This window comes from Citrobacter sp. Marseille-Q3906, from assembly GCF_916618775.1.
GTDB classification, from domain to species: domain Bacteria; phylum Pseudomonadota; class Gammaproteobacteria; order Enterobacterales; family Enterobacteriaceae; genus Citrobacter; species Citrobacter murliniae.
This window is the reverse complement of record NZ_CAKAKA010000001.1, coordinates 518,613-633,955: the sequence shown is the minus strand read 5'-3', so window position 1 is coordinate 633,955 and position 115,343 is coordinate 518,613. Positions and strand designations below refer to the sequence as shown.

General features: G+C 50.5%; 107 protein-coding genes, 1 tRNA gene and 3 pseudogenes (2 of these 111 cut by a window edge). 48 read left to right on the top strand and 63 right to left on the bottom strand.

The window, feature by feature from the left end; translation table 11 throughout:
- The 3 genes from LG384_RS02955 to LG384_RS02945 all read right to left on the bottom strand — a co-directional run.
- Positions 1 to 638, bottom strand: the 5' portion of a protein-coding gene (locus LG384_RS02955) for an HlyD family secretion protein (protein WP_225760431.1). Its footprint begins 430 nt before the window's first position; only the first 638 of its 1,068 coding nucleotides appear in the window; its start codon is at positions 636 to 638; its stop codon lies off the left edge, out of view.
- Positions 639 to 644: 6 nt separating this feature from the next.
- Positions 645 to 1,109, bottom strand: a complete 465-nt coding sequence (locus LG384_RS02950) for a MarR family winged helix-turn-helix transcriptional regulator (protein ID WP_225760430.1) — start codon at positions 1,107 to 1,109, stop codon at positions 645 to 647.
- Between the two features lie 148 nt (positions 1,110 to 1,257).
- Positions 1,258 to 1,422 carry a DUF1127 domain-containing protein gene (locus tag LG384_RS02945; RefSeq protein WP_071828888.1) on the bottom strand — a complete coding sequence of 55 codons (165 nt, stop codon included), beginning with the start codon at positions 1,420 to 1,422 and terminating at the stop codon, positions 1,258 to 1,260.
- Between the two features lie 176 nt (positions 1,423 to 1,598).
- Between LG384_RS02945 and LG384_RS02940 the strand changes: the two genes are divergently transcribed.
- Positions 1,599 to 3,011, top strand: a complete 1,413-nt coding sequence (locus LG384_RS02940) for a PLP-dependent aminotransferase family protein (RefSeq protein ID WP_225760429.1) — start codon at positions 1,599 to 1,601, stop codon at positions 3,009 to 3,011.
- A gap of 58 nt (positions 3,012 to 3,069) precedes the next feature.
- Here LG384_RS02940 and LG384_RS02935 read toward each other — a convergent pair whose 3' ends face one another.
- On the bottom strand, positions 3,070 to 4,008 hold the full coding sequence (locus LG384_RS02935; RefSeq protein ID WP_048222155.1) for an Rpn family recombination-promoting nuclease/putative transposase: 939 nt from the start codon (positions 4,006 to 4,008) through the stop codon (positions 3,070 to 3,072).
- 230 nt (positions 4,009 to 4,238) lie between these two features.
- Between LG384_RS02935 and LG384_RS02930 the strand changes: the two genes are divergently transcribed.
- From LG384_RS02930 to mdtM, 3 genes are all read left to right on the top strand, one after another.
- Positions 4,239 to 5,054, top strand: a complete 816-nt coding sequence (locus LG384_RS02930; protein WP_045439387.1) for an AraC family transcriptional regulator — start codon at positions 4,239 to 4,241, stop codon at positions 5,052 to 5,054.
- A 48-nt stretch (positions 5,055 to 5,102) separates the two neighbouring features.
- Complete coding sequence (locus LG384_RS02925; RefSeq protein WP_045439384.1) at positions 5,103 to 5,756, top strand: LysE family translocator; 654 nt, start codon at positions 5,103 to 5,105, stop codon at positions 5,754 to 5,756.
- A 325-nt stretch (positions 5,757 to 6,081) separates the two neighbouring features.
- A complete protein-coding gene (gene mdtM / locus LG384_RS02920) occupies positions 6,082 to 7,323 on the top strand; it encodes a multidrug efflux MFS transporter MdtM (RefSeq protein ID WP_045439381.1) in 1,242 nt (413 codons plus the stop codon).
- A gap of 97 nt (positions 7,324 to 7,420) precedes the next feature.
- Here mdtM and LG384_RS02915 read toward each other — a convergent pair whose 3' ends face one another.
- The 3 genes from LG384_RS02915 to LG384_RS02905 all read right to left on the bottom strand — a co-directional run bounded on the left by LG384_RS02915 (position 7,421) and on the right by LG384_RS02905 (position 10,678).
- Complete coding sequence (locus LG384_RS02915) at positions 7,421 to 7,981, bottom strand: DUF1440 domain-containing protein (protein WP_045449427.1); 561 nt, start codon at positions 7,979 to 7,981, stop codon at positions 7,421 to 7,423.
- A gap of 242 nt (positions 7,982 to 8,223) precedes the next feature.
- Entirely contained in the window at positions 8,224 to 9,414 is a 1,191-nt protein-coding gene (gene metC, locus LG384_RS02910) for a cystathionine beta-lyase (protein ID WP_045439378.1), read from the bottom strand.
- A 31-nt stretch (positions 9,415 to 9,445) separates the two neighbouring features.
- Positions 9,446 to 10,678: a dicarboxylate/amino acid:cation symporter gene (locus LG384_RS02905; protein ID WP_045439370.1), complete on the bottom strand. Its 1,233-nt coding sequence runs from the start codon at positions 10,676 to 10,678 to the stop codon at positions 9,446 to 9,448.
- 223 nt (positions 10,679 to 10,901) lie between these two features.
- Here LG384_RS02905 and LG384_RS02900 point away from each other — a divergent pair, with 223 nt between their 5' ends.
- The 6 genes from LG384_RS02900 (at position 10,902) to LG384_RS02875 (ending at position 15,727) form a co-directional block, all read left to right on the top strand.
- A complete protein-coding gene (locus LG384_RS02900; RefSeq protein ID WP_045439367.1) occupies positions 10,902 to 11,828 on the top strand; it encodes a LysR family transcriptional regulator in 927 nt (308 codons plus the stop codon).
- 73 nt (positions 11,829 to 11,901) lie between these two features.
- Positions 11,902 to 13,182 (top strand): DUF445 domain-containing protein, encoded by a 1,281-nt coding sequence (locus tag LG384_RS02895; protein ID WP_045439364.1) that lies wholly within the window; start codon positions 11,902 to 11,904, stop codon positions 13,180 to 13,182.
- Between the two features lie 9 nt (positions 13,183 to 13,191).
- A complete protein-coding gene (locus LG384_RS02890) occupies positions 13,192 to 13,431 on the top strand; it encodes a DUF2164 domain-containing protein (protein ID WP_045439361.1) in 240 nt (79 codons plus the stop codon).
- Positions 13,432 to 13,550: 119 nt separating this feature from the next.
- Complete coding sequence (locus LG384_RS02885) at positions 13,551 to 14,702, top strand: double-cubane-cluster-containing anaerobic reductase (protein WP_225760428.1); 1,152 nt, start codon at positions 13,551 to 13,553, stop codon at positions 14,700 to 14,702.
- Between the two features lie 9 nt (positions 14,703 to 14,711).
- On the top strand, positions 14,712 to 15,479 hold the full coding sequence (gene yjiL, locus LG384_RS02880; RefSeq protein ID WP_045439357.1) for a putative 2-hydroxyacyl-CoA dehydratase activator YjiL: 768 nt from the start codon (positions 14,712 to 14,714) through the stop codon (positions 15,477 to 15,479).
- The gene (locus LG384_RS02875; RefSeq protein WP_045439354.1) at positions 15,476 to 15,727 is read left to right on the top strand and encodes a DUF3343 domain-containing protein; all 252 of its coding nucleotides are present in this window, start codon (positions 15,476 to 15,478) and stop codon (positions 15,725 to 15,727) included. The genes yjiL and LG384_RS02875 overlap by 4 nt, the downstream gene beginning before the upstream one ends.
- A 700-nt stretch (positions 15,728 to 16,427) precedes the next feature.
- Here the strand turns inward: LG384_RS02875 and LG384_RS02870 are convergent.
- From LG384_RS02870 to uxuA, 5 genes are all read right to left on the bottom strand, one after another.
- Positions 16,428 to 17,435, bottom strand: a complete 1,008-nt coding sequence (locus LG384_RS02870; RefSeq protein WP_048222161.1) for a porin — start codon at positions 17,433 to 17,435, stop codon at positions 16,428 to 16,430.
- Between the two features lie 188 nt (positions 17,436 to 17,623).
- Positions 17,624 to 17,827: a hypothetical protein gene (locus LG384_RS02865; protein WP_045439348.1), complete on the bottom strand. Its 204-nt coding sequence runs from the start codon at positions 17,825 to 17,827 to the stop codon at positions 17,624 to 17,626.
- A gap of 651 nt (positions 17,828 to 18,478) precedes the next feature.
- The gene (gene uxuR / locus LG384_RS02860; protein ID WP_045439346.1) at positions 18,479 to 19,252 is read right to left on the bottom strand and encodes a Uxu operon transcriptional regulator; all 774 of its coding nucleotides are present in this window, start codon (positions 19,250 to 19,252) and stop codon (positions 18,479 to 18,481) included.
- Between the two features lie 131 nt (positions 19,253 to 19,383).
- Positions 19,384 to 20,859 (bottom strand): fructuronate reductase, encoded by a 1,476-nt coding sequence (locus LG384_RS02855; protein ID WP_045439343.1) that lies wholly within the window; start codon positions 20,857 to 20,859, stop codon positions 19,384 to 19,386.
- Between the two features lie 83 nt (positions 20,860 to 20,942).
- On the bottom strand, positions 20,943 to 22,127 hold the full coding sequence (uxuA, locus tag LG384_RS02850) for a mannonate dehydratase (protein ID WP_045439339.1): 1,185 nt from the start codon (positions 22,125 to 22,127) through the stop codon (positions 20,943 to 20,945).
- Positions 22,128 to 22,388: 261 nt separating this feature from the next.
- On the opposite strand from uxuA, the gene gntP reads away from it, so the two are divergent.
- Positions 22,389 to 23,732, top strand: coding sequence for a gluconate permease GntP (gene gntP / locus LG384_RS02845; RefSeq protein ID WP_225760427.1), 1,344 nt, complete (start codon positions 22,389 to 22,391; stop codon positions 23,730 to 23,732).
- 52 nt (positions 23,733 to 23,784) lie between these two features.
- Here the strand turns inward: gntP and LG384_RS02840 are convergent, their stop codons facing one another.
- The 3 genes from LG384_RS02840 to LG384_RS02830 are packed head-to-tail and all read right to left on the bottom strand — an operon-like array spanning position 23,785 to position 26,630.
- Positions 23,785 to 24,480, bottom strand: coding sequence for a lactate utilization protein C (locus tag LG384_RS02840; protein ID WP_045439336.1), 696 nt, complete (start codon positions 24,478 to 24,480; stop codon positions 23,785 to 23,787).
- The gene (locus LG384_RS02835; protein ID WP_225760426.1) at positions 24,473 to 25,900 is read right to left on the bottom strand and encodes a LutB/LldF family L-lactate oxidation iron-sulfur protein; all 1,428 of its coding nucleotides are present in this window, start codon (positions 25,898 to 25,900) and stop codon (positions 24,473 to 24,475) included. The genes LG384_RS02840 and LG384_RS02835 overlap by 8 nt, the downstream gene beginning before the upstream one ends.
- A gap of 10 nt (positions 25,901 to 25,910) precedes the next feature.
- The gene (locus tag LG384_RS02830) at positions 25,911 to 26,630 is read right to left on the bottom strand and encodes a (Fe-S)-binding protein (protein ID WP_048222174.1); all 720 of its coding nucleotides are present in this window, start codon (positions 26,628 to 26,630) and stop codon (positions 25,911 to 25,913) included.
- A gap of 581 nt (positions 26,631 to 27,211) precedes the next feature.
- Between LG384_RS02830 and LG384_RS02825 the strand changes: the two genes are divergently transcribed.
- The gene (locus tag LG384_RS02825; RefSeq protein WP_045439327.1) at positions 27,212 to 28,765 is read left to right on the top strand and encodes an L-lactate permease; all 1,554 of its coding nucleotides are present in this window, start codon (positions 27,212 to 27,214) and stop codon (positions 28,763 to 28,765) included.
- Between the two features lie 458 nt (positions 28,766 to 29,223).
- Here the strand turns inward: LG384_RS02825 and pdxY are convergent, their stop codons facing one another.
- The 4 genes and pseudogenes from pdxY to LG384_RS02805 form a co-directional block, all read right to left on the bottom strand.
- Positions 29,224 to 30,081, bottom strand: coding sequence for a pyridoxal kinase PdxY (gene pdxY, locus LG384_RS02820; RefSeq protein ID WP_045439325.1), 858 nt, complete (start codon positions 30,079 to 30,081; stop codon positions 29,224 to 29,226).
- Positions 30,082 to 30,092: 11 nt separating this feature from the next.
- Positions 30,093 to 31,358: an aromatic amino acid transporter gene (locus tag LG384_RS02815; RefSeq protein ID WP_045439321.1), complete on the bottom strand. Its 1,266-nt coding sequence runs from the start codon at positions 31,356 to 31,358 to the stop codon at positions 30,093 to 30,095.
- Between the two features lie 188 nt (positions 31,359 to 31,546).
- Positions 31,547 to 32,917: a tyrosine phenol-lyase gene (locus LG384_RS02810; protein WP_045439318.1), complete on the bottom strand. Its 1,371-nt coding sequence runs from the start codon at positions 32,915 to 32,917 to the stop codon at positions 31,547 to 31,549.
- Between the two features lie 921 nt (positions 32,918 to 33,838).
- A pseudogene (locus LG384_RS02805) lies at positions 33,839 to 34,462 on the bottom strand (HNH endonuclease).
- Between the two features lie 140 nt (positions 34,463 to 34,602).
- Here LG384_RS02805 and LG384_RS02800 point away from each other — a divergent pair.
- Positions 34,603 to 35,475 carry a phosphorothioated DNA-binding restriction endonuclease gene (locus LG384_RS02800; protein WP_225760425.1) on the top strand — a complete coding sequence of 291 codons (873 nt, stop codon included), beginning with the start codon at positions 34,603 to 34,605 and terminating at the stop codon, positions 35,473 to 35,475.
- Positions 35,476 to 35,638: 163 nt separating this feature from the next.
- Here the strand turns inward: LG384_RS02800 and LG384_RS02795 are convergent, their stop codons facing one another.
- Positions 35,639 to 36,544: a WYL domain-containing protein gene (locus tag LG384_RS02795; protein ID WP_225760424.1), complete on the bottom strand. Its 906-nt coding sequence runs from the start codon at positions 36,542 to 36,544 to the stop codon at positions 35,639 to 35,641.
- Between the two features lie 97 nt (positions 36,545 to 36,641).
- Between LG384_RS02795 and LG384_RS02790 the strand changes: the two genes are divergently transcribed.
- Together LG384_RS02790 and LG384_RS02785 are read left to right on the top strand one after the other, a co-directional pair.
- Positions 36,642 to 36,815, top strand: a complete 174-nt coding sequence (locus LG384_RS02790) for a hypothetical protein (RefSeq protein WP_225760423.1) — start codon at positions 36,642 to 36,644, stop codon at positions 36,813 to 36,815.
- 163 nt (positions 36,816 to 36,978) lie between these two features.
- Positions 36,979 to 37,122 carry a hypothetical protein gene (locus LG384_RS02785; RefSeq protein ID WP_225760422.1) on the top strand — a complete coding sequence of 48 codons (144 nt, stop codon included), beginning with the start codon at positions 36,979 to 36,981 and terminating at the stop codon, positions 37,120 to 37,122.
- A 204-nt stretch (positions 37,123 to 37,326) separates the two neighbouring features.
- On the opposite strand, the gene LG384_RS02780 is transcribed toward LG384_RS02785, so the two are convergent.
- From LG384_RS02780 to LG384_RS02755, 6 genes are all read right to left on the bottom strand, one after another.
- On the bottom strand, positions 37,327 to 38,157 hold the full coding sequence (locus LG384_RS02780) for a DUF4942 domain-containing protein (protein WP_225760421.1): 831 nt from the start codon (positions 38,155 to 38,157) through the stop codon (positions 37,327 to 37,329).
- A 113-nt stretch (positions 38,158 to 38,270) separates the two neighbouring features.
- Positions 38,271 to 38,591: a TA system toxin CbtA family protein gene (locus LG384_RS02775; protein WP_225760420.1), complete on the bottom strand. Its 321-nt coding sequence runs from the start codon at positions 38,589 to 38,591 to the stop codon at positions 38,271 to 38,273.
- Between the two features lie 38 nt (positions 38,592 to 38,629).
- The gene (locus LG384_RS02770) at positions 38,630 to 38,953 is read right to left on the bottom strand and encodes a type IV toxin-antitoxin system YeeU family antitoxin (RefSeq protein ID WP_225760419.1); all 324 of its coding nucleotides are present in this window, start codon (positions 38,951 to 38,953) and stop codon (positions 38,630 to 38,632) included.
- A 12-nt stretch (positions 38,954 to 38,965) separates the two neighbouring features.
- Positions 38,966 to 39,436 (bottom strand): DNA repair protein RadC, encoded by a 471-nt coding sequence (radC, locus tag LG384_RS02765; RefSeq protein WP_225760418.1) that lies wholly within the window; start codon positions 39,434 to 39,436, stop codon positions 38,966 to 38,968.
- Positions 39,437 to 39,506: 70 nt separating this feature from the next.
- On the bottom strand, positions 39,507 to 40,328 hold the full coding sequence (locus LG384_RS02760) for a DUF932 domain-containing protein (RefSeq protein WP_225760417.1): 822 nt from the start codon (positions 40,326 to 40,328) through the stop codon (positions 39,507 to 39,509).
- Between the two features lie 149 nt (positions 40,329 to 40,477).
- Positions 40,478 to 41,434 (bottom strand): hypothetical protein, encoded by a 957-nt coding sequence (locus LG384_RS02755; RefSeq protein ID WP_225760416.1) that lies wholly within the window; start codon positions 41,432 to 41,434, stop codon positions 40,478 to 40,480.
- A gap of 547 nt (positions 41,435 to 41,981) precedes the next feature.
- Here LG384_RS02755 and LG384_RS02750 point away from each other — a divergent pair.
- Entirely contained in the window at positions 41,982 to 42,629 is a 648-nt protein-coding gene (locus LG384_RS02750) for an inovirus Gp2 family protein (protein ID WP_225760415.1), read from the top strand.
- 94 nt (positions 42,630 to 42,723) lie between these two features.
- Positions 42,724 to 42,942, top strand: coding sequence for an AlpA family transcriptional regulator (locus LG384_RS02745; protein ID WP_160623722.1), 219 nt, complete (start codon positions 42,724 to 42,726; stop codon positions 42,940 to 42,942).
- Positions 42,943 to 43,160: 218 nt separating this feature from the next.
- Here LG384_RS02745 and LG384_RS02740 read toward each other — a convergent pair whose 3' ends face one another.
- Genes LG384_RS02740 through LG384_RS02730 form a run of 3 tightly spaced genes read right to left on the bottom strand, consistent with a single transcriptional unit; the run spans position 43,161 to position 45,684 of the window.
- Positions 43,161 to 43,946: a hypothetical protein gene (locus LG384_RS02740; protein WP_225760414.1), complete on the bottom strand. Its 786-nt coding sequence runs from the start codon at positions 43,944 to 43,946 to the stop codon at positions 43,161 to 43,163.
- 11 nt (positions 43,947 to 43,957) lie between these two features.
- Positions 43,958 to 44,962 carry a GTPase family protein gene (locus LG384_RS02735; protein WP_225760413.1) on the bottom strand — a complete coding sequence of 335 codons (1,005 nt, stop codon included), beginning with the start codon at positions 44,960 to 44,962 and terminating at the stop codon, positions 43,958 to 43,960.
- Between the two features lie 38 nt (positions 44,963 to 45,000).
- Positions 45,001 to 45,684: a WYL domain-containing protein gene (locus LG384_RS02730; protein ID WP_225760412.1), complete on the bottom strand. Its 684-nt coding sequence runs from the start codon at positions 45,682 to 45,684 to the stop codon at positions 45,001 to 45,003.
- Between the two features lie 1,144 nt (positions 45,685 to 46,828).
- On the opposite strand from LG384_RS02730, the gene LG384_RS02725 reads away from it, so the two are divergent.
- Positions 46,829 to 48,010: a phospholipase D family protein gene (locus LG384_RS02725; protein WP_225760411.1), complete on the top strand. Its 1,182-nt coding sequence runs from the start codon at positions 46,829 to 46,831 to the stop codon at positions 48,008 to 48,010.
- A gap of 13 nt (positions 48,011 to 48,023) precedes the next feature.
- Here the strand turns inward: LG384_RS02725 and LG384_RS02720 are convergent, their stop codons facing one another.
- The 3 genes from LG384_RS02720 to LG384_RS02710 form a co-directional block, all read right to left on the bottom strand.
- Positions 48,024 to 50,795, bottom strand: a complete 2,772-nt coding sequence (locus LG384_RS02720) for a DNA methyltransferase (RefSeq protein ID WP_225760410.1) — start codon at positions 50,793 to 50,795, stop codon at positions 48,024 to 48,026.
- 118 nt (positions 50,796 to 50,913) lie between these two features.
- The gene (locus LG384_RS02715) at positions 50,914 to 52,173 is read right to left on the bottom strand and encodes an integrase arm-type DNA-binding domain-containing protein (RefSeq protein ID WP_225760409.1); all 1,260 of its coding nucleotides are present in this window, start codon (positions 52,171 to 52,173) and stop codon (positions 50,914 to 50,916) included.
- Positions 52,174 to 52,371: 198 nt separating this feature from the next.
- Positions 52,372 to 52,456 (bottom strand) — tRNA-Leu (locus LG384_RS02710).
- 229 nt (positions 52,457 to 52,685) lie between these two features.
- On the opposite strand from LG384_RS02710, the gene LG384_RS02705 reads away from it, so the two are divergent.
- The gene (locus tag LG384_RS02705; protein ID WP_225760492.1) at positions 52,686 to 53,705 is read left to right on the top strand and encodes an NAD(P)-dependent alcohol dehydrogenase; all 1,020 of its coding nucleotides are present in this window, start codon (positions 52,686 to 52,688) and stop codon (positions 53,703 to 53,705) included.
- 31 nt (positions 53,706 to 53,736) lie between these two features.
- Here the strand turns inward: LG384_RS02705 and idnK are convergent, their stop codons facing one another.
- Positions 53,737 to 54,258, bottom strand: coding sequence for a gluconokinase (gene idnK, locus LG384_RS02700; protein ID WP_225760408.1), 522 nt, complete (start codon positions 54,256 to 54,258; stop codon positions 53,737 to 53,739).
- A gap of 219 nt (positions 54,259 to 54,477) precedes the next feature.
- Between idnK and idnD the strand changes: the two genes are divergently transcribed.
- The 5 genes from idnD (at position 54,478) to LG384_RS02675 (ending at position 60,437) form a co-directional block, all read left to right on the top strand.
- A complete protein-coding gene (idnD, locus tag LG384_RS02695) occupies positions 54,478 to 55,521 on the top strand; it encodes an L-idonate 5-dehydrogenase (RefSeq protein WP_045439253.1) in 1,044 nt (347 codons plus the stop codon).
- 11 nt (positions 55,522 to 55,532) lie between these two features.
- A complete protein-coding gene (idnO, locus tag LG384_RS02690) occupies positions 55,533 to 56,297 on the top strand; it encodes a gluconate 5-dehydrogenase (protein WP_225760491.1) in 765 nt (254 codons plus the stop codon).
- 187 nt (positions 56,298 to 56,484) lie between these two features.
- Positions 56,485 to 57,804, top strand: coding sequence for a gnt-II system L-idonate transporter (gene idnT / locus LG384_RS02685; RefSeq protein ID WP_225760407.1), 1,320 nt, complete (start codon positions 56,485 to 56,487; stop codon positions 57,802 to 57,804).
- 52 nt (positions 57,805 to 57,856) lie between these two features.
- The gene (locus LG384_RS02680; protein WP_045439240.1) at positions 57,857 to 58,855 is read left to right on the top strand and encodes a LacI family DNA-binding transcriptional regulator; all 999 of its coding nucleotides are present in this window, start codon (positions 57,857 to 57,859) and stop codon (positions 58,853 to 58,855) included.
- Positions 58,856 to 58,934: 79 nt separating this feature from the next.
- Complete coding sequence (locus tag LG384_RS02675) at positions 58,935 to 60,437, top strand: helicase HerA-like C-terminal domain-containing protein (protein WP_045449409.1); 1,503 nt, start codon at positions 58,935 to 58,937, stop codon at positions 60,435 to 60,437.
- 39 nt (positions 60,438 to 60,476) lie between these two features.
- Here LG384_RS02675 and lptG read toward each other — a convergent pair whose 3' ends face one another.
- The 3 genes from lptG to LG384_RS02660 form a co-directional block, all read right to left on the bottom strand.
- The gene (lptG, locus tag LG384_RS02670; RefSeq protein WP_045439235.1) at positions 60,477 to 61,559 is read right to left on the bottom strand and encodes an LPS export ABC transporter permease LptG; all 1,083 of its coding nucleotides are present in this window, start codon (positions 61,557 to 61,559) and stop codon (positions 60,477 to 60,479) included.
- The gene (gene lptF / locus LG384_RS02665; protein ID WP_045439231.1) at positions 61,559 to 62,659 is read right to left on the bottom strand and encodes an LPS export ABC transporter permease LptF; all 1,101 of its coding nucleotides are present in this window, start codon (positions 62,657 to 62,659) and stop codon (positions 61,559 to 61,561) included. The genes lptG and lptF overlap by 1 nt, the downstream gene beginning before the upstream one ends.
- Before the next feature lie 62 nt (positions 62,660 to 62,721).
- Positions 62,722 to 62,772: a hypothetical protein gene (locus LG384_RS02660; protein WP_223307023.1), complete on the bottom strand. Its 51-nt coding sequence runs from the start codon at positions 62,770 to 62,772 to the stop codon at positions 62,722 to 62,724.
- Positions 62,773 to 62,925: 153 nt separating this feature from the next.
- Here LG384_RS02660 and pepA point away from each other — a divergent pair, with 153 nt between their 5' ends.
- From pepA to LG384_RS02640, 4 genes are all read left to right on the top strand, one after another.
- Positions 62,926 to 64,437, top strand: coding sequence for a leucyl aminopeptidase (pepA, locus tag LG384_RS02655; protein WP_045439229.1), 1,512 nt, complete (start codon positions 62,926 to 62,928; stop codon positions 64,435 to 64,437).
- 92 nt (positions 64,438 to 64,529) lie between these two features.
- Positions 64,530 to 64,973 carry a DNA polymerase III subunit chi gene (gene holC, locus LG384_RS02650; RefSeq protein WP_045439226.1) on the top strand — a complete coding sequence of 148 codons (444 nt, stop codon included), beginning with the start codon at positions 64,530 to 64,532 and terminating at the stop codon, positions 64,971 to 64,973.
- On the top strand, positions 64,973 to 67,828 hold the full coding sequence (locus LG384_RS02645) for a valine--tRNA ligase (RefSeq protein WP_225760406.1): 2,856 nt from the start codon (positions 64,973 to 64,975) through the stop codon (positions 67,826 to 67,828). The genes holC and LG384_RS02645 overlap by 1 nt, the downstream gene beginning before the upstream one ends.
- 175 nt (positions 67,829 to 68,003) lie before the next feature.
- Positions 68,004 to 68,507, top strand: coding sequence for a GNAT family N-acetyltransferase (locus LG384_RS02640; RefSeq protein ID WP_045439219.1), 504 nt, complete (start codon positions 68,004 to 68,006; stop codon positions 68,505 to 68,507).
- A 3-nt stretch (positions 68,508 to 68,510) separates the two neighbouring features.
- Here LG384_RS02640 and LG384_RS02635 read toward each other — a convergent pair whose 3' ends face one another.
- The 3 genes from LG384_RS02635 to rraB form a co-directional block, all read right to left on the bottom strand.
- Entirely contained in the window at positions 68,511 to 69,341 is an 831-nt protein-coding gene (locus LG384_RS02635; protein WP_225760405.1) for a topoisomerase II, read from the bottom strand.
- A gap of 71 nt (positions 69,342 to 69,412) precedes the next feature.
- Positions 69,413 to 70,186 (bottom strand): tRNA isopentenyl-2-thiomethyl-A-37 hydroxylase MiaE, encoded by a 774-nt coding sequence (gene miaE / locus LG384_RS02630; RefSeq protein ID WP_045439216.1) that lies wholly within the window; start codon positions 70,184 to 70,186, stop codon positions 69,413 to 69,415.
- A 51-nt stretch (positions 70,187 to 70,237) separates the two neighbouring features.
- Positions 70,238 to 70,663, bottom strand: a complete 426-nt coding sequence (gene rraB, locus LG384_RS02625) for a ribonuclease E inhibitor RraB (protein ID WP_045439213.1) — start codon at positions 70,661 to 70,663, stop codon at positions 70,238 to 70,240.
- A 163-nt stretch (positions 70,664 to 70,826) separates the two neighbouring features.
- Between rraB and argF (LG384_RS02615) the strand changes: the two genes are divergently transcribed.
- Positions 70,827 to 71,831 (top strand): ornithine carbamoyltransferase, encoded by a 1,005-nt coding sequence (argF, locus tag LG384_RS02615; protein ID WP_225760404.1) that lies wholly within the window; start codon positions 70,827 to 70,829, stop codon positions 71,829 to 71,831.
- 55 nt (positions 71,832 to 71,886) lie between these two features.
- Here argF (LG384_RS02615) and LG384_RS02610 read toward each other — a convergent pair whose 3' ends face one another.
- The gene (locus LG384_RS02610) at positions 71,887 to 72,339 is read right to left on the bottom strand and encodes a YhcH/YjgK/YiaL family protein (RefSeq protein WP_045439205.1); all 453 of its coding nucleotides are present in this window, start codon (positions 72,337 to 72,339) and stop codon (positions 71,887 to 71,889) included.
- Between the two features lie 671 nt (positions 72,340 to 73,010).
- Between LG384_RS02610 and arcA the strand changes: the two genes are divergently transcribed.
- From arcA to LG384_RS02585, 5 genes are all read left to right on the top strand, one after another.
- Entirely contained in the window at positions 73,011 to 74,231 is a 1,221-nt protein-coding gene (gene arcA / locus LG384_RS02605; protein ID WP_045439201.1) for an arginine deiminase, read from the top strand.
- A gap of 9 nt (positions 74,232 to 74,240) precedes the next feature.
- Entirely contained in the window at positions 74,241 to 75,167 is a 927-nt protein-coding gene (arcC, locus tag LG384_RS02600) for a carbamate kinase (protein ID WP_048222249.1), read from the top strand.
- 83 nt (positions 75,168 to 75,250) lie between these two features.
- Positions 75,251 to 76,255, top strand: coding sequence for an ornithine carbamoyltransferase (argF, locus tag LG384_RS02595; protein WP_225760403.1), 1,005 nt, complete (start codon positions 75,251 to 75,253; stop codon positions 76,253 to 76,255).
- 55 nt (positions 76,256 to 76,310) lie between these two features.
- Positions 76,311 to 77,714, top strand: coding sequence for a YfcC family protein (locus LG384_RS02590; RefSeq protein WP_225760402.1), 1,404 nt, complete (start codon positions 76,311 to 76,313; stop codon positions 77,712 to 77,714).
- Between the two features lie 143 nt (positions 77,715 to 77,857).
- Positions 77,858 to 78,337, top strand: a complete 480-nt coding sequence (locus tag LG384_RS02585) for an arginine repressor (RefSeq protein ID WP_045439191.1) — start codon at positions 77,858 to 77,860, stop codon at positions 78,335 to 78,337.
- Here the strand turns inward: LG384_RS02585 and LG384_RS02580 are convergent.
- Positions 78,334 to 78,456 (bottom strand): hypothetical protein, encoded by a 123-nt coding sequence (locus LG384_RS02580; RefSeq protein ID WP_136345326.1) that lies wholly within the window; start codon positions 78,454 to 78,456, stop codon positions 78,334 to 78,336. The two genes, LG384_RS02585 and LG384_RS02580, sit on opposite strands and share 4 nt — an antisense overlap.
- Between LG384_RS02580 and pyrL the strand changes: the two are divergent.
- The 4 genes and pseudogenes from pyrL (at position 78,436) to ridA (ending at position 80,446) form a co-directional block, all read left to right on the top strand.
- Positions 78,436 to 78,571, top strand: a pseudogene (gene pyrL, locus LG384_RS02575) (pyr operon leader peptide). The gene LG384_RS02580 and the pseudogene pyrL overlap by 21 nt on opposite strands.
- Before the next feature lie 2 nt (positions 78,572 to 78,573).
- Entirely contained in the window at positions 78,574 to 79,509 is a 936-nt protein-coding gene (gene pyrB, locus LG384_RS02570; protein WP_048222256.1) for an aspartate carbamoyltransferase, read from the top strand.
- 12 nt (positions 79,510 to 79,521) lie between these two features.
- Complete coding sequence (gene pyrI, locus LG384_RS02565; protein WP_003025816.1) at positions 79,522 to 79,983, top strand: aspartate carbamoyltransferase regulatory subunit; 462 nt, start codon at positions 79,522 to 79,524, stop codon at positions 79,981 to 79,983.
- Between the two features lie 76 nt (positions 79,984 to 80,059).
- Positions 80,060 to 80,446, top strand: coding sequence for a 2-iminobutanoate/2-iminopropanoate deaminase (gene ridA, locus LG384_RS02560; RefSeq protein ID WP_042321681.1), 387 nt, complete (start codon positions 80,060 to 80,062; stop codon positions 80,444 to 80,446).
- A 52-nt stretch (positions 80,447 to 80,498) separates the two neighbouring features.
- Here the strand turns inward: ridA and LG384_RS02555 are convergent, their stop codons facing one another.
- The 5 genes from LG384_RS02555 to mgtL all read right to left on the bottom strand — a co-directional run bounded on the left by LG384_RS02555 (position 80,499) and on the right by mgtL (position 86,647).
- The gene (locus tag LG384_RS02555; RefSeq protein ID WP_045439183.1) at positions 80,499 to 81,785 is read right to left on the bottom strand and encodes a TRAP transporter large permease; all 1,287 of its coding nucleotides are present in this window, start codon (positions 81,783 to 81,785) and stop codon (positions 80,499 to 80,501) included.
- A gap of 30 nt (positions 81,786 to 81,815) precedes the next feature.
- Complete coding sequence (locus LG384_RS02550) at positions 81,816 to 82,325, bottom strand: TRAP transporter small permease (RefSeq protein WP_045439181.1); 510 nt, start codon at positions 82,323 to 82,325, stop codon at positions 81,816 to 81,818.
- A gap of 62 nt (positions 82,326 to 82,387) precedes the next feature.
- Positions 82,388 to 83,365 carry a TRAP transporter substrate-binding protein gene (locus LG384_RS02545; RefSeq protein WP_045439178.1) on the bottom strand — a complete coding sequence of 326 codons (978 nt, stop codon included), beginning with the start codon at positions 83,363 to 83,365 and terminating at the stop codon, positions 82,388 to 82,390.
- A gap of 377 nt (positions 83,366 to 83,742) precedes the next feature.
- Positions 83,743 to 86,451, bottom strand: a complete 2,709-nt coding sequence (gene mgtA / locus LG384_RS02540; RefSeq protein WP_225760401.1) for a magnesium-translocating P-type ATPase — start codon at positions 86,449 to 86,451, stop codon at positions 83,743 to 83,745.
- Between the two features lie 142 nt (positions 86,452 to 86,593).
- Complete coding sequence (mgtL, locus tag LG384_RS23330; RefSeq protein WP_223307022.1) at positions 86,594 to 86,647, bottom strand: mgtA regulatory leader peptide MgtL; 54 nt, start codon at positions 86,645 to 86,647, stop codon at positions 86,594 to 86,596.
- Positions 86,648 to 86,839: 192 nt separating this feature from the next.
- Here mgtL and treR point away from each other — a divergent pair, with 192 nt between their 5' ends.
- The 5 genes from treR (at position 86,840) to nrdG (ending at position 94,159) form a co-directional block, all read left to right on the top strand.
- Positions 86,840 to 87,811: a trehalose operon repressor TreR gene (gene treR / locus LG384_RS02530; protein WP_255642480.1), complete on the top strand. Its 972-nt coding sequence runs from the start codon at positions 86,840 to 86,842 to the stop codon at positions 87,809 to 87,811.
- Between the two features lie 110 nt (positions 87,812 to 87,921).
- Positions 87,922 to 89,340: a PTS trehalose transporter subunit IIBC gene (gene treB / locus LG384_RS02525; RefSeq protein ID WP_045439168.1), complete on the top strand. Its 1,419-nt coding sequence runs from the start codon at positions 87,922 to 87,924 to the stop codon at positions 89,338 to 89,340.
- Positions 89,341 to 89,389: 49 nt separating this feature from the next.
- On the top strand, positions 89,390 to 91,042 hold the full coding sequence (treC, locus tag LG384_RS02520; protein WP_225760400.1) for an alpha,alpha-phosphotrehalase: 1,653 nt from the start codon (positions 89,390 to 89,392) through the stop codon (positions 91,040 to 91,042).
- 408 nt (positions 91,043 to 91,450) lie between these two features.
- Positions 91,451 to 93,589: an anaerobic ribonucleoside-triphosphate reductase gene (gene nrdD / locus LG384_RS02515; RefSeq protein ID WP_045439162.1), complete on the top strand. Its 2,139-nt coding sequence runs from the start codon at positions 91,451 to 91,453 to the stop codon at positions 93,587 to 93,589.
- Between the two features lie 105 nt (positions 93,590 to 93,694).
- A complete protein-coding gene (gene nrdG, locus LG384_RS02510; RefSeq protein ID WP_048222265.1) occupies positions 93,695 to 94,159 on the top strand; it encodes an anaerobic ribonucleoside-triphosphate reductase-activating protein in 465 nt (154 codons plus the stop codon).
- 34 nt (positions 94,160 to 94,193) lie between these two features.
- Here nrdG and LG384_RS02505 read toward each other — a convergent pair whose 3' ends face one another.
- From LG384_RS02505 to pmbA, 11 genes are all read right to left on the bottom strand, one after another.
- Entirely contained in the window at positions 94,194 to 96,107 is a 1,914-nt protein-coding gene (locus LG384_RS02505; protein ID WP_048222268.1) for a transcription antiterminator, read from the bottom strand.
- A gap of 21 nt (positions 96,108 to 96,128) precedes the next feature.
- Entirely contained in the window at positions 96,129 to 96,869 is a 741-nt protein-coding gene (locus LG384_RS02500) for a KDGP aldolase family protein (protein ID WP_225760399.1), read from the bottom strand.
- Positions 96,866 to 97,984, bottom strand: a complete 1,119-nt coding sequence (locus tag LG384_RS02495; protein WP_045439151.1) for a DgaE family pyridoxal phosphate-dependent ammonia lyase — start codon at positions 97,982 to 97,984, stop codon at positions 96,866 to 96,868. Before LG384_RS02495 ends, LG384_RS02500 begins: the two co-directional genes overlap by 4 nt.
- On the bottom strand, positions 97,968 to 99,101 hold the full coding sequence (locus tag LG384_RS02490; protein ID WP_045439149.1) for an amidohydrolase/deacetylase family metallohydrolase: 1,134 nt from the start codon (positions 99,099 to 99,101) through the stop codon (positions 97,968 to 97,970). Before LG384_RS02490 ends, LG384_RS02495 begins: the two co-directional genes overlap by 17 nt.
- A gap of 62 nt (positions 99,102 to 99,163) precedes the next feature.
- Entirely contained in the window at positions 99,164 to 99,808 is a 645-nt protein-coding gene (locus LG384_RS02485) for a DUF4310 family protein (protein ID WP_003830379.1), read from the bottom strand.
- Positions 99,809 to 99,819: 11 nt separating this feature from the next.
- Positions 99,820 to 100,596, bottom strand: coding sequence for a DUF4311 domain-containing protein (locus LG384_RS02480; RefSeq protein WP_045439140.1), 777 nt, complete (start codon positions 100,594 to 100,596; stop codon positions 99,820 to 99,822).
- A gap of 22 nt (positions 100,597 to 100,618) precedes the next feature.
- Complete coding sequence (locus tag LG384_RS02475) at positions 100,619 to 100,918, bottom strand: DUF4312 family protein (RefSeq protein ID WP_045439135.1); 300 nt, start codon at positions 100,916 to 100,918, stop codon at positions 100,619 to 100,621.
- A gap of 2 nt (positions 100,919 to 100,920) precedes the next feature.
- A complete protein-coding gene (locus LG384_RS02470) occupies positions 100,921 to 101,283 on the bottom strand; it encodes an SFCGS family glycine-rich protein (protein ID WP_008786042.1) in 363 nt (120 codons plus the stop codon).
- Positions 101,284 to 101,293: 10 nt separating this feature from the next.
- Complete coding sequence (locus LG384_RS02465; protein WP_223306970.1) at positions 101,294 to 101,632, bottom strand: glycine dehydrogenase; 339 nt, start codon at positions 101,630 to 101,632, stop codon at positions 101,294 to 101,296.
- A 314-nt stretch (positions 101,633 to 101,946) separates the two neighbouring features.
- Positions 101,947 to 102,333 carry a cytochrome b562 gene (gene cybC / locus LG384_RS02460; RefSeq protein WP_045439122.1) on the bottom strand — a complete coding sequence of 129 codons (387 nt, stop codon included), beginning with the start codon at positions 102,331 to 102,333 and terminating at the stop codon, positions 101,947 to 101,949.
- A 160-nt stretch (positions 102,334 to 102,493) separates the two neighbouring features.
- Complete coding sequence (gene pmbA, locus LG384_RS02455) at positions 102,494 to 103,846, bottom strand: metalloprotease PmbA (RefSeq protein ID WP_045439120.1); 1,353 nt, start codon at positions 103,844 to 103,846, stop codon at positions 102,494 to 102,496.
- A gap of 93 nt (positions 103,847 to 103,939) precedes the next feature.
- Here pmbA and yjgA point away from each other — a divergent pair, with 93 nt between their 5' ends.
- Entirely contained in the window at positions 103,940 to 104,491 is a 552-nt protein-coding gene (yjgA, locus tag LG384_RS02450; protein WP_045439118.1) for a ribosome biogenesis factor YjgA, read from the top strand.
- Positions 104,492 to 104,588: 97 nt separating this feature from the next.
- Here the strand turns inward: yjgA and mpl are convergent, their stop codons facing one another.
- Complete coding sequence (gene mpl / locus LG384_RS02445; protein ID WP_225760398.1) at positions 104,589 to 105,968, bottom strand: UDP-N-acetylmuramate:L-alanyl-gamma-D-glutamyl-meso-diaminopimelate ligase; 1,380 nt, start codon at positions 105,966 to 105,968, stop codon at positions 104,589 to 104,591.
- 175 nt (positions 105,969 to 106,143) lie between these two features.
- Between mpl and fbp the strand changes: the two genes are divergently transcribed.
- Entirely contained in the window at positions 106,144 to 107,142 is a 999-nt protein-coding gene (fbp, locus tag LG384_RS02440; RefSeq protein WP_045439113.1) for a class 1 fructose-bisphosphatase, read from the top strand.
- Between the two features lie 125 nt (positions 107,143 to 107,267).
- On the opposite strand, the gene LG384_RS02435 is transcribed toward fbp, so the two are convergent.
- The 5 genes and pseudogenes from LG384_RS02435 to ytfQ all read right to left on the bottom strand — a co-directional run bounded on the left by LG384_RS02435 (position 107,268) and on the right by ytfQ (position 113,073).
- A complete protein-coding gene (locus LG384_RS02435; protein ID WP_225760397.1) occupies positions 107,268 to 108,380 on the bottom strand; it encodes a methyl-accepting chemotaxis protein in 1,113 nt (370 codons plus the stop codon).
- A 106-nt stretch (positions 108,381 to 108,486) separates the two neighbouring features.
- The gene (yjfF, locus tag LG384_RS02430) at positions 108,487 to 109,485 is read right to left on the bottom strand and encodes a galactofuranose ABC transporter, permease protein YjfF (RefSeq protein WP_225760396.1); all 999 of its coding nucleotides are present in this window, start codon (positions 109,483 to 109,485) and stop codon (positions 108,487 to 108,489) included.
- Positions 109,472 to 110,494, bottom strand: a complete 1,023-nt coding sequence (ytfT, locus tag LG384_RS02425; protein WP_045439107.1) for a galactofuranose ABC transporter, ATP-binding protein YtfT — start codon at positions 110,492 to 110,494, stop codon at positions 109,472 to 109,474. Before ytfT ends, yjfF begins: the two co-directional genes overlap by 14 nt.
- Positions 110,495 to 110,507: 13 nt before the next feature.
- Entirely contained in the window at positions 110,508 to 112,010 is a 1,503-nt protein-coding gene (gene ytfR / locus LG384_RS02420; RefSeq protein ID WP_045439104.1) for a galactofuranose ABC transporter, ATP-binding protein YtfR, read from the bottom strand.
- 106 nt (positions 112,011 to 112,116) lie between these two features.
- Positions 112,117 to 113,073 (bottom strand): annotated as a pseudogene (gene ytfQ, locus LG384_RS02415) (galactofuranose ABC transporter substrate-binding protein YtfQ).
- A 310-nt stretch (positions 113,074 to 113,383) separates the two neighbouring features.
- Between ytfQ and ppa the strand changes: the two are divergent.
- From ppa to LG384_RS02400, 3 genes are all read left to right on the top strand, one after another.
- Positions 113,384 to 113,914 (top strand): inorganic diphosphatase, encoded by a 531-nt coding sequence (gene ppa / locus LG384_RS02410; RefSeq protein ID WP_045439097.1) that lies wholly within the window; start codon positions 113,384 to 113,386, stop codon positions 113,912 to 113,914.
- 209 nt (positions 113,915 to 114,123) lie between these two features.
- Positions 114,124 to 115,194 (top strand): YncE family protein, encoded by a 1,071-nt coding sequence (locus tag LG384_RS02405; RefSeq protein ID WP_370637013.1) that lies wholly within the window; start codon positions 114,124 to 114,126, stop codon positions 115,192 to 115,194.
- Positions 115,195 to 115,277: 83 nt separating this feature from the next.
- Positions 115,278 to 115,343, top strand: partial view of a TonB-dependent receptor domain-containing protein gene (locus LG384_RS02400; RefSeq protein WP_225760394.1) — the beginning only. The gene runs 1,944 nt beyond the window's last position; the window shows 66 of its 2,010 coding nt (coding positions 1-66); it begins with the start codon at positions 115,278 to 115,280; its stop codon lies off the right edge, out of view.

Below are 115,343 nucleotides of genomic sequence, written 5' to 3'. Positions count from 1 at the left end.
AGATTGCTCACCGTGCCGTTGGTCTGTGCATACACTTTGCTCCAACCGAGGTTCAGTTGCGCCTCTTCCAGTGCGTTACGGTATTTTTGCAACGTCACGTTACGCTTATCATCGCGCTCACCGCGCTGAATCAGCAGGTTCTGAATACTGGCATTAAGTGCCGCCACCGACTGCTCGCTGGTTTGCCAGGCGGTGCGCACCTTGTCGAGATCGGATTGCGACACGTTCTGCATGGCACTCAGGCGCTGATAGCGGTCAAAGGTGGTCTTATCGTTGCGGGCGTTGAATTGCGCGGTGCGCAGGTTGGCACGGGCAGAGGAGATCTGCGCATCCAGCTGTTGGTTGCTCAGCTTCGCCTGCTCAAGGGCGATTTGCGCGGCCTCGACCTTATTGAAAAACGGCGTCGGATCCAGTTCGTACAGCAAATCGCCCTTCTTCACCTGGCTATTATTGTGTACATGCACCTGCGAGACGTATCCGGATACGCGTGAGGAAACGGGCGTTACCACGCGCATCACCGTGGAGTCCGGCGTCAACGGGATCCAGATATCGGCAACGATAAACCAGGCGAATACTACCAGGAAAGCGGCAATACTCACCCTTACCCAACGGGCAAATTTTTGTTCTGGGGTCATCATAGTTTTTTAGTGTTGATTGTCTTCTTCGCGGATTGTCCGCAAATTGCAGGCGAGTTGATTTAAGGTCGCGCTGAAAGAGGCAAGCTCCGCTTCAGGAATGGTGCAGGTGACGCGATGTTGGTATCTCTCAATCACCCGGTTAAGTTCTTCAAGCCTTAAGCGGCCTTGCGCGGTCAGCGTTAGCAGGCGGATGCGTTTGTCATAAGGCGATGTGGAACGCAGCAGATACCCCTGCTTTTCCAGCTGCGAGAGGGTGCGCATCAGCGGCGGCAGTTCAATGCCCTGCATTTGTGCCAGTTCACTGACCGAAACGTTGTCTCCCAGTTGATACAACTGCATCAGTACCGTCCAGCTTGACTGCGTCAGGCCGGTATCAGTGATGGCAGCATCAATAATGGCCCGCCACTGGCGCACCACCATTGCCATGCGCATCCCCATCGGTCGGCGGGCAAACAATTCATCTTCAGTCATCTTATTTTCCCCTCATCGCTGAAAAGAAAATAATACTTATCATGGTAAGTATCAAGAAACGAACTAACCAGAAGCATGAATTGATAAATATCGTGAATATAAAAAAGGCCAGGGCGATAACCACCGGCCTTTGTCATCGGAAGAAAAATCATTCCACCTGATCGCGTCGCAGCCCGACATCCCGCAGCCGCTCGTCGCTCATCTGCTGCAATATACGCCGCGTTTGCGCCCGCAGATGCCAGCGTTTTATCGCCTGCCAGATCTGCACCAAACCAATAAACGGCTGTTTTGCTTTATTCTCGTGAAATTCCATACTTTGCCTCCCCGCCTTGCCAGAGGCTTATCTTCGCGGATTTACTGCCAGACAATACAGATTCAAAAAGTACTTTTATTTAACATACAGATTGATTAAAACAGTATCTGCATACGGTTTTTTCCATCGTTCTGTATTGGTTTATCCATCTGTATGGCAACAATGAGGGATACAGCATGACCCGTTACCAACATCTGGCCACACTACTGGCCGAACGCATTGAGCAGGGGCTGTATCGCCATGGTGAAAAACTGCCGTCGGTGCGCAGCCTGAGCCAGGAACACGGGGTGAGTATCAGTACCGTCCAGCAGGCGTATCAGATGCTGGAACAGCGGCAGTTGATCACCCCGCAGCCGCGTTCCGGTTACTTTGTCGCGCCGCAAAAAGCGCAGCCGCCCGTACCACTGATGTCGCGCCCGGTCCAGCGTCCGGTGGAGATAACCCAGTGGGATCAGGTGCTGGACATGTTGGCAGGTCATGCAGACAAATCGATAATTCCTTTCAGTAGCGGCGTCCCCGATATCAATCAACCCAGCCTGAAACCACTCTGGCGCGAATTAAGCCGCGTAGTGCAGCACAATTTAGGAGCGGTGCTGGGCTACGACGAACTGGCTGGATGCCGCGAACTGCGTAATCAGATTGCCCGTCTGATGCTGGACAGCGGCTCGGTAGTGGCTGCGGATGATATCGTAATCACCAGCGGCAGCCAGAGCGGAATGTCGCTGGCGCTACTGACGGTCTGCCAGCCAGGAGATATCGTCGCCGTAGAATCGCCCGCCTACTACGGTACGATGCAACTACTGCGCGGTTTAGGGATTAAGGTTATTGAGATCCCAACCGATCCGGATACCGGCATCAGTGTTGAGGCGTTGGAACTGGCGCTGGATCAGTGGCCCATTAAAGGGGTGATTCTGGTCCCTAATTGCAATAATCCGCTCGGGTTTATTATGCCGGATGCGCGTAAGCGGGCGGTCCTCGCCCTCGCTCAGCGCCACGATATTGTTATTTTTGAAGACGATGTGTATGGCGAGCTGGCAACAGAATACCCGCGCCCGCGCACCATCCACTCCTGGGATATCGACGGTCGGGTACTGTTGTGCAGTTCGTTTACCAAATCCGTAGCGCCGGGCCTGCGCGTGGGTTGGGTTGTTCCTGGCCGCTACCATGACAAACTTCTGCATAAAAAATACGCCGTTATCGGCACCAACGTTCCTGCCACGCAGTTGGCAGCGGCAACCTTTGTGCGCGACGGCCACTATCATCGCCATGTCCGGCGTATGCGCCAGATCTATCAGCGTAATATGGAGATCTACACCTGCTGGGTACGGGAATATTTCCCCTGTGGGATCTGCGTCACCCGCCCCAAAGGCGGCTTTATGCTGTGGGTCGAGTTACCGCTGCAGGTCGATATGGTCTGTGTCGCCAAACAACTCTGTCGGCTGAAAATACAGGTCGCACCGGGATCGCTATTCTCTGCCTCAGGGAAGTATCGCAACTGTGTACGCATTAACTGCGCGTTACCGCCAAACGAGAGGCATCGGGAAGTGATGCAGAAGCTCGGCGAAGCGGTAAAGGTGGCGATAGAATAAATTGAATGCCCGGTAGCGTAAGTTCACCAGGCTGGAGAGTACGCCATTCCCGTAATACCTAATGGCTCAGGTTATAAAGTTCATCAGTGGGAAGCCGGGTAATTTTTTGTACCGTACTGATCTCAATACCGTCTGCCAGCATGGTGCGAGCAATACGCCGTGCTTCAGCGCGTTGACCTTCGATAAGTCCTTCTTGTAGCCCTTCCTCTCGACCTTCCAGCCTGCCTTTTTGTAATCCTGCTTCATGCAGCCTTTCTGCAATCGTCATCAAATTCTCCTTATGTTGCGGTGAACGTTCGGCAACCTCACGGATAAACTCATTGAAGCGAGGTGCATCGCCGGTGCACAAAATATAATTAAACAGTGTCTTAATCTGGCTGTCATTAGTGGACCCGGTAACGAGCAGAGAAACAATTTGTTCAACCAATCCCATAAGATCGCGCTGACGGATATGTTTCTGGATTAGCTCGAGCAATGCCATACGTCGATGCTGCACAATTTCATCGTCAGGGATAACCGTAATATCTACCAGCGGAAACGCTGCAGCATACAGCTGGCGCGCCAGCCCTGGGTTAGCAAACTCATCCAGCCAGCACAGCGACCAGGGATACGGGCTTTTGGCACCGTGATAAAACAGCATCGGCACCACCAAAGGCAGTTGCTTATGTCCGGCATCTAAATGTTTCTGCATGGCTGCTATCGCATAGCGCATCAACCTGAACGCCATATGCGCATCCGGTGTGCTCTGGTGTTCAATCACCACATAAATATATCCATCCCCTTCCGTCGTTTTCACAGACCACAACACATCGGAATAATACGCACGTAAATCCTCTTCAATAAAACTGTCAGACTCGAGATTCAGCGTCTGAAGATCGCAAATTTCACGAAGCGAAGCAGGAAGATGAATCTGCAGAAAATCCCGCGCGGTCTCAGGGTGACGTAAAAACGTCTTAAAAACTGCATCATGCGGTGTGGAGGCTGGCGCTTTATTCATAGCAATCCGTCACCTGAAAGTAAGATGTCGTGACTGTAGCGCCGGTAAACCACGCCCTCACCTCCTACTTTTTACCTTTGCGAGGCATTTTCAGAGATAAATTCGTCTCTCTGCAACGTTCGCATTTCTCTGGAATGCATTACGTAAAAGCACCATGTCGATACACAACACCACTTTTTCACCATGCGGCCTGTGCTATAACAAACCATCACTTTCATGGAGGACACGATGTGACGCATACCCGCGATATTCCACAGTCATTCTGGCGTGATGAACAGCTTCCGTGGCTGGAGCTGCGCAGCACCTGGTGCAGTCAGCAGGCCTATAAGCGTCACCACCATCCCCAGCTTTCGATTGGGGCGATTCTTGAAGGAGAGACATGCTGCATATGTGATGGCAAGGAATACCGCCTGAGCGTAGGCGATCTCATCGTGATCCCGCCTCTGGTGCCTCACAGCTGCAACCCTGTCAGCGGGCAGTTTCGCAGTTACCATATGCTCTATCTTGATGCGCAGTGGTGTCGCTCTCATCTTTCAGCATTGAACTGTAACCCGCAATTTTACTCGCCCACACCCGTGATCCATGACCCACCGTTATTTCAGTGCTATGTGCATCTTGTGGCGTTAATGCGCCAACAGCGGACGGCGCAAATAACCGATGCAGCAGTTGTGCTGCTGCGTTCACTGCCGTTGCTGTCGAGAAAACCAACTAACCTAAGCGTCACCAGTCAGTATCTGCGTGAGCGGTTGCAGTCCAGCCTGTTGGCGCCACCCTCGCTTGATGAACTGGCCAATGAATGCAGCATGCGTAAAGAAACGCTGATCCGTACTTTCAAACAAGATACCGGGCTGACGCCGGGAAGCTACCTGAATATTGTGCGGATTAACTATGCCCGCGGGCGGTTGCGCGCCGGGGATGATATTGCCGATGTCAGCTACCAGAGCGGGTTTGCCGACCAGAGCCATTTCCATCGCACCTTTGTTCGTTACACCGCAGCCACGCCGCGTCAGTACGCGTTGGGACGATCAATATCAGACAATAATTAACGTTATGTCAGGCGTAGGGTGATCGCAGATTCACATTCTGAGGTCACTATGGAACGGCTTTCTGCACTCTTCCCCTCCGCTTTTCCCGCACTGGCGCTGGCGCATTTTATGGCGTTGCTCAGTCCCGGGCCGGATTTCTTTTTACTGATCGCCTACGCTGTACGTTATCGGCTGCGTGGTAGCGCCGGGCTGTGCGTGGGCATCGCCATCGGCAATGGGTTGTATATCCTGCTGGCAATTATCGGCTGGGGGATCCTGCGACAGATCCCTCTGCTGTTTACAGCCATTGAATTACTGGGTGCGCTCTATTTATTGTGGATTGGTAGCCTGCTAATCCGCAGTCGTCCGCAAATCGTGGCTGGAGCAGATGCCCGCCTCAATCGCCCTGGATTTGGCAAACAACTGCTGCTGGGACTGGGTTCATCACTGCTCAACCCCAAAAATGCGCTGTTCTATCTGGCGCTGATGACCGCCCTGCTCGGCCCGTCGGTGACGTTGCTACAACAAACCGTTAGCGGTATCTGGATGACGAGCGTAGTGCTGGTCTGGGATCTGTTGATCGTGATGTTCATCGGTTTGCCGCAGATCCAGAAACGGTTAACCAGAGGGATCCTGTGGATCGAGCGCATCGCTGGAGGCGTGTTGATCATCTTCGGCAGCGCGATCGCACTGCGGTTTTTACACAGCCTCACGCTCAGTTAAGCATGGTGATTTTCTTCAGATTAACCCTATAAACTCGTTTAATTATCATCCAATTCGCATTACACTGCGGTTTGACTATTTTCCGTTCAACTTAATTCTCTTCCCGAGGTGTGATGTGCTGATTGTTACCTGTAATCGTTACGCTTTCTGACCTCATCAGAGATGCGTATGTCCTGTTTGTGCTTCGCGCAGACAGCGTTTTTGATTACATGAAATTCAGTACATCTGCAGTCTGTTTTTTCTGTCACCAGCCTGACGTCTCAAAAGACGGTATTGAATTTCGCTATTCCCGTTGAGGGTATTCTCCCGACAAGGAGCTGTTTTTATGCAACGGATTTTCGCGTTTTTCGCCCAACGCGCCACAACGCTATTCTTCCCCATCGCGCTGATCTTATATGACTTCGCCGCCTATTTGTCGACGGACCTGATCCAGCCCGGCATCATTAATGTAGTACGGGATTTTAACGCCGATGTCAGCCTGGCACCGGCTGCGGTCAGTCTGTATCTGGCGGGAGGTATGGCGTTGCAGTGGCTGTTAGGTCCGCTTTCCGACCGAATTGGCCGCCGACCGGTACTGATTGCAGGAGCATTAATCTTTACTCTTGCCTGTGCGGCCACGTTGTTCACCACCTCAATGACGCAATTTCTGATCGCGCGTTTTATTCAGGGCACCAGCATCTGCTTTATCGCCACGGTAGGTTATGTCACGGTGCAGGAGGCATTTGGTCAAACTAAGGCCATTAAACTGATGGCGATAATCACCTCCATTGTGCTGGTTGCGCCGGTTATCGGCCCACTCTCCGGGGCGGCGCTGATGCACTTTGTACACTGGAAGATCCTGTTTGCCATTATCGCCGCTATGGGGCTTATCGCCCTGATTGGGTTAGCGTTAGCGATGCCGGAAACTGTCCAGCGCGGCTCGGTGCCGTTCAGTGCGCGCAGCGTACTGCGTGATTTCCGCGACGTTTTTCGCAACCGGGTGTTCCTCTTTGGCGCAGCCACACTTTCGCTGAGTTATATCCCGATGATGAGCTGGGTAGCGGTTTCGCCAGTGATCCTGATTGATGCCGGCGGCATGACCACATCGCAGTTTGCCTGGGCGCAGGCTCCGGTATTTGGTGCCGTGATCGTCGCCAATATGGTGGTCGTGCGTTTTGTGAAGGATCCAACGAAGCCGCGCTTTATCTGGCGTGCTGCGCCCATTCAACTGAGCGGACTGGCGGTACTGATTGGCGGTAATTTGCTGTGGCCGCATGTGTGGCTGTGGTCGGTGCTGGGGACCAGTCTGTATGCATTTGGCATCGGGATGATCTTCCCAACGCTATTCCGTTTTACGTTGTTTTCTAACAACTTGCCGAAGGGTACGGTCTCCGCGTCGCTAAACATGGTGATCCTGACAGTGATGGCAGTTTCGGTCGAAGTCGGACGCTGGCTGTGGTTTAACGGCGGCAGGCTTTCGTTTCACCTGTTGGCGGTCGTGGCGGGTATTGCCGTGGTGTTCACGCTGGCCGGATTATTGAAGCGAGTGCGTCAGCATGAGGCAACAGCGTTAGTCACCGAAAACTAAACTTCTATAAGCTGCCCCCGGTACCTGAACACTAATATTCGTGTTTGCAGGTCGGGGGCAAGCCATAACAAGCCATAAATAGTGCATCTACTTTTGATCATCTGGCTAAATGTAACGGGACTTCAGCATCCGGTTCATGCGTGATCCGATTTCTCAGGTCACGGCGAATCATTTCAATCACCCAAAACCAAAAAATGTGCCCCACTATTTCAGAAACATATTCATCGAATGGTAGTTGGGACAACGGTGGTGAAAGATGAAATGCCGGGATGAAGATACCATGAACAGCCACTGTCACGATCAACCCCGCTAATACACCTTGCCAAAGTTTTACTTTCGGAAAAATTTCAGCAGCGACACAGTAACCCACGGCAAAGACTAAGGAAAAAATGATGTGCGTTACCATCACCGGATTAATCACGTGTTCTGAAAAAGTGTAAACCGTCTGCGTCGGATCAATCCCCAGATAGTCTCTCAGGAAAAGATACGGCGGATTAAATTCATTACGTCCCAAAGAAAACGTTCTGGGAGGAAGTGGGACTTCAGCCCCCCACTTAACAAATGCAGAGAGAATCCCGGAAACGATACCAACCAGTAACGCGACACCATAATGACGACGTTCCGGCGCTGTTCTTATAAAAAAATCATTAAGATTCATAATATAACCATCCCTTACGTAAAATAATAACATTGAGGATCCTGATCAATGCTACCCGTATGAGATGATGAAAATTGTGACAAAGATTAATTTTGACAAAAAATGATCTAATTTGATTTTAAATGATGTATTTTGATTGGTATTGTCGACCACAACTTCTATGCAACCCCGCAAAACAAGCACTTTATCCGGCCTGTGTAGCCACAGCAGGCCGGATAAGCGTCTACATTTATCACTTTACGTTACGCGATTCGTGCAAACCCCGCTTCCAGATCAGCAATCAGATCGCCAACATCTTCCAGGCCGATATGCACCCTGACCAGCGTTCCGCTGAAATCGACATCCCCGGCTGGGCGAATGCTGTTCAGCTCTTCCGGCTGGTTGGCCAGAATGAGTGATTCGAATCCCCCCCACGAATAGGCCATATGGAACAAAGAAAAATTATCGAGAAAATTCGCCATCTGTTCGTCGGTCAGTCTCTTTTTCAGGACAAACGAGAACAGGCCTGAGCTACCGGCAAAATCACGCTGAAAATACTCATGACCGGGGCATTCCGGTAACGCCGGATGATTCACCCGCGCCACTTCAGGTCTCGCCGACAGCCAACGCGCAATATGGATGCTGCTCTCCTGGTGCTGTTTAAGACGTACAGCCAGCGTACGTAATCCGCGGCTACCGTTGTAAGCTGTATCGGCATCCAGCGTTTGCCCCATCAGATAGGAGTTTTCACGCAAACGATCCCAACAGCGGGCGTTCGACACCGCCGTCCCCAGCATGCCGTCCGAATGGCCAATGGTGTACTTCGTGCCAGCCTGAATGGAAATATCCACGCCGAAGTCCAGCGCTTTAAACAGCACTCCCGCCGCCCAGGTGTTGTCGATCATGATGACGATCTCTGGGTTCACCGCGCGGATCGCCTTCACCATTCCCGGCACGTCCTGGACTTCCATAGTGATTGAACTGGGGGATTCCAGGAACACCACTTTCGTCTCAGGGCGCAGAAGATCGACAATGCCTGCACCAATTAGCGGATCGTAATAAGTGGTTTCCACATTGAATTTACTCAGGATCTTATTACAGAAATCCTGAGTGGGTTCATAGGCCGCTCCGGTCATCAGGATATGATCGCCGCTTTGGACAAACGCCAGAATCGCATTGGTGACCGCCGCAGCACCGCACGGGTACAGCGCACAACCCGCACCGCCTTCCAGGTCGCTCATTGCCTTCTGGAATGCGAAGTGTGTGTAAGTTCCGCGACGACCGTAGAACAGTTCGCCATTCGCACGATTGGCGGTGGCAAATTTTTTGTCCTTCACGGTATCGAACACCAGCGAAGAGGCGCGCTGGATCACCGGATTCACCGCTCCCTGGGTGTAACGTTTGTCGCGACCAGCAACGACCAGTTGCGTTTCAAGCTTGATTGCGTCTTTCATAACTTCTCCTGTTCTAAATCCGTGTGAAAACCTATACCACCGCAGCAGTAGAGTTTATTTCAGTATTGGTCTGCTTTTTTCCAGCGAACCGCTCAACAATCTGTGCCGCATTCAAATCATGGATCACGTTAATCAGCGTGGCCGGAGCATCGGTAATCGTGCCCAGCACCACCAGCATCGGGATGGCTTCCATCGGCAAGCCCAGCGTCGTCACGATAAAAATCTCGCCTAAAAACGCCCCACCTGGTACACCGCCGACAATAATGGCGGAGAGAACGGCAATCAGCATCGTCAGGAAGAATGTCTCAGTGGTGAACTCCATGCCCAGCACCGAATAGATAAAGACGATTTTCAGTGCGGCAATCATCGCCACGCCGCCTTTATTCAGGTTGACCAGTAGCGGAATAGAGACATCAACGATTTCCGGGTTAATTCCCATCGCCTTACCCGCACGTAGTGTCACAGGGAGTGTGCCCAGTGAAGAACACGTCCCTAACGCCGTGGCTGACGGTTCAATCGCATTACGCCAGAAGGCTTTAACCGCCGGAATACCGCCGCCAATATACGAATAGAGAATAGAACCCAAAACGAAGTAGACCAGCGTGGCAACCATAAACAGACCAATGGCGCGGGCAAAGGTTAACAGTAGACCAGAGTCCTGGCTGGCCATCGTGGCGGCGAAATAGCAGCCAAGACCAATCGGCGCCACTTTCATAATGATTGAAACGATCTTCATGATGACGGTGTTGGCATCTTCCAGCAGCGACGCAATACGCTTACCCGCCTGTTCAGATTGTCCTATCGCCACTCCGGCGATAATCGCCATCACGATCAGCGCCAGAATATTGGACTTAGAGAACAGTCCGATAAAGTCACTGGTGGTGATCATACTGACAAAATCCATCTTGCCGCTGCCCGCCTGTACAGACTGCGAAAGATCGATAGTGACGCCCTGTGCCGGGTTATACCATAGCGCCAGCGCCACAATTCCGGCAGCCGGAATAAAGGCCATTGCGATCGAGACAATAAAGATAATCGCCATAATACGTCCCAGCCTTTTCAGGTCGGTCATACTGGCGATGGAGGACATGACGCTGATACCCACCAGCGGCACAATAATCATAAATAACAGGTTTAAAAATATCTGACCTATTGGTTGGAGTTTACTTGCAAACGTCGGGGCATAAATACCTAATAAGCCACCAATAACCAGAGCAATTAATAAAATAATCGATGATTTGTAGGGTTCGAGTCGTGACCACATAATGGGTACCTTTAAAATTATAAAATATTAAATGAGATTAAATTCACATTTTGATGAGTTTTCGCTCCGCCTCCTTATATTTGTGATGCAACTCACTTAAGTTGTTATTTTTTCATTTTGCCAGCAAGTTGTTTCCTGTGATTCAATAGTTGCATGTTTAAAACGCGAATGTAACGGCCTATTCGTACCGTTTATGCAAATCACTTGTGAATTTAAGGAAACAATGAGTACGCCGATTTCACTCAAGCATCTGGAGTTTTTCGTCAAAATCGTCGACTGCGGAGGATTATCTGAAGCCGCCGCGCAACTCAACGTATCGCCTTCAGCGGTAAGTAAAAGCCTGACTGCCATGGAGGACACGCTGGGTACGACATTAATTAAACGTACCACCCGCAGTATTACTCTGACCGATGCAGGGCAATATTTATTTAACCGCGCGAATAAGTTATTGAAAGAGTTTGATGAAACGCTGAACACGACCTCCGGCTATTACCACAGTCCGCAGGGTGAATTACGTATAACCTGTTCGATCGCTTTTGGTTATTCACGACTGGTAAACCTGGTGGATAAATATCGCTCCCAGTTCCCGGATGTGAATCTGTATATCGATCTCAACGATAACTTTGTCAATCTGAACGAAACAGATTTCGACATCGCCCTGCGCATCTCCACAGCACCGCCACAAAACTATGCGATGCGCAAGCTGGTGCCTATCCGCTGGGCGTACTGCGCATCACCCGGCTACCTTGCCAAAAAAGGTATGCCCCAGCACCGTAGCGATCTGGTGAATCATGATTGTCTGGTTTACCCCGGCCTCACGCCGGTGCTAAAAGTGGCAGATGAACAGGATCGTCTGCATCAGTTGAAGCTGCACATGCCAATCCAGGCCAACAGCAGCCTGGTATTGCTGAAATCGGTATTAGAAGATCAAGGGGTGGCGTATTTACCCACCTATCTGATTGGCGATCATATTCAAAAAGAAGAGATAACGCCGCTGATGCTCGATGGCACCATCACCTGCGAAACCCACGCCCTTTACGCGCTCTATTTTCCCAGCAAGTACAGTAATCCGAAGGTGCGATCGTTTATCGACTTTCTGGTAACGGAACTCGGCCCATTACCCGCATGGGACAACTGGATCCCTGGGTAAAATCTCCACCTAAAAATGGGAGGTACGCCACATTTTTTGCGCGATCCCAGCGTCTGGCTCTATCCTTAAGCCTATGAATAAAATTACTGAACTCAAACGCGCCAAGCGACTGGCGCTCTCTCTGCTGCTGATCGCTGCTGCGACGTTCGTCATCACCCTGTTTCTGCCGCCAAACTTCTGGGTACTCGGAATCAAGGCGATAGCCGAAGCGGCGATGGTCGGCGCACTGGCGGACTGGTTCGCCGTGGTGGCACTTTTTCGTCGGGTACCGATTCCATTTATCTCGCAACACACGGCGATCATCCCGCGTAACAAAGACAGAATCGGCGAGAACCTCGGTCAGTTCGTGCAGGAAAAATTCCTCGATACCCAGTCGCTGGTGGCGTTGATCCGCCGCCATGAGCCGGCCTTGCTGATTGGTAACTGGTTCAGCCAGCCGGAAAACGCCCAGCGCATTGGTCAGCACCTGCTGCAAATTATGAGTGGTTTTCTCGAACTGACCGACGACTCCCGCATCCAGCGGCTGATCAAGCGCGCGGTGCACAAGGCTATCGACAAGGTTGATCTTTCCGGTACCAGTGCGCTAATGCTGGAAAGCATGACCAAAAACAATCGCCACCAGGAGCTGCTCGACACGCTGATTACGCAGTTGATCACCCTGCTACAGCGCGACAGCTCACGGGCGTTTATTGCGCAGCAGATCGTGCGCTGGCTGGAGACAGAACACCCGCTAAAAGCGAAACTCCTGCCGACCGAATGGCTGGGCGAGCACAGCGCCGAGCTGGTGTCTGATGCGGTCAACTCCCTGCTGGATGACATCAGCCACGATCGGACGCATCAGATCCGCCATGCCTTCGATCGCGCCACGTTTAAACTGATTGATAAGCTCAAACACGATCCGGAGATGGCTGTCCGGGCGGAAAGTCTCAAAAGCTATCTGAAAGAGGATGAAGCCTTTAACCGTTATCTCGGCGAGTTGTGGGCGGATCTGCGCCAGTGGGTGAAAACCGACATTAACGCCGACGATTCCCGCGTGAAACAGCGTATCGCCAGTGCCGGGCAGTGGTTCGGTGAAACGCTGGTTGCCGACAGCGCCTTGCGCGCTTCGCTGAATGGGCATCTTGAGCAGGCCGCGCGTAAGATCGCACCGGAGTTCGCTACCTTCCTGACACGCCATATCAGCGACACGGTAAAAAGCTGGGATGCGCGTGATATGTCACAGCAAATCGAGCTGAACATCGGCAAAGATTTGCAGTTTATTCGCGTCAACGGCACGCTGGTTGGCGGTTCTATAGGACTGGTGTTATATCTGTTGTCGCAAATTCCTTCCCTGCTGACACTGCCGAATTTTTAAGGAGAAAAAATGGCTGAAATCACTCTGGCCCCGGCGGATCGTGATCGTCTGCGTAGCGAGCTTGAAACGTACTGTAGCGACCACTTTGATCTTGAGCTTGAACAATTCGACGCCGAGTTCTTTATTGATTTTATTATCGAAAAACTGGGATCTGCTTTCTACAACGCGGGAATTGAAGAGGCGATCCGCACCCATATTGCCTGGAGCGAACGGATCCAGGAAGAAATGGATCTGAAGAAAATTCTATGACCGCATACTGTAGATGGACAAATGTATACATCGCGAGGGAGATCAATAAATACACAATAACTATAAGGTTATAATGCGGCGTCTTTTCACTGTCTCCCGTGTTACGGGGAAGGAAAACCATGTCGCTTATCACTGATTTACCCGCCATTTTCAACCAATTCTCCGACGCTCGTCAGAAAGGCTTCCTTACCGTAATGGATCTTAAAGAGCAGGGAATTCCGCTCGTTGGGACCTATTGCACCTTTATGCCGCAAGAGATCGCGATGGCTGCTGGCGCTGTTGTCGTTTCGCTGTGTTCCACCTCTGACGAAACCATTGAAGAAGCTGAAAAGGACCTCCCGCGTAACCTCTGTCCGTTGATCAAAAGCAGCTACGGCTTTGGTAAAACCGACAAATGCCCCTACTTCTACTTTTCTGACCTGGTGGTGGGCGAAACCACCTGCGACGGCAAGAAGAAGATGTACGAGTACATGGCCGAATTTAAAGCGGTACATGTGATGCAACTGCCCAACAGCGCCAACGATGCGGCCTCTCGTGCGCTATGGAAAGCTGAGATCCTGCGTCTGCAACAAGGTATCGAAGCCCGTTTTGGTACCCCTATTACCGAAGCTGCGCTACGTGAAGCCATTATGCTCAAAAACAGAGAACGTCGCGCGCTGGCGAATTTCTACCGCGTTGGCCAACTCAACCCGCCTGCGCTCAGCGGCAGTGACATCCTGAAAGTGGTGTACGGCGCGACCTTCCGTTTTGATAAAGAGGCGCTTATCGACGAGCTGAACAGCATGGCCGAGCGCGTACGTCAGGAATGGCAGGACGGCAAACGCCTGGAATCACGGCCCCGCATTCTGATCACCGGTTGTCCTATTGGCGGTGCGGCAGAAAAAGTGGTCCGCGCCATTGAAGATAACGGCGGCTGGGTGGTGGGCTATGAAAACTGCACCGGTGCTAAAGCCACAGAACAGTGCGTGGAAGAAACCGGCGACGTCTATGATGCGCTGACCGATAAATATCTCGCTATTGGCTGCTCCTGTATCTCACCTAACGATCAGCGTCTGAAAATGCTCAGCCAGATGGTCGAAGAGTATCAAGCCGACGGCGTTGTCGATGTTATCCTACAAGCCTGTCATACCTATGCCGTTGAATCACTTGCGATTAAACGCCACATTCGCCAGCAACACAATATTCCTTATATCGCCATTGAAACTGACTACTCCAGCGCAGATATCGGCCAGCTGAGCACCCGCGTTGCCGCGTTTATTGAAATGCTGTGAGGAGCACGGATGACATACTCAATAGGGATCGATTCCGGCTCCACGGCGACCAAAGGCATTCTGCTGGAAGGAGGTATTATCAAACGCCGCTTCCTCTGCCCTACGCCTTTTCGCCCCGCAGAAGCGATCGCGCAGGCATGGGAAACACTGCAAGCCGGGCTGGATGTACGACCGTTTTTAACCCTCACGGGTTACGGACGTCAGCTCGTGGATTATGCCGATAAGCAGGTCACTGAAATTTCCTGTCATGGACTGGGGGCGCGCTTGCTGGCGCCCGACACCCGTATGGTGATTGATATCGGCGGTCAGGACAGTAAAGTCATACAGCTGGACGATGATGGCAACCTCAGCGATTTTTTAATGAACGACAAATGTGCGGCCGGGACCGGACGGTTTCTGGAAGTCATCTCACGCACACTTGGCGCCAGTGTGGAGCAACTCGATACCATTACCGCAGGCGTAGAACCACATGCTATCAGCAGCATGTGTACAGTGTTTGCCGAGTCAGAAGTTATCAGCCTGCGCTCAGCAGGCATTGCGCCGGAAGCGATTCTGGCAGGCGTGATCAATGCGATGGCCAGACGCAGCGCGAACTTTATCGGGCGGCTTTCAGCACAAGGGCCATTGTTGTTTACCGGCGGCGTCAGCCACTGCAACGCCTTCGCGCGTATGCTCGAAGGGCATCTCGGCATCCCCGTTCATACCCATCCCGACGCACAATTTGCCGGTGCCGTGGGTGCAGCACTGATTGGCCATCGTCAGAGGAAACGCCAGTGACGGAAACGCTGTTCTTATTTCATTCCACCGTCGGCGTCATCAAAATGCGCAAGGCGTTACAGGCTGCAGCGATCAACTTTCGGGTGGCGGATATCCCCCGCCAGCTGCGCGGTGGCTGCGGATTGTGTATCTATGTGAACTGTGCTGCGGATGAGGAAGCGCAGTGGGTGATCCCGGGACATACCGAATCTATTTACCGCTTTGAGGACGGAGAGTGGCGCTGCATTGCCACGTTTGCCGCCTCCTGACCGCTCAAGCCCGTGTGTTTATAATACATACCAAAATAATTCGAGTCGCATGAAGGCGGCAAACGAGTGAATACCAAGGAGCGAACACAAGTACGTGACTGGGGTTAGCGAGTGCAGCCAACGCACAGGCAACTTGAAGTATGACGGGTATATTCATAAAGAGTAACAGGATCCCAGTAAGCGTATATTGTTGGTGTCAGTTTGGACACGGGCAGTGCTCAAACTGGCAAGTAAAATAGCCTAATGGGATAAGCTCTAAGCCAGAAAGTCACCAGATATATATAGTGTTCAGATGACTCCGCAATTCAATATCAAAATTTAATAGCACACAAATAACAGCCAGACATTTTCTAGTTCTTTTTACAAAGAACTGGCGGAAAATGTGTAAAAATGGACATATCAATTCAACATCAACAACGCTCGCGGAAATAGCTTATACCATGACTAAAAACCCCATTATTGGTCTAATTGTTCTTTTCAGCTTAGTTGATATAGTAAAGGGTTATAGAAATTGTTGGCAGCGTGGATTCGTTTATTATATTGACATCCACAACGGTATTTCTTTGGCAGGAGATAGCGTTTGTTTTACAAGCCTGCGCCATTGCTTGTGTTTTTTTATCAATATGAAAATAGCGGGAAGAAAGACTCAATATAAAAAGGTATCTTACTGAAGATACCTTTTTCATATCATAACAAAAAGTTAGAACTGATAGGTCAGGCCTGCAACGACTTCGTTGTCACCGTTAGTGCCATTGAGGAGGTTAATCTTGTAACCAACATCAGCAACGATGTTTTTATTGAAGTAGTAGTCTGTACCCAGCGCGACATATTCGGTCAGGTCAGTATTGTTGTCATCACGCGCATGCACATAAGCCACGTTCGGACGCAGACCGAAATCAAACACATAGGCAGCCATCGCTTCAAAGTGCTGCGCTTTGTCCGCGTCCTGAATCAGGTTATGGGATTCGCCATACATGGTCGCAACGTAGATAGCGTTAGCGTCATACTTCAGGCCAGCCCCCCAGAACTCTGCGTTTTCCCCATTCCAGCCGTGTTGTTTCTGATCGGTAGTCACCGCACTGGTTGAATAGGCTGCAACAGCAGACACACCAGAATCCGCGATGTTGTCATAGCCCAGAGAGAAGCCGTAGCCGTTACCATGCTGCTTAGCAGGGTTAGCGTCGGAATCATCCTGACCCTGATATTGCGCAGCCACGTTTACGCCATCAACGGCGCCAAACAGATTTTTGGTACGGAGTGTTGCAACACCAGAAGTGCGTGTAGTAAGGAAACGGTCAGTATCTTCATAGGAGTCACCACCGAACTCTGACAAAGTGTCAGTGTAAACTCCCACATCGTAAGCGATACCGTAGTTACGGCCATAGTCAAAGCTAATGTTGTGACCATAATCCAGGCCAGCAAACGCCAGACGTGTATTAACGCCATTCTGCGACCCTTCTGCTTTAGAGGCATCAAACTGACTTTCAAACTGGCCATAACCGGTCAGTTGATCGTTGATTTGTGTCTCGCCGCGGAAACCCAGACGTGCATAGGTACCGTCAGTATCAGTACCATCAGTCCAGGAATGAACCGCTTTTACTTTGCCGTACAGATCCAGTTTGTTGCCATCTTTGTTATAAATTTCCGCTGCATGAACGGAAGTTACCCCTAATGCCATCACTGTTAATGCCACTGCTGTCTTTTTCATATTTTTACTCACTTTTAATTGTGAATTTTGCTATCAACTTTGTTATGAGGGCAGCGTGCCCACATAAAAAAGTCCCCTATCAAGTAAGGGGAAAAATCAATAACATACCAATAAAGGTAATAATGAAGTGGCAAGACATAATTCATTTTCAGGATTTTAAATAAAATCCAGACAGAGAATGGCTATTTTTATTCCTGGGGTTCACTCTGATTAATAGAACGATGTAACATTAATGCCTCAGCAATAATATCCTGTTTACTTTTTCGTGTTTCAAATGCCAGCGTTCGAACATATTCCCACAGAGAGGTATCGACACGAGCACTTAAAAGAACCATATCTTTAGATCGGGTACCCCTTGCTTTTCGAATATCTGGATAATCTCGAGAGGGCATAGTCAACTCCTGAACGCAATAACACGCTTATGGCAATGAAATATGCAGCCAGTGTAAAAACATGTCAATGGCAAAAATATCCTCACAATAGTAATAAAACTGTTAATAAACAGCCCAAAAATGGAACGTCATTTCAAATGAAAGATAACTTTATTATAGAATAATATGTAATGATTGCTTTACGTATATTGTTTCTTATTCACCTGACTAAAAAATTGGGTACTGGAAATGATAATCACGATACGTAATCAAAACATCATTCCGGCCAATAGGTTACATAGCGTTATTAATGTCTACATTCGCATAAAACGCCTTTTTTTATACGATGTTAGACAAGATTAATCGCCTCAAACTTCTGCGCAAATCACTTTAATTCTCACTTAACATTGGTCAGCTTTGTCTAAAAATAAGCACGGAAAGGTAAATTTAAGGTAACGAAGGCATTCTTTCGCCTTTAAAAATAAGTCATTTTTAATTGATGCAAATCAATTTTTACTCTGCTCTCACGGCGCAAGAAAATCACCATCCGGCAGGATGGAAACAATTTATTACGCCGAATTTAACGTGCGAAAATGGGGGTATGTATCGTAATACAACAGAACAAAGTGAAGCGCGGACTGAAACAGTCCGCGTTGTACTCAGCGGGAGAAATCAGGCGTTAACTTTATCCAGTGGCCAGGATTCAAACAGATAGCCATCAAAGTCGATATCATCGACATTAGAAAACTCCAGCAGACGCTGTTTGACGTTTTCCAGATGCTGCCACATCGCCAGCTTGGCCGCACGGGCGTCCTTTTTGATCAACGCCGCCAGGATCTGCTTATGGTCACCCAGCCATTCTTTGCGGTAATGCGTATCGTCGAGATGGCTGTGTAGCTGGATCCACATTGGGTTGTTCTCACGCCACTGCCAGGACTGGCGAAACAGTTCCACCAACATACTGTTATGCGTCGCCTCAGCAATGGCGAGATGGAACTGCATATCACCGCTTTCTGTACCGTTCGGTTCGCTGGAAGCCAGTTCTCGCTCTTCCAGTTGCAACGCCTGGCGCATTTTGACGATATCTTCGCGGGTAGCCTGCAGAGCAGCAAATTCAGCAATATTGCTTTCAAGTAGCTGACGAGCCTGTAACAGCTCAAAAGGACCGGCATCGTTACAATGGTTCACATCGGTGTTATCCATTGCATGAGCGTCTGCGTTATCAAGCACATAGATCCCGGCTCCACGCCGCACGTCCACCAGCCCTTTAATTTCCAGCATGATTAACGCTTCGCGTACCACCGTTCGGGTGACATTGAGCATCTCGGCAATTTCACGCTCCGGCGGCAGGCGCTCACCAGGGTTGTACGGCGTCTGTACAATAAGATCGCGGATCATTGCGCCCACTTCCTGGTAGGGCCTTTGCTGAGAAGTGTTCGATTTCATAATGTTATGCCCGTCAGATACGTTTATTCAGATCCGGTGATTCGGTATCGAACTATAGCATTTGTGGAGAGCCAAAAACAGGAAACGGGTCAACCAAATAGACTTTTGATTGACCCGTCATCGTGGGGAAGTTATGCGTCAGCGCTTAACGCCGCAACGCACTCACGCGCGCCCTGCTCACACAGCTGTTGATAGCTCGCGATAATCGCATCGACAAAGTCGGCCTTTTCCGCTAAATCGTGACCAAAAATCCCGCTTAATCCCAGCAGAGCCGTAACACGTTCGGCTCCCTGATATTGCTGGTTGATCCGCTGATATTCCGCCAGTAATGGGTCGACAACGTCAATTGCCTGCCCCTGCTCATCCACACCCAGGGTGTAACGCATCCAGCCCGCCACACCGAGCGCCAGGTGTCGCCAGTCGCTGCCGTTCTGCAGATGCAGACGTACTGGATCCAGCAAGCGCTGCGGCAGTTTCTGGCTGCCGTCCATCGCAATCTGCCATGTACGGTGGCGCAGGGAAGGATTACTGAAGCGCTCAATCAGCAGCGTCGCATAGGCTTTAAGATCGGTGCCTTCCGGCATAGAGAGCGTCGGAGCCTGCTCCTGCATCATCAGTGCAAAGGCTGCTTTGCGGTATGCCGGATTAGTCATGGTATCCGCGATGGTTTCATACCCACCGAGGTAGCCCAGATAGGCAAGGAAAGAGTGGCTGCCGTTAAGCATGCGCAGCTTCATCATTTCAAATGGCACCACGTCGGCAACAAACTGCGCACCGACTTTATCCCAGTCAGGACGACCATTAACAAAATTATCTTCAATCACCCACTGGCGGAACGGCTCACAGGCGATAGCACACGGATCATACACGCCCAGTTGATCAGCGACTTCCTGTAACATCTCAGGGGTCGCCGCCGGAACGATACGATCCACCATAGTGCACGGGAAGGTAGCGTGAGTTTCAATCCATTTCGCCAGCTCCGGATCGCGCGCTTGTGCCAGCCCCAGCACCGCGACTTTTGCCACATGACCGTTTTCACGAACGTTGTCGCAGGACATCACGGTAAAGGCCGCCAGTCCCTGCTCACGGCGCAGATGCAGCGCCTGCACAATGTAGCCAATAGCCGATTTCGGTGCCGCCGGGTTTGCCAGATCATGTTGGATCAGTGGATTATTGAGATCTAACTGACCGCTGGCAGCATCCGTGCAGTAGCCTTTTTCGGTTACCGTCAGAGAGACAATCGCCGTCTGCGGTCGCGCCATAGCCTGCAGAATACCGTCACAACCATCAAGATCCGGGTGTAACGCTTCTTTCATCGAGCCGATGACTTTCAGCACGGTGTCGTCAGCCCCTTTCTCCGCCACGGTATACAGAAGCTGCTGCTTTTTCAGATTTTCGATCAGCACACGGTCATTACCCGGCATCAGGTTCACTTCACAGATGCCCCAGTCGCTGTCTGTTTGTTCCAGTAAATGGTGCGTATACAACGCCTGATGCGCACGGTGAAAAGCACCGCATCCCAGGTGAACAATACGGGATTGCAGACGAGAATGATCCCACGCCGGGCGTGCAACCGGCAGGTTGCTGTTAGCAATTGTCGTAGTCATCGCGAACTCCATAACCCATCGGAAATGCCGACGGGAAGAGAAAAGAACAAAGCCGGCACGGCACGTCGCCCTGCCGGTCTGGTTTAGCGGCTAAAAAAAGCGCGCTGAATAGCCATTTCAACGCCACGGACTTCCGCCAGCCCTTTCAGGCGCCCAATCGCGGAATAGCCAGGGTTGGTTTTCTTTTTCAGATCGTCGAGCATCTGGTGACCATGATCCGGGCGCATCGGGATCAAATCCTCCTGGCCCTGGGCCTTACGGCGATGCTCTTCTTCCACGATTGCCTTCACTACTTCGTACATGTCGACATCACCATTGAGATGCGCCGCTTCATGGAAGGTTTTCGGGTTGTCTTCACGCAGTGTCGACCGAAGATGGGTGAAGTAAATACGCGGACCAAACTGCTTGATCATATCGACCAGATCGTTGTCTGCGCGAACACCGTAAGAGCCGGTACACATGGTGAAACCGTTGGCCATGCTGCTGACCGTATCGACCATCCATTGCATATCTTCCACGGTGGAAACAATACGCGGCAGGCCGAGGATTGGGCGCGGCGGATCGTCCGGATGTACCGCCATGCGTACGCCCACTTCTTCCGCGACCGGGATAATCGCCTTCAGGAAGACGGCGAAATTCTCACGTAGCGCGGCTTTATCAATATCTTTATAACGCTCAAGGTGCTGGCGGAACTGATCGAGGGTATACCCTTCTTCCGCGCCCGGCAGGCCGGCGATGATATTGCGGGTCAGACGGGCCTTATCTTCATCACTCATGGTCGTGAAACGTTGATTCGCCTGGGCGATTTCTTCAGCGCTGTAGTCGGCTTCTGCGCCTGGACGTTTGAGGATATGCAGCTCAAATGCGGCAAATTCAATCTGATCAAAACGCAACGCTTTGGAACCGTCCGGCAGAACATATTCCAGATCGGTACGTGTCCAGTCGAGAACAGGCATAAAGTTGTAGCACACAGTACGAATGCCACACTGTGCCAGATTGCGCAGTGACTGCTGGTAATTGGCAATCCACTGAAGATAGTTACCGGAACGGGTTTTGATATCTTCGTGGATTGGCACGCTCTCCACGACTGACCACACCAGACCCGCCTGTTCAACAATGGCTTTACGCTTCTGGATCTCATCAACTGACCATACTTCCCCGTTCGGGATATGGTGCAAAGCAGTAACAACGCCCGTCGCCCCCGCCTGACGTACATCAGCTAAAGTGACCGGATCGTTCGGACCATACCAGCGCCATGTCTGTTCCATGCTCTATTCCTCATTTACCTAATGGGCTCGACAATATGGCACATAAATTCCTCCTTTTGGTATGACATGTCAACCTGAATGGGTATATTGGTTAACCAAATCACAATAATGGCGATGTTTGCCAGTGATGACAAAACCCAAAACCACATCAGCAGTGCAAATCTGTAACGCAATGTGACATTCATCGCATCAATGGTTAACCAATTTATATAACATCTCAACCAAAATCATAATGGTTCAACCAAAGAAGGCAGACGTTTTATGCACGTTCTCAATATTCTGTGGGTAGTATTCGGCATCGGTCTGATGCTGGTTCTCAATTTAAGATTCAAAATAAACTCAATGGTCGCCTTGCTATTGGCGGCGCTCTCCGTCGGTATGCTGGCGGGCATGGATTTAATGGAACTGCTGCACACCATGAAGTCCGGCTTTGGCAGTACGCTGGGGGAACTGGCGATTATCGTGGTGTTTGGTGCGGTTATCGGTAAGTTGATGGTCGACTCCGGGGCGGCACATCAGATTGCCCATACGCTGCTGGCGCGCCTCGGTCTGCGCTATGTACAGCTATCGGTGATCATTATTGGCCTGATCTTCGGCCTGGCAATGTTCTATGAAGTGGCCTTTATTATGCTGGCTCCGCTGGTGATCGTCATTGCCGCCGAAGCGAAGATCCCGTTCCTGAAACTGGCTATCCCTGCCGTCGCCGCCGCGACCACCGCGCACTCGCTGTTTCCACCTCAGCCGGGACCGGTAGCGCTGGTCAACGCCTATGGCGCCGATATGGGCATGGTTTATATCTACGGTATTCTGGTGACGATCCCAAGCGTGATCTGTGCGGGGCTGATCCTGCCGAGGTTCCTCGGTAATCTTGATCGCCCGACGCCTTCATTTATGAAAGCCGATGTGCCGGTTGATCAGAATAATTTGCCGTCATTCGGCGTGTCGATTCTGGTGCCGCTGATCCCGGCGATCATTATGATCTCCACTACCATCGCCAATATCTGGCTGGTTAAAGGGACTCAGGCCTGGGAAGTGGTGAACTTCTTAGGTTCTTCTCCGATTGCGATGTTCATCGCTATGATTGTCGCCTTTGTGCTGTTCGGTACCGCGCGTGGCCATGACATGCAGTGGGTAATGAACGCCTTTGAAAATGCGGTGAAAAGCATCTCGATGGTGATCCTGATTATCGGTGCGGGCGGCGTACTGAAGCAGACCATTATCGATACCGGCATCGGTGATACGATTGGCATGCTGATGTCACACGGCAACATTTCACCGTACATCATGGCGTGGCTCATCACCGTACTTATCCGTCTGGCAACCGGCCAGGGCGTCGTGTCAGCAATGACCGCCGCGGGGATTATCAGCGCAGCGATCCTCGATCCCGCAACGGGTCAGTTAGTGGGCGTCGATCCGGCATTACTGGTACTGGCAACGGCGGCGGGCTCCAACACCCTGACCCATATCAACGATGCCTCATTCTGGCTGTTCAAAGGTTACTTTGACCTGTCAGTGAAGGACACGCTGAAGACCTGGGGTTTACTGGAGCTGGTTAACTCCGTGGTCGGCCTGATTATCGTATTGATCATCAGTATGATTGCATAATATTGTCATTCCGCTCTGGCCTTCAGTGCCAGAGCGTTCATCAACAAAAATCTCAACAATCCTCAATAATCAGATACACCGCCTTCACCGGACCATGCACCCCAACCACCTTAATCAGCTCAATATCCGCCGTTGAACTCGGCCCACTGATGATGTTAATGCACGACGGCATACGCTCACCGGCCAGCGCTTTCTGATGCAGAATTTCTGCCAGCTGCGCCACGCGCGGCAGGATGGTGCTTTTGCGCAGGACAAAAATAGAAGACTCCGGCAGCAGGCTTAATGAGCGTCCGCGCTCGGGTGCAGAAAAGAGGACCACACCGCCCGACTCCGTTAAGCCATACTCGGCATACACCACCCCGACTTTCGCCTGCTCGGCCTGGGTAATATTCTCCTCGCCACGGGCCGGGTCCCAGACCACGGCGTTACATTCCTGTTGCAGGCGCTCGCTGATCCCCAGAACTGCCAGCCGACTGTCGCCGCTAAGCACCACCGATTGCTGACCAAGTTCTTCACACAGACGTAATGCCGCGTCTGCCGCCTGCGCTTCACTGGTCAGTTCGCAGCGTGCCAGCATGACATCAGTAGCGAACTGGATAAAGGCATCACAACGCTGCTGCTGGTTGAGTTCAGTCAGTCGCTCGTTCGCATAGTTGTTAACCGGTGCCGCATCTGGTTCCGGTACAAATCGCACCTGCCGACCCAACGCTCCGGCGATAGTGTTTAAAAACGCGGTACGGTTATCCATTCTTTTTATCCTCCGCCTGATGTTTTCTAAACCAGCTACGGAAACTCTCTCCGTCAGCACCAGGAAGATCGCGTGACTCCATCCAGTCGTTAATGGCTCCCACCTTAAGCGGTGTTTTTCCGCCATTAATAAACCAGCTCGCCGCATGGGCTCCCGCCATCATCCCGACTTTCCACAACCCTGGATGGCTATTAGCATACGCAAACATTTTGATCGCCCGCCGCTCCGCTTTCGGGGTAATGCCCTGCTCCGCCATTACTCTGCGATGACGCAGAATCAGTTTAGAAAGAGGGATATGCACCGGACATACGCTGTCGCAAGCCGTGCATAATGAACAGGCGTAAGGCAGATCTTTAAAATCCTTATAACCGCCGAGCAACGGAGAAATCACCGCACCAATAGGACCTGGATAGATAGAGCCATACCCGTGCCCACCAATATGGCGATATGCCGGACAGGTGTTCATACAGGCCCCGCAGCGTATACAGCGCAGCACGTCACGAAACTCAGAACCAAGCACCTGCGAGCGCCCGTTATCCACAATGACCAGGTGAAACTCTTCCGGCCCGTCAACGTTATCCGCCTCACGCGGACCGGTAAGCCAGGTATTGTAGCCTGTCAGACGTGCGCCAACAGCACTACGCGCCAGCATGGTGATGAGCACATCAATATCAGCAAACGTCGGTGCAATACGCTCCATTCCAATCACCGCAATGTGCGTTTTCGGCAATGTGGTACACATCCGCGCATTACCTTCGTTGGTGACAAGGCAAACAGAGCCGGTCTCCGCCACGGCGAAATTACACCCGGTGATCCCGATTTCGGCACTGAGAAAATCTTCGCGGATCTTCTGACGGATAAATAAAGTCATTGCTTCGGGCGTTTCCGGGCCGTCGTAGCCCAGGCGTTCGTTTAGCACGCGGCGGATCTGATACCGATCTTTATGGATAGCCGGAACCACCACATGCGAAGGAGGATCCTGATCCAACTGGAGAATATATTCACCCAGATCGGTTTCGATCACCTGGATTCCGGCATCCTGCAACACATGGTTGATACCGATTTCTTCAGTCACCATCGACTTTGACTTCACCACTTTGCGCGCATTTTTACTCTGCGCGACCTGCAAAATGTAGCGGGTGGCCTCTTCTTTGGTCTTCGCGAAATAGACGTGGCCGCCATTTTCGGTCACTTTCTCGGAGAGTTGATACAGATAAGCATCGAGATTACTCAGAACATGGTCACGGATCTGGCTGGCCCGGTCGCGCCACGCTTCCCAGTGCCCTAATTCGTCGACCATTTTTTGGCGATTCGCACCGATACGCTCCTGCGCATTGGCCACAGCTTTGCGCATAATCGGATCTTCGATTTGCTGACGAATGCGCATCTTGAACTCTACATCGCTGGTTTTTATCGACATACTTTTCTCCTCAGCGGCTCATCAGCACTTCAGCAATATGCATCACTTTGACCGGCTGGCCTTCTCGCTGCAGACGGCCACCGATGTTCAGCAAACAACTGACATCAGCACCAATCAAATATTCCGGACGGGCATCCATCATGTGGACGACTTTCTCTTTCACCATCTCGCCCGATATTTCGGCCATTTTGACCGAGAAAGTACCGCCAAAGCCGCAGCAGGTATCCTGATCGGCAAACGTCAACAGCTCCAGACCACGCACATTTTTCAGTAGCGTAAGCGGTTCTTCCTTCACGCCCAGCTTGCGAGTCAGGCTGCAGGACGGATGATAAACCGCCTTCCCTTGCAAACTGGCCCCCACATCAACTACCCCCAACTTGTTAACGATAAAGGAGGTGAGATCCTGCATGCGCGCAGCAACCCTTTCCGCACGCAGCGCCCATTCAGGCTCATCGACCAGATACGCCGGATAGCTTTTCACCGCGTAAGTACAAGAGCCTGCCGGAGAGATTATCGGGTCATCATTATCTTCCATCGCGGCGATCAGGTTTTTCATCCCCGGAATCGCTTCTTTGATATAACCACTGTTGATGGCTGGCTGGCCGCAGCACCCTTGTTTCTCAGGGAAATTAACGCGGCAGCCCAGTTTTTCCAGCAGCAATACGGAATCACGTGCCATCCGGGACTTCAGCGCGTCACCAATACAGGTGACAAAGAAATTTACATTCACAATAAATACTCCATCGCTTCATTTCTATTTATTGCGCTTGATATCGCTATATCAAGCAAAGGTTCAGCCGTGTATCACGCCCAGTTTTTCGGTTTTTTTGGTCTTACTAATGACTGAGTTCATAGTGATACCCGGATCGTTTTCCGTTGGTGGCGACTCTCCGCTTCTTATATCAGGACAATCGCAAACGTCTGTATTTTCATTTGTATGACAAAACCAAATAATCCTCTAATCAACAAGCATATGCAATACCCATGTTTATTTCTTTCGGCCTTGCTCACATTTTTATATTGGAAACCATAGCGTTATTAAAACCTTAAAAACAGTTTCAGGTGATGACTAATCTCGTCATTATCATTATTAAAAAGGTTATTAAATAACTACTTATAGGTATTTGCCTTACTCTTAAGTATATTTATCTGGCAGCAGTCTTTAATTAAAAGATTACAATAGTTACAAAACTATTAATCATAATTACTTTATTCACTGAAGCGATTCAGTTTGCATACTTTATTTATACGCCAATGTAGCCTTTCCGCCATAAATATAAATCAGGTTTAATGAACCAAGCAGGAATAATAATGAACGAATATTTTATGTTTGCCCTGGCACTATCTCCTTTACTGCTAATGGTATTTTTAATACTGAAATTGAAAATGCCCATCCATTATTCTGTGTTGATCTCTCTGGTATTCACCGCCGCGCTATCAGCGATATTCTGGGCGATGCCAGTACAGAATCTGAAAGCCGCGATAGGCTATGGCGCACTGAAGGGATTATGGCCGATAGTGATTGTGATCCTCGGGGCCATATTCAGTTATAACGTGATGCAGGCGACAAAAGCGCTGGATATTCTCCGCGATATTCTCGCCAGCATCAGCGAAGATAAGCGAATTCAGGTACTGCTTATTTCGTGGTGCTTTGGGGGATTTCTTGAAGCTGCGGCAGGTTACGGCACGGCGGTCGCAATCCCTATCGGCATTCTCATCGCACTGGGATTCAATCCGCTGAAAGCAGCCATTGCCTCTCTCGTGGCGAATACCGTACCGACGGCTTTCGGTGCGGTCGGTATTCCGGTCTCTATCCTCGCTGAACAGGTTAACCTGTCGGTTTATACTTTAGGCGGGACGATTATTCTGCAGTTAGCCCTGTTTAATATTCTGCTGCCGTTTGTCATTGTCTGCATTATTGGCGGTGGCTTGAAAGCCCTCCGCGGCGTATTCCTTATCACTCTGATATGCGGCATCACTACGCTTATCCCACAATATTTTGTCGCGATACATCTTGGCGCAGAATTACCCGCTTTTGCCGGCAGTCTGGTCAGTCTTTTCGCCGTCGCCATCGCGGGTCGATTGCGTAACGGGAAAACAGATCCCGAGTGGCGTATTGAGGTCAGCCATACCCGTGAAACGACTCCGCGCTCGGCAAAGGTGCTTTTTCGGGTCGGTTCTATCTACATGTTGATTTTTATCTTTATCCTGCTGTGCTCTCCATTATTCCCGGCGGTAAAATCGGCGGCTTCTCAACTGGCTTCAGTACTGCATTTCACGCTGGCTGACGGTAAATCTCTGGCGCTAAAAATCGAATGGATCACAACACCCGGAATGCTGATCATCTTTGCGACCATTATTGGTGGTTTTATTCAGGGGGCATCCGCTCGCGGTATGCTGGAAGTCTTTGGCAAAACAGTGTTCCAGCTCAGGAACTCCATCGTCGCCATTATGGCGATCGTCGCGCTGGCAACGGTGATGGATCTCAGCGGTATTATCTCCACACTTGCCCAGTCCATTGTCGATCTGACCGGCAGCTCTTATGTCTTTATTGCACCGGTGATTGGCGCACTGGGAACATTTGTCACCGGCAGCGACACCAACTCGAATATTCTGTTTGGCAAATTGCAAACCATTGCTGCCAGTAAACTGAATATTGATCCTAACTGGCTGGCTGCGGCCAATACTTCCGGTGCAACCGGCGGGAAAATGATTTCGCCGCAAAGCATCGCCATCGCGGTTTCCGCGACCAAAATGGAAGGACAGGCTAACCAGATAATGTCCGGCACGATGAAATACTGCTGTGCCTACATTGTGATCCTGGGATTAAAGGTCGGCCTCTTTTATTACTGGTTTATGGCCTGAATTCTGTTGAAGGCTGGCGTTGTTCACAATCTATCCTCTTGTCAACCCCATCGAGGGTCTGGCGGTTTGTTGTTCATCAACCTGACCGCCCAGTGAACCAAAAGGTTTACACCACCTTCGCGATAAGAACGAAGCGGCTGGCTTTACGATTTGTTGGCGCTGACTAAAATAGCGCCGATGTTTCAAATTGAGGATAGTTGTTATGTTGTTCTGGAAAAAGATGGTGAAGAAGTTCGACGCCTTCTCTGCGTTGATTCCACCACGCTACTTCCGGGTGTAAAGCCAGGCAGGCCTGTCAACGACAGGCCTGAGTCTTTCTCCCTGTTTTCTTCTTGCGCAGCCCGCATTTTCTTAACACCACTACCCGCATCCGCAGCCACGCAAAACGGTAGACCAGCGGATGCTGAAACCTGAGCAATGTCAGAAACATAGAGCCTCCCTTCGGCGCTCGCGATGCGCTATAGCACCGTCGCCCGATAACGAACCTGTGGATCCATTATCTGATAACGTGCTTCTATCAGCCGCAGTTCATACGAGCCACGCTCTTTGGTCAGATGCATCACCGAATCCACAATACTGGTGGTTCGCTCCAGCGCCTCTTTATCCTCAAAACCGTTGAGCAACGAGGCCAGCATGACGCTGCATATCAGATCCCCAACGCCGACGGGCATTTTGGCAAAGGTATACAGCGGTCTGGCTATATGTAATGTCTGTTCCGGTGTGACCAGCAACATTTCAAACGCCTGTTTGTCGCACGAGCAATCACCGAGATGCTTCACCAGAACCTTCTTCACGCCCCACGCCACCAGTTGCTGCGCCGCTGCAACCACCTCGTCAAAGCTGCGTAGTTGTCTGCCCGTCAGCACACCCAGCTCATAGAGATTCGGTCCCATTATGTCGGCCAGTTGAATGGCGTCATCAACAAAAAAGGACTCGACACCCTGGGCCACAATGCAGCCTTTTTGCGGGTCACCCATTACCGGATCGCAAAAATAGAGCGCCTGCGGATTGCGCTGGCGGATGGTCGTCACCGCGTGCTTCACCTCTTCGCAATGCCTTTTATCGCCGAGATAACCAGACAGCACGGCATCGCACTGCGCGAGCTTTTGCAGGTCATCCAGTCCGCTGATGATCGCACTCAATTCACCGTGCGGCATTGCCATCCCCTGCCACATCCCGTACTGGGTATGGTTAGAAAATTGCACGGTGTAAAACGGCCAGACATCAATGCCGGAGAGCTGCATTGGCAACACCGCGGCTTTATTGCCGGCATAGCCGTAAACGACTGACGACTGAACAGACAACACGTTTTTCATTTTCACTCCGTCTAACGAAACGTTGGCAGCAGACCAAATACGTCCAGAACAACCGTCAGATAAACAATTCCCCCGCAAACAATCACAAGGTTGAGCACCGTGTTATTGCAGGGCGCGGTATAGCTGGCAGTCGGAAAACGTTTACGTGCAGCCTTCACCAGGAAAGGTGGCAGGATCACACTCCAGATGGTGAAGGCCAGACCGGCGTAGCCAATCGCGTGTACAAAACCATTCGGAAAGAAGAAGCAAACAGCCGCTGGCGGGAAATAGGTCACCAGCGCGGTTTTCAGACGACCGACGCCGTTATCCGGGAAGTGAAACAGATCCGCGATATAATCAAACAGGCCGAGCGTCGCCGCCAGCAGGGAGCTGGCTACGGCAAAGTTGCCGAAGAATGTCAGGATCAGATCCATATAGCGGCTGGTAAACAATCCGCTGATAGCCTCGACAAACACATCAATATTTCCACCTTTGGCAATAATCGGCGGGAACTCAGCGCGGCTGATATTGCCCATCGTTACACCCAGCCAGAAAATATACAGTAGCAGAGCAAATAGCGTTCCAATGATGATGGAGCGCGTAATATTGCGAACCCCTCCTGTTCCATACAGCTTAACCAGGCTCGGCACGTTGCCATGGAAACCAAACGAAATAATGCAGAATGGCAGCGTCATCAGAATATAAGGAATGTACTGCGAGCCTGGTATTGCCACCGCTACGCTATCGATGAGCTTCGCCACTTCGATATGGCCGACCAGTCCGGAGAAAGTGGCAAAGAACGCCACAAATTTACCGATAATCAACACGGTAGTGATCCGCCCGACCAGCAATGAGCTGTACCATGCGATTGCGCCAACTAACATACTGACGATCACCACCGATATATTCGCCGGAAATCGCACGCCACTATATTTAAATACGGTTTGCGCCATCACTGCCGATGACCCGGAGATATAGGCATAGGTCAGAATATAGAGTACAAAGCCAAAAGCGATACCCACCACGATATTCCACTTGCGGCCTAATAAATCCTGAGTAAATGTATTGAAACTGGCACCAGCGCCATAATGCAGATTAACTTCTACCAGCATCAACCCGGTTAATAACATCATGATGGCAATAAAAAGAAGAATAACAGAGGCACCGGGGAACCACACGCCTGCCATCGCAATCGGCAGAGAAAACATCCCACCACCCACTACGGTCGCGATAACCAACATGGTTCCGCTAATCAGTCCGGGGGTACTACTTTGTCGCTCAATGGCGTTAATATCCATGATAAATGTTCCTGTAGACTATTAGTTATAATTACAGCTGTCATTTGTACATCATGCGGATAATAAAAATGTTGGAGTCAGGGTTTGCTTTTTTTATGTCTGTCACGGTAACGGGCACCGCAAAGGCTTCCTGTTCATGGAAAATGAATACAAAAAAGCCCCATCAAAAGATGGGGCCAGAAAAAGATTTAGATATAATCAAAACGTGCAGTAAAGAAGCGAAGCTGCTTCGGCTCATAAATAAACTTCAGCCCGCGAATATCTTCTTTATGCTGGTAAAGTTTAATGATGCCGTCAGCTACCACATCCATATGCGCGTAAGTATAAACACGGCGCGGAATAGTCAGGCGTACTGTTTCCAGTTTCGGTCTGTGGTGTTCACCAGTCACATTATTACGGCCCGCAGAGATAATACCGCGTTCCATACTACGCACCCCGGTCTCTACATAGATGCTTGCGGCAAGGCTTTGTGCCGGGAATTCGTCCTGCGTCAGATGCTCACAGAAGCGACGCGCATCAAGGAATACCGCATGGCCGCCCACTGGTTCAACAATCGGTACACCGGCTGCTTTCAGTTTGTCACCCAGGTAGCGAACCTGCTTCACGCGATGCTCAATATACTCATACTGCATGGCTTCACGCAGGCCAATCGCCATCGCTTCCATGTCGCGTCCGGCCAGACCACCGTAGGATGGCATTCCTTCATAAACCACGACTAACTCTTTGGCAGAAGAGAACATTTCGTCATCGTTCATGCACAGGAAGCCGCCGATGTTCACCAGACAGTCTTTTTTACCACTCATGGTACAACCGTCGGCATAGCTGAACATCTCATGCACGATTTCTGCGATGCTCTTGTTCTCAAAGCCCTGCTCTTGCTCTTTGATAAAGTAGGCATTTTCTACGCAGCGGGTTGCGTCGTAGAACACTTTAATGCCATGTGTCTGAGTCAGTTCACGCACCGCACGCATATTGGCCATTGAGACCGGCTGCCCGCCCGCGAGGTTAACCGTTACCGCCAGACAGATATAGGCAATATTCTCTGCGCCTTTTTCGTCAATCAGTTTTTGTAATTTTTTAAGATCGATATCACCTTTAAAAGCAATATTAAGACCGGCATCGTGCGCTTCGTCACGAACGATATCAACAAACACCGCTCCATTTTTTTCCTGGTGATAACGAGTGGTGGTGAAATACATATTACCGGCAACATACTGCCCCGGCTTAATTGCCAGTTGCGATAACAGGTTTTCCGCGCCGCGGCCCTGGTGAGTAGGAACAATATGTTTAAAGCCAAAAAGTTCCTGCACCGTTCTTTCCAGATGATAGAAGTTTTCGCTGCCCGCGTATGCTTCATCACCCATCATCATTCCGGCCCACTGCTTATCGCTCATTGCGTTGGTGCCACTGTCAGTCAGCAGGTCAATATAAATATCTTTTGAATTTAACAGGAATGTATTGTAACCCGCTTCCTGCATTTTTTTAAGGCGCTCATCACGCGGGATCATAGATACAGTTTCAACGCTTTTAATACGGAAGGGTTCTGCCGGATAATTCATTTTGTTTCTCCAGTAACAGTGGTCATGTACGTATTAATGTGAAGTAAAGCATACCTGGCTCATCAACAGAATCTGATGAAATATAACTATTCGCCTCCTGATTCAGGGGGAGAAATAATGTGGAGGCACTATGCAAGATTTGATTGATTATGGAAATAGTCAGGTCAACATTAATCACTGGCAATAATTTAAAAAGCTGTAAATATGAGTGATGAAAATCACATATATTTTTTTTACCCATTCATATTCAACAAGTTTTTTTTTGCCTTTTGATTTGCAGTTTGCCATCAGATGTCGTCGAAGAGGGGAAATACTGAAAACTTAACTTTCCAGGCTGTTCTCATAATGTATTGGCGAATGAGTACACCCCGTTTTGTGAGAGTCGGATCACTTCACGGGATTATAATTGTGATTCACATCACTAAAAGTGTAAAGCAAAGTGTACAAAACACTGTAGTTTCATAGTTTGCTATTTACTTCAGTGATTTAGATCTCATTTTATACCTGATGCAGACAGGTGTTGTTTTCTGGAACGTGATTCTGCTTGGACAGGCAAATGGAGATGGAGTTATCGGATGAACAATACCGTATATCCGCATATTTATTGGGATGGGAAGGGTTTTCTCTTATTCTTAATAACGAGTTAATGACTCTTATTAGATCTTATTTTCACCTGGATTTTATCCTTTTCACTGAAGTAATTTACAGGTGTTTTTATTAGGGCGATGCGAAGATGCGGATAATAGAAGGTTGCATCGTGTTGACCATCTGCGGACTCAAACCCGAAACGTCTGAATGCGCGCAGTGGAAAAGTTGTCGGTGCATAAAAAAAGCAAGTGCGGGGTTTATAGGAGTGATTGCGGGGAAGCGTTAAAAGGGGATGAGCTGGTAAAAGCGCCTGCGGGCGCCTTTATTAAGCCTTTAGCACAGCATATTTTTCAGTTCTTCTGGGGTATACGGCGGCATGCGACGGTGCAGCATGGCATGACAGTTTGGACACACGGGGATCAGGTCATTGATGGGAACAAAGCGGTAGTTTTCTTTTATTGCCGATTAGGGTACCTGGTGATGAACATGGATAAACCCTTCAGCAATCTTGCCGTAGACCTTTGACATATCGATGCTACACACTTTGCACTGACAGCCGTGATGGCGAAGCGCCACCTGTCGGGCATTGCGGTCGCACTCATAGCGATTCACGGTCACCTGAGTCGCTGCCCCTCTATATATTCAGTTTGCGCCTCGAGTTCTTCAGGGAAGATCGTGTCACTCACCGCCGCAGCACGATTTTTATCCTGAACAATATAAAAACCTTGCTCAGTCAATAATCTGACGCATTTCGAACTAATACCGCCGGAGAAATCCTGAGGGGTAAACGCTTTGCCCGTCAAAAGCGTCGCTGCAATTCCGGCAATGGCTTTTGATGGATAGCGACGCCCCTGAAATTCCAGCTCGTAATTTGAAACGGTGCGAAAAGCCCGAGTCATAGGCGTGAATGGCCTTGATAATGTACTCGCGCGGCAGCGTGTCAGGGAGTTCATTCATGGGTCAGGTTCCTTTAACCAAAGGCTTTCTGAAATAACGGCAAGCGATAAAGTGACGTCGATAGTGTATCGGCCTCACTCCTCTTGATCAGGTGATATTTTGCGAGCATCATCGCAATTATTTACCTGATAATGAAATCAATGACTTCCAGTAAAACCCTGCAACAGGCAGTTGCCGACATCACCATCTGGCGTAAAGGCGAGCAGCGTGCGCCGCACAAGCCTCTGCTGCTGCTTCATGTGCTGGCGGGTTATCAGCAGGGCCACGGCCGCCTGTTTGACTACGGTTCGGAAGTTCGCGACCCGTTGCATAGCCTACTGGAGCGATTTGGACCACAGCGCGCGCAGTACCGTCCGGATATGCCCTTCTGGCGCTTACAGGGAGATGGATTCTGGGAGCTACAAAATGCCGAGCAATGCTCAACATCCGGTAGCAACAAACAGCCCCCTGCCGGAGAATTGGTGGCACACAACGTTGCCGGAGGCTTTGATGAACAACATTTTTCCCTGCTGAAAAAGAGCAAAAACCTCATCAACACCCTGGCACAACAAATTCTTGAGGCACACTTCACCGAAAGCATTCAGGAAGAGATCGCGGATGAATTAGGATTTGATATCCTGCAAATCCGCAAACAGCGGGACCCGTTGTTCCGCCAGCAAGTTCTGCGCGCTTATAACTATGAATGCGCCATTTGTGGCTTCAATATGCGCCACGATAGCACTTCAGTTGCGCTTGAAGCCGCCCATATCAAATGGAAACAGCACGGCGGCCCGTGCGAGATTTCAAACGGCCTGGCGCTGTGCGCAATTCATCATAAAGCCTTTGATAAAGGTTCGATTGGGCTGGATGAAAGTATGCGGGTTCAGGTGTCACCCGCAGTGAATGGCAGCGGCATGGTGGGCAGACTGTTCTGGGATTTCGACGCTAAGCCGATAGCACTACCGATGGTGCGCGAAAACTACCCAAAAGAAGGTTTTTTGGAGTGGCACAGGAAGGAGGTGTTTCGGGGGTGAGTGCGAAGGCCGGACTCGCCCTTTCACAATAACACTATAATATAAAAACAATTTCTTTCGGGTAGACGGTGTTTGTACCCACACTTGTACCCACAAACACCAATCCGTATAAAAAATAGACTAATTAACATTCTACTAAGGGGCTGAGTTATACAAACTATAGCTATTTAAACAGCCCCTGCGCACAGTCTATCTGCCGTAAGCTCTCACCATTTTCAAGGATGAAGTTAAAATAACTTTGCTTTCCATTGCCGACATCAATGCGCCAATTTTGTCTTACATAATAAGCAAAAGCAGCTTTACACACGATAGTCTTTTTCCCATCCGTCAGCCCAAATTCTCTTTCTAGCGACGCGCCATTTTTGCAAGTGCTATGAACTGCAATTTGCATTGGTATCAGTGTATGCCAACCAATATCTTTGGCTAGTTCTTCGTCTTGTGCTGGTTTAATCTCTGGGAGATTCTTAGCTGAACGAATTCGCGACATTTTGAAATTTTTGAATCCAGACTTATCTGCTTGTGAATTGCGATCATAGGCACGGAAATACCAGTATTGGCGATCGACAAAGAGTGCAGTAGGGAAAAGTAGCCTTTCGTCATGATTATCACTCGATGAAGACATGTAGTAACAACTCAGCGCTGTTTTAGTATGTATCGCTCTAGTTACCGCAGCAACATCCTGCTCTGAAATTAAATCCTTAACCATCAATAGGTTTATTGATTCTGCTGGAATTGACGGAGTTTTGAACATCAGCTCATTACGACAGAAACCGTGAAGGATAAAATTCAATGCAATATGAACATCAAACTTCACTAAAGGTGTATAGGAATCCATCAGTAAGATAGTCTTCTTTGTCGCATTATCTCGATATGAATTTAAGGGGCGATACTCCCTGTAAATTTTTAGATCATTTGATGCTGTAGCCTGACCAACTTTAAACTCATCAATAATGTCACTTCTCGAAACCTCACCTAAGTAATTGATTTTAAAATCTATAAATGCTAGCCGCTCAGCCTGCTGAAGAGACTCTTTCTCTACCAGCTCTTCGAAATCACATGGATAATCCATAATTCCCCCTTGGTGAATATAATTATTGTATCAACTTGATCTGTTTTTTTCAAGGTGCTACTATGGCTACTCGTTAATCAAAAAAGAGGTAGACCTGATGGCTAAAAATGCACCCTATGGTGATAACCGCCGAGTTGGAATGGTTAAAGAACGTTCGCAAACATACAACCCTCAGACAGAGCAATGGGTTAAGCGCGATGCTAATACAGGGCAATTTATGGATGTAAAGCAAGACGGAACGCCATTCAAAGGCGTAAGAAAAGAGAAGTAATTGGGCGGATTTTTTCGCAGAAATCCGCCCAAACAAACCATGAATAGTGTGGCACTTAAGGTGAGATTTAAGTGCTAATGATAGCCTGCCACAGGATTTGTTGCCCATTACAGTACAACCTTCTACTGAAAAAGCAACTCTCCTGTGGCAAAAAGGAGAAATTATGCCGACAGTTGCTGATGAACAAGAGTACATCTTTCGTCCTTATATCACCGTTAAAGGGAAGAGGATTACTCGCCCAAATGGTGGGATGTTTAAAATTCCGGTAAAAAATTCAAAACCGGAACAACCACAGGAGCGAGCATGACTTTTGCGAATCAATTTACTGTATGCCCCAGGTGCAATAAGTTTGCTAATGGTATACAGAACATAGATCTCATGTTTGGCTTTAGGTTGCTCAGAGGGGTACGAAAGCCGCAATCTCATTGCCGAGCTTGCAGGATTGAAGAATTGCAATTATCTCGCCGCCAAGCAGCCTGAGTTAAAACCAAAGGCCCAAACATTGGGCCTATCATTCGGCTAGCATTCTAGGATAGTGTTTAGCAATGATGTAGTTCATCCTCTTAACCAACTCCAAGCGCTTGAAGGTCAAGTGTGCAGTGCCCTTTTGAAAGTAACGCACACGGAAGAACTCATCCTCGTAAACATCCTCAGCCGTGTTATCTCGAATATGCACCATCAACCGAGTAGTTATATCGCTACGGTTGTCAGGTATTGGTTTACCATCCAGCAGGAATAGCATTCTTTCCAGATCAGCCAGTTGGTCACGCCGCCATCCCCAGTTAAGGCTAAAGCCCCAGCGGTTATGCGTCACCAGATTGTTAATGATGATCTTCTTACCGAAGCTGCAAGGACTATTGGTTTTGTAATCCCATGATAGGCCTTTGAACACGTTGATGATGCCACGTTCGAAGACATCCATTTTGTGCAGATGTAACTGCTCAAAGGTGCTGAGAATATTCGTCTCGCTGATAGCCGGTAGATCCCCCTCCTCCAGATTCTTATGCCACTGGTCGCGAGCCTGTGCGTCCATCAATGCCATCATGCCGGATTTCAGCATCAAATCACGCCAGATGCTGCGATCTATATTGCGGGTGACGGCAGGCATCGCTTTATCAGCCTTCTCAGTCAGCCAGCTATCGTAGCGGTGCCCGGACTTCATCGCCCAGTCTTGCGCTATACCACCACCGATTTCTGAGGTTAGCCGAGAAATGGCTTCAAGCTGCTGAATGAATTGTTCAATCTGTTTGAGTGCGGAATCGCGCCCAGTGACTACACGTTCGATACTGGTCGAAAGGATGAGTTCATTGTGTTCCGTTAACACGTCGGGTTCTGTTTGCATCGTTTATCGTCCATAAAAGCAAACACGCCTGCCGGGAGTGGCAGGCGCATTATGCGATGAATAAAAAAGGTGGGAAGTTCAGAGGTAAAAATCAGGAATGAGGCTCGAAGAATTTAAGTATTTAGTAATCCGGTAGCTCGCTTTGCTCTGAGAATATCGGTGGCGGTCAAGAATGGCGTCTGCTCCTGCCATGTAAATCCTTTGCGGTCGATGCGTACCAGTTCATAACGTTCCACCAGAAAATTAACAGCATCGGCGAGCGTGATTCCTGCGTCGATATGCTCCTCAATGGCCGCGTCGTCATGGAATGGCGTGTCGTTAAGTGCCAGGCCGTAATGATGTTCCAGCAGATACGTTAACAGTTGCTTCCACACCTGTACGGGCGACAGGCGTGACGAAACCGGCACCGTGGCCGGTACAGATGAAATGTGCATGAGTTGGGTCCTGATAAAAAAGAAGAAGATAGAAGGTGTTACGGAGTTGGATAAATAGAAATGTAAACGTAACCGCAGCTTCCACGGGTATCAGCTATACAGGTTAAACTAGCAAGTTGAATGGTCACCTGATGTTGCTGATGTGGATTTAGTTCGCCAGCACGCAGCATATTTTCCAGCTGTTCTACAAACAGCGGAAAAGCCAGATCTAATTTCTGCAGGTGTATCGGGCTAAAACTACCCATCAATCCAGCCCTGTCAGCCAGGTAATACAGCCGGTTACCTTCCTGAACTAATCTTGCGCCAAATCGTGGGGTGATATCGCTTTGTAGCCCCCATTCATGAGGTGGTGTGATTGACATGAAAACTCCCGTTTAAAGCAACCCCTGCTCAGCAAAAGAAACCACTTCATTCCCAACAACCAAATGATCCAGCACTCGCACTTCTACCAGTACTAACGCTTTCACTATCCGCTGAGTGATGTGTTTGTCCTGCTGACTGATTTCTGTCGTACCTGACGGATGGTTATGCGCCAGAATTACCGCAGCGGCATTGTGTTTCAGAGCCAATTTAACCACTTCGCGGGGATGAACTTCAGTATGGCTAAGTGTGCCGGTAAAGAGTGTTTCGCAACCCAGCAGGCAGTGCTGATTGTCGAGATACATCACGATAAAAACTTCACGCTCCTGATGAGCCATCTGTAATTGCAGCCAGGTCTTAGTTAAGCTGGTGGAAGTAAATGGCTCACTCGGTTGACGCTGATACTTCTCCAGCAGTCGTAACGCCCGACGAATGATGCGTTGCTCGTTTGCAGGAAATACCGGGGATAAATTGAATACAGACATATTTGCTCCTTAAAACAAAAAGCCTCGCCGGTTTATTGGCAAGGCTTGGGGAAAGGGATAATAAAAAGGTTCATAAGGCAAGCTGCAGCATATTCTCGGCCATTACCCACAGAGCGCGGTTAAGCTTCACATCACCGTCGATACCTTTTACAGCACGGGTATGGGCACGTTTGCCTTTAGTCGTTCGTCCAGACAGACCGCCTTTAATCAGGTTTTCCTGAATGCGCTGATAAGTGGTCCACAGGTCGTTACTTTCATCCTGCCAGCGGCGTGGGGATAGGATTTGCGATTCCGTCACTGGCTGATGCTCTTCACCAAAGCGATAGGTTAATGCTGCTTTCGCCATCGCCTGCTGTGCTGGCGGCGGTAACATTAGCAATTGCATGGCATCGCGCTTCTCTTCCACTCGGTCAAATATCCCCAGTACTTCGTAAGCCCCTTCAATGACTTTCTCCACCACATTGCCTTTATGCGGCACCCGCACCTCACCAAAACTCTCACCGCAAATCAGCCCATTCTGGCAAACCGATCTGAATAACCCCGGTAGCATCTGGTATGAGCTGGAGCCGTCGTGGCTATTAAGCAGTATGATTTCAGGCACCTGCTTGCCAGTGATCTGGCCTTCGCGACGCAGACGTAGCATGTGCTTAGTATGTTCGCGTTTGCTCTGGTCTCGGACTCTAGTCTGGCACGCAAAGAATGGCTGAAAGCCTTCACGTTGCAGGTTATCAAGCAGGGTAATAGTCGGAATGTATGTGTACCGATCGCTGCGGGATTCATGCTTTTCTTCGCTGAATACACTCGGCACATAATGCGCCAGTTCATCGCGGGTTAGCGGGCGGTCGCGTCGAACGAGATTGACCGCACCGAAGCGGCTGGCTAAACGTGTCATTATTAGTTCCTTATTGAGGTATGAAAAAAAGACCATGCCTCAGAGTGAGGCATGGTCTTTTCTGAAAGTGAACGGTGAAAAAAGACTGTGTTAAATTCGGGTGAGATCACACGGATAATACAGAGATAAAAAACACTGTAATTTAAATATTACCAGCCAGCATTCTGCTTCCTGATAGCTCGATTGAGCGTGTCCAAATCTTGTATATTTTTTTCTTTTAATGTGTAGGTGGTTCCATTCGGATCAATAGTGACTGATTTCGGAAAATGATCCTTTATGATTTTAACCGTTGATGGGTGACTAAAAAATCGATATCTGAGACCTGTGCTGCTAATAAAGTCTCCCTCTGATGGGGTAGCCAGTTCATCTGGTGATTGCGGCTCATACAAAACCCCGACAAAAAAACCGCCCCCACGCATGCCTTCCAGCCCATTAATATACAACTGGTGTGAATGTTTTTTTCTGTTCCATCCATTTTTGGCCATGTCATGAAACGTTCTGTACTTAATGTTGTTCAGATCGAAAAAAAGCACTTCATCGTCATTTGATCTTTTAGTATTTACAGGGATCACCTTGCATGAATAATCAATTTTTACCTCGAGACCGTCAGCAGTGTGTTGTCTATATTTTACTGTTACCTTTCCGATAAAAAATAAAAATAACGCAGGTTTGTATTCACTATTATCAGGGACATGAAGTTTTGTCTGTAGGTATGCAATTACTCTTCTGAGTATATCCCTCTTATTTATCGCTTCCGCAGGCTTTGGCACGTCACTAAACATGATGTAAGGAAGCGTTTCGATAAAACTTCCTCTTTGAAACAAACGATGAAATGCATCGGTTGCCCCCCTGACTCTTCCATCAATAGTCAGATTATTGATTTCAAAACCTGCATTGAAAACCTTTTCCGGCACCAGGTTTTTATTCGCCACCAGTTTACCTTCAGGTAAAAGTGCATCGTTATCCATTCTGTACTTCAGGGCATCGAGCAGCATGTCCTGAATCACAGCTGAACGGCTGCAACCCATCTTCTTCGCCATACTCACTATCATCTGACGAAGTTCAGGATAAGAAAAATTAACTGTTATCCGATTTTCACTTCCCATCACAAAATCCTTATAAAGTGCAGCACTTTTTAGATTATAACAGCGCTGCACATTTTTAAAAACTCAATTAAATCAATTGTATAATCACTACAAAAACAACCACTTTCAGCAATACCCGGCATGGCGGCATTAGCTACAGCAAAATGTTCATCCGCAAACCGGGGCAAGAAATAGCTCCTTAGTGAGCATACCGGGATAACTTAAGAGTGGTTTTAGACCGAATGGCGGGGAGTAATAACAGCCGGAAAACCAGATACTGCAGGGGTATACGAGGTGACAGGTGGCGGCTTCAGTGATTATTTACTGCCGGATACTAATTATATGTTTATTGTTGTTCTCTACTTTATGAACAGAACCTTACAGATATAGGGTATACAGAGATTCACTGGGAAGTGGGTATAGGGCCGATTAGAGTGGGAGTAAAGCTACCAGCAGAGGCTAAGGCCAGTAGTGGAGTGGGACATTGTTTTCTTTGATCGTCCTGTACCTGTGTTAAAAGTTACCAAGGCTCTCATGGGTATGTTATCCACAACATGAGAGCCCGGAAATGATACTCAAAGAGTGTAACAGCGAGAAGAATGCTTACCATATGCAGCGCCTGGAAGCGCTGACAGCCTTTGTGATGAATGAACATGCCCGTGTTCTAGCCTTCGGGCTGGATTTAAGCCTGCCGCAGCATAACCAACATAAGGGATATGAATCTGCGGTGATAACCCGTTTTGTTTCCTCCCTTAAGGCACAAATAGCCGCTTATCTGAAGAGACGCAGCAGAGAAGGTAAACGAATATACCCTTGCCCGGCGTATTACGCATGGGCCAGAGAGTTCGGTGAGCTTAATGGCAATAAGCATTATCACCTGGTGCTGCTGGTTAACCGTGAGGTGTTCAGTTGCATGATGCTAAAACTCGGGGTTAAGGGTACCGGAAGAGGATTATTGCTAACGATGGCAGCTAAGGCGTGGTGCCACGCGCTGAAACTGAAGGGTAAAGCGAAGGAGAGCGTAAGTTATCATCTGGCAGGTGTATTTGAGCTGAACCGCAGAGAGGGAGCCCACAGTCCTGATTATGAGGATTACCTGAAGAGGATCTGCTATCTCGCCAAAAAACGCTCCAAAGAAAATGACGACGGTGAGCGTAATTTTGGCTGTAGCCAGTTTAAGGCCAAAGCGAAAAGTAATTTATTACCGGAGAAGTGATTGTAATGACGGAGCACGCAACATGACCTTAAATCAACAGGTTAGTTCTGCGGCTCCTGTCTTTTACCCACTCAAAGACAGAAGGACAATCGTCATGAACAATCTTCCGACTCCCGATACCGACCTGATGAACGATAAGCTGGTGGATATGGTCTTCATCACCACCTTCACGGGTCTAACCGATAAGTGGTTCTACAAGCTGATTAAGGACGGTCTGTTCCCGAGACCCATCAAGTTTGGCCGCAGTTCCCGCTGGCGGGAAAGTGATGTCAGGCGCTGGCTGATGGAGCGCATAGAAGAATCCCGCAAATAATGCCCTTGAGGCCACTTCCACACGCCTTATCCGTAAACAGTATCCCGACACAAGCGCTATGTCAGTAAACGTCTGGCAGGGATGTTGTTGCGCGTTATTTGTTAAGGGACGCTGTAGGGATGAAATGAATGACATCCCAGCGGGGTTAAACATAATTAAAAGGGGGAAGTGTCAGATAATTGACTGACACTTACTCCCCGGACTCACCATAGTTAAATTTAATTATTGAAGGTCCAGCTACCGGAATCGGTCGCAATACTGGCTTCGATAATACGGTCACATTTCATATATTTGAACGTGGCCACATCACCGAATTGATATTTGGCTGGCAGGGTTCTGTTACCGACGCTCTCCATTTTACAGTTCCCCCGGTTAACCCGAATGGATTTCAGTACCACGTTGTCATCAGTGATAGTGAGTTGAATAACGCCATATCTGGTATTCCAGCCTTCATTGCTGACTGTGCTGCCGAACTGTACTTTAAACGGAGGTGTTGCAGGTTGCTGTGCCTGCTGTTGTTGAGAAGGTGCAGGTTTATTCGCCTGCTGGCTACCCACGCCATTAATTCCGTTCTGGAGGAGACTCCTGGAAACGTTAATCGTACCCGGTTTGCAGGATACGGTGCTGGTTTCCTGCCCGAGTGAATTCATGGCCGTGTAATAAGCATCGCCTGTACCATCATATTCCGAATAATTGACAGCAACAGCGCCTTCGATATCGGCACTTTCTCCGCGCAGCGTGAAAGAAGCGGTTCCCGCCTCTGATTTAGCGATGACAGTTTGCTTCGCCTCACCGGAAGGAATGTCCAGTTTAATAACTGAACCTCCCTCTTCGGAATCACCACCGGGCTTTTCAAAACTGATATAAACAGTATGACTGGCATGACTGAGCGTCATTTGCTCGCCGTTTTCAAGCATGCATTGCAAGTCGTAGCCTCCGTCTGCATGAGCAGACTGGGCAGCAAATAACGATATTAACAATGCAGGAACAATTAGTGGTTTCATTAAATGTTTCCTTATCCAAAAAAATGGTCCCAGGCGTTACCCGCCCACTCAATAACCTTATCTTTCCCCTTACGGGCTAGCTCTTTGACGGGACCAGGTAACGGAACAGAATCAATAACGTCGTCAAGTATTCCGGAGAGCACGCTGGCAAAGCCGCCTTTCGCCTCCGTTTTTACGTCATCGGTTTTGTACTCTTCCTTAAACTGCGAGGCTGTGCTGCTTTTAGCTCGATCAGGCAAAGCACGGATCATCGTTTCCACCAGACGAAGGATGTTGTAGCCCTCATCGGCGGAGATAGGGATTACCGGATATCGCGTAAAGCCAAAACGTTCAGTAATGTAAGATTCTTTCTTTTCGATGTTGATGCGCTGTGCTGGGGACGGCTGATGCAGGTATGTATCCCACTCACGGAAGGGCTCGATTTTATCAACCTGGTTGAGGACGAACAAAACGCGCTCACCACCACCTGCAGGGAGCAGGACATTATTGTAGAAATGCTCATCTGCAGAAAAAGCTCGATCATCGCCTTTTATCACCCAGAGGATGAGATCCAGTGAGGGAAGCAAAGTACGGTAAAGATCTTCATACTCTTTATCCCGTAAAGCATTCTCACCGACACCAGGAATATCAATGATCTTCAGCGAACGTTTGCCGAAGCGTATGCGCAATTCCTGGGCCTCACGCGTACAGGCTTCAACGTCACTGATCTCACACACTTCGCCCTGGAATAGCGCATTACACACACTTGATTTACCTGCGCCGGTCTTTCCCATAACACCAATAACAGGTTCATAGTCGATAGCTTCACTGATTTTGTTCACCAGGTTTTCCCGCAGCGACTGAGGGAAAACATCGAGAATATCCCTGATGTCAGGTATAAGCGGCGGGCTGTCGGTTTTTATCCCATTGCTATCATTAAACATATTGCCCCATATTCCTGAAATCCCCCCTTCTCTTCTGGTGATGCCATTGGCATCAGTAATCATCCGGCTTTCGCCCTTCACCGGGTCATCCATAAAGGTCTCCTTGCTTATGTTGAAATGAACGTTGCCAGTTACTCTCTGAAGGTCTGAATAACGTCACTGATGAAACGAAAGTGTGGAAGAGCCGAAATAAACTCCTCACTGGCGGTGAGTGCATCAAGCTCAGGCTTTCTGCGAAAAGAGGTATCAAGAACAGTCACAGCGTTAACGTCTTCCATCCGAAACACCTGTAGCTTTCTCGCTCGGGTAGCCACAAGGAACCAGTTTCTGGACTGGAAGATCAGGCGGCGGGGAGCCACTCCTTCGTAACTCTTACCATTGACTAATAGCGTGACGGCCCGGTAGTCACGGATAGCTTCGGCCAGCTCCAAAAAGCATGTTGTCTGGGTGATTGCCGATGGCAGCCCTCCATGCCCAATAAGGCATGGAGAGCCGCCAGAACTGCTGGTAATCAGCCGGATTAGTCTGCGGTTTTGGGCCGGAATGATCCCCGAAATGCCAGAGTTAAGAATAAACGCAAAGGTATTAGGTAAGTGCTCTCGACCAGTTCGCCGCATAAGTCGATAGCAGCCACTGGAATGTTCAAGATCCAAATGGATTAGACGCTGCTGAAAATCCCGCTGTAGAGTGCGCTCTGAAACACCAAACTCATTTGCCAGCGCTTTCAACTCCAAGGATTGACCAGCCAATAATCGGCTGATAATGACCGATAACCTGACTGACAGGCGGTCATAATGATCATGTTGTGTTTTCATGGTGAGAACAGTCCTGAACTCCCAAAATAACCAGATATTGATATGGGAGATTATGACGTACTGGTTCGACACGTTATGTCGTACCAAAGGGAGGTGAATTGAAAAAATGATGGGGATAACTGCAGCTACCTAACATTATGAAATGTAAGTTAATTGGTTGATTCCAATGCGGAGGTATCATCAAAAAAACGACACAACCTGTCGTGTTCCGCATTGTCAGAAAGGGAATACCTGCTGCTCACGAAAATGATTTAGTTCTGAAAATAGTTATAAACCAATATATCCGTGTATTGATTTTCTGATCCACTATAGCCCGGCTGAAACAGATCCATATCACCAAAAACTAGTAATCTATCTTTAGCGAGGGGTATAGCAATATTCAACATGCTAATGTCGCCCCTACCATCTACCTATTTGAATAGACTGGGGAAAGAACACGATCGCTCTTCCCCCCAGCAAGAGTGCACGGCACTAACAGTTAGCGAATCCTCATCGCCGCTACAGTTAATATCGAGCTTGCGTAATGCTGCTTTGATAGCATTGACCCGCACTGAAAATGGCATCACAACTCCAACCACTATTTGTCACAATGACGTTCGATATTTTCTTTGTGAACCATGAGCCAAGCCGCTATTTTCTCGACCTCAAAACGTTAGAGCAGTTCCCACTGGTTACCGACATACCTTTGTCATCAATATGTAGATAGCCCATCGCAGGAAAAGCGTCTCATTTTCGGTTCCCCGATTTAGTCGTAACTGGCCGTAATAGAACAGAGCAGTAAAGTAGCCGATAATATTATCGAAGCAGCTACGGTACTCGTTTAGCCCCCTCTTTAACCCATCTTAAATGTATCTTAGGTGGCTAGGTTCTATATGAAAAAAGTTGAGGGGAGTTATCATACACAGACCCCCTGCTCCTGGGGTCTGTCCAGCTATAGGGCAGGATCGTCTACCGCGGCGGGGTCAGCCAAACGATAGAGCAAGATCGTCTACCGTAGCGGGGTCAGCCCAACTATGCAAGCGGGGTCACAGTTACGATTTAACTTACTAAAAAGTAATAGAAATCATTCTGTAAAAAGTAGATACTCAACCCAAGCAGCCAGTTTTCATAGAGCAAAAATCAATTAAGGATAGTAAAAGATAGCATGCCACAAGTAAGTTTTATTGCACCGTTAGATCAGCCTAGCGGATCTAAACGCTTATTGGATATTTTGCGTACGGGTCTAAAAGATCCGCGTTTCACCAAATTACGCATCGTCACTGCATACGCGAAATCTGGCCCTTTACTACGTCTTAAGTCCGATATCGAGAGCTGGGCAGCTTCTGGAAACTCGCTCTGCGCTATCCTAGGAATTGACCAACAAGGTACAAGCAAAGAAGCGTTAACAATTGCAGCCGATTTATGTAAAGAGCTTTATATTACTCGTGAAAATGGGATTACTTTTCATCCAAAAATATATTTATTTGATGGTCCAAAACATGCGAAAGCAATTATCGGCTCTAATAACCTTACGGTCGGTGGTACTGAAACTAATTTTGAAAGTTCGATAATTTTAGATCTAGTGTTGCCTGAAGATGATAGTATCTATAAAGATCTAGACACAATGTGGGGCAATTTATTACCTCACTCATGCGTTGCAACAAAAGCATTTGATCAGCAATTATTAGATGAATTGATAGCCAATGGTGCTGTTCTATCTGAATTAGATAAACAAGCACGCGCCAAGCTGATAGGGAACTATCCGACGGCTCCGAGAACTGGACTGATACGCAAACCAGCAAGCCCACTCCCCGCATCCATAATGAAAGCTTCTAAAACACAAGTGGCAGGAATTATGGGGCAACCCCAATCTCCACAACAAGTTGTTGCAGGGCTAATTATACAGATTAAGCCTCATCATAATGGTGAGATATTCTTAAGTAAAATTGCAGTACTACAAAATCCAAGCTTCTTTGGCTGGCCATTCAAGGGATTGACAATACCTAAGAAAGCGGGTAACCCTGCATATCCACAGAGAACACCCGACCCAGTAGTTAACATAAATGTATATGGCCCCGCTACGACACCAATATTAACTCTTTCAAGTTATCAACTTAATACGGTGTATTATTCAGCAAAAGCGGAAATTAGGATCACGGCATCGCCATTGGTATCTCAAGTACCAGACTATTCAATAATGGTAATGATGCCAGGTAACAGTGCCGAAATCGATTATGAAATTTGCATCTATCGACCGGACAGCCCGCAATATACGTCATGGTTATCAGCTTGTAACCAGTCAATGCCTAGTGGCGGTAAAAAAGCAAGAAAGTTTGGCTGGTTTTAAACCAGCCTCACACTTATGGTTTCCTAAGTCTTAGAACCACATTTTTGACTATAGCATTTTTAATATGCTTAAAATTTTCAGTAGTAACAGATATATCGATTCTCTCTACTATCACCATCCCTTGTGTACAAGCTATTTCCTCAATCAAGTCTGTACAAGGGATTAGCATAACTTTGCCGTTAATTGTCGTTTTATTATCTCCGATGACAATCATCATTTCTCCGCCTGACCGCAATAATCGTTTGGCTTGGCCAAGGGATGCAGACATGTCAAGAAGATATCGCACCATTAGTGCTGGCATATTACGTTTTCTGAATCCTGCAGATAAATCACTTGCGAGCTCCCTCTGCATTGTTGAAATAAAGTGTTGTGAACCAGAAGGTAGTACCTCTCTGAGCTCAATTTGCTCTAATCGTCGACGTTCAACCGTACTTATTTCGCGACTTCCGATTAGCCCATTTTCAACGGGTTTTCTTTCAGAGCTCTTTAAACCCATTATGAAAAGTAGAGATAGTCGATCCGTATCGATATATGGTAACGCGGTTCCATAAGGCGGACTAGTTAACACCAGATCCACGCTACCAGACTCAAGACCTAATTTCATAAATGTATCGGACTTTCTATTATCCCCCTCTGTAATTACGGAAGGGAGGAAGGCCTGAGGAGCATTATTTCGTATCTTCCAGAATTTTTCTATCCGATTGAATTGATCCTCTAATTTATCCAGAAAGAGACCAAGCACATCAGCATCAGTTAACGGCTCAGCTCGATAGCGAATACGAAGATCTGTAGGTTCTTGATTAGAAACCTCACGAATAATGCTGCTCAAAATTACTTCGAGAAAATCTAACATTACTCCAGCACTAATTCTTCGCAGAAGCCCCAGGACCCAGTTTAACTTGAAAGCTATAGTTGGTGAAAACCAGCGAAAAATCTCTTCACGGCAACTCTCTTCAACATGATCAAGGTTCTGCGGAAAATTTGAAGGTGGACTCGCAAGAAACTCCCGAACACTTAACACAACCTCACGTACAGTATCTGGGTTTAGCTCTAAGACCCCGAGCTTCGCTCGTGATATCTTAGCTGCTAGCGGATTCATATCACAGCCGAAGGTACGAAAGCCATTCAAATATCCTTCCAACAAGGTAGTTCCGCTACCACAAAATAAATCCAACACTGTAGCGCCAGGACCAAACCCGCTGATATTTAATAAACTTTTCGCTAACTGTGGATAAAACTTCCCTTTATATGAATGGATACCATGAGTGACATATTTAGGATCCTTCCGTGTAGTTGAGCGCCACGCCTCTCCATTCTCCAGAACAGCTTGCCATGTAGGCTCAACATTTCCCCCTTCCAGTTGAACACTATGTGAAAAAGCCGCACGCTTGTACATCCTCCGATCTTCTTCAAGTGAAGGAACACGAATGTCTAAAGAAGGATCTGCATCACCAAGTTTAAGGCCCACCTCTCTGAGCCTTAACTCTGCCTCGTATGGCCATAGCTTATATGGCGCTGGAGATATTTGAATGAACGTTGGAGCGACTTTACGTCGTAAAACCAATATATGTTCAGAAGTCGCACGCCTACCCGCGTGTGAAAATGATCTCTTCACAGCGTGAATAGCTCTATCTACAATAGTACAGGCTTCAAAACCTAAACTATCAGCTCGCTCATAAAGGGCTTCTGCTGGGTCATATGTCTTTTTATCATATACAGAATCTCCAATTACGAGCGCAGCATATCGACCCGGCTTTAAAGCACGATGCATAGTTGCTAAAGCTGCTTCCATATCTGCAAGATAGCTTTCAAAGCCACTCGATTCTCTCTGATGTTTTAAATGGGAACCAATTTCGACATGCCCTAATGCAATAGGATCAAAACCCAGCCATAATAAACGAAAACGGTGGTAAAGGTGATAGTCTGTTGCATTTCCATACGGAGGTGAAGTCACTACTAGATCAGCGATCCCATCAGGAAGTTTTTCTTTACTAATCAATCGAATATCATCACATAGGAATTGTGATAGTCCATACCTTGTTGCCGCCTCATTCTTTTCCACAGACTTAATTACTGCAGTAAATTCTCTTAAATACCTGCTTAACGTTTCACCCATGGGTACTTCACGTGGAACGCTTTTATAGCGTGTTTCTGAATCTTGAAAAGAGGCTTTAATTACTATCCTAGAAAGCGCAACTAGGGCTATATCTTGACTGGTGCTATCCAGCTCATTTATATAAGCCTTAATTAAGCACAACTCTGCGTATGCAGTATCCGCAAACCATTTCTCCTGATTAACGATCTTTGGTGCATGAGAAGAATAATTATTAATCAAAGATGAAGGTGAGAGATGCCCACCCTCAAGATGAGTAAGTAGCACTGAATGATGGGCATTCAACGCTTTAAGCGTTTCAGGTTCAAGTCTGGCAGTTTTAACTCGACCAATGAGGGCAGAAAGTGGATTAGCATCAATACTGATTGCCTTTCGTCCTAGCTTCACGGCTTCAAGTGCAGTAGTTCCGCTCCCACCAAATGGATCAAGCACAGTTTCCCCGCGTCCGCTCAGACGTGAGATTAAACCATGCGGGAGTTGCGGGATGAACTTAGCGGGATATGGATGTATGTCATGTCCCGGCAGGCGAGTACCCACTTCGGTGAAGCTCCAATCAATGGCCCCCAGTTCATGAGCAACCTCCATAACTGGTCTCAGATGAAGTGCTGGTTCATTATTTATGACTTCCATATCCGTCAAATTAGCAATGTTTACAGCTTTCTGTGTAGGCATAAATGATGACTCTCAAATGTTAATTCTGGGATTTTATCAAAATCCCAGAATTGATTCAATTATACAATGAGCTATTGCTATAGCGCGATAGCTGCAAGTGCTGCTGTTTCCCTAAAAATTAGTTGCTCTTCATTTTCCCGAATTCAAAAGGACTAATGCCCTTCTCCCTATTCGCATCCAGATAATCAGCCCACCACTGCAACATCAATCTACGCTCCCCGAGATGCTCCGCCTTGTGGATGTAAGCTGCTCGAACAGAGCTACGCTCCTGGTGACTCATCTGCCGTTCTACCGCATCCCTCGACCACAATCCCGATTCAATTAAAGAACTACACGCCATCGTCCTGAAACCATGCCCGCACACTTCCATTTTCGTGTCATAGCCCATCACTCGCAGCGCCTTGTTCACCGTGTTCTCACTCATGGGTTTACGCGGATCGTGATCGCCAACGAAGATCAGCTCTCGATTCCCACTCATGCCTTTGATCTGTTCCAAAATGCCTAAAGCTTGCCGCGACAACGGAACAAGATGAGGTGTCCGCATCTTTGAACCACGCTGAGAATGTTTAACGCCTTCCAGCAGTTCACGCTCACCCGGAATCGTCCACATAGCCGTTTCAAAATCCACTTCAGACCAGCGGGCAAAACGCAGCTCGCTTGAACGGATGAAAACCAACAACGTGAGTTCGACAGCCAGCCGGGTTAACGGCCTGCCAGAATAGTGATCGATGCGGTGAAGTAAGTCAGGAATACGATTAAGTTCCAGAGCAGCACGGTGCTGTCTTTTCGCCGTAGCAACCGCACCAGCAATCTCTTGCGCGGGGTTGTAGTCGATTAAACCACTCTGCACAGCAAAGCGCATAATCGCGGTAGTCCGCTGTTGCAAACGAGCCGCAACTTCGAGTCGTCCGGATGATTCCACCGCTTTGATGGGGACAAGCAGATCCCGCGTCTTCAGTTCCGCAATGTTCCGCTTACCGATGGCAGCAAAGAGATTATCCTCCAGACTTTTCAATACACGAGCGCTATGCGATGCCGACCATTTCTGATTACTGGCATGCCAGTCTCGGGCGACTACTTCAAACGTTATCGCTTCCTGCTCTTGTTCTACCTTAACGGCTTTCTTGTTCTCACTTGGATCGACACCGTTAGCCAACAGCTTACGGGCTTCATCCCGGCGCGCCCTGGCATCTGCTAGCGAGACTTCGGGGTATTTACCAAGCGCCAGCATCTTCTCTTTGCCGCCAAAGCGATAACGAAGCCGCCAATATTTGGAGCCGTTCGGGTGAACCAACAAAACCATGCCTTCACCGTCAGTAAGTTTATAGGCTTTTGCTTCAGGCTTAGCCGAACGAACTTTCACATCACTCAGAGCCATGATGAGTATCCTTTCAATGGGTCTGTGTGGGTACAAACATTATCGAACCGGGATATACCCGCAGATGTACCCGCATCAGTAAGTTGATGTAGATTGAATCAGGTTGACTTAGGTTGAGTGAAAAAGCGAGGAAAGCCTTGCGGATACTGGATTTCAGGCACAAAAAAAGACGTCCGTTGACGTCTATTTATGTTCCGATGGTGCCGAAGGCCGGACTCGAACCGGCACGTATTTCTACGGTTGATTTTGAATCAACTGCGTCTACCGATTTCGCCACTCCGGCACGGAAGGGATGCGGAAAACGTTGTGGATTATACCTGTCATGCGCCACCATGCAAGCGCCAGCGTGTACCTTGCGCGCTAAGTGTTGAAAATTTCAGCATTACGTTACGCGCCTGCAATCACCATCACAGTTTATCCCCCGCAACAACCACCTTAATCCCCCCTTCTGCGAAGCGCCCCGTTACCCCATGCTCTACACTTCCAGTTCAACACCACATGAGGGGAACATGATGTCGATGATAAAAAGCTACGCCGCAAAAGCGGCGGGCAGCGAACTCGAACTCTACGAATATGATGCGGGTGAGCTAAAGCCGGAAGATGTCGAAGTGCATGTCGACTATTGCGGTATCTGCCATTCCGATTTGTCGATGATCGACAACGAATGGGGATTCTCTCAGTATCCGCTGGTTGCCGGACATGAGGTCATTGGTCGCGTGGCCGCGCTCGGCAGTGCGGCGCAGGATAAAGGGCTGAAGATCGGTCAACGCGTTGGTATTGGCTGGACGGCACGTAGCTGCGGGCACTGCGATGCCTGTATCAGCGGCAATCAGATTAACTGTCTGGAAGGTTCTGTTCCCACCATTCTCAATCGCGGTGGCTTTGCCGAGAAGCTGCGTGCCGACTGGCAATGGGTGATCCCGCTGCCGGAGAGCATCGATATTGCGGCTGCGGGACCTCTGTTGTGCGGCGGCATCACGGTATTCAAACCGCTGCTGATGCATCACATTACAGCGACCAGCCGCGTCGGGGTGATCGGTATCGGCGGTCTGGGGCATATCGCTATTAAGTTGCTGCACGCGATGGGTTGTGAAGTGACGGCGTTCAGTTCAAACCCGGCGAAAGAGCAGGAAGTGCTGGCGATGGGAGCGGATAAAGTGGTCAACAGCCGTGACCCGCAGGCATTAAAAGCGCTGGCGGGCCAGTTCGATCTGATTATCAATACGGTTAACGTCGATCTCGACTGGCAACCCTATTTTGAAGCGCTGGCTTACGGCGGTAACTTCCATACCGTCGGTGCCGTGCTGAAGCCGCTGCCGGTTCCGGCGTTCACTTTAATTGCCGGCGATCGCAGTATCTCCGGTTCAGCGACCGGCACACCTTTTGAGCTGCGCAAGCTGATGAAGTTTGCTGGGCGCAGTAAAGTATCGCCAACCACCGAGCTGTACCCGATGTCGCAAATTAATGAAGCTATCCAGCACGTGCGTGACGGCAAAGCCCGCTACCGCGTAGTGCTGAAAGCCGACTTCTGATGATCTGGCTCAGTCCCATCCGGGGCTGAGCTTATTGCCCGTTACGAAACGCGAGTACCGCCTGGCGGCACTGTTCCGTCACATGTTCGATGTCGTGGTTCACGTCAATACGGGCAATATCGTGTTCATCATCCTGCGGGCATTCCAGCGCATCAAACTGACTTTTCAGCAAACCCACTGGCATAAAATGTCCTGCCCGACGCTGCATGCGCGCCAGAATGGTCTCGTAATCGCCATCCAGCCACAGGAAATGCACATTAGGGCTACCCTGTCGCAATATATCGCGATACTGTTTTTTTAATGACGAGCAGACAATAAAGCCGGTCTCATTTTTTTTATACAGGCTGTATGAGGCGTCATTTAATCGCGCTAACCAGGGGAGTCGGTCTTCATCGGTTAGCGGAATACCTTCAGACATTTTATCAATATTTTTAGCTGGATGGAGATCATCACCATCAATGAATTTAGCCGATAATACAGCGGCAATCTTACTGCCAATTAATGATTTACCGCTACCCGAAACGCCCATCAAAATATAACTTTCCCCGGCCATCAAAAAAAACTCCAGATTCCTGTTTCCATGCCGCGATACTACGCTTCCCACATTAGGAATTTCACGCTTTTTTAGCGCTGCTGATGAGAATTACAAGGCGTATCACGTTATGCGTAACATTGTAGTGTAACAATTTTCCAGCGTGATCTATGTCACAAATAATAACAAATAAAACCGTTTAAATGCTGCCGAGGTTACTACCTGACCAGTGAGGCATTTATGCAAGTCAAAACACAATCCTGCGTTGTCGCGGGTAAGAAAACTGTTGCCATTACAGACCAAAATATTGAATGGAATAATAAAGGAACATTGGTACAAATTACCCGAGGTGGTATTTGCGGTTCCGATTTACATTATTATCAGGAAGGTAAAGTTGGTAACTTTACCGTAAAAGCGCCGATGATTTTAGGCCATGAAGTCATTGGTAAAGTCGTCCATAGTGATTCAAAAGAATTACATGAAGGTCAGTCGATTGCTATTAATCCGTCTAAGCCTTGTGGTCACTGTAAATACTGTTTGCAGCATGAAGAAAACCAGTGCACGGAAATGCGCTTTTTTGGCAGCGCCATGTATTTTCCCCACGTTGACGGCGGCTTTACTCAGTTTAAAACCGTCGATACTGCGCAATGTATTCCCTACCCGCAGCAGGCAGATGAAAAAGTGATGGCCTTTGCCGAACCGCTGGCGGTGGCGATCCACGCCGCACATGAAGCGGGCGATCTGCAGGGCAAGCGCGTATTTATTTCCGGTGTTGGCCCTATCGGCTGTCTGATCGTCAGCGCGGTGAAAACGCTTGGCGCGGCAGAGATTGTTTGTGCTGACATTAGTCCGCGTTCACTCACGCTGGCACAGCAGATGGGAGCGGATACGCTCATTAATCCGCAGCAGGACTCTCTCGACGAATGGAAAAAAGAGAAAGGCTATTTCGACGTCAGTTTCGAAGTCTCCGGGCATCCCTCCTCGATTACCACCTGCCTGGAAGTCACCCGCGCGAAAGGTGTGATGGTACAGGTTGGCATGGGCGGCGCCGTGCCGGAGTTCCCGATGATGATGCTGATCGGCAAAGAAATCTCTCTCAAAGGCTCCTTCCGCTTTACCACTGAATTCAACACGGCGGTGTCGTGGTTGGCGAATAACGTTATCGATCCGCTGCCATTACTGAGCGCCGAATATCCGTTTACCGACCTCGAACAAGCGCTGATTTTCGCCGGGGATAAAACCCAGGCGGCAAAAGTCCAGCTCGTATTCGAAGACAGACAATAAGGAATAGCATGATGAACGATCTTTTTTCACTGGACGGCAAAAACATTCTGATCACCGGTTCGGCTCAGGGAATTGGTTATTTACTGGCGACTGGGCTCGGTAAATATGGCGCGCAGATTATCGTCAATGATATTACGCCAGAACGCGCAGAAGCCGCTGTTACGAAACTGCAGCAGGAAGGTATTCGCGCCGTTGCTGCACCTTTTAATGTTACGCATAAACAGGATATTGATGCTGCCATCGAACATATCGAAAAAGATATTGGTCCGATCGACGTGCTGGTGAATAACGCCGGTATCCAGCGCCGCCATCCGTTCACCGAGTTCCCGGAGCAGGACTGGAACGACGTCATTGCCGTTAACCAGACGGCGGTATTCCTGGTATCACAAGCGGTGACCCGTCGCATGGTTGAACGCCAGGCCGGGAAAGTCATCAATATCTGCTCCATGCAGAGCGAACTGGGGCGCGACACCATTACGCCGTATGCCGCATCGAAAGGCGCGGTGAAAATGCTCACCCGCGGGATGTGCGTTGAGCTGGCGCGCCACAATATTCAGGTGAACGGTATCGCGCCTGGCTACTTCAAAACCGAAATGACCAAAGCGTTGGTCGAGGACGAAGCCTTCACCTCCTGGCTGTGCAAACGTACGCCAGCCGCACGCTGGGGCGATCCGCAGGAGCTGATTGGCGCAGCGGTATTCCTTTCTTCCAAAGCGTCAGATTTTGTTAACGGACACCTGTTGTTTGTCGATGGCGGCATGCTGGTCGCCGTCTGATACAACACAACGCAACATCACGCAGCGCCCAGGCGCTGCATTTTTGGCCCCCCCTAAATAATTCGAGTTGCAGGACGGCGGCAAGTGAATAAACCCGATGAGCTTACTTGAGTAAGTGATTCGGGTGAGTGAGCGCAGCCCACACACCTGCAACTTGAAGTATGACGGGTGTATAAGAGAAACGATTATGCCATTAATAATAATTGCGGCAGGCGTCGCGCTGCTTCTGGTCCTGATGATTGGCTTTAAAGTTAACGGCTTTATTGCCCTTGTACTGGTTGCGGCTGTCGTCGGTTTTGCCGAAGGGATGGATGCACAGGCCGTTCTGCACTCAATACAAAACGGCATCGGCGGGACGCTTGGCGGACTGGCGATGATCCTGGGGTTCGGCGCCATGCTCGGAAAGCTAATTTCCGATACTGGTGCGGCCCAACGCATCGCCACCACGCTGATTAGAACGTTCGGGGAAAAGCGCGTGCAGTGGGCGCTGGTAATCACCGGGCTGGTCGTCGGTCTGGCGATGTTCTTCGAAGTCGGTTTTGTTCTGCTGCTACCGCTGGTATTTACAGTGGTTGCCTCATCTGGCCTGCCGCTGCTGTATGTCGGCGTGCCAATGGTTGCCGCCCTTTCTGTTACTCACTGTTTTCTGCCGCCGCATCCGGGACCAACGGCGATCGCCACGATTTTCGAGGCGAACCTGGGGACCACGTTGCTGTACGGATTTATCATTACTATCCCGACGGTGATTGTCGCCGGACCACTGTTTTCCAAGCTGCTGACCCGTTTTGAGAAAGCGCCACCGGAAGGTTTATTCAACCCACATTTGTTCACCGAAGAAGAGATGCCATCATTCTGGAACAGTATCTTTGCGGCGGTTATCCCGGTAATACTGATGGCAGTAGCGGCGGTATGCGAAATTACGCTGCCAAAAACCAACAGCGTACGGGTGTTTTTTGAGTTTATCGGTAACCCTGCGGTCGCGTTGTTTATCGCCATCGTGCTCGCTATTTTTACCCTTGGTCGACGTAACGGACGTACGATTGAGCAAATTATGGATATCATTGGAGACTCTATCGGCGCGATTGCGATGATTGTGTTTATCATCGCCGGTGGTGGTGCGTTTAAGCAGGTTCTGGTGGACAGCGGCGTGGGGCAGTATATCTCACACTTGATGACCGGCACCTCGCTCTCTCCGCTACTGATGTGCTGGACGGTAGCCGCCTTGCTGCGCATCGCGCTCGGTTCAGCGACCGTTGCCGCTATTACCACTGCGGGTGTGGTGCTGCCGATTATTAACGTCACCCATGCTGACCCGGCGCTGATGGTGCTGGCAACCGGCGCGGGCAGCGTGATTGCCTCACACGTTAACGATCCGGGATTCTGGTTGTTTAAAGGCTATTTTAATCTCAGCGTCGGGGAAACGTTACGTACCTGGACGGTAATGGAAACGCTGATTTCCATTATGGGACTGTTGGGGGTTCTGGCGCTGAACGCCATCCTGCATTAATACGGTATTTACCGGGGAGCGAAAGTCAGTGCTCCCCGGCACTGGAGAGAAAATGAGGAACCACAGAATTTCTTTGCAAGACATCGCCACCCTGGCGGGTGTGACCAAAATGACGGTGAGCCGCTACATCCGTTCGCCGAAAAAGGTCGCAAAGGAAACCGGTGAACGTATCGCGCAGATTATGGAGGAGATTAATTACATCCCTAACCGTGCGCCCGCAATGCTATTGAATGCGCAAAGCTATACGCTCGGTGTGCTGATCCCCTCTTTTCAAAACCAACTGTTCGCCGACATCCTTGCAGGTATTGAATCGGTGACCTCGGACCATAACTATCAGACGTTGATCGCTAACTACAATTATGACCGGGAATCCGAAGAAGAGTCAGTGATTAACCTGCTCTCGTACAATATCGACGGTATTATTCTTTCCGAGAAATATCACACTCTGCGCACCGTGAAGTTTCTGCGATCAGCTACCATTCCGGTGGTTGAGCTGATGGATATTCAGGGCGATCGCCTGGATATGGAAGTGGGCTTTGATAACCGTCAGGCGGCATTTGATATGGTCAGCACCATGCTGGATAAACGCCAGCGCCACAAAATTCTCTATCTGGGGTCGAAAGATGATATCCGCGATGAGCAGCGCTACCGCGGTTACTGCGATGCCATGACGCGTCGTGGACTGGAGCCGCTGCGCGTCAATCCGCGCGCGATTTCATCCATCCACCTGGGAACACAAATGATGCGTGATGCCCTCACGGCACACCCTGACGTAGACGGCGTCTTTTGTACCAATGACGATATTGCGATGGGTGCGTTGCTGTTGTGTCGCGAACACAACCTTGCCGTACCGGAGCAGATCTCCATTGCCGGGTTCCACGGACTGGAAATGGGCAGGCAGATGATCCCAAGCCTCGCCAGCGTCATTACTCCGCGTTTTGACATTGGGCGCATGGCGGCGCAAATGTTACTGAGCAAAATCAAGAACAACGACCATAACCACAACACGGTTGATTTGGGGTATCAGATTTATCACGGCAATACGCTTTAAGTCATTTTCTCTCCCTGTCGCATACTTTCTTTCATTCACATTGCCTATACTCCAGGCAGGATAAATGGAGGAAATCTTAATGAGCACACCCCTGTTAATTGCCCGCACACCGGACACCGAACTGTTTTTACTGCCAGGCATGGCCAACCGTCACGGGCTGATTACCGGCGCAACCGGGACCGGCAAAACCGTCACGTTGCAAAAGCTGGCCGAATCGCTGTCTGAGATTGGTGTGCCGGTATTTATGGCTGATGTGAAAGGTGACTTAACCGGTGTGGCACAGGAAGGACAAGCGTCAGAAAAACTGCTCGCTCGCCTGAAAAATATCGGTATTACCGACTGGCAGCCACATGCCAATCCGGTAACGGTATGGGATATCTTTGGCGAGAAAGGTCATCCCGTTCGCGCCACTGTTTCTGATCTCGGGCCACTGCTTCTTGCCCGGCTGCTGAACCTGAACGACGTACAGTCTGGCGTATTAGATATTATCTTCCGCATTGCTGATGATCAGGGGCTGCTCCTGCTCGATTTTAAAGATCTGCGGGCGATTACCCAGTACATCGGCGATAACGCCAAATCCTTCCAGAATCAGTACGGCAACATCAGCAGCGCCTCGGTGGGGGCTATCCAGCGCGGATTACTGTCGCTGGAGCAACAGGGCGCAGCGCATTTCTTTGGCGAGCCGATGCTGGAGATTAAAGACTGGATGCGCACCGACACCAGTGGTAAAGGGATGATCAACATCCTCAGCGCCGAAAAGCTCTACCAGATGCCCAAACTGTATGCTGCCAGCCTGCTATGGATGCTCTCCGAGCTGTACGAACAATTACCGGAAGCGGGCGATCTGGAGAAACCGAAGCTGGTATTCTTCTTCGACGAGGCCCATCTGTTGTTCAATGACGCTCCGCAGGTGCTATTGGATAAAATCGAGCAGGTGATTCGTCTGATCCGCTCGAAAGGTGTCGGCGTGTGGTTTGTTTCGCAAAACCCGTCTGATATTCCTGACAACGTACTCGGCCAATTGGGCAACCGTGTGCAGCACGCCCTGCGCGCGTTCACGCCCAAAGATCAGAAAGCGGTGAAAGCGGCAGCGCAAACCATGCGCGCCAATCCGGCATTTGATACCGAAAAAGCCATTCAGGAGTTGGGCACCGGCGAAGCGCTGGTTTCATTTCTCGACGCCAAAGGCAGTCCCTCAGTGGTTGAACGGGCAATGGTGATTGCACCGTGTTCGCGGATGGGCCCGGTGACGGACGATGAACGTAACGGGTTAATTAATCACTCTTCTCTGTACGGCAAATATGAAGAAGAGGTCGATCGTGAATCCGCCTATGAACGCTTACAGAAAGGGGTTCAGGCCAGTACCGAACAGCAAAATACCCCCCCAGCCAACGGCAAAGCAGTCGAGGTGGACGACGGTATTCTTGGCGGGCTAAAGGATATCCTGTTTGGCAGCACCGGACCACGCGGAGGCAAGCGCGATGGTGTGGTACAAAGCGTGGCGAAAAGCGCGGCGCGTCAGGTCACTAACCAGATAATCCGTGGCATGTTAGGAAGTTTAATGGGCGGCAGAAAACGCTAGCAGGAAGAGGCCCCTCCCGAACAACGAGAGGGGCAGATGTTATGACTTACGCAGCATCAGCCAGAGGCTGATCAGGAAGAACGATGCGCTTGGCAGCAACGCGCCGATAATCGGTGGAATACCGTACACCAGCGTCAGTGGGCCAAAGATCTGGTCCAGTACGTAGAACACGAAACCAAAGCTAATCCCTGTCACCACGCGCACACCCATCGGCACGCTACGCAGCGGGCCAAAGATAAACGACAGCGCCATCAGCATCATTACCGCTACCGATAACGGCTGGAAGACTTTGCTCCACATATTGAGCTGGTAGCGTCCGGCATCCTGGCCGCTCGACTTCAGGTACTTCACGTAGTTATGCAGACCGCTGATGGAGAGCGCATCTGGATCCAATGCCACCACACCAAGTTTGTCTGGCGTAAGGTTGGTTTTCCAGGTTCCGCTCACAGTTTGCGAACCGGTGATTTGTTTCGGATCCTGCAGGTTAGATTCATCAACCTGCGACAGGCGCCAAACTTTATTATCGGCATCGAATTTTGCATTTGCGGCGTAACGCACAGACAACAGGCGACGCTGATCGTTAAAGGTGTAAATACTGATACCACCCAGCTCTTCGTCACCTTTCACCCGCTCAATGTAGACAAAGCTGTCACCATCTTTCGCCCACAGCCCCTGCTGGGTTGAAAGCAGCGAGCCGCCATACATCTGCTGCGCACGATAGTTACGCGCCATCTGTTCGCCCTGAGGCGCAACCCATTCACCGATAGCCATCGTCAACAACACCAGCGGAATAGCGGTTTTCATCACCGACAATGCGACCTGCATACGGGTAAAACCAGAAGCCTGCATCACTACCAGTTCACTGCGCTGGGCCAGCATGCCCAGCCCCAGCAACGCGCCGAGCAGCGCGGCCATAGGGAAGAAGATCTGAATATCTTTCGGTGCGCTGAGCAGGGTATACAGCCCTGCGCCCATCGCATCGTAGCTCCCCTGCCCGGCTTTTTTGAGCTGGTCTACAAACTTGATGATGCCGGAGAGCGACACCAGCATGAACAACGTCATCATGATGGTGGTGAAAATCGTTTTACCGATATAGCGGTCAAGTACACCAAAGGGCTGCATTATACCGCTCCTTTACGCAGAAAACGGGCACGCAAGCGGCGCACTGGCAACGTATCCCACAGGTTAAGCGCAATCGCCAGTGCCAGATAAAGCAGGTTAACCGTCCACATCCAGAGCGCTGGATCAAGCTTACCTTTGCCACCGTTCGACTTCAGGGAAGTCTGGATCAGGAAGAACATCAGATACAACAGCATTGCTGGCAGCATGGAAAGCACACGCCCCTGACGCGGGTTAACCACGCTCAGCGGCACAACCATCAGCGCCATCATAAATACGGTGAATACCAATGTGATACGCCAGTGCAGTTCCGCACGGGCACGATCGGTATCGGTCGTCCACAATGTGCGCATATCCATCTGGTCGGTATCGTTGGGATCCAGCGCCACAGCCTGATGACCGATAATTCCCTGATAATCCTGGAAGTCGGTAATACGGAAATCGCGTAACAGTGCAGTACCTTCAAAGCGCGTACCTTTGTTCAGCACCACCACCTGAGAGCCATCGCGCAACTGGGTCAAATGTCCTGAATCAGCCACCACCACCGAAGGACGGGCGTTACCTTTCGGGCGGATTTGCGCGAGGAAGACATCTTTGAAGTTGTTACCATCGACGCTTTCGATAAACAGTACCGAACTGCCGTTGGTGGCCTGCTGGAATTGCCCCTGCGCGAGTGCAGCCATGCCAGGATTCGCTTTCGCTTCCGCCAGCACTTCATCCTGATGTTTTGAGGACCAGGGTCCAGCCCACATGACGTTCACCGCCGCAATAATACTGGTAAACAACGCCAGCACCATCGCCGCTTTCACCAGCACCGCTTTGCTCAGACCGCAGGCGTGCATGACCGTAATTTCACTTTCGGTATACAGTTTACCCAGCGTCATTAGCAGCCCGAGGAACAGGCTTAATGGCAAGATAAGTTGCGCCATTTCTGGCACGCCCAGCCCCAGAAGCGAGAGCACCAGATTTGCCGGGATATCACCGTCAACCGCCGCACCGAGGATCCTGACTAGCTTTTGACAAAAGAAGATCAAAAGTAGAATGAAAAGGATCGCAAGTTGGCTTTTGAGCGTTTCCCGTACCAGATATCTTATGATTATCACTTTAAATACGCCCGTAAAAACTCGTCTTTTGCCGGAATTTAGCTTGTTTCATGGCTTATACGTCATTTATTCTCTTGAGTCGTCGAAATCGTCGCTAAGACTATTATACTCAACGGATTCACCTCTCAGAAATTGTTCTGACGTGCCAATGCCGTAATAACGTTAAGATTAACACGAAGTCACCGCAACAGCGGGTATGAGTTACGAAAGCTTGCAATTCTATCCGTAGCCACCGCCGTTGTCTTTAAGATTCAGGAGCGTAGTGCATGGAGTTCAGTGTAAAAAGCGGTAGCCCGGAGAAACAGCGGAGTGCCTGCATCGTCGTGGGCGTCTTTGAACCACGCCGCCTCTCTCCGATTGCAGAGCAGCTCGACAAGATCAGCGACGGGTACATCAGCGCACTGCTGCGTCGTGGTGAACTGGAAGGCAAACCGGGTCAAACCCTGTTGCTGCACCATGTTCCTAACGTTCTGTCTGAGCGAATTCTCCTCATTGGTTGTGGCAAAGAGCGTGAGCTTGATGAGCGCCAGTACAAGCAAGTTATTCAGAAAACCATCAACACCCTGAATGACACTGGCTCGATGGAAGCAGTCTGCTTTCTGACTGAGCTGCATGTGAAAGGCCGTAACAACTACTGGAAAGTGCGTCAGGCTGTAGAGACCGCGCAGGAAACGCTGTACAGCTTTGATCAGCTAAAGACCAACAAAAGCGAGCCGCGTCGCCCGCTGCGTAAAATGGTCTTCAACGTACCTACCCGCCGTGAGCTGACCAGCGGTGAACGTGCTATTCAGCACGGTCTGGCTATTGCCGCCGGTATTAAAGCCGCGAAAGATCTCGGCAACATGCCGCCGAACATCTGTAATGCAGCGTACCTGGCGTCTCAGGCACGTCAGCTGGCTGACAGCTACAGCAAAAATGTGGTGACGCGCGTGATTGGCGAGCAACAGATGAAAGAGCTGGGCATGCACTCTTACCTCGCCGTTGGCCACGGGTCGCAGAACGAGTCGCTGATGTCCGTTATCGAGTACAAAGGCAATCCGTCAGAAGATGTCCGTCCGATTGTTCTGGTCGGCAAAGGACTAACCTTTGACTCCGGTGGTATTTCCATCAAGCCTGCCGAAGGCATGGACGAGATGAAATACGACATGTGCGGCGCAGCGGCAGTGTATGGCGTGATGCGTATGGTGGCGGAGCTGCAATTGCCGATTAACGTCGTCGGTGTGCTGGCTGGTTGTGAAAACATGCCAGGTGGTCGCGCGTATCGTCCGGGTGATGTGCTGACTACCATGTCCGGCCAGACTGTTGAAGTGCTCAATACTGATGCCGAAGGCCGCCTGGTGCTATGTGACGTGTTAACCTACGTTGAGCGTTTTGAACCGGAAGCCGTCATCGACGTAGCAACCCTGACCGGCGCATGCGTCATTGCGCTGGGCCATCACATCACCGGCCTGATGTCGAACCATAACCCGCTGGCGCACGAGCTGATTGGTGCTTCTGAACAAGCAGGCGATCGCGCGTGGCGTTTACCGCTGGGCGATGAATTCCAGGAACAACTGGAATCCAACTTTGCGGATATGGCCAATATTGGCGGACGTCCTGGCGGGGCAATTACTGCGGGCTGCTTCCTGTCACGCTTTACCCGTAAGTACAACTGGGCGCATCTGGACATCGCCGGTACCGCATGGCGTTCAGGAAAAGCCAAAGGAGCAACCGGTCGTCCGGTCGCGCTGCTGTCGCAGTTCCTGCTCAATCGTGCTGGTTTTAACGGCGAAGAGTAAGTTTGAGATTGTCCCGTAGGCCAGATAGCGCCATCCGGCCTACGGTGTGCATCATGGCAACGCATTTAAATCCACCACAAGAAGCCCCATATATGAAGAATGCAACGTTCTACCTTCTGGACAATGACACCGTCATTGATGGCTTAAGCGCCGTCGAGCAACTGGTGTGTGAAATTGCCGCAGAACGTTGGCGCGCGGGCAAGCGTGTACTGATTGCCTGTGAAGATGAAAGACAAGCTATTCGGCTGGATGAAGCGCTGTGGGCGAGACCGGCAGAAAGCTTTGTGCCGCATAATCTGGCGGGTGAAGGCCCGCGCGGCGGTGCACCAGTTGAAATTGCCTGGCCGGAAAAGCGCAATAGTAGCCCACGCGATCTGCTGATCAGTTTGCGCGTTGGCTTTGTAGATTTTGCCACCGCTTTCACAGAAGTGATAGACTTTGTCCCTTACGAAGATTCTTTGAAACAATCGGCACGCGAGCGCTACAAAGCATATCGCGTGGCTGGTTTTAACCTGAATACGGCAACCTGGAAATAATGGAAAAGACATACAACCCACAAGATATCGAACAGCCGCTTTACGAGCACTGGGAAAAGCAGGGCTATTTCAAACCTAACGGCGATGAAAGCAAAGAGTCCTTCTGCATCATGATCCCGCCGCCGAACGTTACCGGCAGTTTGCATATGGGTCATGCTTTCCAGCAGACCATCATGGACACCATGATCCGTTACCAGCGCATGCAGGGTAAAAACACCCTGTGGCAGGCAGGTACTGACCATGCGGGTATCGCAACCCAGATGGTGGTTGAACGTAAGATTGCTGCCGAAGAAGGTAAAACCCGTCACGACTATGGTCGCGATGCTTTTATCGATAAAATCTGGCAGTGGAAAGCGGAGTCCGGCGGTACGATTACCCGTCAGATGCGCCGTCTGGGCAACTCTGTGGACTGGGAGCGCGAGCGCTTTACCATGGATGAAGGCCTTTCCAATGCCGTGAAAGAAGTCTTTGTTCGCTTGTACAAAGAAGACCTGATTTACCGTGGCAAACGCCTGGTAAACTGGGATCCAAAACTGCGTACTGCTATTTCTGATCTGGAAGTGGAAAACCGCGAGTCCAAAGGCTCGATGTGGCACATCCGCTATCCGCTCGCCGATGGTGCAAAAACCGCCGACGGTAAAGATTACCTGGTCGTTGCGACAACCCGTCCGGAAACCGTACTGGGTGATACCGGCGTGGCCGTTAACCCGGAAGATCCGCGCTATAAAGACCTGATCGGCAAATTCGTGATCCTGCCGCTGGTTAACCGCCGCATTCCAATTGTTGGCGATGAACACGCCGATATGGAAAAAGGCACCGGTTGCGTGAAAATCACCCCGGCCCACGACTTCAATGACTATGAAGTGGGTAAACGTCACGGCCTGCCGATGATCAACATTCTGACCTTTGACGGCGATATCCGTGAAAGTGCAGAAGTGTACGACACCAAAGGTGAAGAGTCCGACGTTTACTCCAATGAGATCCCGGCTGAATTCCAGAAGCTGGAGCGTTTTGCCGCACGTAAAGCCGTGGTTGCCGCTGTCGACGCACTGGGCCTGCTGGAAGAGATTAAACCGCACGATCTGACTGTTCCTTACGGCGACCGTGGCGGCGTGGTTATTGAACCGATGCTGACCGACCAGTGGTACGTTCGTGCCGATGTGCTGGCAAAACCGGCCGTTGAAGCGGTTGAGAATGGCGACATTCAGTTTGTACCGAAACAATACGAAAACATGTACTTCTCCTGGATGCGCGATATTCAGGACTGGTGTATCTCCCGTCAACTGTGGTGGGGTCACCGTATTCCGGCATGGTACGACAACGACGGTAATGTCTACGTTGGCCGTAACGAAGACGAAGTACGTCAGGAAAACAACCTGGGCGCCGACGTTGCCCTGCGTCAGGACGAAGACGTTCTCGATACCTGGTTCTCCTCCGCACTGTGGACCTTCTCGACCCTCGGCTGGCCGGAAAACACCGACGCTCTGCGTCAGTTCCACCCGACCAGCGTGATGGTTTCCGGCTTCGACATCATCTTCTTCTGGATTGCCCGCATGATCATGATGACCATGCATTTCATCAAAGATGAAAACGGCAAGCCGCAGGTTCCGTTCAAGACCGTCTACATGACTGGCCTGATCCGTGACGACGAAGGCCAGAAGATGTCCAAATCCAAGGGGAACGTTATCGACCCGCTGGATATGGTTGACGGAATCTCCCTGCCTGAGTTGCTGGAAAAACGTACCGGCAATATGATGCAGCCGCAGCTGGCAGAGAAAATCGCCAAACGCACCGAGAAGCAGTTCCCGAACGGCATCGAGCCGCACGGTACCGACGCTCTGCGTTTCACCCTGGCAGCACTCGCGTCTACCGGTCGCGATATCAACTGGGATATGAAGCGTCTGGAAGGTTACCGTAACTTCTGTAACAAGCTGTGGAACGCCAGCCGCTTTGTGCTGATGAATACCGAAGACCAGGATTGCGGCTTTAACGGCGGCGAAATGACGCTGTCGCTGGCGGACCGCTGGATCCTCGCAGAATTCAACCAGACCGTGAAAGCGTACCGCGAAGCACTGGATAACTTCCGCTTCGATATCGCCGCAGGCATCCTGTACGAATTCACCTGGAACCAGTTCTGCGATTGGTATCTGGAGCTGACCAAGCCGGTAATGAACGGTGGTTCAGAGTCTGAACTGCGCGGTACCCGCCACACGCTGGTGACGGTTCTGGAAGGTCTGCTGCGCCTGGCGCACCCGATTATTCCATTCATCACCGAAACCATCTGGCAGCGTGTGAAAGTGATTTGCGGTATCACCGCAGACACCATCATGCTGCAACCGTTCCCGGAATACGATGCGGCTCAGGTTGATGAAGCGGCACTGTCTGATACCGAATGGCTGAAGCAGGCGATCGTTGCCGTGCGTAACATCCGTGCGGAAATGAACATTGCCCCAGGCAAACCACTGGAATTGCTGCTGCGTGGTTGCAGTGAAGCCGCGATTCGTCGCGTCAACAACAACCGTAGCTTCCTGCTGAATCTGGCGCGTCTGGAAAGCATCACCGTGCTGCCTGCCGACGATAAAGGTCCGGTATCTGTGACCAAAATCATCGACGGTGCTGAGCTGCTGATCCCGATGGCTGGCCTCATCAATAAAGAAGATGAACTGGCACGTCTGGCGAAAGAAGTGGCGAAAATCGAAGGTGAAATCAGCCGCATCGAAAATAAACTGTCTAACGAAGGCTTTGTGGCGCGTGCACCAGAAGCGGTGATCGCCAAAGAGCGCGAGAAGCTGGACGGTTATGCAGAAGCGAAAGCTAAACTGATTGAGCAGCAGGCGGTCATTAGCGCGCTGTAATCTGAAAGCCGGGAGGCATATTGCTTACCCGGCCTTTTATATCTTTAATATCAATGTATTGCGCGCCTCCTGGGGCGCGCAATACATCCGTTCCTGAATTTTCCTCTCTTGCACATCCCCGCCCCACAGTGTTATTAACTGCGTATATCCGCCACTACATGTCACGAGTTTTGCTATGAATGTTATTTCACCGGTCGCGGCCACCCTGCGCCTTATCACCGCTGACGATAATTCAGCCGTTGCCAGCGTGATCCGTCAGGTTTCCGCTGAATACGGCCTGACCGCCGATAAAGGCTATACCGTCGCCGACCCTAATCTCGATGAGCTATATCAGCTCTACAATCAGCCAGGATATGCATATTGGGTTGTCGAGCAGAACGGAAAGGTTGTGGGCGGTGGCGGCATCGCACCACTTTCCTGTAGCGAACCTGATATTTGTGAACTGCAAAAAATGTATTTTTTACCCACGATACGTGGACAGGGAATGGCAAAGAAACTGGCGTTGATGGCGCTGGACCATGCCCGTGAACAGGGCTTTAAGCGCTGTTATCTGGAAACCACTGCCTTTTTGCGTGAGGCGATTGGCCTGTATGAACATTTAGGGTTTGAGCACATCAGCGAACCATTGGGCTGTACCGGGCACGTCGATTGTGAAGTGCGGATGCTCAAACCCCTTTGAGTTTTACTGCATGTCAGGTGCGACCGACAGGCGAATAACGCCGGCCGCATTTGCCGCAGGCAGTTTCAGTACCTGCGACCAGAAGTCCTGCACCAGATCGCAGGCAATCTTCTCTTTACCAACGCCTTTCTGCGGATCAGCCATGATTTCAATATCATGGCCATAACGCTGCACTAACGGTGGCACGACTGTCTGCACATCCTGTGTTGCCTGCTGACGTTCAGTTTCCGTAACCGTGTGTCGGTTTGGCCCATAGGCAGCACGCATCATTGCAGCATCGCTCTCCATCCGCCGCTGAATAATATCCTTCGCAATCAAATGGACCGGGTTAATTCCACCTTTCACCGCCGGAAACAGAAAACGGAAGCACTCGTCATCCCCTTTCTTTTGCACTGCCGCAATCTGTTCAAGGTTGATTTTCATATAGGCCGTGACGTTCTCGTCCGGTGCATTCTGTAAGCGTGCCATCTGAATCTGCAATATCTGCGGTTGTACCGCATCAATCATCTCCTGCTCGCTTTTACCCTCTTTTCGCATCTGCAGGGCCTGCATGCGAATACGCTGCCATAATGTGGGTTCCTGCTCTTTTAGCACGATCATCGTTGGCAGGGTTGCCATCGCGGCATCAAATTTTTGTTCTTCGGTCTGGCCTGAGGCTGCATTTTCCCGGGGGATCAGGTAATGCACGTCAAAAACGTTCCACGCAATGATCGCTATCACCATGAAAACCGCGCCGGAGATTTTCCCCACCCAGCCTTTTTTGCGAAAGATGCCCACCACGATGGCGATAACCACGCCTACGTAAGCAGCGAGTAATACATGTGTCCAGTTCATTGGTAATCCTTGTCCCAAAAAGAGACATTCTTAACGTCTGCAGACATCCTGTCACTGGGCAACAGCAAAAACTACCGAATTTTAGAGATGACCGGTACGCCACTGTGAAAACGGAACTCATCGTCCGGGGATAAGATCAGCGAAGCTTCTACTTCACCAAAAAATCGTACTCTTTCACTGATATCGTGTGCAGAAACCTGCTGTGCCAGCGCCAGATAATCCTGATAATGGCGCGCCTCTGAACGGAGCAACGACAGATAAAATGCCTGTAACTCGTCATCCAGATACGGTGCCAGAGCAGCGAAACGTTCGCAGGAACGCGCCTCGATATACGCGCCGCAAATGAGCTTATCAATCAGCGTTAACGGCTCATGGGTTCGCACCTCTTTGAGCATGCCTTTGGCATAACGACTGGCAGTAATTTTGATATACGGAATATTGCGACTCATCATCGCCTCCCGCACCTGCCAGAAGTGGTGTAACTCTTCTTTGATCAACAAAACCATGCTGTCGATAAGCTGTCGTCCCCATGGGTCGTCAGTTTGCGGCATCACACTTTTGCCGATCTGCTTATTCAGTGAGATGAAATCAGGTTCTTCCCCTTCCCGGAAGGCAAAGGCCTCATAGGGTTTCAGCCACTCCAGCAGCGCCTGCGCTCCCTGCTTATCAGCGACATATTTACGCACCAGCAACATCGCGGTTTGCGCCGCTTTCAGTTCACAAATGAGGTGGTCGGTCAGTAACAGAGGTAGATGTTCCGGGTCTCGCGCTTTATCAAGCCATGCCTGGGGTGTTTTGCAGTGCAGGAAGTTCAGGATCGGGGAGAGTATTTGCGGGTAATCCATACGTTGTCCTTGCCCTACGACAGCAAACGCTGCCGTAGGTCAGCAGATGATTTAGTGACGCACGCCATCATCATCTTCGTCGACGAAATCTTCATCGTCGCCGTCTTCACCTTCTTCGCCGTTAGGGTCTTCAAAATAAGTACCCCACCCGTCGTACTCCACATCAAATTTTTCAGCCAGGTTCATCAGTTGCTCAACCTGGGAGTCAATCAGCTCGGCGTTCAGAGCACATTCGCTGAGGATGTCACAGCAAATTACCGTGTCGCCCTCTTCCACTTCCAGCTCTTCCGGCTCGGTCACTTCATAACCCAGTTTGAAGGCTTCTACTGCTGCTTTTTCCAGGGTTTCAAAATCATCTGCGGAAAGGTGATGCTCGATGGTATACAGCGCATCAGGATCGCTGCCATCTTCAAGTAATTCTTCAATAATCAAGCGTGTTTCTTCACGCTGTTCTTCCAGGTGTTCCGGGTTTGCCATGGCTCGTTCCTCATAATGTCCTGCCGATACTCTTATTGTCACATACCACTGACATTGCCTCCACCTTTCCAGGAAAGATTTGTTAAACAAGGTTGCAAACGAATAAATATCCATATAAATTGAATTTTAATTCAATAAATGGCTTAAGCCATGTGAGGGAACCATGTCTGCACTTTATCAGAAGCATTTTTTGAAACTGCTTGATTTCACCTCTGCTGAACTCGCATCACTGCTACAACTCGCCGCACAACTAAAGGTGGATAAGAAAAACGGCACAGAGATCGCCAAACTGACCGGCAAAAACATCGCGCTCATCTTCGAAAAAGACTCGACCCGTACCCGTTGCTCTTTCGAAGTTGCCGCATACGATCAGGGCGCTCGCGTAACGTATCTCGGGCCAAGCGGCAGTCAGATTGGTCATAAAGAGTCGATTAAAGATACCGCCCGAGTGCTCGGTCGCATGTACGACGGTATTCAGTACCGGGGCCACGGACAGGAGGTCGTTGAGACACTGGCGGGGTATGCCGGGGTTCCGGTATGGAATGGGTTAACTAACGAATTTCACCCCACTCAGTTACTGGCCGATCTGTTAACTATGCAAGAACATCTGCCGGGTAAAGCGTTTAATAAGATGACGCTGGTTTATACCGGCGATGCCCGCAACAATATGGGGAACTCGATGCTGGAAGCAGCAGCGTTAACGGGGCTGGATTTGCGTCTGGTTGCGCCACAAGCCTGCTGGCCTGAAGAAAATCTGGTTACGGAATGCAAAGCCCTGGCACAGAAAAACGGCGGTAATATAACGCTGACTGAAGATGTTGCCACAGGCGTTAAAGGTGCAGATTTCATCTATACCGACGTTTGGGTATCAATGGGTGAAGCGAAAGAGAAATGGGCCGAGCGTATTGCGTTACTGCGTAAATATCAGGTCAACAGCAGCATGATGGAGCTGACCGGCAACCCGCAGGTGAAATTCTTGCACTGCTTGCCTGCATTTCATGACGATCAGACCACGCTTGGCAAAAAAATGGCGGAAGAGTACGGTCTGCATGGCGGTATGGAAGTGACAGACGAGGTCTTCGAGTCACCCGCCAGTGTGGTATTCGATCAGGCAGAAAACCGCATGCACACAATCAAAGCGGTGATGGTCGCGACGTTAGCGAAGTGACTATATTACATGACGGAAGTGCCGGATGGCGTCTCATCCGGCATCACAATATATTCTACGCCACCAGCATTTTCACCACAGCTTTGCGTACCAGCGCAGGCTTACCCACCGCACACAGCGGCTTATGAACCTCTCCTGGATAGAACACCACAAAGTCACCTTCATTCAGTACAACCGTTTTCTCCTCAGCCCCTTCCGGTAAAAAGGCGATATCTTTATCCTCCAGCCAGTCGGTCTCCGGCGCACCCGCAGGTAATGTGCTGAAAGTCATCCCTTCCTGGCCTTTGAGCAGGATCTGAATATCAAGATAACGGGCATGGTACTCGGCACGGCGCTGCTCGAACGGCTCGGTCATATCTTCTGCAATCAGATAAAACAGGCGATTGCCATCGATGTCATGCTTACCTTTTTCAGTTTCATCCGTCACATGCGCTTTAATGTGCTCAATCGCCTGTCGCAACTCTTCTGGCAGCCATGCTTCCAGGTGGTGAATATTGCCAATAATCATTTCAAAACCCTCAACTAAAACAACGTTTCATTTTGGTTGTTATACGAAAAAACCGTCTGCCATACAACTCCTGGTTACTGATATTTTGCGTCAACGCATGTTTATCGCTGATGATGTTGGTCAGTTGTTAATATCCAGGATGAGTTATGCATAAACTATGCATAACTCATGATCCTCTCTTTCCCTGATGTTATGTAACCTACTGTTTTACAGAATTTTATTAGAAAAACACGCAACAGGTCACATTTCACTCTCCCTTCATAATGCCTGTATATCCTCATATTTATTTGAAAATAAAAGTTAAACCACAAATAATAAAATTAAAAAATCGCATAACCATTCAAAGATGAAAAATAAACCATTAAAAATCAACAAACTATTAAATTCACTATATTTAAGAAAACACACAAACAATTAACACGAACAAATAACAAGACATATTCCTGCGTATTAATTCAATTCAACACCCTATTATTTTTTAATTTCTCAGAACTCTGTCATATATTAAAAAAGAAAAATAAAACGTCCGCTCTACTGTGAAAGAAATCACATTTCTATGTCAGATAAGGTCTAAATATAGATCCCGCAATTAGCTGAAAAATCATGACTGCAAAAATATTATTTGCAGGCACCTCCTCTTTATTTTTTACAATCACGTTAAAGGGATAATGATGGAAAAGCATTATGTCGGTTCCGAAATCGGTCAATTACGTAGCGTGATGCTACATCGTCCTAATCTCAGTTTAAAAAGGCTGACGCCATCGAACTGTCAGGAGCTGCTTTTTGATGATGTTCTTTCAGTAGAACGTGCGGGTGAAGAACATGACATTTTCGCCGACACACTGCGTCAGCAGGGAATTGAAGTTCTGTTACTCACTGATTTATTGACACAAACTCTTGATATCCCTGACGCAAAAAGCTGGTTACTGGATACGCAAATTTCTGATTACCGCCTTGGCCCCGCTTTCGCTACCGATATTCGCGCCTGGCTGGCAGATATGTCGCACCGGGAACTCGCCCGGCATTTAAGCGGCGGTCTGACCTACGGAGAAATCCCCGCTTCAATCAAAAATATGGTAGTCGACACTCATGATATTAATGATTTTATTATGAAGCCATTACCGAATCACTTATTTACTCGCGACACTTCATGCTGGATATATAACGGTGTGTCTATTAATCCGATGGCCAAAACAGCTCGTCAGCGGGAAACCAATAATCTCCGGGCAATTTATCGCTGGCATCCGCAATTTGCCGATGGTGATTTTATTAAATATTTCGGTGATGAAAATATTAATTATGACCATGCCACGTTAGAAGGTGGTGATGTGCTGGTTATTGGCCGTGGCGCAGTGCTGATCGGCATGTCTGAACGGACAACCCCACAGGGAATCGAGTTTCTTGCCCAGTCGCTATTCAGGCATCGCCAGGCTGAACGCGTGATCGCCGTAGAACTGCCAAAACATCGCTCCTGTATGCATCTCGATACCGTTATGACCCATATCGATATCGATACCTTCTCCGTCTACCCGGAAGTCGTTCGCCCTGACGTTCAGTGCTGGACCCTGACGCCAGATGGACGCGGCGGCCTGAAACGAACTCAGGAAAACACCCTGGTACATGCCCTCGAAAAAGCCCTGGGCCTTGATCAAATTCGCTTAATCACCACCGGTGGTGACGCTTTCGAAGCCGAACGTGAGCAGTGGAATGATGCGAACAACGTCCTCACTCTGCGCCCCGGCGTCGTAGTGGGTTATGAGCGCAACATCTGGACCAACGAAAAATACGATAAAGCCGGAATCACCGTTTTACCCATTCCAGGCGACGAACTTGGACGAGGTCGCGGCGGTGCGCGCTGCATGAGTTGCCCGCTGGAACGCGACGGTATTTAAGGGGACGTCATGGAAAACAAACCTACTCTGGTTGTCGCCCTCGGTGGCAACGCGCTGCTCAAACGTGGCGAGCCGCTGGAAGCAGATATTCAACGTAAAAATATTGAGCTGGCAGCAAAAACCATCGCCCAGCTCACGCAGCAGTGGCGGGTGATCCTGGTGCATGGCAACGGCCCGCAGGTCGGACTGCTGGCGTTACAAAACAGTGCCTACGCCAGCGTCACCCCCTATCCGCTCGACATTCTCGGCGCGGAGAGTCAGGGAATGATCGGCTACATGCTACAGCAGGCGCTGAAAAATCAGCTTCCGCAGCGTGAAATTAGCGTCCTGCTGACGCAGGTTGAAGTCGATGCCAGCGATCCGGCATTCAGCAACCCAACCAAATATATCGGACCGATTTACGACGACATCCAGGCCAGGACATTACAGGCGGAAAAGGGCTGGGTTTTCAAAGCCGACGGTAAAGCATTCCGCCGGGTGGTCCCCTCTCCACAACCCAAGCGCATTGTTGAAAGCGACGCGATTCGCACCCTGATCGCCCGCGATCATCTGGTTATTTGCAACGGTGGCGGTGGTGTGCCCGTGGTAGAGAAGGCCGATGGCTACCACGGTATTGAAGCGGTGATCGACAAAGATCTCTCCGCAGCCCTCCTCGCCAGCCAAATCCATGCCAATGCGCTGCTGATCCTGACAGATGCCGACGCCGTATACCTCGACTGGGGCAAACCCACTCAACGCCCGCTGGCTCAGGTCACTCCGGAGCTACTCAGCGAAATGCAATTCGACGCCGGTTCAATGGGGCCCAAAGTCACGGCCTGCGCCGAGTTTGTAAGCCGCTGCCACGGCATTGCGGGCATCGGTTCGCTGGCTGACGGCACGTCCATTCTCAGCGGAGACAAAGGCACGTTGATTCGCAGCGAAACCGTCGACGCATAAACCCCTTTTACCTGATGGCACGAACCCGCAGGCCGGATAAGGCGAAGTTGCCATCCTGCCTACTACGACTTAAGGACCTATTTATGGCTATTTCACTGAAAAATCGCAACTTTCTAAAACTTCTCGACTACACCCCCACCGAGATCCAGTACCTCATCGATCTGGCTATCGAGCTAAAAACCGCGAAAAAAGCCGGGCGTGAAAGACAAACACTAATCGGCAAGAACATCGCGCTGATCTTTGAAAAAACCTCTACTCGCACCCGTTGCGCCTTTGAAGTCGGCGCTTTCGACCAGGGTGCGCAAGTGACCTATCTCGGCCCAAGCGGCTCGCAGATTGGTCATAAAGAGTCGATGAAAGATACCGCCCGCGTTTTGGGTCGTATGTATGACGGCATCGAATACCGTGGCTATGGCCAGGACATCGTTGAGGAGCTGGGTGAGTACGCCGGTGTTCCGGTATGGAATGGGCTGACGAATGAATTTCACCCTACGCAGATCCTCGCCGATCTGATGACAATGCTGGAACACGCACCGGGTAGAACTCTACCTGAACTGAGTTTTGCTTACCTCGGGGATGCCCGTAACAACATGGGCAATTCGCTGATGGTCGGCGCGGCAAAAATGGGCATGGATATTCGCCTGGTCGCACCAAAATCCTTCTGGCCAGATGAAGCTCTGGTCGCCGAATGCCGTGAAATCGCCAGTGTTACTGGTGCGCGCATTACGCTCACCGACGATGTCGCTGAAGGCGTCTACGACGTGGATTTCCTCTACACCGATGTCTGGGTCTCAATGGGCGAGCCAAAAGAAGCATGGGCGGAACGCGTCAGCCTGATGACGCCCTACCAGGTTAACCAACAGGTCATCAAGGCCACCGGCAACCCTAATGTGAAATTTATGCACTGCCTGCCGGCCTTCCATAACGAGCACACCAAAGTAGGACGTGAAATCGAAGCGGCTTACGGCCTGAAAGGGCTGGAAGTCACAGAAGAAGTATTCGAGTCAGTTCACTCGATCGTCTTCGACGAAGCAGAGAACCGGATGCATACCATCAAAGCGGTCATGGTAGCGACACTCGGCGACTAATCCCTCAGGGCATATGTCGCCAGGCGACGTATGCCCGAGCTATCCGGAGAACATCATGGGCAAATTCAAATTTCCCAGCGCATATACCATCCTGTTTATTCTCATTGCACTTGTCGCCGTCATGACCTGGATAGTCCCGGCAGGGAAATACCAGATGGCGATGAATGACACACTGGGCAAAGAAGTACCGGTTGCTGGCACTTACGCCCCCACAGAGGCCCATCCACAAGGTTTTACCGCAGTATTACTGGCACCAATCGACGGTCTTTATAACCATGAAACCTACACAGCCGGTGCAATTGATGTGGCGTTGTTTGTCCTGATCATCGGCGGTTTTTTGGGGGTTGTGAATAAAACAGGTGCCATCGACGCCGGAATTGAACGCGTGACGGTAAGACTTAACGGTAAAGAGGAGTGGATGATCCCCATCCTGATGGGACTTTTTGCTGCCGGAGGAACGATTTACGGGATGGCAGAAGAGTCACTCCCTTTCTACACATTATTAGTTCCGGTAATGATGGCCGCCCGCTTCGATCCGTTAGTTGCCGCCGCTACCGTTCTGCTCGGCGCTGGTATTGGCACACTCGGTTCGACGATTAACCCCTTTGCGACAGTCATCGCTGCTAACGCAGCCGGGATCCCTTTTACCCAGGGGATGTTGATGCGCATTCTGCTACTGCTCGTCGGGTATGTTATCTGCGTTGTGTGGGTGATGCGCTATGCCCGAAAAGTTCGCAGTCATCCAGAGCAGTCTATCGTAGCGGACAAACTGGAGGAAAACCGCGCTCATTTTCTCGGTAATCGCGCCGATACCAACCTTGAGTTCACGGCTACGCGTAAAGCAATCCTGTTTATTTTCGCTGCCGCCTTTGCGGTGATGATTTATGGGGTCGCTGTACTCGGGTGGTGGATGGCGGAAATATCCGGCGTCTTTCTGGCTGCTGCAATTATCGTGGGCGTGATAGCCAGAATGAGCGAAGAAGCATTTACCAGCACGTTCATCGACGGCGCGCGGGATCTGCTTGGTGTCGCGCTAATTATCGGTATTGCCCGCGGCATCGTCGTGGTGATGGATAACGGCATGATTACCCACACGATTCTGCACAGCGCCGAGAATTTAGTCTCTGGCCTTTCTACCACCATTTTCATCAATGTTACCTACTGGCTGGAAGTTTTGCTGTCCTTCCTGGTGCCTTCCTCCTCCGGGCTTGCAGTACTTACCATGCCAATAATGGCTCCGCTGGCAGACTTCGCCCATGTGCAAAGAGATCTGGTTGTCACTGCGTACCAGTCCGCTTCCGGCATTGTGAATCTGGTTACCCCTACCTCTGCGGTGGTAATGGGGGGACTGGCCATTGCTCGCGTACCTTACGTGCGATACCTGAAATGGGTCGCCCCACTACTGCTCATTCTCACGCTGCTGAACATGGCGGTCTTAAGCATTGGCGCCATGCTGTAGCCCTTTTGCCGTCGGATATCGACGGCTTTTTTGAGCGCTCTCTCGTTTTTCTGCCCAACCGCCCGTTTGATCCGTTATCGATACGGAAAATATGGTGAATTTCGCCATCGCATTGATATAAATAATAAATATAAGGTGTCTTTATGAAGGAATACGATGATTACTCTGCCAAAGAGCAACTGCTGCTGGCGGTTTGTCAGCGCCTGATTACAGAAAAACGCTACCTGTCACAGGAAGCCATCCGCTGTGAACTACAAAACCAGGGGTTTGCCGGCATCAGCCAGTCTACTGTCTCACGCCTGCTGAAATTGCTCGGAGCTATAAAAATAAGAAATACAAAAGGGCAAAAAATTTATTCTACAAATCCCCAGTTGCGCCCTGCGCCGGATGCCGCCCGCTCTATTGCTGAAATGGTGGTCAGCATAGAGCACAATAGCGAATTTATCCTTATCCACACCGCAGCGGGATATGGCCGGGCCGTTGCCAGAATCCTCGATTATCACGCATTGCCGGAAGTTCTGGGGGTCGTTGCCGGCAGCAGTATTGTCTGGGTCGCACCTCGGGTAGTTCAGCGAACTGCGCTAGTCCACAAGCAAATTAATTATTTACTAAAGATGAATTAAAATTCATAAGAACCGTTTGCGATGAATAATTTGTGCATTATTTGCTTGATCCCATAACGTAGCTGAGTATAATCGCGGACAATTTGCCGGGAGGATGTATGGTTCAGTGTGTACGACATTTTGTCTTACCGCGTCTGAAAAAAGACGCTGGCCTGCCGTTTTTCTTCCCGTTGATCACCTATTCCAAGCCCCTCAATTGAGGGGCTTTTTTTTTGCCCAGGCGTCAGGAGATAAACATGGCTAACCCGCTCTATCAAAAACACATCATTTCCATAAACGACCTCAGCCGCGATGATCTGAATCTGGTCCTCGCGACGGCGGCGAAACTCAAAGCAAACCCGCAACCGGAACTGTTAAAACATAAGGTAATCGCCAGTTGCTTCTTCGAGGCGTCAACCCGTACCCGTTTATCATTTGAAACCTCGATGCACCGTCTGGGTGCCAGCGTGGTTGGGTTCTCCGACAGCAGCAACACATCCCTGGGCAAAAAAGGTGAAACGCTAGCCGACACCATTTCCGTCATCAGCACCTATGTTGATGCCATTGTGATGCGTCATCCGCAGGAAGGCGCCGCGCGTCTGGCAACTGAATTCTCCGGCAATGTGCCGGTACTGAATGCGGGTGACGGCTCCAACCAGCATCCGACGCAAACCCTGCTGGATCTGTTCACCATTCAGGAAACTCAGGGCCGTCTGGACAATCTGCAGATAGCGATGGTAGGCGACCTGAAATATGGTCGTACCGTCCACTCCCTGACCCAGGCACTGGCGAAATTTGAGGGCAACCGCTTCTACTTTATCGCCCCGGATGCGCTGGCAATGCCGCAATACATTCTGGATATGCTGAATGAAAAAGGTATCGCCTGGAGCCTGCATGGCACTATCGAAGAGGTGATGGCGGAAGTGGACATTCTCTATATGACCCGCGTACAGAAAGAACGTCTGGACCCGTCTGAATACGCCAACGTGAAAGCACAGTTTGTTCTGCGCGCCAGCGATCTGAATGGTGCGAGAGAGAATATGAAAGTTCTGCATCCGCTGCCGCGTATCGATGAGATCACTACCGACGTTGATAAGACGCCACATGCCTGGTATTTCCAGCAGGCAGGCAACGGGATATTCGCTCGCCAGGCGTTACTGGCACTGGTTCTGAACCGCGATCTGGCACTGTAAGGGGAAATGACGATGACACACGATAACAAACTGCAAGTAGAAGCCATCAAACGTGGCACTGTGATTGACCATATTCCCGCACAGGTTGGTTTCAAGCTGCTGACGCTGTTCAAACTGACAGAGACCGACCAGCGTATCACTATCGGTCTGAACCTGCCGTCTGGCGAGATGGGCCGTAAGGACCTGATTAAAATTGAAAATACCTTCCTGACCGACGAGCAGGTTAACCAGTTGTCCCTGTACGCTCCACAAGCGACGGTAAATCGCATTGACGACTATGACGTCGTGGGTAAATCGCGCCCCAGCCTGCCGGAGCGTATCGATAATGTGCTGGTATGCCCGAACAGCAACTGCATCAGCCATGCTGAGCCGGTTTCATCCAGTTTTGCAGTGAAAAAGCGCGCCGATGACATCGCACTCAAATGCAAATACTGTGAAAAAGAGTTTTCGCATTATGTGGTGCTGGCCAACTAATTGGGGTTGGTAATGAATTCCCGGCTCCCTATAATGACCGGGAACATTCTATTACCGCTGTAATTCAGGAGAAATCATGAGCAAGACTATCGCGACGGAAAATGCACCAGCAGCAATCGGCCCATACGTTCAGGGCGTAGACCTGGGTAGCATGATCATCACTTCCGGTCAGATCCCGGTCGATCCAAAAACCGGTAGCGTATCGGAAGACGTGTCCGCTCAGGCGCGTCAGTCGCTGGAAAACGTGAAGGCTATCGTAGAAGCTGCAGGCCTGAAAGTCGGCGACATCGTAAAAACAACCGTGTTCGTTAAAGACCTGAACGATTTCGCCACCGTTAACGCCACCTACGAAGCGTTCTTCACCGAGCACAACGCCACCTTCCCTGCGCGCTCTTGCGTGGAAGTTGCCCGTCTGCCGAAAGACGTGAAAATCGAGATTGAAGCGATCGCCGTTCGTCGCTAAACAATGAAGAAATCCGGGCGCGAAAGCCCGGATTTTTGTCACTGCATGGCAATCACAGCACGCCAAACAATTTCGGCAGGAATAACGAAATCGCCGGAATATACGTCACTAACATCAGTACCAGAAAAAGTACGGCGTAGAACGGCAGCATCGCCTTCACCACTTGTTCAATCTTCTGCTTACTCACCGCACTGGCAACAAACAACACCGATCCTACCGGCGGCGTAATTAGCCCAATCCCTAAGTTAACCAGCATGATCATACCAAAATGGACCGGATCAATACCGAGCGCGTTGGTTACAGGCAACAGGACCGGCGTCAGGATCAGGATCAGCGGTGCCATATCCATCAATGTACCGATCAGTAGCAGCATAATGTTAATACACATCAGGATGACGTATTTGTTATCCGAGATGCTGGTAAAGGCTTCGGTGATGCGCATCGGCAACTGCATATAGGTCATCACCGCGCCGAACGCGGCAGCAAAACCAATCAAAATCATGACGATAGTGACCGTTTTCACCGTGCGGAACATCAGTTTCGGTAGCTCAGACCACTTATAGTCGCGATAGATAAACATCGTGACAAAGAAGGCCCACAGGCAGGCAATCGCCGCTGACTCCGTCGCGGTAAAGATACCTGACAGGATGCCACCCATGATGATAACCACCGTCATCAGGCCCCACAGCGTATCAACAAAAATCTTCAATGCCTGACGAAACGGTACGCGCTCGCCTTTCGGATAACCACGCTTGTGCGCAAACGCCACGCACATCACCATCAGGCTAAAGCTTAACAACAAACCAGGCAGGATCCCGGCGATGAACAGCGCAGCAATCGAAACCGTACCGCCGGTCGCCAGCGAGTAAATAACGGAGTTATGGCTGGGTGGCGTAAGGATCGCCTGTACCGATCCACTGGCGGTCACCGCCGCAGCAAAGTCACGTGGGTAACCTTTTTTGTCCATCTCCGGGATCATCACCGAACCGATGGAGGCGGTGTCTGCCACGGATGATCCGGAAATCGCGCCAAAAAAGGTGGAAGCCACAATGTTAACCAGCGACAGCCCACCGCGAATGAAGCCAACGAAAATATAGGCAAAATTCACCAGCCGACGAGCAATCCCGCCTTCGGCCATAATCGCTCCGGCCAGAATAAAGAACGGGATAGCCAGCAATGAAAATTTGTTCACGCCGCTGGTCAGTTGGATCATCACCGCTTCCAGCGGGATATCAATATACCAGGCCCCAATGATGGCGCTAATACCAACCGCGTACGCTACCGGTACCCCAATCGCCAGCATAATGCCGAGCGTAAAGACGAGAATAAATGCATCCATCTGCTTTCCTTTATGAAATGGGGGCGGTAACTAGCTGGTCGATCCCAGCATGACAACAGGACGCTGATACTGCGGACCACGACAAATCTTTTCAGCAATAAAAAGTAGCGTGATGGCAGAACCAATGGGCAGCGGGAGATAGTTTTGCCCGGCACTGAGAAGCGGGAATTCCGCGACGGCTTGATCCCACAATTCAAGACACAGCGTGGTTCCGTACCAGAGAATGAACAGACTTATCGCAATCAGCATGAGATCGGCGACAATCGAGCAGTAGCGACGGGCGGAATCTCCCAGGCGATCAGTGACCATACTCACCGCGATATGGGAACCTGCGCGATAGCTTACCGCCGCGCCAATAAAGGTGAATGTCACCATACAGAGAATGGCGACTGGCTCAGGCCATGACAGTGCATTATTCAGAACATAACGTGCAAATATTCCGACAGGAATAATGGCGACCATAACCAATAATGCGACTCCGGCAATCCACATTGAGATCCGGTAAAGAAAATCCATTACTGATGAATAGCATTCACCCATCATCATCACCTCGAATTAATCAAAAGATTCAGACGGATGGATAATCCCATCCGTCCAATAAATTACTTCACATCCTGAATACGTTTGATCAAATCCTGGTGTTCTTTACCGTAATTATCCCTTACCGATTGCGTGGCTTTAAAGAAATAATCGGTATCAATATCATGGAACTGAACGCCATTAGCTTTCATGGTTTCCAGAGACTTCTCATTATAGGCAGCCCAGAGCTTGCGCTGTTCTACTTGCGCTTCTTTAGCGAGTTTAATGATGAGATCCTGGTCCTCTTTTTTCAATTTATCCCATTTAGCCTTCGAGAAAAGAAATAGCTCCGGGATAATAAAATGTTTACTCCAGGTATAGTTTTTAACGACAGGCAAATAGTTGTGCGCAACAAACGTTGGCGGGTTATTTTCCGTTCCGTCAATGACGCCAGTCTGCATTCCGCTAAACACTTCGCTGACGCCCATTACAATGGAGTTAGCGCCCATTGCTTTTAAAGTATCCAGCGCGATCGGGCTCGCCTGAACGCGGATTTTCATACCGTGCAAATCTTCCGGTTTAACCACCGGGTTTTTGGTAATCAGGTTACGTGTTCCGGCATCCATCCAGCCGAGAAACACCAGACGTGATTTACTGTTTGCCGTCAGGCGATCGCCAATTTCCTGGCCAATCATACCGTCAAGCACCTGATGCATATGGTTTTCATCGCGAAAAATATACGGCAGTGTAAACACGTTAATCTCAGGGAGTATTGCTGCTACTGGCGTCATCGAGACACGAATAATATCGATAGCGCCTAATTGTGCCTGCTCAATCATCTGTTTTTCGTCGCCCAACACGCCACCCGGGAATGTTTTAATCTCCAGACGACCATCCGTCGCAGCACTCAGCTTCTCTCCCATGTGCTTCACTGCCACAACGTTCGGGTAATCAGCCGGGTGAACATCTGCGGCGCGAAAAGTTTGGGCCAACGTTGAATGGCTGGTCAGTAATACTGATACACCAATGCACAGACTTAACAGGTTTTTTGTCAGTTTCATTTGTCCTTCTCCAGAAGTTCATAATATCCATTAACAGGAATAGCTTGCAGAGCAAATGACTGCCGGAATTAGAAATGGGCAGCGAGAAACTTTCTTTACGACGTTACCTGTGCAGACTAACTGGTGTAACAATTTATTTCACTGACTGCCTTCACAAAAAAACGTCAACGCTAATAATTTTTAGCACAGTGTTTCATTTTTGCAACGCAGATCGTTTTATTGATAAGAAAACAAAGAGAGAGGAAGGGATTGTTACCAATTTGCCCTGTTAGTATTTCAATAAAAATAAAACAGAAATATCGTCGAGTAATATCTTCGAATGAAATAAAAAAATGCCGGATAGTGACCCAAGCACTATCCGGCAGAGAACTAAAAGATTATTGCCAGCCGTAGCGACGGCTATAAAAACCTTTCACTAATTGGGTCAATGTCATGTAACCAGCCAGAATCGCAATCAGCCACGGGAAGTAGCTCAGCGGCAGAGCCTGCAATTGTAAGTAGCTGGCCAACGGTGAGAATGGCAGCGCAATCCCCACCACCATGACCACCAGCGTCATCAGCATTAACGGCCATGCAGCACGGCTCTGGATAAACGGTACACGGCGGGTACGGATCATATGCACAATCAGCGTTTGCGACAGCAGACCCACCACAAACCAGCCAGACTGGAACAACGTCTGATGTTCTGGCGTATTGGCATGGAAGACGAACCACATCAGACAAAATGTCAGAATATCGAAGATGGAGCTGATTGGCCCAAAGAACAACATAAAGCGGCCCAGTTCGGCAGGATTCCAGCGCTGCGGTTTTTTGATCTGCTCTTCATCAACGTTATCAAAAGGAATAGCAACCTGGGATACATCATACAGCAGGTTCTGAATCAGTAAGTGCAGCGGCAACATTGGCAGGAAAGGCAGAAATGCGCTCGCCACCAGCACGCTAAAAACGTTACCAAAGTTAGAGCTGGCGGTCATTTTGATATACTTAAGCATATTCGAGAAGGTACGACGCCCCTCGATGACCCCTTCTTCCAGTACCATCAGGCTCTTTTCCAGCAGGATGATATCTGCCGCTTCACGGGCAATATCTACCGCACCATCAACGGAAATGCCAATATCCGCCGCACGCAGTGCCGGGGCATCGTTAATGCCATCGCCCATAAATCCAACCACATGACCTTCGCGTTTCAGCAACGTGACAATGCGCTCTTTGTGCATCGGCGTAAGACGGGCAAACAGCGTCGTGCTCTGGGCCAGTTGTGCCAGCTCGTCATCGCTTAGCCCTTCAATGCTGCTACCAATAACCACATCGCCCGCATCCAGACCTACTTCATGACAGACTTTTGCCGCCACCAGTTCGCTGTCTCCGGTGAGGATTTTCACCGTAATACCGCTGGCCTTCAGCGCCTTCAGAGCCGGAGCGGTGGTCTCTTTCGGCGGATCGAGGAACGCAATGTATCCTTCGAGGATCAGGTCGGACTCATCAATACGCTGATAATCTCCCTCACGTGCGGGCAGGTATTTGGTCGCCACCGCCACCACGCGCAATCCCTGGCGGTTAAGCGTATCGGTAACGCGTTTAACCCGACGCAGCATATTGTCATCCAGCGGAACAATCTCGCCATTGTGACGCACCTGGGTACAGACACTGAGGATCTCCTGTAGTGCCCCTTTGCACACCAGCTGATGCACATCAGTTTCTTCCGCCACTACCACCGACATCCGGCGGCGCTCGAAATCAAACGGGATCTCATCGATTTTCTGCCAGCGGGTAGAGAGCAGGCGGGCCGATTCTTCATCGACACCTTCCAGCACCGCGGTATCCAGCAGGTTTTTCAGCCCGGTCTGGTAATGGCTGTTCAGCCACGCGGAATGCAGCACATGCTCACTGGGCTTACCGGAGATATCGGTATGATTCTCCAGCACGATTTTGTCCTGAGTTAGCGTACCGGTTTTATCGGTGCACAGAATATCCATCGCGCCAAAGTTCTGGATGGCATCAAGGTGCTTAACGATAACTTTTTGCTTCGACAGTTTCACCGCACCACGCGCCAGCGTGGAAGTGACGATCATGGGCAGCATTTCCGGCGTCAGTCCCACCGCCACAGAAAGAGCAAACAGCGCAGCTTCCCACCAGTCGCCTTTGGTATAACCGTTGATGATAAGCACAACAGGTGCCATCACCAGCATAAAACGGATCAACAGCATGCTGACACGGCTGATCCCTTTCTGGAACGCATTCTGCTCGCTTTCCTGCTCAGTAACTCGACCCGCCAGTTGTCCAAACCAGGTATTGGCCCCGGTAGAAATGACGATAGCCTGCGCCGTACCGCTCACCACGTTGGTGCCCATAAAGCACAGGGTATCGCACTCCAGCGGGTTGCTTTGCTGCGGGTTTCGGCTGTTCGCCACTTTCTCAACCGGCAGTGATTCTCCGGTAAGCGAGGCTTGCGCCACAAACAGGTCACGCGCCTGAACGATGCGTAAGTCAGCCGGGATCATATCGCCTGCCGCCAGTTTGATGATGTCGCCAGGAACAAGCTGGTCGATCGGCAACTCTACCCAGCCGTTTTCTCCTTTCTCGTTGATCACCCGCAGTACCGTGGCGGTGTTGCTGACCATCGCTTTCAGCGCATCTGCCGCTTTGGTTGAACGCGCCTCCTGCACAAAATTCAGTAACGTAGAGATAGCAACCATCAGGGCAATTACGCCTGCAGCAAACAGATCCTCAGTGGCATAGGAAATGCCGCCCAGAATGGTGAGCAAAATATTAAATGGGTTACGGTAACAGACCCACAGATGCACCCACCACGGCAACGGTTTCTGTGCCGGCAACTGGTTTTCACCGTGTTTCTCACGGGCACTTTCCACTTCAGCGGCGTTCAAGCCTTCAGGGTGCGCATCAAACGTTTTCCACAGCGCTTCCTCTTCCATCAGCGCCATTTTCAGGCAATGTTCGCTCAGGGAAGGTGGGATCGGCGCGCTGGCAACAGCCTGGGCATTGGGCAATGGATCGCGATGCACCAGACGATGAGGCAAATGACGATTGAGCCGGGCAAACAGCTGGCGGGTAATATTTTTAAACATAGGCAGTCCCCCTGCGCCAGTAAACACAGGCGCAGTGAATACATCAGGCACAGCAAAGCCTTGCCTGATGGCAATCTAAAATCACAACAGGGACGTCAGAACGTCACTGTCTTACATATCCGGTAAGACAGTGAAAGCAGGCTTACCGGAAAGGTTTATTTCTCCGTTTCGGGAGAGGGGTGGGATCGGGATCCATACAGCCTCCGGTAAGTGAGTGAGTTGCGCGGCGCATTATACGCAGAAAACCATAAGGTTCGTGGCAATTATGGCGGTATGATAAACCACAGTAACTAAACCAAACGTATACACATTGCCTGAATAACAAAGTAAATAAAGCAGACTTTGCCCATTGCACTCCACTTGAGTAAAGTTACCCTCTTAATTAAAACTGAATGCGCTACGGGAAAACAGGATGCAGAATCGGCTGACTATTAAAGACATCGCCCGCTTAAGCGGCGTGGGAAAATCAACAGTTTCCCGCGTTCTCAACAATGAAAGCGGTGTCAGCGAACGCACCCGTGAACGTGTTGAAGCGGTAATGAATCAGCACGGTTTTTCCCCTTCCCGCTCCGCACGCGCCATGCGTGGGCAAAGTGACAAAGTGGTAGCAATTATCGTCACGCGCCTGGATTCACTTTCAGAAAATCTCGCCGTCCAGACCATGCTGCCCGCCTTCTATGAGCAGGGTTACGATCCTATTATGATGGAAAGCCAGTTTTCACCTGAACTGGTAGAAGAGCATTTGGGCATGCTCAGACGTCGCAATATTGACGGCGTGGTACTGTTTGGTTTTACCGGTATTACAGAAGCCATGATCGCTTCCTGGCAGGACTCTCTGGTGCTACTGGCAAGAGATGCCAAAGGTTTCGCCTCCGTCTGTTATGACGATGAGGGTGCAATCCATACTCTGATGCAACGTCTGTACGACCGTGAACATCGCCAGATCAGTTTTCTTGGTGTTCCCCATAGCGATGTGACCACCGGTAAGCGCCGCCATGAGGCTTACCTTGCATTCTGCAAGAAACATAAACTGCATCCTGTTGCTGCTCTGCCAGGTCTCGCCATGAAGCAGGGTTATGAGCATGCCGCAGATGTCATTACTCCGGAAACCACGGCCCTGGTATGCGCGACGGATACCCTTGCCCTTGGGGTCAGCAAATATTTGCAGGAGCAGCGGATCGATAATCTGCAACTGGCGAGTGTGGGGAATACACCACTGATGAAATTCCTCCATCCGGAGATCATCACTGTCGATCCCGGTTACGCCGAAGCCGGACGACAGGCGGCTTTACAGCTGATCGAACAGATCAACGGCCGCAGCGAGCCGCGCCAAATCATCATCCCATCCACCCTTTCCTGATCGCTTTCTGAGCGTTAATTTGTGATCTTCGCTACGTTTCGGGAACGTTCCCATTTTTAAATATTCAACGAAGATATACTCTGACGCCAGGTCAACAACAGGGCTTAATAATGAGCAAAATAAAACAAGCAGACATCGATCGGCTGATTGAGCTGGTGGGCGGGCGCGACAATATCGCCACGGTGAGTCATTGCATCACGCGCCTGCGTTTTGTGCTGAATCAGCCTGCGAACGCCAGGCCGAAAGAGATCGAACAACTTCCGATGGTCAAAGGCTGTTTCACCAACGCCGGGCAGTTCCAGGTGGTGATTGGCACCGAGGTGGGCGATTACTACAAAGCGCTGCTGGCGACCACCGGACAGGCCAGTGCCGACAAAGAGCAGGCGAAAAAAGCCGCGCGGCAGAACATGAAATGGCACGAGCAGATGATTTCTCATTTCGCAGAGATCTTCTTCCCGCTGCTGCCGGCGTTGATTAGCGGAGGCTTGATCTTAGGGTTTCGTAACGTGATCGGCGATCTGCCGATGAGCAACGGCCAGACGCTGGCGCAGATGTATCCCTCACTGAAAACGCTTTATGACTTTCTGTGGCTGATTGGCGAGGCGATTTTCTTCTATCTGCCGGTCGGGATCTGCTGGTCTGCGGTGAAGAAAATGGGCGGTACGCCGATCCTTGGCATTGTGCTCGGCGTCACGCTGGTTTCCCCGCAACTGATGAACGCCTACCTGCTGGGTCAGCAAGTGCCGGAAGTATGGAATTTCGGCCTGTTTACTATCGAAAAAGTCGGTTATCAGGCACAGGTCATTCCAGCTCTGCTGGCAGGTCTGGCACTTGGATTGATTGAAACGCGCCTGAAACGCATCGTCCCGGACTACCTGTATCTGGTGGTGGTTCCGGTGTGCTCACTGATCCTCGCGGTGTTCCTCGCCCATGCGTTTATTGGTCCGTTTGGCCGCTGGATTGGCGATGGTGTCGCCTTTGCTGTGCGTCATCTGATGACCGGCAGTTTTGCTCCGATTGGCGCAGCGCTGTTCGGCTTCCTGTACGCCCCACTGGTGATCACCGGAGTGCATCAGACCACGCTCGCTATCGACATGCAGATGATTCAAAGCATGGGCGGAACGCCTGTGTGGCCGCTCATTGCGCTGTCGAATATCGCTCAGGCCTCTGCAGTGGTCGGCATCATTATCTCCAGTCGTAAACATAACGAGCGGGAAATTTCCGTTCCTGCTGCGATCTCCGCTTATCTGGGAGTGACTGAACCGGCAATGTACGGCATCAACCTGAAATACCGTTTCCCGATGCTGTGCGCGATGATCGGCTCCGGCCTTGCCGGACTGCTGTGCGGTCTGAACGGCGTGATGGCGAATGGTATTGGCGTCGGCGGCTTGCCGGGCATCCTTTCCATCCAGCCAACCTACTGGCAGGTATTTGGCCTGGCAATGGTTATCTCGATTGTTATCCCGATGGTACTGACCTCGTTCATCTACCAGCGTAAATACCGTCAGGGCACATTACAGATTGTCTGACTTTTTTTCGGGGCGCAGTTGCGCCCCATCGCATTTGCAGGAAATAACGATGAATATTCCCCACTGGTGGCAAAACGGCGTTATCTATCAGATTTACCCCAAGAGTTTTCAGGACACAACCGGTAGCGGCACTGGCGATTTACGCGGTGTGACACAACGTCTCGACTATCTGCAAAAACTGGGGATAGATGCCATCTGGCTGACGCCATTCTACATTTCGCCGCAGGTTGATAACGGCTACGATGTCGCTGATTACATTTCCGTCGACCCGGCCTACGGTACGCTGGATGATTTTGACGAACTGGTGGCGCAGGCGAAAACGCGCGGCATCCGTATTATTCTGGATATGGTGTTTAACCATACTTCGACGCAACACGCCTGGTTTCGCGAGTCGCTGGATAAAGACAGTCCGTATCGTCAGTTTTATATCTGGCGCGATGGTACACCGGACGCATGCCCGAATAACTGGCGTTCAAAATTCGGTGGCAGCGCCTGGGGCTGGCACGCTGAAAGCGAGCAGTATTATCTGCACCTCTTTGCCCCGGAGCAGGCTGACCTGAACTGGGAAAACCCGGCAGTGCGCGCGGAGCTGAAAAAAGTCTGTGAATTCTGGGCCGATCGCGGCGTAGATGGACTGCGCCTCGACGTCGTGAACCTTATCTCCAAAGAGCAGGACTTCCCGAGCGATCCTGACGGTGATGGACGCCGTTTTTATACCGATGGCCCACGCGTGCATGAATTTTTACGCGAAATGAACCGCGACGTCTTCACGCCACGTAATCTGATGACGGTGGGCGAGATGTCTTCTACTTCGCTTGCTCATTGTCAGCAATACGCCGCACAGGACGGCAGCGAATTATCGATGACCTTCAACTTCCACCACCTGAAAGTAGACTACCCCAATGGTGAAAAGTGGACACTGGCAAAGCCAGATTATGTGGCGTTGAAAGCCCTGTTTCGCCACTGGCAGCAGGGTATGCACGACACCGCCTGGAACGCACTGTTCTGGTGTAACCACGATCAGCCGCGCATCGTTTCACGCTTTGGTGATGAAGGGAAATACCGCATACCTGCGGCCAAAATGCTGGCAATGGTGCTGCACGGTATGCAGGGCACACCCTATATCTACCAGGGCGAAGAGATTGGCATGACCAACCCGCATTTTCGACAGATTACCGATTATCGCGATGTGGAAAGCCACAATATGTTTGCCGAACTGAATGCCGCTGGGCGTGATGCCGATGAACTGCTGGCGATCCTCGCCAGTAAATCCCGCGATAACAGCCGCACGCCGATGCAGTGGGACCGCAGCAAACATGCCGGTTTTACGCAGGGGGAGCCGTGGATCAATCTGTGCGACAACGCGGCTGATATCAATGTCTCAGCAGCGCTTGATGATGCCGATTCGGTATTTTACGCCTATCAGAAACTGATCGCCTTACGCAAAACTGAACCAGTTATCACCTGGGGCGACTACGAGGATCTGTTACCGGAAAGCCCGCATCTGTGGTGCTATCAGCGAGAATGGCAAGGACAGCGGCTGCTGGTCATTGCCAACCTGAGCGAGACCTTCCAACCCTGGCAACCGATCCATACCGGTGGAAACTGGCAGGTGCTGATGCACAACTATGCCGAGGTCGCCAGCCAGCCCGGGGGCATGACATTGCGTCCTTTTGAAGCTATCTGGTGGCTGCAAAAATAGCTTGCAATTGGTTTTAAGCCCGGTGCGTATAGCGCTGCCGGGCTTCTCTGCATGCATCCAGCCTACCCTTCTGTTTTTGTTGAATAATTAATCAGATTTTTCTCACCACAATTTACAATCGGCTGCAGTGCCCGTCATCTGTACGCTCCAGTTTTTACTTTGAGCTACGTCAATAAAAACGTAAACATCCTTGATGCAAATCACTACATATAGAACTTAAAATGTACTCCGACCCAATATGTTGTATTAATCGACTACAATTGCTACAACAACATTTCCCTTCATAGCAGTGGAAATGTGGATAAAAGAGGTCTGGATTGCGAGAAGTCATTGGATAGAAAGATGAATAAACCGATGAACGCTCCCTAACCTCTGTGGATAACCTGTTCTTATAAATATGGAGTGATCATGACACCGCATGTGATGAAACGAGATGGCTGTAAAGTGCCGTTTAAATCAGAGCGCATCAAAGAAGCCATTCTGCGTGCAGCTAAAGCAGCGGGAGTCGATGACGCAGATTACTGTGCCACCGTCGCAGAAGTCGTTAGCAGCCAGATGAATGAGCGCAGCCAGGTCGATATCAACGAGATCCAGACAGCGGTAGAAAACCAGCTGATGTCTGGTCCGTACAAACAACTCGCCCGTGCGTACATCGAATACCGCCACGATCGTGATATACAGCGTGAAAAACGTGGCCGTCTGAACCAGGAAATTCGTGGTCTGGTTGAACAAACCAACTCAGCTCTGCTGAACGAAAACGCCAATAAAGACAGTAAAGTGATCCCGACCCAGCGCGACCTGCTGGCCGGTATCGTCGCCAAACACTATGCACGTCAGCACCTGCTGCCGCGTGATGTCGTCCAGGCACACGAGCGTGGTGATATTCACTATCACGATCTCGACTACTCGCCATTCTTCCCGATGTTTAACTGCATGCTGATCGACCTGAAAGGTATGCTGACGCAGGGCTTTAAGATGGGTAATGCGGAGATTGAGCCGCCAAAATCTATCTCGACTGCAACCGCCGTTACGGCACAAATCATCGCGCAGGTTGCCAGCCATATTTACGGCGGCACCACCATTAACCGTATTGATGAAGTCCTGGCACCGTTCGTGACCGAGAGCTTTAACAAACACCGCAAAACTGCTGAAGAGTGGCAGATCCCGGATGCAGACGGTTATGCGCATTCCCGTACCGAGAAAGAGTGCTATGACGCATTCCAGTCACTCGAGTATGAAGTGAACACGCTGCATACCGCCAATGGTCAGACGCCGTTCGTCACCTTTGGTTTTGGCCTGGGTACCAGTTGGGAATCTCGTTTGATTCAGCAGTCCATCCTGCGTAACCGTATTGCCGGTCTGGGTAAAAATCGTAAAACTGCCGTCTTCCCGAAACTGGTGTTCGCTATCCGTGACGGTCTGAACCATAAGTTTGGCGATCCGAACTATGACATCAAACAGCTGGCGCTGGAGTGCGCGAGCAAGCGTATGTACCCGGACATCCTGAACTACGATCAGGTCGTAAAAGTCACCGGTTCGTTCAAAACCCCGATGGGCTGTCGTAGTTTCCTCGGTGTTTGGGAAAACGAGAACGGCGAGCAGATCCATGACGGTCGTAACAACCTCGGCGTGATCAGCCTCAACCTGCCACGTATTGCGCTGGAAGCCCACGGCGACGAAGCCACTTTCTGGAAGTTGCTGGACGATCGTCTGGTGCTGGCGCGTAAAGCGCTGATGACCCGCATCGCTCGTCTGGAAGGCGTAAAAGCCCGCGTAGCGCCAATCCTGTATATGGAAGGTGCCTGCGGTGTGCGCCTGAAAGCGGATGATGACGTGTCTGAAATCTTCAAAAATGGCCGTGCATCAATCTCTCTGGGTTATATCGGTATTCACGAGACCATCAATGCGCTGTTTGGTGATACGCACTTGTACGACAGCGAAGCGCTTCGTGCCAAGGGCATTGCCATTGTCGAACGTCTGCGTAAGGCAGTCGATCAGTGGAAAGACGAGACCGGTTACGGCTTCAGCCTGTACAGCACACCGAGTGAAAACCTGTGCGATCGTTTCTGCCGTCTGGATACCGCCGAGTTTGGTGTCGTGCCGGGCGTGACCGACAAGGGTTACTACACCAACAGCTTCCACCTCGACGTGGAGAAAAAGGTTAATCCTTACGACAAGATCGATTTCGAAGCACCGTACCCGCCGCTGGCGAATGGCGGCTTCATTTGCTACGGCGAGTATCCGAACATTCAGCATAACCTGAAAGCGCTGGAAGACGTCTGGGATTACAGCTACCAGCATGTGCCGTATTACGGTACTAACACGCCTATCGATGAGTGCTATGAGTGCGGCTTTACCGGTGAGTTTGAGTGCACCAGCAAAGGCTTCACCTGCCCGAAATGTGGTAATCATGATGCAGCCCGCGTGTCGGTGACCCGCCGTGTATGCGGTTATTTAGGCAGCCCGGACGCACGCCCGTTTAATGCCGGTAAGCAAGAAGAAGTGAAGCGCCGCGTTAAGCATTTAGGTAATGGGCAACTCGGTTAATCCCTCACGGTTTTATGCCCGGTGGCGCTACGCTTACCGGGCCTACAAACTGTGCATACATTGTAGGCCGGATAAGCAAAACGCCATCCGGCATGGTTAAGCGAAATGAATTATCACCAGTATTACCCTGTCGACATCGTCAACGGTCCCGGCACTCGCTGTACCCTGTTTGTTTCAGGGTGCGTGCACGAATGCCCTGGCTGCTATAACAAAAGCACCTGGCGGCTAAACTCCGGCCAGCCGTTTACCACAGAGATGGAAGACAAGATCATTGCCGATCTGAACGATACACGGATCCATCGTCAGGGGATCTCGCTGTCGGGCGGCGATCCACTTCATCCGCAAAACGTGCCGGATATTCTGAAACTGGTACAGCGCATTCACGCTGAGTGTCCGGGAAAAGATATCTGGGTGTGGACTGGCTACAAACTCGATGAGCTCAATGCCGAGCAAATGCAGGTGGTGGATCTCATCAACGTGCTGGTCGATGGTAAATTTGTTCAGGATCTCAAAGACCCGGCGCTTATCTGGCGCGGTAGCAGCAACCAGGTTGTGCATCATTTGCGCTAACACTTCAGGCGGATGATGTTCTGTTTTCCGCCTGTCAAAACCGGCTCACACACTCCATCGCGACTGCTTTGAATTCGTTAAAGTCACGGCAGGTACAGAGTCTTGCCATGGCGCGTTCGCGCAGAAAAGTAACGAAAATATCGTAGATTGCCATCGCCTCTTCGTACTCGCTTTTGCTAATGGCGAGTAAAAAGATCACGTGTGCGGTTTCATCTCCCCAGGCAATGCCCTGCGGAGCGAGGACCGTGTAGACCACCGTTTTCTTGGCCAGCAAACCGAGCGCGTGCGGTAGTGCAATGCCGTCACCCAGCATGGTGCTAACGATGGCCTCACGTTCCACCACCGAACTGACAAACTCCGCATCCACAAAACCTTCATCCTGCAACTGATGGCATAGTGTGTTGAACAGCGTCTGTTGATCCATTTGCCCGTCGACAATACGAAAATGCGTCGCATCGAAGTATTTGTCCAGCATCCATGGGCGGGTCCTGTCCACCAGCACCAGTTTACCAATTTGCTCCAGTTGATAATCTGTTGGAAACGGCGCAATCATCACTACGGGCTTATCTTTTTCGCTAATTCGCGCAGTAGAGATAACAAAGTCTTCGCTAATACTGTCCCGTTGTTCATAGTCTCGCAGCGTCACGGTACTTACAATTTCAATCTGCGAGTACTTACGCGCCAGCACCGCTTCAATCATCCTTGCCATCGCATTTCCCGCATCACAGACCAGAAGTACACGGGGCTGTCGTTGGTAACCGATGTTGTAACTACGTTCCAGCCCAACACCAATATGCAGGACAAGGAAGCCAATCTCATTTTCACTGATCGTATACGGGGTGTATTTCCCCCATCCCGACACGGCAGCAAGTGTCATGTCCCATGCCATTGGATAGTGCTGTTTAATATTTTCCAGCAGCGGATTAGGGATCATGATCTGGTAGCGTACCCGGGTGATCATCGTCTTAATATGCGTTAGCAGGTCGGCATGCAGTTGCTGGTCATTCAGCAGGTTATAGTTGTACTGGGTGTTGATAAAACGCAGGATGTAATTAACCAGCGCCTCATCATCGTCAGCATTGATGGCACTGGGGGCGATCTCCTGAACCTGACGGGCAGCAATATGCACCTTCAGCCAGTTTTCTTCAAAAACGGAAAGCGGTTTATCTGCCAACTGGTGCAATACCGCCGCAATTTCCCGCGTAGCAAGGCACACCGCATGTTCGACTTCTTCTGCGGCGAACTCAGGAAGTGGATACCCCTCGCTAATCCTGCGTACCGCCACCGCACAATATAAGCGCAGAAAAAGCTCGCCCTCATCGGTCAGGCTGATATGAAAACGGGAAAAAATATCCTGTAAAACAGGTTGCAACTGCTGCGGTACGCCAGCATTGAGCGCCTCTTCCATTACCAGCGGATGGGCAGGATCTTGCTGTGCCAGCGTCCACAGAAGATCGGTCAAACAGGCCCGAATCGCCATCTCGCTACCGAACAGCTTCATTCCATGCCGGGGGCGCGTTTCCAGCGTCAGATGATAACGTTGCAGGTGTTCACGCACCTCCGCCATGTCATTCTGCAGCGTCGCCCGACTGATGAACCATTCATCAGCTAAATCTTCCAACTTTAGCGAAAAAGCCGATGTCAGAAAACGGACCACCAGCCAGTGAACCCGTTCCCGGCTGGTACGCGGTATACGCAACAGCTGCTCTGGTTGCTGCGTTTGCAACGCATGATAACTTGCCGGATCGTCAATTTTAAGCTGGTAGCCGTTGCCCCGACTGAGAACAAACTGTGCGCCATACTGGGTGAGTAGCGTATTCAGCGCGGTGATATCCGCTCGTACAGTACGTGTGGAAACCGACAACCGCTGCGCCAGCTCATCCTGCGGCAGCGCCTCGTTTTGCAGCATGTCAAACAGCTGTGCTAAACGTTGGTTGGGGAATCGCACGTCTTTTTCCTCATCAGTCAGTTAACCTACACAGGCCCTGGTGATCGCCAGCAGCTGGCGTACATCATCCGGACGAGTGTTCCCATTCACCTTATCAATAATAGAACTATAAATGTGAGGAATGATTTTGCTCACGCCTGCATCAAGCGCTATCTGCAGGATTTCCGCAAAGTTATCCAGGTCTATACCACCCGTTGGCTCCAGCCAGAAGTCATGCCGGGCGCAGGCTTCAGCCACAGCCTTGTACTCGTTACGGCACTTGAGACCGCCCATCGGGAAGTATTTAATCGAACTGCCGCCCATGTCTTTGAGCAGGGCGATAGCTGTTTCTAGTGGAACAATGCCATCCGGAGACTGGCTGCTCAGCGGCCCGGTGGAGATTTTGACCATACCAGGCGTTCCGGTAGGTGACACAAGACCATTGACCACCGTCTCATTCTGCCCCAGCAGCGCACGGCTGGTTGCCACGCCGGTAAAAACCTGGTTTACATGCTGTGGCTGTACCTGGCGGGAGATTTCACTGACCATCGCCGACTGGTTGGGATCACCGGCTCCCAGGCCCACAGAGAGCACATTGTCGATAAGCGCCGCATATTCGCGCATATCCGCCACAGCGCTTTCAACATCCGGGTAATTTTTAGAGAGCACGCCGACCAGCACATGACCTTCAGCCGCCGCATAAATATCCCGGGCATTCTCTTTGGAACCCGCCAGCACGTTCAGGCAAACGCGATCGCGATAAAAGTTAGGGGTCAGTTTCATGCTTTTTTCTCCTGCCGGGTCACGTCACCAATACGACGCGCCACAATCTCCAGTTGTGCGCGATCGACGCTGCGCACATCCGCTTCAATAATCCCTTCGTTGGCTTTATAGCCACGGAAATAAATCGCGTACTCACCCTGTTTAAGCGCATCAACCAGTTCCCCCGTGGCAATACCGGTCACCGCTTCGTCAAACTTAATCTCTGCACGGGCGATGTCGCGTCCTGCGCTATCCCATACCACGCGGGCGCTAACGCCATTAAAGGTATTCAGCGTATTGATAAATGGTGTCATTTTTTCCACCATTTCCGCGCCGCTCTCTTTCTGCGCGTTCAGATAGAGTTCAATGGCACAGGTCAGACCGAGAATGCCTTCTTTGCCGACCTTCATTGCCCTCCCAATACCCGCTGTCTGGCGTTTTACCCACTCGACATACTGAGTTTTGCCGATCACCAGACCGCTGGTTGGCCCTTCAATGGCTTTCGCACCGCTATAAATCACCAGGTCCGCGCCAACACGGTAATAGCATTGCAAATCTTCTTCCGCCGCCGCATCGACAATCAGCGGCAAGTTATGCGTACGCGCTACCACTGCGGCCTGCTCCACACTAAGCATGCTTTTCTGCACACAGTGGTGGGATTTGATATACAGAATGGCCGCCGTGCGTGGTGTAATAGCGGCTGCCAGTTGTGCCGCAGAGCATTCGTTAGCGTAACCCGCCTCCACCAACTTACCGCCGCCAAGCGCCACCATGCTGCCAACCGGTGCGCCAAAGTTGACGTTGTGTCCTCTTGGCAGCACGATTTCATTGTTGTCGATTGGCGTAACGTGCAGATTTTCCAGCAGCCAGTCACTGTCCTTAACCAACACAGCGGCAACCGACAGGGCAATCCCTGCCGAAGCGCAGGAGACGACCGTAGCCCCCTCTACTTCCAGTAGCTTTGCGATGTAGTCTCCTGTTTTGTTGACCAGATCTTTCATCTCAAAGTACTGATTCATCCCTTCCATCGCGGCCTGTACAACCTCCGGGCGCGGCGTGGAAACACCGAGCGCCGTCATGCGACCGGAAGTGTTAATCACCTGTTTTAAATCGTATTTTTCAAAAATCGAAGACATGTTCTGCGCTCCCTTGTTCGGTCATATAACCCTTGCCCGCACGTATTGCGGCAAGCGGCACCAGCAGTTGATCTGCCTGTAAGCTGTCTTTTTCTGCATCGACCAGCACGGCTGGCTGGCGTTTAAGCATAAAGAGGGTGAGATCAGCATCCTGACCTACCTGAAGTCGGCCTTTGTTTTTCAAACGCAGACCGTCAGCAGCATTGGCGGTCACGCAGTCAATAACCTGCGGTAGCGACATGCCGATGGCGAGAAACTTGGACATCACATTGGCAAGCGAATACACCGGGCCGCTGATGCGATTACGGCAATAGATGTCTGAGCTGATGGTATGCGGCAGAATGCCTAAACTGATGGCGCGCTTCGCGACCGCAAAGCTCAGGCTGGCAGTGCCGTGCCCGACATCAAGGCGTACACCACGCGCGAGAGCCTGCGACACCGAGGCTCGCAGCTCGCCTTCTGGCGTCAGAATGCGGTTCGGTTTGCCGTTGTAACAGTGGGTAATGATATCGCCCGCCGCCAGGCGCTCGGCAATTTCATCCAGATCCGGCGGGTTATTACCAATATGTACCATCAACGGCAAGTCGCCGTTTTCGGCCTGCATCACTTTGGCATGCTCCAGCGGCGTAATGCCGTTTTCACCGACCACGCTGCTGCTCATCCGCGCCTTCAGGCCGACGATAAAATCAGGGTAGCGGTTGACCGCCTGTCGCACCGCATCGGCATCAATGTTGGTCATGTTCGCCAGTTCATTTTGGGCGATAAGCCCAACGCGAGAGATATTCAGTAGCGCATAAACATCAGTGATCGCTTCACGAGTCAGCGTGTAAAAATCGTCAATATCATCAGCCCCGGTACTACCTGCATCGACCACCGTGGTGACGCCGGTGGCAATACCGACGCTGTCTGGCTGGTCATGATAAATCGGAGATTTCGGGTAGCAGTGGACGTGAGAATCAATCCAGCCTGCGCTGACGTAGCACTCGCCGCGTAAGTCGATAGTTTTTGCCGCCGGGCTATCAACATCGCCCAGCGCCGCAATTTTGCCGTCTTTGAGAGCAATATCGCTCACCGTATCGTCAACCAGACGCGCATGGCGCAGGAGTAAATCAAACATCGTTCTCTCCTTTGCCGGACAGGGCTGAGTAATCGCTCTGTCCGGCCTACAAAACAGCAGTGTTAGCTAATCGCAATCGGGAAGATTGATCCCAAAATCATCGCACCGAGGATCGCCCCGCCAGTGATCGGTTTTTGCCACAGGTAAAACAGCAGCGCACCCGCCAGAGAGCCGATACCGATAGGGATGGAGGCAGTCATCGCACTGAGAATGATCAACGGCCCAAGGAAGCGACCAGAGGCGTTACCGGCCCCCATCATTACGTCAGCGCCATAGGTCGAGTCGCTCTGATTGATGGTGAACTTACGCGCCAGAATGATGATGTAGCCAATCGCCAGGCCAATCACCAGACCCGTGACCAACGAGGCGGCAAAGTTCGCTACCGGGAAAATAATGCCCGCGCCCAGCAACAATGCCGGGACGCCCAGGCCAACACCGGTCTGAATCGCCCCACCGATATCAAGGATCCCTACCAGCGAACCTTCAATGATTCGGGCAAACAGGAAACTTGCGCCAAACGCCGCAACCGCGCCGTAGGATCCGGTGTCCATTCCCGCTTTCAGCATCGCCACAAATGCCACTTCGTTAAATGCGCCGATGCCGTACAGGTAGTACATGTGCGTTCCGGCAAAGACACCGGAGGAGAGCAGGCCAACGAAGATCGGGAACGACCAGTCGGCAAACCAAAAACCTTTATTCTGTTCCATGATGACCTCCGTTATTTGCCGCTGAGCGAGTTGTGGATCAGTTCGAGCCAGTTCGGCACGGTCAGATGGAAGGATTCGATCATCTTCATATCGAAGCCGCGGAAGAAGCCGCTCAGGACGAACAACGCGACGATAGCGACCATCATCACTTTGGTGACGTGGTTCCAGCCGCTCTCTTCTACGCCTTTACCAATCAGAATACCGAGTACCAGACCCGGTACCGCATTACCCATAATGAGCTGTGCTGCACCACCAAAGACTGTCGCCCAGAAACCGGATTTCTTACCGGCATCAATAGCCGCCAGCCAGAAGATCACCGGCATCACGGTATTGACCAGCAGGTTTGCCGCAGGAACCAACACCTTAACAGCGGTAACCTGCAATGCTTCCGGTACGGATGAAGCGGTCAGGTTCAGAAAGGTCACGACGATCATGCCGATAACGCCACAGGCAATCGCCATGCGTTTAGGGTCATGCAGCGTTTCACCGACATTACGGTTTTTCAGCATCAACGCCGCCGCGCCCCAGTTAGGAATGATGCGGTGATCGACATCCTGAGTGAACGCGCCGGCCGCCACGGATGATGCCCAGGCGTTGAAGAAGAAACCCAGACCAAATGAGAAGTGAGAAGCCGGATCCCCTTCGCAGGAATTCAGTTCTCCCAGGGTACGAAATGCGCCCATCCCCTGAGTGGTAGGCGCATGAAACATGCGTGCAGCCCCAGCGCCGACACCCACGCCAACCAGCGCGCCGATGATGAGCGATTTTATTAATATTATCAGGAACATATTTATGCCTTTTAATAGTAAATCAGCGTTGCGTGACGAAATCCACCTTGTCGAGATTGATGGCAGTCACGTTGACGGTCACATCCAGCTCCACGCTGAAAGTGCGTCTTTCCCGGCGCATAAAGAAGAATAAAAATGCCTCTTTACGCACCGATTCACGCGCTTGAACAACCTGCACATCCTGTGGCTCAATACGCAGTAAGATATGCGGCGATGCCTTCATCACCGCAGCCTGAACATGATTCAGGGCATCAGCAAAGGCGCGTGCTTTCGTGTCGCCTTTGCCGGTAACTCTCACCGTCGTGGTGAATTGCTCTTTCATACTCAGGCGCCGTATTTCTTTTGCCACGCCTGTACCAGACGCTCGCCCAGTTCTTCCTTATCCATAAAGCCAAAGCCCAGCACGTTGCAGCCTTCGTTAATGGCGGTCACACCCTCATCCACTGAGCGCATGCCGTATTTTGCTTTGTAGCCATATTTGGTCTGCGCAGTGATGGCTCCCGCGCCGCCGCTGCCACAAAAAGAGATGCCAAAGGTGGCGTTTTCCGCTTTCATAACGTCGCCCAGTTTCATATCTGCCGCCACACCCGGCACCACGACCGCACGACCACCAGCTTTCTCAACGCCTGCCGCCACTTTCTGGCCCTTACCCAGACGATCGCCAATCACCACAGTAATCTGTTCCATCTTTTGCTCCTTAAAGGTTATCTTTCGCGACTTCGAAATGTACCGACAGCAGCCAGGCCTCTTCTTCTGGAAGATTGCCAAACTCAGCTACGACGTCGCGGGCAAGCGCCATTGATTCGGCAGAAATTTCATCAAATAGGCTGGCATCAACGTCTGGCAAGGGCTCCCCCGTCACCGAGCGGTGCGCCATGGCGCGAACATGCGACGTCAGCATTTGTTCCTGTACGGCGTTGGGGATGATGTGGCGTTCACGCAACAGGGCATATACCTGCGCCAGCATGCGATCGGCCAGTTCACCAGACGGTGTCACCGGTTCCCCCATGTCATTCATTGCAACTCCGTTATTCACTCGTTTCACCCCACTCATGGCTATGAGGGTAAACTAGCGGTGGAGGTTAAAAGTTTGTAGCGAGTTGTTTTCCACTTCGAAGTGGAAAGGCGAGCAGCGATAGTGATCTGTGCCACAGAAAAGACGGAATTGGCGATTAATAACCAGCATAACGTGATGGGGATCGCAGGAGATTGCAGGTAAAGCACAAGCGGAAGGAATAACGGTCTGACGTTAAAAGTTAAAAAATGTGATGGGCATAACGTTTACTTATGGAGGGAATCTGATGGGTATGTCTTACCCGACCTACGTAGTCTGTAGGCCGGATAAATAAATCAACGGTACTTCTTATGGTAAGCATTGCGGGTGGATTTCAGCTCTTCCGCTACTGCCTTCGCCTCTTTGACTTTACCTTCGTTCGCCAGTTTTAACGCACCGTCAATCTGACCGATCAACGTGTCAAAACCGTGGCGGAAATCTTTCATCTCCGGGCTGTCCGGGGATTTGCTTTCCAGCTTCGGCGGCGTTCCTTTTTGTGCGTCCTGTGCGGCTGCACGCATTTTGGTTAACGCACCTTTGAGTTCAGTCGCATTATCCGTTTTTTCGACGATCTTCAGGTTATCGTTGAGGATCCCCATGTCGTCTTCGAGATCGGCAGCAAACGCAGAAGAGCCAAGAACCAGCGTTGAAGCCGCGATGATCGCTAACAGGTGTTTACGCATTGCTCACTTCCTTTTTATTATTAAAAAATAACGCCCGATACCCTAAATAATCCGAGTTGCAGGCAAGCGGCAAGCGTGTGAATCCCGGCCATTTACATAAGTAAGTGACTGGGATGAACGCGTAAAACCAACACACCTGCAGCTTGAAGTATGAAGGGTATTATTGACCGGCGATCTTCATCTCCGGCAACAGTACAGAACCACACTGTATATTACTGCGCGTTTCAATATCGTTCCCTACGGTCACAATATTGCGCCACATCTCTTTTAAGTTACCGGCAATGGTAATTTCACTTACCGGATACTGAATTTCACCGTTTTCGACCCAGAAGCCAGCCGCACCGCGAGAGTAATCGCCGGTAATACCACTTACGCCCTGCCCCATCAGTTCGGTAACAACCAGGCCAGTGCCCATCTCTTTGAGCAACTGCTCGAAGCTTAGCCCTTGTCCGGGAATACGCCAGTTGTGAATGCCGCCAGCATGACCGGTGCTTTTCAGCCCCAGTTTACGGGCTGAATAGTTGGTCAACAGCCACTGAGTCAGTACACCATCTTTGATAATGTCACGACGCTCGGTACGCACGCCTTCACTGTCGAACGGTGAGGATGCCAGTCCTTTCAACAGATGCGGGTGTTCTTCAATGGTCAGCCATTCCGGCAGGATCTGTTTGCCCAGTGAATCCAGCAGGAAGGTGGATTTACGATACACCGAGCCGCCTGCAATAGCGCCTACCAGATGTCCAAACAGTCCGGTCGCCACTTCGTTCGCAAAAATAACCGGTGCTTTCATGGTGGACAGCTTACGCGGCGACAGGCGAGATAAGGTGCGACGGGCACAGTCTGCGCCGACCCACTCCGGCGTTTGCAGATCGCCAATTGCACGGCCAATGGTATAGGCATAATCGCGTTCCATATCGCCGTTCTCTTCAGCGATAACGCAGCTGGAAAGTGAATGACGCGTGGAGCAGTAACCCTGTAGCATGCCATGGCTGTTACCAAAAACTTTGATGCCATAGTGGCTATTAAAACTGCCGCCTTCGGTGTTAGTAATGCGCTTATCGGCCTGTAACGCAGCCTGTTCAGCACGCGCGGCCAATTCAATAGCTTCATCAGGCGACACTTCTGCCGGGTGGAACAGATCTAAATCTGGCGCATCAAATGCCAGCAGCTCTTTATCTGCCACGCCCGCGCACGGGTCCGGCGAGGTGTAACGGGCGATATCCAGCGCGGCCTGCACGGTACGTGCGATAGCCTGCGGGCTTAAATCAGTGGATGATGCGCTCCCTTTACGGTTCTGGTGATAAACCGTAATGCCAAGAGCACCATCACTATTGAATTCTACGTTCTCCACTTCACCATAACGGGTGCTGACGCTAATACCCGTGGTCTTGCTTACAGCGACTTCCGCGCCATCCGACTGACCTGACGCTAGCTCCAGTGCTGTCGAGACCGCTTCTTCCAGAATCTTACGCTGCGCTTCAACTTGTGAGATTACTTTCATCGCAAATGCCATAATGTAGAGAGTTTCTCTGAAGTCTAACAGAGAACCGTTTTTCAGTGCGCATCTTAACTGGTAACATTAGCCTCTTTTTTTAAGGAGCCTGACATGACTAAGCAGCCCGAAGACTGGCTCGACGACGTTCCCGGTGATGACATCGAAGACGAAGACGATGAAATTATCTGGGTCAGTAAAAGTGAAATTAAGCGGGACGCCGAGGAGTTAAAGCGCCTGGGCGTAGAACTGGTAGAACTGGGGAAAAACGCGCTGGATAAAATCCCGCTCGATGCGGATCTGCGTGCCGCCATTGAACTGGCGCAGCGTATCAAGATGGAAGGCCGTCGCCGCCAGTTGCAGCTGATTGGTAAAATGCTGCGCCAGCGGGATGTCGATCCTATTCGCCAGGCGCTGGATAAGCTGAAAAACCGTCATAACCAACAGGTTGTGCTGTTTCACAAACTTGAACAGTTGCGCGATCGTTTGATCGTTGAAGGTGATGACGCGGTAGCAGAAGTACTGAGCCTGTGGCCAAACGCCGACCGTCAGCAGCTTCGTTCTCTGGTTCGCAATGCGAAGAAAGAGAAAGAAGGCAATAAACCGCCGAAATCAGCGCGTCAGATCTTCCAGTATCTGCGTGAGCTGGCTGAAAACGAAGCATAATTTCATGCGTTGAAAGTGCCAGATAACTGCGTCAATGCCTTATCTGGCCTACAGTCAATTACATACCCGGTAAGCGGCCACGCTACCGGGCATTCTCTTACTCTTCCGCTTCTGCTTGCGCTTTCTTCGCCAGACCATCCAACAGTTTTTGATGGATGCCGCCAAACCCGCCGTTGCTCATCACCAGAATGTGATCGCCAGGCTGCGCGGTTTTCACCACCATATCAGCCAGCGTATCAACATCTCCGCTCCAGTGAGCAGGCTGGACACAGGCTTCAGCTACTTCAGAGACCAACCACGGAATATGTGGTGGTTGCAGCAGGAATACTTCGTCCGCACGTCCTAACGAAGGTGCCAGATCGTCTTTGCACAACCCCATTTTCATGGTGTTAGACCGAGGTTCCAGCACAGCAATGATACGCGCCGTACCGCCGACTTTACCGCGCAGTGCCGCGAGGGTAGCCAGAATCGCCGTTGGGTGATGGGCGAAATCGTCATACACCGTCACGCCATTAGCTTCACCGCGTAGCTCAAGACGACGGCGGGCATTGATGAACGATCCCAGTGCGTTGGCCGCATCCGCTGGCGTCACACCAACGTGACGGGCCGCCGCAATCGCCATCAGGCCGTTGTGCATGTTGTGCTCACCCACCAGGCCCCATTTCACAACACCGGCTTTTTCACCGTCCAGCCACACTTCCCACTCGGAAGCATCAGTAGTCAGTTTTTTCGCCTGCCAGTGTCCCTGCTCGCCGACCAGTTCCTGTTCACTCCAGCATCCCATCGCCATCGTCTGTTTCAGATTGATGTCGTTTTCCGGGAAGATGATGCGACCCTGACCCGGCACAATACGCACCAGATGGTGGAACTGTTTCTGAATCGCTTTCAGATCGTCAAAGATGTCTGCGTGATCAAACTCAAGGTTGTTGAGGATCAGCGTTCGCGGGCAGTAATGCACAAACTTGGAACGCTTATCAAAGAACGCGCAGTCGTACTCATCCGCTTCAATGACAAAAAAGTCGCTTTCGCCCAGACGAGCAGAAACCTCAAAATTACCGGGTACGCCACCAATGACAACCCCCGGCTTATAACCGCAGGCTTCCAGAATCCAGGTCGCCATCCCTGCCGTGGTGGTTTTACCGTGTGTCCCCGCCACCGCCAGTACCCAGCGATCGCGCAGAACAAAGTCATGCAGCCACTGCGGACCGGACATGTACGGAATATTCTTCTCAAGCACCGCTTCCACGCACGGATTGCCACGAGTCATGGCGTTACCGATGATCACCAAATCCGGCTGTGGGTCGAGCTGGCTGGCATTGTAACCCTGAATCAGGTCAATGCCCTGCTTCTCAAGTAAAGTACTCATCGGCGGATACACATTGGCGTCCGAACCCGTTACTTCATGGCCGAGCGAACGCGCCAGCATCGCCAGACCGCCCATGAAGGTGCCACAAATTCCCAAAATATGAATGCGCATACGTCACTATCCTTTTTTAATCTGGGGGCCATTTTACGCACATGTCTGGCAAGTGAGAAACGCATTTCAGGATATTCCGTAGTTTGCTGGCGCGATTCACCTGAGCGCGATAGCTGAAATATTTGTTAATATTGTTGCGGTCGCTTTACTCCACATAAATTGCAGGGAAAGTGTTATGAAAACGTTAGGTGAATTTATTGTCGAAAAGCAGCACGAGTTTTCTCATGCTACCGGTGAACTCACTGCTTTGTTGTCGGCAATAAAGCTGGGCGCCAAGATCATCCACCGCGATATCAATAAGGCCGGTCTGGTCGATATCCTGGGTGCCAGCGGTGCAGAAAACGTGCAGGGAGAGGTACAGCAAAAACTCGATCTGTTTGCGAACGAAAAACTGAAAGCAGCACTGAAGGCTCGTGATATTGTCGCAGGCATCGCCTCCGAAGAAGAAGATGAAATCGTCGTCTTTGAAGGTTGTGAACACGCAAAATATGTCGTGCTAATGGATCCGCTGGATGGCTCATCCAACATCGATGTTAACGTCTCCGTCGGTACGATTTTCTCTATTTACCGCCGCGTAACTCCTGTCGGCACACCGGTCACGGAAGAGGATTTCCTGCAGCCGGGTAACAAGCAAGTTGCTGCGGGCTATGTTGTTTATGGTTCATCTACCATGCTGGTGTACACCACCGGTTGTGGCGTACACGCCTTCACCTACGATCCTTCTCTGGGCGTATTTTGCCTCAGCCAGGAACGTATGCGCTTCCCGGCAAAAGGAAGCACCTACTCCATTAACGAAGGCAACTACATCAAATTCCCGAATGGCGTGAAGAAGTATATTAAATTCTGCCAGGAAGAAGATAAGGCCACTCAGCGCCCGTACACCTCGCGCTATATTGGATCTCTGGTCGCAGATTTCCACCGCAACCTGCTGAAAGGCGGGATCTACCTGTATCCAAGCACCGCCAGCCACCCGCAAGGGAAACTGCGTCTGCTGTACGAATGCAACCCAATGGCCTTCCTGGCCGAGCAAGCGGGCGGCAAGGCGAGCGATGGCAAAGATCGTATTCTGGATATCACCCCAGAAAGCCTGCACCAGCGTCGCTCATTCTTCGTTGGTAACGACCATATGGTTGAAGATGTAGAACGCTTTATCCGTGAGTTCCCGGACGCGTAAGCGCAACATCCCGGTCTACACCACGTTGTAGGCCGGATAAGCGAAGCGCCATCCGGTACGATACGGTAATATTGCCGGATGGCGGCGTAAACGCCTTTATCCGGCCTACAAAATCCATAGCCCGATTACGACACCTGCAACCGGAACGCCGCCATCGCCTCCAACAGCGCATGTGACTGCTCTTCCAGTGAGCGAGTAGCCGCCGAAGATTGCTGTACCAACGCCGCATTCTGCTGCGCCGTTTCATCCATCTGACTCACTGCAATGTTCACCTGTTCAATCCCGCGGCTCTGTTCCTGGGAAGCGCTGGCAATTTCACGCATTAGTTTAGTCATACGCATCACTTCAGTCGCAATCTCATCCATGGTTTCGCCCGCTTGCTGCGCCAGCTCACTTCCTTCTCCCACATGCGTGTGCGAGTCGCTGATTAAGGTACGGATCTCTTTTGCCGCTTCGGCACTGCGGCTGGCAAGATTGCGCACTTCTCCTGCTACCACCGCGAAACCACGCCCTTGCTCGCCAGCACGCGCCGCTTCAACAGAAGCATTCAGCGCCAGGATATTGGTCTGAAAAGCAATGCCATCGATTACGCTGAGGATGTCAGCGATACGACTGGAACTCCCGGAAATATCACGCATTTTTTCAATAACGTAGCACACCATTTCACTACCCCGATCGGCGGTATCCGATACCGATTTTGCCATCTGATGCGCCTGTTCCGCGTTTTCCGCATTCTGTTTCACGGTCGCCGTTAGCTCTTCCATACTGGCGGCGGTCTGTTCCAGCGAGGTTGCGGTGGATTCTGTACGTTGTGCCAGGTGTTGGTTACCTGCGGTCAGTTCGCGACTGCCGAGATCAATTTGCGAGCTGGCATCACGTACGCGTTGCACAGAATCACCCAATGCATGACGCATTTCATCCATTGCAGCATTAAGGCGGTTGAATTCAGCACTGGCTGACAAGGCAGTAACGGGTGACAAATCGCCCGTCGCCAGACGCTCGAGCTGTTCCACAATGTTATCCAGAGGCTGCAGAAACTTATTTCGCAGCATAAACCAAATAACCGCCAGCAAAGCAATGGCAGCCAACATGGATATCCCCATAATACCGTGATAAATCAATGAAGTAATTACACTGGTTGCGGCATAAAGCCCCATCCCTCCAGTCAGCAACAGAAGAAAAGTCAGCAGAGACAATAACACCAACAAACTTGATCGAATTGAAAGGGATTTTGGCATCGTTATATTTCCGGTTGTAGGGATAAAACAGACCTGTACAGAACCTATCGACTACAACCGGAAAAAGTTTAGGCATTTAAATGTTTTCTATAAAATCATGATGTTACTATGGTGCCGCAGACGTGGTAACTCTGGTTACCGGTGAACTCTGACGGTTCTCCCACAACACAGTAAGACCCCGTTGCAAGACAATAAAAATAAACAATAAAATGCCAATGGCGATTTTTGTCCACCATGAACTTAATGTGCCATCAAAATTAATGTAGGTCTGAATCAGCCCCTGAATGGCTACGCCAAACAGGGTTCCTAAAACCGTTCCCACTCCGCCGCTCAGCAGCGTACCGCCAATCACCACCGAGGCAATAGCATCCAGTTCTACGCCGACACCTGCCAGTGCATAACCTGCCTGGGTATAAATTGAAAAAACAATTCCGGCCAGCGTCGCCAACCCGGTAGACAACATATAGATGCGGATTGTCGTACTGCGGGTTGAGATCCCCATCAGGTTGGCAGAGGTGGCATTACCGCCGATAGCGTAAACCTGATTGCCAAACCGCGTACGGTGCGCAAGGAATATGCCGATCACCACCACAGCCAGCATCAGCAATCCCATCGCGCTTAGGCGACCGCCGCCGGGGATCTTCCATGCCAGGCTGGAGAGCGTGTCATAAACAGGATGGTTAATCGGGATTGATTCTTCGGAGACCAGATAGCTGACGCCGCGAAGGAAGAACATCCCCGCCAGAGTAATGATGAATGCCGGGATCTTCAGCGCATCAATTAACAACCCCATAAACGCACCGAATGCGCAGCCCATCAAAAGAATCAGGGGGAACGCCAGCAGAGGAGAAATTCCCCAGTAGCCAATGGCCTTTGCCAGAAATACGCCAGTAAAAGCAATCACTGAGCCGACGGAAAGATCGATCCCGCCAGAGAGAATGACGAAGGTCATACCAACAGCAATGATCCCTAAAAAAGCGTTATCAGTCAGGATATTGCATATCACTCGGGTAGAGGCAAAAGCCGGGAATTGCGTCAGACAGTAGAGATAGCCCAGCACAAAAACACCGAGGGTGATCATCAACGGTAAATTACGTTTTATCATGACCGCGCACTCCTTTTATCAGGCTGATAAAGCGTTGTGACTGCACGACCAGCACACACAACACGACAATGGCTTTGACCACCTGGTTCAGCTCCGGCTGGAAGCCCGAGAGTAAAATCCCGGTGTTCATCCCCTGAATAATGAGGGCTCCGACTACCGACAACAGCAGGTTGAAACGCCCTCCCATCAACGAGCCGCCGCCAATGACCACCGCCAGAATGGCATCTAACTCCAGCCATAATCCGGCATTATTAGCATCTGCCCCACGAATATCCGCAGTGACGATAATTCCGGCAATCGCTGCGCACAGGCCGCTCAGTACATAGGTGAGCATTACAATGATGCGGGTGTTCACCCCGGCGTTTTTCGCCGCGCGAATATTGATACCTACCGCTTCAATAAACATGCCCAGCGCCGTTTTGCGGGTCAACAGCCAGAATGCAACCAACGTCAGCAGCGCGATGATCACCGGCGTAGGGAACAGTAACAACGAGCCGCTGCCGAACCACGACAGATCGGGGGAATTGAAGGTGACGATCTGCCCTGAGGTGATCAACTGCGCAACTCCACGCCCGGCCACCATCAGGATAAGCGTCGCGACAAACGGTTGGATCTTGAGGATCGCCACCAGAATACCGTTCCACAATCCTGCCAGAATACCGGAGCCTAACGCAGCGAGCAGGACAATAGGTAAACTGTGTCCTGCGACTGTCATCGCAGCGGTGGTGGCGCCTGCAATGGCCATCACCGCACCAACAGAAAGATCGATACCGCCGGTGGCAATCACCAGCGTCATGCCAATCGCCAGCAGCGCTACGGGCGCAGCGCGGTTGAGAATATCAATAGGGCTACCGAACAGGCGGCCGTCCTGCAAAATCACCTGATAGAAGTGCGGTGCTACCAGGCTATCCACCAGCAACACCAACAGCAGCGCTACCAGCTGTGGCATTCCTTTTGGCCAGCGAAACCGTCGTTTAGGCGGAGTAGATTGGGGGAGAGATTGAGGCATCACAATAATCTCCTTAGGCCGCAATGGCGTTCATAATTGCCGGTACGGACAGTTCAGCCAGTGGGATCTCTGCCACCTGTTTGCGATCGCGCATAATAATGACCCGATCGGCATAACCCACCAGCTCTTCCAGTTCGGACGAAATAACCAGCAGAGCGAGGCCATCAGCGCACAGCGTTTCGATCAAGCGAATGATCTCCGCATGCGCACCGACGTCGATCCCACGCGTCGGTTCATCAAGGATCAAGAACTGTGGTTTAGTCAGTAGCCAGCGTGACAACAGTACTTTTTGCTGATTACCGCCGGAGAGAAATTCGATCGGCTGTTCGGCGTTCGGCGTACGAATGCCGAGCTGGCGGATAAAGCGCTCGGCGATCTCGTTTTGTTCTTTACGGGGAATGGGCCGCAACCAGCCTCGCTGCGCCTGCAGGGCCAGAATGATATTTTCCCGCACCGAAGCAGCGGCAATAATGCCATCCGTTTTCCTGTCTTCCGGGCAAAAGCCGATCCCCAGGCACGAGGCCTGATGCGGCGATCGCAGGGTCTGCGGTTTACCTTTGATCAGCGCACTGCCACTGTCGGCAGGTTTAATACCGAAGATCACTTCCGCCGTTTCTGTCCGCCCCGAACCCAGCAACCCCGCCAGGCCAACGATCTCGCCGGGCCGAACCTGCAAATCAAAAGGTGCGATCGTGCCTTTCTTGCCAAAATTACTGAATGCCGCCACCGGCTTATCACTCAACAGCGTGCGACCTGCGCGCTGTAACGCATGGGTATCCAGCTCACGACCCAGCATCATTTTCACCAGTTCGATCTGTGGTAGTTCTCGTGTTTCACGGCACCCAACGAAGCCGCCGTTACGCAGAACGGTGATCCGATCGCTGACCTGATAAACCTGATCGAGAAAATGGGTGACGAAAATCAGGCTGACGCCGCGATCGCGCAGATGACGCATTAGTCCAAACAGCATTTCAACTTCCTGGGTATCCAGGCTGGCGGTGGGCTCATCGAGGATCAACACTTTTGCGGAGAGATCGATCGCCCGGCAGATGGCGACTATCTGCTGCATCGCCACGGAAAAGCGGTTAAGCGGTTCGCGAACGTCGAGAGAAAAACCGTAAGAGGCCATCAGCTCTGTCGCACGCTTTTCCATCTGTTTACGTTGCAACAGGCCAAAGCGCCGCGGCTCACGGCCAATAAACAGATTATCCGCTACCGACATATTGGGCAGCAGGTTCACTTCCTGATAAACGGTGCCAATCCCCAGTTGCTGGGCGTGGGCGGTATTTTTGGGTGAAATCGTCTGGCCTTCGAGCCAGATAGTGCCACGATCGGCATGGTAAACGCCGGTCAGCGCTTTGATCAGCGTCGATTTTCCGGCTCCGTTTTCTCCCAACAGCGCCATAATCTCGCCACGACGCAAGCTGAAATCCACGTTATCCAGCGCTTTGACGCCGGGAAAGAATTTACTTAATCCTTCGGTTCGGAGGATTTCCTGGTGCTGTTCGGTGGTCATGGTTCCCCCTCTATCAACTGCCGGATGGCGACGCTCGCATCTTATCCGGCCTACAATACACTCGCCTGTAGGCCGGCCATCCAGCATTGTTCCTCACGCTAACGACTTAGTAGCCCATGTTTTTCTTCTTCTCTAACTCTTCTTTGGCGGTATCAGGCAGATAGAGGATTGATTTGGTAATGGTCAGCTTTTCGGGCATCGTGCCGTCTTTTTTGAATTTCTCCAGCGCGTCGAATGCCGGACCAGCCATATTTGGCGTCAGCTCGACGCTGGCGTTGGCTTCGCCGTCAATCATCGCTTTATAGATATCCGGTACGCCGTCAATTGAACCGGTGAGAATATCTTTGCCCGGCTTCAGGCCTGCTTCTTTAATCGCCTGAATAGCCCCAATCACCATGTCATCGTTATGGGCGTAAACCATGCAGATGTTCTTGCCGTTGTTTTCCGCTTTGATAAAACTTTCCATAACTTCTTTACCTTTACTGCGGGTAAAGTCTCCGGACTGGGAGCGAATAATTTTGATATTTGGCGCGTTGGCAATGGCTTCAGCAAAGCCTTTTTTACGGTCGATTGCCACGCTGGCACCGACGGTCCCTTGCAGCTCAACGACGTTACATGGCTTGCCGTTCACTTCTTTAATCAACCAGTCGCCGATTAATTTACCTTCCAGCACGTTATCGGCGGTGACAGTGGGCATATAGAGAGATTTTTTTTTTTCATCGATGGAACGATCGAGCAAAAAAACCGGAATTTTGGCATCTTTATCTTCTTTTTATACTGGCTCCCAACCCGTTGCCACGACCGGTGCAATGAAGATGGCATCCACGCCCTGGGCAACGAATGAACGTACTGCTTTAATCTGGTTTTCCTGCTTTTGCTGACCGTCGGCGATTTTCAGCGTAATACCGCGCTTCTCGGCCTCGCTTTTCGCCACGTTGGTTTCTGCGGCGCGCCAGCCGGACTCAGACCCGACCTGCGAAAATCCTACGGTTAAAGGGGCTGCCATTGCCATAGACGACATGGCTGCTGAAACTGCTGTGACTAAAAGTAAGCGCTTCCACATAAGTGCGTCCTCGTAGGGTGATTATTGTTGATTAATAAACAGTCGCGAAAAAACTATAGACAATCGAGCATGTAACGAATTGAGTTACATCACACTTCAAAAAAGTAAATAAAACGTTAATCACAAGTTTGTAATCGCTTTCATTACCCTATGAAAAATGCGACTGAACTTATGGATTTTTCTGTCATGCAAACAGTGTGAAAAAGAGAAATTCAGAGGAACTAAATCGAAAAACAAGCGGAGACATTCAGCGCGAGTTGGCTATAATACCCGCCACTTGTTTGCCATAGCATATTTAAAGGAAACAGACATGAGCTTACTCAACGTCCCTGCCGGTAAAGATCTGCCGGAAGATATCTACGTTGTTATCGAGATCCCTGCGAACGCAGATCCGATCAAATACGAAGTTGACAAAGAGAGCGGCGCCCTGTTCGTTGACCGCTTCATGTCCACTGCGATGTTCTACCCATGCAACTACGGTTACATCAACCACACCCTGTCTCTGGATGGTGATCCGGTAGACGTTCTGGTCCCGACTCCGTACCCGCTGGAGCCAGGTTCAGTCATCCGCTGCCGTCCGGTTGGCGTACTGAAAATGACCGACGAATCCGGTGAAGATGCGAAACTGGTTGCAGTACCGCACACCAAACTGAGCAAAGAATACGATCACATCAAAGATGTGAACGACCTGCCGGACTTGCTGAAAGCGCAGATCACTCACTTCTTCGAGCACTATAAAGACCTCGAAGCGGGCAAATGGGTGAAAGTTGACGGTTGGGACAACGCAGAAGCTGCTAAAGCTGAAATCGTTGCATCCTTCGAGCGCGCCGCGAAGAAATAAGTTCGCTTGTGCTGATAGCCCTGAACACCATACTCTGGTTAGTAAGGGCTTTTTTATGTCTGTGCTTTCCCCCTTCCGTTTCCTCACGCAACCTGCTGGTTCCTTTTTGACCTACCAAATCGGGTAGTCACATTTCATTCATCTTATTTGCGAATAAGATTCGATCTCATTATCATTCGCAACACGTAAATAAATGTGAATAAACGTCAATGAACCTCCACAATGTGAAGTCCCTGAAATGCTATTCCGGTGTGGCCTTCGCCACAGCGCTGCTATTTACCACTCTGTCCGGTTACGCAGGTACGCTGCCTGAGAAAGATTTTCTGACCCGCGATGTCGGTAACGGCGTGTATGAACTGGCGGTTGATGGCCAACAGAATGCACTTTTTGCTGCCTCGTCGCCGTCGTTTGATAAGGATAAAACCAGTGGGCTGATCTATAAACTCGATCTGGAGAAACTCACCACCACGGAAGTTATTACTACCAGCCGTCGCGCTTTTGCTACCGCGCTGGATGCAGAAAATCATGTTCTGTATGTCGGAAATACGCTGGAAGGTTCAGTAACGCTAATCGATACCCGCAGCGGTAAAGAGCTGGCGATACTACAACTGAGCGAGACCAAAAGCCCGAAAGACATTGTCCATACCCGTGAAATGGTGCTCGATAAGCAGCATCATCGTCTGTACATTTCCGGCGTTGCAGAAAAAGGAATTGTCTGGGTAGTAGATACGCAAAAGCGTGAAAAAATTGCCACTATTGAAAATATGGGTGAATACCCGACCGGCATGGCTGTTGATGCCGATAAAGATCGCCTGTATGTCGTTAATGGCAGAAACGAGTTGATTACTCTGGATACCACCAGCCATAAAATTATTAACCGCTTTACCATTGAACCTGCCAAAAAACATTTCTTCCTGAATATCGCTCTTGATGCGAAAAATAATCGTGCATTCCTCACCGATCCTGATCTCGCGGACGTACTGGTTGTCGATATTAATAACGGCAAAGTCATTGCGCCAATTAAGGTAATTAATTCTCTTGCCGTGTTATATAACGAAAAACGTCAGGAAGTTTACATTACCCACCGCAATGCAAAACGAGTCAGCATTGTGGACAGCAAGACCTATCAGGTGAAACAAAGCATTGAAACCAATGCATTACCAAACAGTCTTGCGCTATCGACAGATGCTAGCTCCTTGTATGTCAGCGTAAAACAGCCAGAAAAAATGATTGGCGTGAAGCCCGACTATGTGCTGAAAATCGATCTCTCTAAATATTAATAATCAAAAATCATTCTTTCACCTTGTCGCCAAAACGACGACAAGGTGACGTTGTTATTTTTACTTTTCAGGTGTCTTATATTATGAAAACGCGTCAACTTATTACGCTGACAGGGATCGTTGCACTCTCTGGCGGTGTTATATTCCCC

Excerpts from the sequence above, each read along its gene's own strand:
- pyrI (WP_003025816.1), top strand. The coding sequence starts at position 79,522 with ATGACACACGATAACAAACTGCAAGTAGAAGCCATCAAACGTGGCACT.
- LG384_RS02925 (WP_045439384.1), top strand. The coding sequence starts at position 5,103 with ATGGAACGGCTTTCTGCACTCTTCCCCTCCGCTTTTCCCGCACTGGCG.
- LG384_RS02755 (WP_225760416.1), bottom strand. The coding sequence starts at position 41,434 with ATGGGAAGTGAAAATCGGATAACAGTTAATTTTTCTTATCCTGAACTT.
- LG384_RS02800 (WP_225760425.1), top strand. The coding sequence starts at position 34,603 with ATGACTTCCAGTAAAACCCTGCAACAGGCAGTTGCCGACATCACCATC.
- ppa (WP_045439097.1), top strand. The coding sequence starts at position 113,384 with ATGAGCTTACTCAACGTCCCTGCCGGTAAAGATCTGCCGGAAGATATC.
- fbp (WP_045439113.1), top strand. The coding sequence starts at position 106,144 with ATGAAAACGTTAGGTGAATTTATTGTCGAAAAGCAGCACGAGTTTTCT.
- LG384_RS02750 (WP_225760415.1), top strand. The coding sequence starts at position 41,982 with ATGATACTCAAAGAGTGTAACAGCGAGAAGAATGCTTACCATATGCAG.
- mpl (WP_225760398.1), bottom strand. The coding sequence starts at position 105,968 with ATGCGCATTCATATTTTGGGAATTTGTGGCACCTTCATGGGCGGTCTG.
- LG384_RS02480 (WP_045439140.1), bottom strand. The coding sequence starts at position 100,596 with ATGTTCCTGATAATATTAATAAAATCGCTCATCATCGGCGCGCTGGTT.
- LG384_RS02790 (WP_225760423.1), top strand. The coding sequence starts at position 36,642 with ATGGCTAAAAATGCACCCTATGGTGATAACCGCCGAGTTGGAATGGTT.
- LG384_RS02435 (WP_225760397.1), bottom strand. The coding sequence starts at position 108,380 with ATGCCAAAATCCCTTTCAATTCGATCAAGTTTGTTGGTGTTATTGTCT.
- LG384_RS02640 (WP_045439219.1), top strand. The coding sequence starts at position 68,004 with ATGAATGTTATTTCACCGGTCGCGGCCACCCTGCGCCTTATCACCGCT.
- LG384_RS02865 (WP_045439348.1), bottom strand. The coding sequence starts at position 17,827 with ATGCCCTCTCGAGATTATCCAGATATTCGAAAAGCAAGGGGTACCCGA.
- LG384_RS02915 (WP_045449427.1), bottom strand. The coding sequence starts at position 7,981 with ATGAATCTTAATGATTTTTTTATAAGAACAGCGCCGGAACGTCGTCAT.
- LG384_RS02870 (WP_048222161.1), bottom strand. The coding sequence starts at position 17,435 with ATGAAAAAGACAGCAGTGGCATTAACAGTGATGGCATTAGGGGTAACT.
- ridA (WP_042321681.1), top strand. The coding sequence starts at position 80,060 with ATGAGCAAGACTATCGCGACGGAAAATGCACCAGCAGCAATCGGCCCA.
- LG384_RS02740 (WP_225760414.1), bottom strand. The coding sequence starts at position 43,946 with ATGAAACCACTAATTGTTCCTGCATTGTTAATATCGTTATTTGCTGCC.
- LG384_RS02725 (WP_225760411.1), top strand. The coding sequence starts at position 46,829 with ATGCCACAAGTAAGTTTTATTGCACCGTTAGATCAGCCTAGCGGATCT.
- yjiL (WP_045439357.1), top strand. The coding sequence starts at position 14,712 with ATGACATACTCAATAGGGATCGATTCCGGCTCCACGGCGACCAAAGGC.
- LG384_RS02745 (WP_160623722.1), top strand. The coding sequence starts at position 42,724 with ATGAACAATCTTCCGACTCCCGATACCGACCTGATGAACGATAAGCTG.
- arcA (WP_045439201.1), top strand. The coding sequence starts at position 73,011 with ATGGAAAAGCATTATGTCGGTTCCGAAATCGGTCAATTACGTAGCGTG.
- LG384_RS02555 (WP_045439183.1), bottom strand. The coding sequence starts at position 81,785 with ATGGATGCATTTATTCTCGTCTTTACGCTCGGCATTATGCTGGCGATT.
- nrdG (WP_048222265.1), top strand. The coding sequence starts at position 93,695 with ATGAATTATCACCAGTATTACCCTGTCGACATCGTCAACGGTCCCGGC.
- idnO (WP_225760491.1), top strand. The coding sequence starts at position 55,533 with ATGAACGATCTTTTTTCACTGGACGGCAAAAACATTCTGATCACCGGT.
- LG384_RS02610 (WP_045439205.1), bottom strand. The coding sequence starts at position 72,339 with ATGATTATTGGCAATATTCACCACCTGGAAGCATGGCTGCCAGAAGAG.
- holC (WP_045439226.1), top strand. The coding sequence starts at position 64,530 with ATGAAGAATGCAACGTTCTACCTTCTGGACAATGACACCGTCATTGAT.
- LG384_RS02785 (WP_225760422.1), top strand. The coding sequence starts at position 36,979 with ATGCCGACAGTTGCTGATGAACAAGAGTACATCTTTCGTCCTTATATC.
- treB (WP_045439168.1), top strand. The coding sequence starts at position 87,922 with ATGAGCAAAATAAAACAAGCAGACATCGATCGGCTGATTGAGCTGGTG.
- LG384_RS02500 (WP_225760399.1), bottom strand. The coding sequence starts at position 96,869 with ATGAAACTGACCCCTAACTTTTATCGCGATCGCGTTTGCCTGAACGTG.
- LG384_RS02680 (WP_045439240.1), top strand. The coding sequence starts at position 57,857 with ATGAGGAACCACAGAATTTCTTTGCAAGACATCGCCACCCTGGCGGGT.
- LG384_RS02950 (WP_225760430.1), bottom strand. The coding sequence starts at position 1,109 with ATGACTGAAGATGAATTGTTTGCCCGCCGACCGATGGGGATGCGCATG.
- pdxY (WP_045439325.1), bottom strand. The coding sequence starts at position 30,081 with ATGAAAAACGTGTTGTCTGTTCAGTCGTCAGTCGTTTACGGCTATGCC.
- LG384_RS02835 (WP_225760426.1), bottom strand. The coding sequence starts at position 25,900 with ATGTCGATAAAAACCAGCGATGTAGAGTTCAAGATGCGCATTCGTCAG.
- LG384_RS02900 (WP_045439367.1), top strand. The coding sequence starts at position 10,902 with ATGAGTACGCCGATTTCACTCAAGCATCTGGAGTTTTTCGTCAAAATC.
- LG384_RS02760 (WP_225760417.1), bottom strand. The coding sequence starts at position 40,328 with ATGACACGTTTAGCCAGCCGCTTCGGTGCGGTCAATCTCGTTCGACGC.
- pyrB (WP_048222256.1), top strand. The coding sequence starts at position 78,574 with ATGGCTAACCCGCTCTATCAAAAACACATCATTTCCATAAACGACCTC.
- LG384_RS02735 (WP_225760413.1), bottom strand. The coding sequence starts at position 44,962 with ATGGATGACCCGGTGAAGGGCGAAAGCCGGATGATTACTGATGCCAAT.
- argF (WP_225760403.1), top strand. The coding sequence starts at position 75,251 with ATGGCTATTTCACTGAAAAATCGCAACTTTCTAAAACTTCTCGACTAC.
- uxuA (WP_045439339.1), bottom strand. The coding sequence starts at position 22,127 with ATGGAACAGACATGGCGCTGGTATGGTCCGAACGATCCGGTCACTTTA.
- idnK (WP_225760408.1), bottom strand. The coding sequence starts at position 54,258 with ATGGCCGGGGAAAGTTATATTTTGATGGGCGTTTCGGGTAGCGGTAAA.
- LG384_RS02550 (WP_045439181.1), bottom strand. The coding sequence starts at position 82,325 with ATGGGTGAATGCTATTCATCAGTAATGGATTTTCTTTACCGGATCTCA.
- LG384_RS02905 (WP_045439370.1), bottom strand. The coding sequence starts at position 10,678 with ATGTGGTCACGACTCGAACCCTACAAATCATCGATTATTTTATTAATT.
- LG384_RS02840 (WP_045439336.1), bottom strand. The coding sequence starts at position 24,480 with ATGGATAACCGTACCGCGTTTTTAAACACTATCGCCGGAGCGTTGGGT.
- LG384_RS02945 (WP_071828888.1), bottom strand. The coding sequence starts at position 1,422 with ATGGAATTTCACGAGAATAAAGCAAAACAGCCGTTTATTGGTTTGGTG.
- metC (WP_045439378.1), bottom strand. The coding sequence starts at position 9,414 with ATGAAAGACGCAATCAAGCTTGAAACGCAACTGGTCGTTGCTGGTCGC.
- idnD (WP_045439253.1), top strand. The coding sequence starts at position 54,478 with ATGCAAGTCAAAACACAATCCTGCGTTGTCGCGGGTAAGAAAACTGTT.
- LG384_RS02885 (WP_225760428.1), top strand. The coding sequence starts at position 13,551 with ATGTCGCTTATCACTGATTTACCCGCCATTTTCAACCAATTCTCCGAC.
- LG384_RS02580 (WP_136345326.1), bottom strand. The coding sequence starts at position 78,456 with ATGTCGTACACACTGAACCATACATCCTCCCGGCAAATTGTCCGCGAT.
- radC (WP_225760418.1), bottom strand. The coding sequence starts at position 39,436 with ATGTCTGTATTCAATTTATCCCCGGTATTTCCTGCAAACGAGCAACGC.
- pmbA (WP_045439120.1), bottom strand. The coding sequence starts at position 103,846 with ATGGCATTTGCGATGAAAGTAATCTCACAAGTTGAAGCGCAGCGTAAG.
- LG384_RS02720 (WP_225760410.1), bottom strand. The coding sequence starts at position 50,795 with ATGCCTACACAGAAAGCTGTAAACATTGCTAATTTGACGGATATGGAA.
- mgtA (WP_225760401.1), bottom strand. The coding sequence starts at position 86,451 with ATGTTTAAAAATATTACCCGCCAGCTGTTTGCCCGGCTCAATCGTCAT.
- LG384_RS02825 (WP_045439327.1), top strand. The coding sequence starts at position 27,212 with ATGAACGAATATTTTATGTTTGCCCTGGCACTATCTCCTTTACTGCTA.
- uxuR (WP_045439346.1), bottom strand. The coding sequence starts at position 19,252 with ATGAAATCGAACACTTCTCAGCAAAGGCCCTACCAGGAAGTGGGCGCA.
- ytfT (WP_045439107.1), bottom strand. The coding sequence starts at position 110,494 with ATGCCTCAATCTCTCCCCCAATCTACTCCGCCTAAACGACGGTTTCGC.
- LG384_RS02855 (WP_045439343.1), bottom strand. The coding sequence starts at position 20,859 with ATGACTACGACAATTGCTAACAGCAACCTGCCGGTTGCACGCCCGGCG.
- LG384_RS02780 (WP_225760421.1), bottom strand. The coding sequence starts at position 38,157 with ATGCAAACAGAACCCGACGTGTTAACGGAACACAATGAACTCATCCTT.
- LG384_RS02490 (WP_045439149.1), bottom strand. The coding sequence starts at position 99,101 with ATGTTTGATTTACTCCTGCGCCATGCGCGTCTGGTTGACGATACGGTG.
- LG384_RS02940 (WP_225760429.1), top strand. The coding sequence starts at position 1,599 with ATGACCCGTTACCAACATCTGGCCACACTACTGGCCGAACGCATTGAG.
- LG384_RS02635 (WP_225760405.1), bottom strand. The coding sequence starts at position 69,341 with ATGAACTGGACACATGTATTACTCGCTGCTTACGTAGGCGTGGTTATC.
- LG384_RS02935 (WP_048222155.1), bottom strand. The coding sequence starts at position 4,008 with ATGAATAAAGCGCCAGCCTCCACACCGCATGATGCAGTTTTTAAGACG.
- LG384_RS02715 (WP_225760409.1), bottom strand. The coding sequence starts at position 52,173 with ATGGCTCTGAGTGATGTGAAAGTTCGTTCGGCTAAGCCTGAAGCAAAA.
- LG384_RS02405 (WP_370637013.1), top strand. The coding sequence starts at position 114,124 with ATGAACCTCCACAATGTGAAGTCCCTGAAATGCTATTCCGGTGTGGCC.
- cybC (WP_045439122.1), bottom strand. The coding sequence starts at position 102,333 with ATGCGTAAACACCTGTTAGCGATCATCGCGGCTTCAACGCTGGTTCTT.
- nrdD (WP_045439162.1), top strand. The coding sequence starts at position 91,451 with ATGACACCGCATGTGATGAAACGAGATGGCTGTAAAGTGCCGTTTAAA.
- LG384_RS02775 (WP_225760420.1), bottom strand. The coding sequence starts at position 38,591 with ATGCACATTTCATCTGTACCGGCCACGGTGCCGGTTTCGTCACGCCTG.
- argF (WP_225760404.1), top strand. The coding sequence starts at position 70,827 with ATGTCTGCACTTTATCAGAAGCATTTTTTGAAACTGCTTGATTTCACC.
- LG384_RS02770 (WP_225760419.1), bottom strand. The coding sequence starts at position 38,953 with ATGTCAATCACACCACCTCATGAATGGGGGCTACAAAGCGATATCACC.
- LG384_RS02890 (WP_045439361.1), top strand. The coding sequence starts at position 13,192 with ATGGCTGAAATCACTCTGGCCCCGGCGGATCGTGATCGTCTGCGTAGC.
- LG384_RS02495 (WP_045439151.1), bottom strand. The coding sequence starts at position 97,984 with ATGTCTTCGATTTTTGAAAAATACGATTTAAAACAGGTGATTAACACT.
- LG384_RS02585 (WP_045439191.1), top strand. The coding sequence starts at position 77,858 with ATGAAGGAATACGATGATTACTCTGCCAAAGAGCAACTGCTGCTGGCG.
- LG384_RS02705 (WP_225760492.1), top strand. The coding sequence starts at position 52,686 with ATGTCGATGATAAAAAGCTACGCCGCAAAAGCGGCGGGCAGCGAACTC.
- LG384_RS02895 (WP_045439364.1), top strand. The coding sequence starts at position 11,902 with ATGAATAAAATTACTGAACTCAAACGCGCCAAGCGACTGGCGCTCTCT.
- mdtM (WP_045439381.1), top strand. The coding sequence starts at position 6,082 with ATGCAACGGATTTTCGCGTTTTTCGCCCAACGCGCCACAACGCTATTC.
- rraB (WP_045439213.1), bottom strand. The coding sequence starts at position 70,663 with ATGGCAAACCCGGAACACCTGGAAGAACAGCGTGAAGAAACACGCTTG.
- treC (WP_225760400.1), top strand. The coding sequence starts at position 89,390 with ATGAATATTCCCCACTGGTGGCAAAACGGCGTTATCTATCAGATTTAC.
- arcC (WP_048222249.1), top strand. The coding sequence starts at position 74,241 with ATGGAAAACAAACCTACTCTGGTTGTCGCCCTCGGTGGCAACGCGCTG.
- LG384_RS02590 (WP_225760402.1), top strand. The coding sequence starts at position 76,311 with ATGGGCAAATTCAAATTTCCCAGCGCATATACCATCCTGTTTATTCTC.
- lptG (WP_045439235.1), bottom strand. The coding sequence starts at position 61,559 with ATGCAGCCCTTTGGTGTACTTGACCGCTATATCGGTAAAACGATTTTC.
- LG384_RS02815 (WP_045439321.1), bottom strand. The coding sequence starts at position 31,358 with ATGGATATTAACGCCATTGAGCGACAAAGTAGTACCCCCGGACTGATT.
- yjgA (WP_045439118.1), top strand. The coding sequence starts at position 103,940 with ATGACTAAGCAGCCCGAAGACTGGCTCGACGACGTTCCCGGTGATGAC.
- miaE (WP_045439216.1), bottom strand. The coding sequence starts at position 70,186 with ATGGATTACCCGCAAATACTCTCCCCGATCCTGAACTTCCTGCACTGC.
- LG384_RS02485 (WP_003830379.1), bottom strand. The coding sequence starts at position 99,808 with ATGGAACAGAATAAAGGTTTTTGGTTTGCCGACTGGTCGTTCCCGATC.
- LG384_RS02795 (WP_225760424.1), bottom strand. The coding sequence starts at position 36,544 with ATGGATTATCCATGTGATTTCGAAGAGCTGGTAGAGAAAGAGTCTCTT.
- LG384_RS02730 (WP_225760412.1), bottom strand. The coding sequence starts at position 45,684 with ATGAAAACACAACATGATCATTATGACCGCCTGTCAGTCAGGTTATCG.
- gntP (WP_225760427.1), top strand. The coding sequence starts at position 22,389 with ATGCACGTTCTCAATATTCTGTGGGTAGTATTCGGCATCGGTCTGATG.
- LG384_RS02645 (WP_225760406.1), top strand. The coding sequence starts at position 64,973 with ATGGAAAAGACATACAACCCACAAGATATCGAACAGCCGCTTTACGAG.
- idnT (WP_225760407.1), top strand. The coding sequence starts at position 56,485 with ATGCCATTAATAATAATTGCGGCAGGCGTCGCGCTGCTTCTGGTCCTG.
- LG384_RS02470 (WP_008786042.1), bottom strand. The coding sequence starts at position 101,283 with ATGGAACAGATTACTGTGGTGATTGGCGATCGTCTGGGTAAGGGCCAG.
- yjfF (WP_225760396.1), bottom strand. The coding sequence starts at position 109,485 with ATGATAAAACGTAATTTACCGTTGATGATCACCCTCGGTGTTTTTGTG.
- LG384_RS02545 (WP_045439178.1), bottom strand. The coding sequence starts at position 83,365 with ATGAAACTGACAAAAAACCTGTTAAGTCTGTGCATTGGTGTATCAGTA.
- LG384_RS02675 (WP_045449409.1), top strand. The coding sequence starts at position 58,935 with ATGAGCACACCCCTGTTAATTGCCCGCACACCGGACACCGAACTGTTT.
- ytfR (WP_045439104.1), bottom strand. The coding sequence starts at position 112,010 with ATGACCACCGAACAGCACCAGGAAATCCTCCGAACCGAAGGATTAAGT.
- LG384_RS02475 (WP_045439135.1), bottom strand. The coding sequence starts at position 100,918 with ATGAAAGAGCAATTCACCACGACGGTGAGAGTTACCGGCAAAGGCGAC.
- LG384_RS02810 (WP_045439318.1), bottom strand. The coding sequence starts at position 32,917 with ATGAATTATCCGGCAGAACCCTTCCGTATTAAAAGCGTTGAAACTGTA.
- pepA (WP_045439229.1), top strand. The coding sequence starts at position 62,926 with ATGGAGTTCAGTGTAAAAAGCGGTAGCCCGGAGAAACAGCGGAGTGCC.